Origin of the sequence: Microbacterium sp. 4NA327F11, from assembly GCF_005503465.1 — a bacterium.
In the GTDB taxonomy this organism is placed as follows: domain Bacteria; phylum Actinomycetota; class Actinomycetes; order Actinomycetales; family Microbacteriaceae; genus Microbacterium; species Microbacterium ginsengisoli.
In genome coordinates this window covers 57672-171654 of record NZ_SCOB01000003.1, presented here as the reverse complement: position 1 = coordinate 171654, position 113983 = coordinate 57672, and the positions used below count along the sequence as shown (strand labels likewise).

109 protein-coding genes and 1 tRNA gene (2 of these 110 only partly in view) are annotated in these 113983 nt (G+C 70.6%); 38 read left to right on the top strand and 72 right to left on the bottom strand.

What is annotated here, in order from left to right; translation table 11 throughout:
• A protein-coding gene (locus FFS51_RS03540) for an anthranilate synthase family protein (RefSeq protein WP_137877543.1) crosses the window boundary here: on the top strand, window positions 1–891 show its 3' end. It extends 996 nt beyond the left edge of the window; only the last 891 of its 1887 coding nucleotides appear in the window; its start codon lies off the left edge, out of view; the stop codon is at window positions 889–891.
• Window positions 892–923: 32 nt separating this feature from the next.
• Here FFS51_RS03540 and FFS51_RS03535 read toward each other — a convergent pair whose 3' ends face one another.
• Window positions 924–2330, bottom strand: a complete 1407-nt coding sequence (locus FFS51_RS03535; RefSeq protein WP_056519539.1) for a M50 family metallopeptidase — start codon at window positions 2328–2330, stop codon at window positions 924–926.
• A 110-nt stretch (window positions 2331–2440) separates the two neighbouring features.
• Here FFS51_RS03535 and FFS51_RS03530 point away from each other — a divergent pair, with 110 nt between their 5' ends.
• Window positions 2441–4090 (top strand): Mur ligase family protein, encoded by a 1650-nt coding sequence (locus FFS51_RS03530; protein WP_137877542.1) that lies wholly within the window; start codon window positions 2441–2443, stop codon window positions 4088–4090.
• A 73-nt stretch (window positions 4091–4163) separates the two neighbouring features.
• Here the strand turns inward: FFS51_RS03530 and dxr are convergent, their stop codons facing one another.
• Window positions 4164–5267, bottom strand: a complete 1104-nt coding sequence (dxr, locus tag FFS51_RS03525) for a 1-deoxy-D-xylulose-5-phosphate reductoisomerase (protein ID WP_137877541.1) — start codon at window positions 5265–5267, stop codon at window positions 4164–4166.
• 10 nt (window positions 5268–5277) lie between these two features.
• Complete coding sequence (locus tag FFS51_RS03520) at window positions 5278–6219, bottom strand: FKBP-type peptidyl-prolyl cis-trans isomerase (RefSeq protein ID WP_137877540.1); 942 nt, start codon at window positions 6217–6219, stop codon at window positions 5278–5280.
• 78 nt (window positions 6220–6297) lie between these two features.
• Between FFS51_RS03520 and FFS51_RS03515 the strand changes: the two genes are divergently transcribed.
• Window positions 6298–7128 (top strand): lysophospholipid acyltransferase family protein, encoded by an 831-nt coding sequence (locus FFS51_RS03515; protein WP_048809420.1) that lies wholly within the window; start codon window positions 6298–6300, stop codon window positions 7126–7128.
• A gap of 34 nt (window positions 7129–7162) precedes the next feature.
• Here the strand turns inward: FFS51_RS03515 and FFS51_RS03510 are convergent, their stop codons facing one another.
• A complete protein-coding gene (locus FFS51_RS03510; protein WP_137877539.1) occupies window positions 7163–7633 on the bottom strand; it encodes an OsmC family protein in 471 nt (156 codons plus the stop codon).
• Window positions 7634–7705: 72 nt separating this feature from the next.
• On the opposite strand from FFS51_RS03510, the gene FFS51_RS03505 reads away from it, so the two are divergent.
• Complete coding sequence (locus tag FFS51_RS03505; protein ID WP_137877538.1) at window positions 7706–8695, top strand: asparaginase; 990 nt, start codon at window positions 7706–7708, stop codon at window positions 8693–8695.
• A gap of 19 nt (window positions 8696–8714) precedes the next feature.
• Here FFS51_RS03505 and FFS51_RS03500 read toward each other — a convergent pair whose 3' ends face one another.
• From FFS51_RS03500 to FFS51_RS03480, 5 genes are all read right to left on the bottom strand, one after another.
• On the bottom strand, window positions 8715–11546 hold the full coding sequence (locus FFS51_RS03500; protein ID WP_137877537.1) for an FtsK/SpoIIIE domain-containing protein: 2832 nt from the start codon (window positions 11544–11546) through the stop codon (window positions 8715–8717).
• Between the two features lie 91 nt (window positions 11547–11637).
• Window positions 11638–12486, bottom strand: coding sequence for a PP2C family protein-serine/threonine phosphatase (locus tag FFS51_RS03495; RefSeq protein WP_056209477.1), 849 nt, complete (start codon window positions 12484–12486; stop codon window positions 11638–11640).
• Between the two features lie 106 nt (window positions 12487–12592).
• On the bottom strand, window positions 12593–14566 hold the full coding sequence (locus FFS51_RS03490; RefSeq protein ID WP_137877536.1) for an ABC transporter ATP-binding protein: 1974 nt from the start codon (window positions 14564–14566) through the stop codon (window positions 12593–12595).
• Window positions 14563–16296 (bottom strand): ABC transporter ATP-binding protein, encoded by a 1734-nt coding sequence (locus FFS51_RS03485; RefSeq protein ID WP_137877535.1) that lies wholly within the window; start codon window positions 16294–16296, stop codon window positions 14563–14565. Before FFS51_RS03485 ends, FFS51_RS03490 begins: the two co-directional genes overlap by 4 nt.
• A gap of 9 nt (window positions 16297–16305) precedes the next feature.
• Window positions 16306–17280, bottom strand: coding sequence for an aldo/keto reductase (locus FFS51_RS03480; protein ID WP_137877534.1), 975 nt, complete (start codon window positions 17278–17280; stop codon window positions 16306–16308).
• 216 nt (window positions 17281–17496) lie between these two features.
• On the opposite strand from FFS51_RS03480, the gene FFS51_RS03475 reads away from it, so the two are divergent.
• Window positions 17497–17919, top strand: coding sequence for a DUF4870 domain-containing protein (locus FFS51_RS03475; protein ID WP_045246678.1), 423 nt, complete (start codon window positions 17497–17499; stop codon window positions 17917–17919).
• A gap of 59 nt (window positions 17920–17978) precedes the next feature.
• On the opposite strand, the gene FFS51_RS03470 is transcribed toward FFS51_RS03475, so the two are convergent.
• The 13 genes from FFS51_RS03470 to prmC all read right to left on the bottom strand — a co-directional run bounded on the left by FFS51_RS03470 (window position 17979) and on the right by prmC (window position 29012).
• A complete protein-coding gene (locus tag FFS51_RS03470; protein WP_137877533.1) occupies window positions 17979–18731 on the bottom strand; it encodes a YaaA family protein in 753 nt (250 codons plus the stop codon).
• 72 nt (window positions 18732–18803) lie between these two features.
• The gene (locus FFS51_RS03465) at window positions 18804–19064 is read right to left on the bottom strand and encodes a F0F1 ATP synthase subunit epsilon (protein WP_045246677.1); all 261 of its coding nucleotides are present in this window, start codon (window positions 19062–19064) and stop codon (window positions 18804–18806) included.
• Between the two features lie 2 nt (window positions 19065–19066).
• Window positions 19067–20521 (bottom strand): F0F1 ATP synthase subunit beta, encoded by a 1455-nt coding sequence (atpD, locus tag FFS51_RS03460; protein WP_045246676.1) that lies wholly within the window; start codon window positions 20519–20521, stop codon window positions 19067–19069.
• An 18-nt stretch (window positions 20522–20539) separates the two neighbouring features.
• A complete protein-coding gene (locus tag FFS51_RS03455) occupies window positions 20540–21436 on the bottom strand; it encodes a F0F1 ATP synthase subunit gamma (protein ID WP_056209496.1) in 897 nt (298 codons plus the stop codon).
• 18 nt (window positions 21437–21454) lie between these two features.
• The gene (atpA, locus tag FFS51_RS03450) at window positions 21455–23095 is read right to left on the bottom strand and encodes a F0F1 ATP synthase subunit alpha (RefSeq protein WP_137877532.1); all 1641 of its coding nucleotides are present in this window, start codon (window positions 23093–23095) and stop codon (window positions 21455–21457) included.
• Window positions 23096–23155: 60 nt separating this feature from the next.
• Window positions 23156–23947, bottom strand: a complete 792-nt coding sequence (locus FFS51_RS03445) for a F0F1 ATP synthase subunit delta (RefSeq protein ID WP_056209498.1) — start codon at window positions 23945–23947, stop codon at window positions 23156–23158.
• Window positions 23947–24498: a F0F1 ATP synthase subunit B gene (locus tag FFS51_RS03440; protein ID WP_137877531.1), complete on the bottom strand. Its 552-nt coding sequence runs from the start codon at window positions 24496–24498 to the stop codon at window positions 23947–23949. Before FFS51_RS03440 ends, FFS51_RS03445 begins: the two co-directional genes overlap by 1 nt.
• 29 nt (window positions 24499–24527) lie before the next feature.
• The gene (atpE, locus tag FFS51_RS03435; RefSeq protein ID WP_045246671.1) at window positions 24528–24764 is read right to left on the bottom strand and encodes a F0F1 ATP synthase subunit C; all 237 of its coding nucleotides are present in this window, start codon (window positions 24762–24764) and stop codon (window positions 24528–24530) included.
• A gap of 42 nt (window positions 24765–24806) precedes the next feature.
• The gene (gene atpB, locus FFS51_RS03430) at window positions 24807–25601 is read right to left on the bottom strand and encodes a F0F1 ATP synthase subunit A (protein ID WP_082483211.1); all 795 of its coding nucleotides are present in this window, start codon (window positions 25599–25601) and stop codon (window positions 24807–24809) included.
• A gap of 145 nt (window positions 25602–25746) precedes the next feature.
• Window positions 25747–26238: a Cg1360 family ATP-synthase-associated protein gene (locus FFS51_RS03425; protein ID WP_137877530.1), complete on the bottom strand. Its 492-nt coding sequence runs from the start codon at window positions 26236–26238 to the stop codon at window positions 25747–25749.
• Entirely contained in the window at window positions 26235–27389 is a 1155-nt protein-coding gene (locus FFS51_RS03420) for an MraY family glycosyltransferase (RefSeq protein WP_045246669.1), read from the bottom strand. The genes FFS51_RS03425 and FFS51_RS03420 overlap by 4 nt, the downstream gene beginning before the upstream one ends.
• Entirely contained in the window at window positions 27386–28060 is a 675-nt protein-coding gene (locus FFS51_RS03415; protein WP_045246668.1) for an L-threonylcarbamoyladenylate synthase, read from the bottom strand. The genes FFS51_RS03420 and FFS51_RS03415 overlap by 4 nt, the downstream gene beginning before the upstream one ends.
• A gap of 34 nt (window positions 28061–28094) precedes the next feature.
• Window positions 28095–29012: a peptide chain release factor N(5)-glutamine methyltransferase gene (prmC, locus tag FFS51_RS03410; RefSeq protein ID WP_137877529.1), complete on the bottom strand. Its 918-nt coding sequence runs from the start codon at window positions 29010–29012 to the stop codon at window positions 28095–28097.
• Between the two features lie 142 nt (window positions 29013–29154).
• Between prmC and cysK the strand changes: the two genes are divergently transcribed.
• Window positions 29155–30093: a cysteine synthase A gene (cysK, locus tag FFS51_RS03405; RefSeq protein WP_045246667.1), complete on the top strand. Its 939-nt coding sequence runs from the start codon at window positions 29155–29157 to the stop codon at window positions 30091–30093.
• Between the two features lies 1 nt (window position 30094).
• On the top strand, window positions 30095–30673 hold the full coding sequence (gene epsC / locus FFS51_RS03400) for a serine O-acetyltransferase EpsC (RefSeq protein WP_212742771.1): 579 nt from the start codon (window positions 30095–30097) through the stop codon (window positions 30671–30673).
• Window positions 30674–30785: 112 nt separating this feature from the next.
• Here the strand turns inward: epsC and prfA are convergent, their stop codons facing one another.
• The 12 genes from prfA to FFS51_RS03340 all read right to left on the bottom strand — a co-directional run bounded on the left by prfA (window position 30786) and on the right by FFS51_RS03340 (window position 46884).
• Complete coding sequence (gene prfA / locus FFS51_RS03395) at window positions 30786–31862, bottom strand: peptide chain release factor 1 (protein WP_137877528.1); 1077 nt, start codon at window positions 31860–31862, stop codon at window positions 30786–30788.
• A 27-nt stretch (window positions 31863–31889) separates the two neighbouring features.
• Complete coding sequence (rho, locus tag FFS51_RS03390; protein WP_249352640.1) at window positions 31890–33815, bottom strand: transcription termination factor Rho; 1926 nt, start codon at window positions 33813–33815, stop codon at window positions 31890–31892.
• 165 nt (window positions 33816–33980) lie between these two features.
• On the bottom strand, window positions 33981–34922 hold the full coding sequence (gene thrB, locus FFS51_RS03385; protein ID WP_137877572.1) for a homoserine kinase: 942 nt from the start codon (window positions 34920–34922) through the stop codon (window positions 33981–33983).
• Window positions 34913–36001 (bottom strand): threonine synthase, encoded by a 1089-nt coding sequence (gene thrC / locus FFS51_RS03380; protein WP_137877526.1) that lies wholly within the window; start codon window positions 35999–36001, stop codon window positions 34913–34915. The genes thrB and thrC overlap by 10 nt, the downstream gene beginning before the upstream one ends.
• 1 nt (window position 36002) lies before the next feature.
• Window positions 36003–37328, bottom strand: coding sequence for a homoserine dehydrogenase (locus FFS51_RS03375; protein WP_137877525.1), 1326 nt, complete (start codon window positions 37326–37328; stop codon window positions 36003–36005).
• Entirely contained in the window at window positions 37325–38734 is a 1410-nt protein-coding gene (lysA, locus tag FFS51_RS03370; protein WP_137877524.1) for a diaminopimelate decarboxylase, read from the bottom strand. Before lysA ends, FFS51_RS03375 begins: the two co-directional genes overlap by 4 nt.
• A 125-nt stretch (window positions 38735–38859) precedes the next feature.
• Window positions 38860–39675, bottom strand: coding sequence for an LmeA family phospholipid-binding protein (locus tag FFS51_RS03365; RefSeq protein ID WP_137877523.1), 816 nt, complete (start codon window positions 39673–39675; stop codon window positions 38860–38862).
• A gap of 7 nt (window positions 39676–39682) precedes the next feature.
• Window positions 39683–41350 carry an arginine--tRNA ligase gene (locus FFS51_RS03360; protein ID WP_137877522.1) on the bottom strand — a complete coding sequence of 556 codons (1668 nt, stop codon included), beginning with the start codon at window positions 41348–41350 and terminating at the stop codon, window positions 39683–39685.
• A gap of 42 nt (window positions 41351–41392) precedes the next feature.
• Entirely contained in the window at window positions 41393–42223 is an 831-nt protein-coding gene (locus tag FFS51_RS03355; protein WP_045246658.1) for a transglutaminase-like domain-containing protein, read from the bottom strand.
• 64 nt (window positions 42224–42287) lie between these two features.
• Entirely contained in the window at window positions 42288–44543 is a 2256-nt protein-coding gene (locus tag FFS51_RS03350; protein WP_349303916.1) for a heavy metal translocating P-type ATPase, read from the bottom strand.
• Window positions 44540–46666 (bottom strand): cytochrome c oxidase assembly protein, encoded by a 2127-nt coding sequence (locus FFS51_RS03345; protein WP_249352639.1) that lies wholly within the window; start codon window positions 46664–46666, stop codon window positions 44540–44542. Before FFS51_RS03345 ends, FFS51_RS03350 begins: the two co-directional genes overlap by 4 nt.
• The gene (locus FFS51_RS03340; RefSeq protein WP_137877521.1) at window positions 46663–46884 is read right to left on the bottom strand and encodes a heavy-metal-associated domain-containing protein; all 222 of its coding nucleotides are present in this window, start codon (window positions 46882–46884) and stop codon (window positions 46663–46665) included. The genes FFS51_RS03345 and FFS51_RS03340 overlap by 4 nt, the downstream gene beginning before the upstream one ends.
• A 140-nt stretch (window positions 46885–47024) precedes the next feature.
• Between FFS51_RS03340 and FFS51_RS03335 the strand changes: the two genes are divergently transcribed.
• Both FFS51_RS03335 and FFS51_RS03330 read left to right on the top strand, forming a co-directional pair.
• Window positions 47025–47396: a BlaI/MecI/CopY family transcriptional regulator gene (locus FFS51_RS03335; RefSeq protein ID WP_045246655.1), complete on the top strand. Its 372-nt coding sequence runs from the start codon at window positions 47025–47027 to the stop codon at window positions 47394–47396.
• A gap of 2 nt (window positions 47397–47398) precedes the next feature.
• The gene (locus FFS51_RS03330) at window positions 47399–48226 is read left to right on the top strand and encodes a M48 family metalloprotease (RefSeq protein WP_137877520.1); all 828 of its coding nucleotides are present in this window, start codon (window positions 47399–47401) and stop codon (window positions 48224–48226) included.
• Between the two features lie 7 nt (window positions 48227–48233).
• Here FFS51_RS03330 and FFS51_RS03325 read toward each other — a convergent pair whose 3' ends face one another.
• Genes FFS51_RS03325 through FFS51_RS03315 form a run of 3 tightly spaced genes read right to left on the bottom strand, consistent with a single transcriptional unit; the run spans window position 48234 to window position 51308 of the window.
• Window positions 48234–49904 (bottom strand): copper resistance CopC/CopD family protein, encoded by a 1671-nt coding sequence (locus tag FFS51_RS03325; RefSeq protein ID WP_171006085.1) that lies wholly within the window; start codon window positions 49902–49904, stop codon window positions 48234–48236.
• The gene (locus FFS51_RS03320; protein ID WP_137877518.1) at window positions 49901–50635 is read right to left on the bottom strand and encodes a YcnI family protein; all 735 of its coding nucleotides are present in this window, start codon (window positions 50633–50635) and stop codon (window positions 49901–49903) included. Before FFS51_RS03320 ends, FFS51_RS03325 begins: the two co-directional genes overlap by 4 nt.
• 37 nt (window positions 50636–50672) lie before the next feature.
• Window positions 50673–51308 (bottom strand): DUF5134 domain-containing protein, encoded by a 636-nt coding sequence (locus FFS51_RS03315; protein WP_212742770.1) that lies wholly within the window; start codon window positions 51306–51308, stop codon window positions 50673–50675.
• A gap of 116 nt (window positions 51309–51424) precedes the next feature.
• Between FFS51_RS03315 and FFS51_RS03310 the strand changes: the two genes are divergently transcribed.
• A complete protein-coding gene (locus FFS51_RS03310) occupies window positions 51425–51712 on the top strand; it encodes a metal-sensitive transcriptional regulator (protein ID WP_045246653.1) in 288 nt (95 codons plus the stop codon).
• Between the two features lie 183 nt (window positions 51713–51895).
• Here the strand turns inward: FFS51_RS03310 and FFS51_RS03305 are convergent, their stop codons facing one another.
• On the bottom strand, window positions 51896–52240 hold the full coding sequence (locus FFS51_RS03305) for an ArsR/SmtB family transcription factor (protein WP_137877516.1): 345 nt from the start codon (window positions 52238–52240) through the stop codon (window positions 51896–51898).
• A gap of 82 nt (window positions 52241–52322) precedes the next feature.
• Here FFS51_RS03305 and FFS51_RS03300 point away from each other — a divergent pair, with 82 nt between their 5' ends.
• The 5 genes from FFS51_RS03300 (at window position 52323) to FFS51_RS03280 (ending at window position 57091) form a co-directional block, all read left to right on the top strand.
• Window positions 52323–53630, top strand: coding sequence for an FAD-dependent oxidoreductase (locus FFS51_RS03300; protein ID WP_249352638.1), 1308 nt, complete (start codon window positions 52323–52325; stop codon window positions 53628–53630).
• On the top strand, window positions 53618–54145 hold the full coding sequence (locus tag FFS51_RS03295) for a GNAT family N-acetyltransferase (RefSeq protein ID WP_056209532.1): 528 nt from the start codon (window positions 53618–53620) through the stop codon (window positions 54143–54145). Before FFS51_RS03300 ends, FFS51_RS03295 begins: the two co-directional genes overlap by 13 nt.
• Entirely contained in the window at window positions 54142–54558 is a 417-nt protein-coding gene (locus FFS51_RS03290; RefSeq protein ID WP_056209535.1) for an arsenate reductase ArsC, read from the top strand. The genes FFS51_RS03295 and FFS51_RS03290 overlap by 4 nt, the downstream gene beginning before the upstream one ends.
• Window positions 54559–54631: 73 nt before the next feature.
• Window positions 54632–55807 carry a sensor histidine kinase gene (locus tag FFS51_RS03285; protein WP_137877514.1) on the top strand — a complete coding sequence of 392 codons (1176 nt, stop codon included), beginning with the start codon at window positions 54632–54634 and terminating at the stop codon, window positions 55805–55807.
• Window positions 55808–55834: 27 nt separating this feature from the next.
• The gene (locus FFS51_RS03280) at window positions 55835–57091 is read left to right on the top strand and encodes a glycosyltransferase family protein (RefSeq protein ID WP_137877513.1); all 1257 of its coding nucleotides are present in this window, start codon (window positions 55835–55837) and stop codon (window positions 57089–57091) included.
• Here the strand turns inward: FFS51_RS03280 and FFS51_RS03275 are convergent.
• The 6 genes from FFS51_RS03275 to FFS51_RS03250 all read right to left on the bottom strand — a co-directional run bounded on the left by FFS51_RS03275 (window position 57045) and on the right by FFS51_RS03250 (window position 61751).
• Window positions 57045–57788, bottom strand: coding sequence for a potassium channel family protein (locus FFS51_RS03275; RefSeq protein WP_137877512.1), 744 nt, complete (start codon window positions 57786–57788; stop codon window positions 57045–57047). The two genes, FFS51_RS03280 and FFS51_RS03275, sit on opposite strands and share 47 nt — an antisense overlap.
• 162 nt (window positions 57789–57950) lie before the next feature.
• Window positions 57951–58463, bottom strand: a complete 513-nt coding sequence (locus FFS51_RS03270) for a DUF1990 family protein (protein ID WP_249352637.1) — start codon at window positions 58461–58463, stop codon at window positions 57951–57953.
• 71 nt (window positions 58464–58534) lie between these two features.
• A tRNA-Arg gene (locus FFS51_RS03265) sits at window positions 58535–58610 on the bottom strand.
• Between the two features lie 75 nt (window positions 58611–58685).
• Window positions 58686–60002 (bottom strand): hypothetical protein, encoded by a 1317-nt coding sequence (locus FFS51_RS03260; RefSeq protein ID WP_137877511.1) that lies wholly within the window; start codon window positions 60000–60002, stop codon window positions 58686–58688.
• 164 nt (window positions 60003–60166) lie between these two features.
• Window positions 60167–60886, bottom strand: coding sequence for a tRNA (guanosine(46)-N7)-methyltransferase TrmB (gene trmB / locus FFS51_RS03255; protein ID WP_137877510.1), 720 nt, complete (start codon window positions 60884–60886; stop codon window positions 60167–60169).
• Between the two features lie 31 nt (window positions 60887–60917).
• Window positions 60918–61751: a DUF3097 domain-containing protein gene (locus tag FFS51_RS03250; protein WP_137877509.1), complete on the bottom strand. Its 834-nt coding sequence runs from the start codon at window positions 61749–61751 to the stop codon at window positions 60918–60920.
• A gap of 230 nt (window positions 61752–61981) precedes the next feature.
• Between FFS51_RS03250 and FFS51_RS03245 the strand changes: the two genes are divergently transcribed.
• From FFS51_RS03245 to FFS51_RS03235, 3 genes are all read left to right on the top strand, one after another.
• On the top strand, window positions 61982–62773 hold the full coding sequence (locus FFS51_RS03245; RefSeq protein WP_056206561.1) for a PspA/IM30 family protein: 792 nt from the start codon (window positions 61982–61984) through the stop codon (window positions 62771–62773).
• 71 nt (window positions 62774–62844) lie between these two features.
• On the top strand, window positions 62845–63660 hold the full coding sequence (locus FFS51_RS03240) for an arginase family protein (RefSeq protein WP_137877508.1): 816 nt from the start codon (window positions 62845–62847) through the stop codon (window positions 63658–63660).
• The gene (locus tag FFS51_RS03235; RefSeq protein WP_045248323.1) at window positions 63657–64112 is read left to right on the top strand and encodes a hypothetical protein; all 456 of its coding nucleotides are present in this window, start codon (window positions 63657–63659) and stop codon (window positions 64110–64112) included. Before FFS51_RS03240 ends, FFS51_RS03235 begins: the two co-directional genes overlap by 4 nt.
• On the opposite strand, the gene FFS51_RS03230 is transcribed toward FFS51_RS03235, so the two are convergent.
• Together FFS51_RS03230 and FFS51_RS03225 are read right to left on the bottom strand one after the other, a co-directional pair.
• A complete protein-coding gene (locus FFS51_RS03230; protein WP_045248322.1) occupies window positions 64085–64627 on the bottom strand; it encodes a hypothetical protein in 543 nt (180 codons plus the stop codon). The genes FFS51_RS03235 and FFS51_RS03230 overlap by 28 nt on opposite strands.
• Window positions 64624–65352, bottom strand: coding sequence for a tyrosine-protein phosphatase (locus FFS51_RS03225; RefSeq protein ID WP_056206554.1), 729 nt, complete (start codon window positions 65350–65352; stop codon window positions 64624–64626). The genes FFS51_RS03230 and FFS51_RS03225 overlap by 4 nt, the downstream gene beginning before the upstream one ends.
• A gap of 112 nt (window positions 65353–65464) precedes the next feature.
• Between FFS51_RS03225 and FFS51_RS03220 the strand changes: the two genes are divergently transcribed.
• From FFS51_RS03220 to FFS51_RS03195, 6 genes are all read left to right on the top strand, one after another.
• Window positions 65465–66409: an alpha/beta fold hydrolase gene (locus FFS51_RS03220; protein WP_235557389.1), complete on the top strand. Its 945-nt coding sequence runs from the start codon at window positions 65465–65467 to the stop codon at window positions 66407–66409.
• Between the two features lie 152 nt (window positions 66410–66561).
• On the top strand, window positions 66562–68067 hold the full coding sequence (locus FFS51_RS03215; protein ID WP_137877507.1) for an ABC transporter substrate-binding protein: 1506 nt from the start codon (window positions 66562–66564) through the stop codon (window positions 68065–68067).
• Window positions 68064–69014: an ABC transporter permease gene (locus FFS51_RS03210; protein ID WP_137877506.1), complete on the top strand. Its 951-nt coding sequence runs from the start codon at window positions 68064–68066 to the stop codon at window positions 69012–69014. The genes FFS51_RS03215 and FFS51_RS03210 overlap by 4 nt, the downstream gene beginning before the upstream one ends.
• Window positions 69011–69895 (top strand): ABC transporter permease, encoded by an 885-nt coding sequence (locus tag FFS51_RS03205; RefSeq protein ID WP_137877505.1) that lies wholly within the window; start codon window positions 69011–69013, stop codon window positions 69893–69895. Before FFS51_RS03210 ends, FFS51_RS03205 begins: the two co-directional genes overlap by 4 nt.
• Entirely contained in the window at window positions 69892–70701 is an 810-nt protein-coding gene (locus tag FFS51_RS03200; RefSeq protein ID WP_137877504.1) for an ABC transporter ATP-binding protein, read from the top strand. The genes FFS51_RS03205 and FFS51_RS03200 overlap by 4 nt, the downstream gene beginning before the upstream one ends.
• Window positions 70698–71489: an ABC transporter ATP-binding protein gene (locus FFS51_RS03195; RefSeq protein WP_137877503.1), complete on the top strand. Its 792-nt coding sequence runs from the start codon at window positions 70698–70700 to the stop codon at window positions 71487–71489. The genes FFS51_RS03200 and FFS51_RS03195 overlap by 4 nt, the downstream gene beginning before the upstream one ends.
• Before the next feature lie 12 nt (window positions 71490–71501).
• On the opposite strand, the gene FFS51_RS03190 is transcribed toward FFS51_RS03195, so the two are convergent.
• The 4 genes from FFS51_RS03190 to FFS51_RS03175 are packed head-to-tail and all read right to left on the bottom strand — an operon-like array spanning window position 71502 to window position 74264.
• The gene (locus tag FFS51_RS03190; RefSeq protein ID WP_137877502.1) at window positions 71502–72161 is read right to left on the bottom strand and encodes a GNAT family N-acetyltransferase; all 660 of its coding nucleotides are present in this window, start codon (window positions 72159–72161) and stop codon (window positions 71502–71504) included.
• A gap of 44 nt (window positions 72162–72205) precedes the next feature.
• Entirely contained in the window at window positions 72206–72916 is a 711-nt protein-coding gene (locus FFS51_RS03185; protein WP_137877501.1) for a uracil-DNA glycosylase, read from the bottom strand.
• Window positions 72917–72927: 11 nt separating this feature from the next.
• Window positions 72928–73437 (bottom strand): phosphoribosyltransferase, encoded by a 510-nt coding sequence (locus FFS51_RS03180; protein ID WP_056206543.1) that lies wholly within the window; start codon window positions 73435–73437, stop codon window positions 72928–72930.
• Window positions 73438–73487: 50 nt separating this feature from the next.
• Complete coding sequence (locus tag FFS51_RS03175; protein ID WP_137877500.1) at window positions 73488–74264, bottom strand: SDR family NAD(P)-dependent oxidoreductase; 777 nt, start codon at window positions 74262–74264, stop codon at window positions 73488–73490.
• A gap of 188 nt (window positions 74265–74452) precedes the next feature.
• Here FFS51_RS03175 and FFS51_RS03170 point away from each other — a divergent pair, with 188 nt between their 5' ends.
• The 3 genes from FFS51_RS03170 to metX all read left to right on the top strand — a co-directional run bounded on the left by FFS51_RS03170 (window position 74453) and on the right by metX (window position 78189).
• The gene (locus tag FFS51_RS03170; RefSeq protein WP_137877499.1) at window positions 74453–75775 is read left to right on the top strand and encodes a bifunctional o-acetylhomoserine/o-acetylserine sulfhydrylase; all 1323 of its coding nucleotides are present in this window, start codon (window positions 74453–74455) and stop codon (window positions 75773–75775) included.
• A gap of 139 nt (window positions 75776–75914) precedes the next feature.
• The gene (locus FFS51_RS03165; RefSeq protein WP_137877498.1) at window positions 75915–76934 is read left to right on the top strand and encodes a DUF2332 domain-containing protein; all 1020 of its coding nucleotides are present in this window, start codon (window positions 75915–75917) and stop codon (window positions 76932–76934) included.
• Between the two features lie 40 nt (window positions 76935–76974).
• A complete protein-coding gene (gene metX, locus FFS51_RS03160; protein ID WP_137877497.1) occupies window positions 76975–78189 on the top strand; it encodes a homoserine O-acetyltransferase MetX in 1215 nt (404 codons plus the stop codon).
• Window positions 78190–78230: 41 nt separating this feature from the next.
• Here metX and FFS51_RS03155 read toward each other — a convergent pair whose 3' ends face one another.
• The 4 genes from FFS51_RS03155 to FFS51_RS03140 all read right to left on the bottom strand — a co-directional run bounded on the left by FFS51_RS03155 (window position 78231) and on the right by FFS51_RS03140 (window position 82145).
• Window positions 78231–79472: an MFS transporter gene (locus FFS51_RS03155; protein WP_283205729.1), complete on the bottom strand. Its 1242-nt coding sequence runs from the start codon at window positions 79470–79472 to the stop codon at window positions 78231–78233.
• A 117-nt stretch (window positions 79473–79589) separates the two neighbouring features.
• Complete coding sequence (locus FFS51_RS03150) at window positions 79590–79901, bottom strand: thiamine-binding protein (protein WP_137877496.1); 312 nt, start codon at window positions 79899–79901, stop codon at window positions 79590–79592.
• Window positions 79902–79917: 16 nt separating this feature from the next.
• Window positions 79918–81210, bottom strand: a complete 1293-nt coding sequence (locus tag FFS51_RS03145; RefSeq protein ID WP_056206531.1) for a DUF2029 domain-containing protein — start codon at window positions 81208–81210, stop codon at window positions 79918–79920.
• A gap of 65 nt (window positions 81211–81275) precedes the next feature.
• Window positions 81276–82145 carry an ADP-dependent NAD(P)H-hydrate dehydratase gene (locus FFS51_RS03140; RefSeq protein WP_137877495.1) on the bottom strand — a complete coding sequence of 290 codons (870 nt, stop codon included), beginning with the start codon at window positions 82143–82145 and terminating at the stop codon, window positions 81276–81278.
• Between the two features lie 59 nt (window positions 82146–82204).
• Here FFS51_RS03140 and FFS51_RS03135 point away from each other — a divergent pair, with 59 nt between their 5' ends.
• On the top strand, window positions 82205–83272 hold the full coding sequence (locus FFS51_RS03135) for an NADH:flavin oxidoreductase/NADH oxidase (protein ID WP_137877494.1): 1068 nt from the start codon (window positions 82205–82207) through the stop codon (window positions 83270–83272).
• 41 nt (window positions 83273–83313) lie between these two features.
• On the opposite strand, the gene FFS51_RS03130 is transcribed toward FFS51_RS03135, so the two are convergent.
• The 3 genes from FFS51_RS03130 to guaB1 form a co-directional block, all read right to left on the bottom strand.
• A complete protein-coding gene (locus FFS51_RS03130; protein WP_137877493.1) occupies window positions 83314–84369 on the bottom strand; it encodes a hemolysin family protein in 1056 nt (351 codons plus the stop codon).
• Window positions 84366–85703 carry a hemolysin family protein gene (locus FFS51_RS03125; protein ID WP_137877566.1) on the bottom strand — a complete coding sequence of 446 codons (1338 nt, stop codon included), beginning with the start codon at window positions 85701–85703 and terminating at the stop codon, window positions 84366–84368. Before FFS51_RS03125 ends, FFS51_RS03130 begins: the two co-directional genes overlap by 4 nt.
• A gap of 169 nt (window positions 85704–85872) precedes the next feature.
• Window positions 85873–87330: a GMP reductase gene (gene guaB1 / locus FFS51_RS03120; RefSeq protein ID WP_137877492.1), complete on the bottom strand. Its 1458-nt coding sequence runs from the start codon at window positions 87328–87330 to the stop codon at window positions 85873–85875.
• 192 nt (window positions 87331–87522) lie between these two features.
• On the opposite strand from guaB1, the gene FFS51_RS03115 reads away from it, so the two are divergent.
• Entirely contained in the window at window positions 87523–91224 is a 3702-nt protein-coding gene (locus FFS51_RS03115) for a multifunctional oxoglutarate decarboxylase/oxoglutarate dehydrogenase thiamine pyrophosphate-binding subunit/dihydrolipoyllysine-residue succinyltransferase subunit (protein WP_137877491.1), read from the top strand.
• 70 nt (window positions 91225–91294) lie between these two features.
• Here the strand turns inward: FFS51_RS03115 and FFS51_RS03110 are convergent, their stop codons facing one another.
• Complete coding sequence (locus FFS51_RS03110; protein WP_056518914.1) at window positions 91295–91540, bottom strand: zf-HC2 domain-containing protein; 246 nt, start codon at window positions 91538–91540, stop codon at window positions 91295–91297.
• On the bottom strand, window positions 91537–92136 hold the full coding sequence (locus FFS51_RS03105; protein ID WP_235557392.1) for a sigma-70 family RNA polymerase sigma factor: 600 nt from the start codon (window positions 92134–92136) through the stop codon (window positions 91537–91539). The genes FFS51_RS03110 and FFS51_RS03105 overlap by 4 nt, the downstream gene beginning before the upstream one ends.
• 117 nt (window positions 92137–92253) lie before the next feature.
• Between FFS51_RS03105 and aroA the strand changes: the two genes are divergently transcribed.
• The 3 genes from aroA (at window position 92254) to bcp (ending at window position 95147) form a co-directional block, all read left to right on the top strand.
• Window positions 92254–93570 (top strand): 3-phosphoshikimate 1-carboxyvinyltransferase, encoded by a 1317-nt coding sequence (gene aroA / locus FFS51_RS03100; protein ID WP_137877490.1) that lies wholly within the window; start codon window positions 92254–92256, stop codon window positions 93568–93570.
• Window positions 93567–94610, top strand: a complete 1044-nt coding sequence (gene rsgA / locus FFS51_RS03095) for a ribosome small subunit-dependent GTPase A (protein WP_137877489.1) — start codon at window positions 93567–93569, stop codon at window positions 94608–94610. The genes aroA and rsgA overlap by 4 nt, the downstream gene beginning before the upstream one ends.
• A gap of 66 nt (window positions 94611–94676) precedes the next feature.
• Complete coding sequence (gene bcp, locus FFS51_RS03090; protein ID WP_045248296.1) at window positions 94677–95147, top strand: thioredoxin-dependent thiol peroxidase; 471 nt, start codon at window positions 94677–94679, stop codon at window positions 95145–95147.
• A 105-nt stretch (window positions 95148–95252) separates the two neighbouring features.
• On the opposite strand, the gene FFS51_RS03085 is transcribed toward bcp, so the two are convergent.
• Window positions 95253–95669 (bottom strand): hypothetical protein, encoded by a 417-nt coding sequence (locus FFS51_RS03085; protein WP_056206519.1) that lies wholly within the window; start codon window positions 95667–95669, stop codon window positions 95253–95255.
• A gap of 248 nt (window positions 95670–95917) precedes the next feature.
• Between FFS51_RS03085 and FFS51_RS03080 the strand changes: the two genes are divergently transcribed.
• Window positions 95918–96166, top strand: coding sequence for a WhiB family transcriptional regulator (locus FFS51_RS03080; protein WP_019182239.1), 249 nt, complete (start codon window positions 95918–95920; stop codon window positions 96164–96166).
• 43 nt (window positions 96167–96209) lie between these two features.
• Here the strand turns inward: FFS51_RS03080 and FFS51_RS03075 are convergent, their stop codons facing one another.
• From FFS51_RS03075 to FFS51_RS03065, 3 genes are read right to left on the bottom strand one after another with little or no spacing between them, the layout of a single operon-like run.
• Entirely contained in the window at window positions 96210–97703 is a 1494-nt protein-coding gene (locus tag FFS51_RS03075; RefSeq protein WP_045248294.1) for a sensor histidine kinase, read from the bottom strand.
• Window position 97704: 1 nt separating this feature from the next.
• A complete protein-coding gene (locus FFS51_RS03070; RefSeq protein ID WP_171006083.1) occupies window positions 97705–98961 on the bottom strand; it encodes a CpaE/TadZ family protein in 1257 nt (418 codons plus the stop codon).
• Window positions 98958–99587, bottom strand: coding sequence for an SAF domain-containing protein (locus FFS51_RS03065; protein WP_137877488.1), 630 nt, complete (start codon window positions 99585–99587; stop codon window positions 98958–98960). Before FFS51_RS03065 ends, FFS51_RS03070 begins: the two co-directional genes overlap by 4 nt.
• Window positions 99588–99689: 102 nt before the next feature.
• On the opposite strand from FFS51_RS03065, the gene FFS51_RS03060 reads away from it, so the two are divergent.
• Complete coding sequence (locus FFS51_RS03060) at window positions 99690–99971, top strand: DNA-binding protein (protein ID WP_137877487.1); 282 nt, start codon at window positions 99690–99692, stop codon at window positions 99969–99971.
• Between the two features lie 15 nt (window positions 99972–99986).
• Here the strand turns inward: FFS51_RS03060 and FFS51_RS03055 are convergent, their stop codons facing one another.
• Window positions 99987–100565: a hypothetical protein gene (locus tag FFS51_RS03055; RefSeq protein ID WP_137877486.1), complete on the bottom strand. Its 579-nt coding sequence runs from the start codon at window positions 100563–100565 to the stop codon at window positions 99987–99989.
• A gap of 223 nt (window positions 100566–100788) precedes the next feature.
• Between FFS51_RS03055 and FFS51_RS03050 the strand changes: the two genes are divergently transcribed.
• Window positions 100789–101226: an Rv3235 family protein gene (locus FFS51_RS03050; protein WP_045248346.1), complete on the top strand. Its 438-nt coding sequence runs from the start codon at window positions 100789–100791 to the stop codon at window positions 101224–101226.
• A gap of 72 nt (window positions 101227–101298) precedes the next feature.
• Here FFS51_RS03050 and FFS51_RS03045 read toward each other — a convergent pair whose 3' ends face one another.
• Together FFS51_RS03045 and secA are read right to left on the bottom strand one after the other, a co-directional pair.
• Window positions 101299–102525 (bottom strand): pyridoxal phosphate-dependent aminotransferase, encoded by a 1227-nt coding sequence (locus tag FFS51_RS03045; protein WP_137877485.1) that lies wholly within the window; start codon window positions 102523–102525, stop codon window positions 101299–101301.
• 84 nt (window positions 102526–102609) lie between these two features.
• Window positions 102610–105414 (bottom strand): preprotein translocase subunit SecA, encoded by a 2805-nt coding sequence (gene secA / locus FFS51_RS03040; protein ID WP_056518921.1) that lies wholly within the window; start codon window positions 105412–105414, stop codon window positions 102610–102612.
• A 200-nt stretch (window positions 105415–105614) separates the two neighbouring features.
• On the opposite strand from secA, the gene FFS51_RS03035 reads away from it, so the two are divergent.
• Complete coding sequence (locus FFS51_RS03035; RefSeq protein ID WP_137877484.1) at window positions 105615–106223, top strand: PadR family transcriptional regulator; 609 nt, start codon at window positions 105615–105617, stop codon at window positions 106221–106223.
• Between the two features lie 55 nt (window positions 106224–106278).
• A complete protein-coding gene (locus FFS51_RS03030; RefSeq protein WP_056206507.1) occupies window positions 106279–107595 on the top strand; it encodes a hypothetical protein in 1317 nt (438 codons plus the stop codon).
• 96 nt (window positions 107596–107691) lie between these two features.
• Here the strand turns inward: FFS51_RS03030 and hpf are convergent, their stop codons facing one another.
• The 5 genes from hpf to FFS51_RS03005 all read right to left on the bottom strand — a co-directional run bounded on the left by hpf (window position 107692) and on the right by FFS51_RS03005 (window position 112693).
• Window positions 107692–108357 carry a ribosome hibernation-promoting factor, HPF/YfiA family gene (gene hpf, locus FFS51_RS03025; protein ID WP_137877483.1) on the bottom strand — a complete coding sequence of 222 codons (666 nt, stop codon included), beginning with the start codon at window positions 108355–108357 and terminating at the stop codon, window positions 107692–107694.
• Window positions 108358–108541: 184 nt separating this feature from the next.
• On the bottom strand, window positions 108542–109357 hold the full coding sequence (locus FFS51_RS03020) for an ABC transporter permease (RefSeq protein ID WP_249352636.1): 816 nt from the start codon (window positions 109355–109357) through the stop codon (window positions 108542–108544).
• Entirely contained in the window at window positions 109354–110274 is a 921-nt protein-coding gene (locus FFS51_RS03015) for an ABC transporter permease (RefSeq protein WP_045248286.1), read from the bottom strand. The genes FFS51_RS03020 and FFS51_RS03015 overlap by 4 nt, the downstream gene beginning before the upstream one ends.
• A gap of 1 nt (window position 110275) precedes the next feature.
• The gene (locus tag FFS51_RS03010) at window positions 110276–111451 is read right to left on the bottom strand and encodes an ABC transporter ATP-binding protein (protein WP_137877482.1); all 1176 of its coding nucleotides are present in this window, start codon (window positions 111449–111451) and stop codon (window positions 110276–110278) included.
• A 3-nt stretch (window positions 111452–111454) separates the two neighbouring features.
• Window positions 111455–112693, bottom strand: a complete 1239-nt coding sequence (locus tag FFS51_RS03005; protein WP_045248284.1) for an ABC transporter substrate-binding protein — start codon at window positions 112691–112693, stop codon at window positions 111455–111457.
• A 184-nt stretch (window positions 112694–112877) separates the two neighbouring features.
• On the opposite strand from FFS51_RS03005, the gene FFS51_RS03000 reads away from it, so the two are divergent.
• Complete coding sequence (locus FFS51_RS03000) at window positions 112878–113336, top strand: Lrp/AsnC family transcriptional regulator (protein WP_045248283.1); 459 nt, start codon at window positions 112878–112880, stop codon at window positions 113334–113336.
• On the opposite strand, the gene FFS51_RS02995 is transcribed toward FFS51_RS03000, so the two are convergent.
• On the bottom strand, window positions 113337–113983 hold the 3' portion of the coding sequence (locus FFS51_RS02995; protein ID WP_137877481.1) for a phosphoribosyltransferase family protein. It continues 16 nt past the right edge of the window; the window shows 647 of its 663 coding nt (coding positions 17–663); the start codon falls outside the window, past its right edge — the gene reads right to left on this strand; it ends in the stop codon at window positions 113337–113339.

The following is a 113983-nucleotide window of genomic DNA, read 5'->3' as shown; positions in this document are numbered from 1 at the left end:
CCGATCCTCATCCGCACCGCCTATCTCGAGCACGGCCGCCTGCGCGTGCCCGTCGGGGCCACCCTCGTGCGCCACTCCGACCCGTACGGAGAGGTGAGCGAGACCCACGGCAAGGCCGCCGGTGTGCTGGGGGCGATCGGCGCGGTCGCCCGCGACGAGCGCCGGAACGCCGACGCCGACCAGCCGACGGCCGAGCGCGAGCCACTCGCCGACGACCCGGAGATCTCCGAGCTGCTGACGTCGCGCAACGCCCGCCTCGCCCCGTTCTGGCTCAACCCGCAGGAGCGCGCCGACGGCGGCCCCTTCGCCGGTCGCACCGCGGTCGTCGTCGACGCCGAGGACCGCTTCACGACGATGCTCGCCCACCAGCTGCGCCACCTCGGCCTCGACGTCTCGATCGTGCCGTGGGCCGCGGCATCCGATGACGTTCTCGACGCCGCCGACCTGGTCGTCTCCGGCCCCGGCCCCGGCGACCCCCGCGACGAGGGCTCGGCCCGCATCGCCGCGATGCGACATGTCGTCGCGCATCGCCTTGAGACCGGACGCCCGCTGCTCGCGGTCTGCCTCAGCCATCAGATCCTCGCCGACCGACTCGGCATCGGACTCGCCGCGCTCGACCGGCCACACCAGGGCCTGCAGCTCGCCGTCGATGTCTTCGGCGAGCGCGCCTCGATCGGCTTCTACAACACCTTCACCGCGAAGGTCGCTCCGGGCACGACCGAGGTGGCCGGGGCGGATGTCGCGGCCGACCCCTCGACCGGCGACGTCTACGCCCTGCGCGGCCCGGGCTACGCCTCGGTGCAGGGCCACCTGGAGTCGATCCTGTCGCGCGACGGGCTGCGCACCCTCGAACGACTCGTCGCCCAGGCTCTCACGCCCGTCGACGCCTGACCGGCGTCAGTCGGGGCCGGGCCCAACCGGTGTCAGTGGAACAGTGACACCGGGTTGAAGACGTCGGCGAGCAGCAGCACGGCGCTCGTCGCCACCAGGAACACCACGACGACGAAGGTGACGGGCACGAGCCGGGTCGCATCGACGGGCTTCGGCGCGGGTCGGCGGAACAGCCGCGCCCACGCCCGCCGCAGTCCGTCCCAGAGGGCGATGACGACGTGACCTCCGTCGAGCGGGAGGAGCGGCACGAGGTTGAAGACGCCGAGCGCGATGTTGAGGGACGCGAGCAGGCCCAGCATCACCGAGACGCGGTTGATGATCGGGGCCGGTGACGACGCCACCTCCCCCGCGATGACCCCGGCGCCCACGAGGCTCAGCGGTCCGTTCGGGTCGCGCTGGGCGCCCGTGAACACCGACTCCGCCGCCTGGTAGACCTTCACCGGGAACTGCGCCACGATGCCGACGACCGCGCCGACGTTCTGCACCGCGGCCGCGGGCCCGTCCCAGATCGGCTGTCGCACGAACTCCACCGTCGGGGCGAAGCCGATGAAGCCGATCTCGCGGGTCTCGGCGACCCCGTCCGCTCCGGTTACCGGGTTGCCCGAGGCATCCGTCACGGGAGCCGTGATGGTCGCCGGCGTGATCGTGAGGGTCTGGGCGGCACCGCCGCGGTCGACGACGACCGAGAGCGCCTGACCGGGCGAGGCCTGCACGATCGCCGAGGCCGAGGCGAAGTCGCTGACCGCCGTGCCGTCGATCGAGACGATGCGGTCGCCTGCCTGCAGCCCGGCCTGCTTCGCGGGGGTGGTATCGGTCGCGCACGTCTGCGACGAGTACGAGACGGGCGTGCAGGCGCTGAGCGAGGCGACCGTCGCGGTCGCGGTCTGCAGGCCGATGCCGCTGAACACGATCGCGAACAGGACGATCGCGAGCACGAAGTTCATGAACGGGCCGCCGAGCATGATGACGACGCGCTTCCACATGGACAGCCGGTAGAACACCCGGTCGTCGGCATCAGCGATCGTCTCGTCGTTGGCCGCGCGGGCATCCTGCACCATGGTCGCCCAGAAGCGACCGCGTCGAAGCCGAGCACGATCGTCGGGCGTCGCCTGGTCCGTCTCGGTCTGGGTCACCGTCGCGACGCCACCGCCCACGGATGCGACCTGTGGGTCGGCCGATGCCGCCGCGCGCTCCGACTCGGAGGGCGGGTACATGCCGGCCATCGAGATGTAGCCGCCGAGCGGGATGAGCTTCACGCCGTACTCGGTCTCGCCCTTGCGTCGCGAGAACAGGGTCGGACCGAAGCCGATCATGTACTGCCCCACGCGCACCTTGAAGAGCTTCGCCGGCACGAGGTGGCCGATCTCGTGCAGCGCGATCGAGACGGCGAGCCCCACGATGAGCACGACGATTCCGATGACGAATGCGAGAACGGTCACGCCCCCACGGTAGCCCCGGCTGTCTTGGAGCGGGCCGACAAGGTGCGCTGTGCCCGCTCTGCGCGCTCGGCGCCCGGGTGCGCGCGGGTCGCTCTGGTTGAATGGGACCGATGTCCACACCGTCGAACCTGCCGCCCGTCCTCCGCCCGACGCACCCGCCCGCACGATCGCTGCGCGCTCTCGCCGAGGTGGTCGACGGCGAGGTGCGTGGACTCGACGGCGATGTCACGATCGGCGGCCTCACACTCGCCACGGCGGACCTGCGCCCCGGCGAGGCGTTCGTCGCGATCCGGGGCGTCAACCGGCACGGCGCCGAAGTGGCGACGGATGCCGCGGCCCGCGGCGCGGTCGCCGTCATCACCGATGCCGAGGGCGCCGAGATCGCGGCATCCGCCGGCCTGCCGATCGTCGTGGTCGACGACCCCCGAGCGCGACTCGGCGCACTGTCGGCGTGGGTCTACGGCACGGGCGCCGACGACGACCTCCCGCTGCTGTTCGCGACCACCGGCACCAACGGCAAGACCAGCACCTCCCACCTGCTCGAAGGCATCCTCGGTCAGCTGGGCGTGACGACCGGACTCTCCTCGACCGCGGAACGCCACATCGCGGGACGGGTGATCGTGTCGCGACTGACCACGCCCGAGGCATCCGAGTTCCATGCCCTCCTCGCCCTCATGCGCGAGGAGGGGGTCGAGGCGGTCGCCGTCGAGGTGAGCGCCCAGGCCCTCAGCCGCCACCGGGTCGACGGACTCATGTTCGATATCGCGGGGTTCACGAACCTCAGCCACGACCACCTCGACGACTACGCCGACATGCGCGAGTACCTCGAGGCCAAGCTCGAGCTCTTCCGCCCCGGACGCGCACGCCAGGCCGTGATCGCACTCGACTCGCCGTACGCCGCCGAGGTGACGTCCCGCAGCGGCGTGCCGTTCACCACCGTCGGCACCCCGGCCATCGCCGCCGACCCCGCCCTCGCGGCGCGCGCCGACTGGACCGTCGAGATCCTCGCCGAGCGCCAGGACGGCACCGACTTCACCCTGCGAGGCCCCGAGGGACGTACGCTCACCACGACCGTTCCGACGATCGGCCGGCACATGGCCGCGAACGCGGGACTCGCGATCGCGATGATCCATGCGGCCGGCTACGACTGGGAGCGCATCGTCGCCGCACTCGACGGGCGCCGCATCGAGGCGTACCTCCCCGGGCGCACCGAGCGGGTCTCCGGCGACCGGGGTCCGGCGGTCTACGTCGACTTCGGCCACTCCCCCGACGCCTTCGAGAAGACGCTCGCGGCGGTGCGGCACGTCACGCCCGGCACCGTCCTGATGCTGTTCGGCGCGGACGGTGACCGCGACGCGACCAAGCGCCACGACATGGGCCGCACGGCGGTGGAGGGGAGCGACATCCTCGTCATCACCGACCACCACCCGCGACGCGAGAACCCCGACACGATCCGCGCGACCCTCCTCGAGGGCGCGCGCCGGGCACGACCCGACGCCGAGATCCACGAGTACTCGCCGCCCGAGCGGGCGATCATCGAGGCCGTGAAGCTCGTCGGCGAGGGCGATGCGATCCTGTGGGCGGGACCCGGGCACCAGGACTACCGCGACATCCGCGGAGTGCGCACGCCGTACTCGGCGCGCGAACTCGCCCGCCGTGCGCTGCGCGACGCCGGCTGGCCCGTGCCCGAGCCGCACTGGCCGGTGCCCTACCCCACGGACACGACGCCCGCGTCCGACCCGGAGCGCCCGGCGTACTGACGCCGGCAACGCGTCGCTCGACCGCTCCGCTGCCGCGATGCAACCCGGCGAGCCTCGCGGCCCGCCAACGGACTCAGGATGCCGCGGCGATCCGCTCGTCGGCTGCGCGGCGCGCCCACGCCTCTGCCTCGGCGAGACTCTCGCGCGTGAGATTGGTCGGAGCGTCGTGCTCGTCGACGATCGCGCGCACCGTGTCGACGATGCCGAGGAACGGCAGCCGTCCCTCGTGGAAGGCGTCGACCGCCTGCTCGTTCGCCGCGTTGAACACCGCCGGGTAGGTCGATCCGGCCCGGCCCACCTGCTTCGCGAGCGCGACGGCCGGGAAGGCCTCCTCGTCGAGCGGCTCGAACGTCCACGCGGCGGCACGGGTCCAGTCGATCGGCGCACCCACCCCGGCGACCCGGTGCGGCCAGTCGAGGCCGAGGGAGATCGGGAGGCGCATGTCAGGCGGCGATGCCTGCGCGATCGTCGACCCGTCGACGAACTCGACCATGGAGTGCACGATCGACTGCGGGTGCACGACCACATCGATGCGGTCGTAGTCGATATCGAACAGCAGGTGCGCCTCGATGACCTCGAGACCCTTGTTGACGAGGGTCGCGGAGTTGGTCGTGACGACCCGTCCCATGTTCCAGGTCGGATGCGCAAGGGCCTCGGCGGGGGTCACGGCGGCGAGCTGGTCACGGGTACGACCGCGGAATGGACCGCCGGACGCCGTCACCACCAGGCGCCGCACCTCAGCCGAACTGCCTGATCGCAGCGCCTGGGCGATCGCCGAGTGCTCCGAGTCCACCGGCACGATCTGGCCGGGCGTTGCGACCCGCTTCACCAGGTCGCCGCCGACGATGAGGGACTCCTTGTTGGCGAGCGCGAGGGTACGTCCCGCCTCGAGCGCCGCGAGCGTCGGCCCGAGCCCCACCGAACCGGTGATCCCGTTCACGACGACGTCGCACGCGACATCCCGAACCAGCTGCTCGGCAGCGTCGGCGCCCAGTGCCGTGTCGGCGACGCCGAACCGCGCGGCCTGCTCGGCGAGCACCTCGCGCGCCGAGCCGGTCGCGAGCCCCACCACCTCGAAGCGTTCGGGGTTGGCGGAGATCACGTCCAGCGCCTGCGTGCCGATCGACCCGGATGACCCGAGCACGATGACGCGCCGCGGCGCGGCGAGGTCGCTCACGAGCGGGCGATCAGTTGGTCGACGTGTGCTGGGTCGCAAGGATGTCGATCACGAACACGAGGGTCTCCCCCGCGAGCGCGCTCGTGTTGCTCTCGCTCTTCTCGCCGTAGCCGTCGGCCGGCGGGATGACGACGAGCACCTGCGAGCCGACGGTCTGACCCACGAGCGCCTTCGAGAAGCCGGTGATCACACCGCTCGTGCCGAGCGTCGTGGGGCCGTTCTTGCCCCAACTCGCGTCGAAGGTCGACCCGTCGGACCACTTCACGCCCTTGTACTGCAGCAGCACCTGGTCGCCCTCGGCGACGGTGGTGCCGTCGCCCTTCTTGAGCGTCTCGACCTCGGTCGTCGTCGGCGCGGTGGCACCGCTCGGGATCGTGATCGAGGGCTCGCCGGTCGAGGAGAGCGCCACCGTGGGGAAGCCCGCGGTCGGGGTCTGGGCGGTTCCCCACGCGGCGGTGGGGGTGACGCCGAGCACGTCGAGCACGTAGACGGCACCCGGCGCCGACTCGGTCGAGGGGTTCGTGATCACGAGGCGCGCGCCGACCTTGACGCAGCCGATGAACTGGCCGAGGGTCGACTCCGGCGACAGCTGCTGGGGCAGCAGCTCACCGGCGGTGTAGCCGAGCGAGCCGGCCTGCTGGCCGTTGTCGCTGTAGTACGCGGTGAACGCGTACGAGACGAAGTCGCCGGCCTTGACCTCGGCGCCGGTGCCGTCGGAGACGACCGTGCGCTCGATGCTCGAGGTCTCGAGCGGCGACGTGAAGGTGGCGGTGGCCGGCTTGCCGGCGTCGCCGGCGACCTTCACCGAGTCGGAGGCCGAGCCGGAGGGTGCCGCGGCCGAGCAGAGGTCGGCGCTCGCGGTCGGGGACGGGGTGGAGTTGGCCGAGCACCCGGTCAGGGCGGCCGCGACGACGGCGACAGCGGCCAGGGTGGTCAGGGAGCGGATACGCACGCAACACCTCGCGATTCATTCGGTCGGGGAACACTCCATCTAACCGCACTCGCCTAATGCGATGCCTGAGAACGACGGATGCCGCGGCATACCGTGCGCGCATATGTCGCGCGGTACCCTCGTCTGGTGCCTCACGACGACGACGAGCAGAGCCCTCCGGACGACGTCGCACCCACCTATGGCCGCGACCGCGCCAAGGCGACATATGCCTTCGGGCGTTCGGTGCTCGCCCCCATCGCCCGCTTCGTGTACCGCCCTCGTGTCGAGGGGCGCCAGAACATCCCCACCTCCGGCCCGGTCATCTTCGCGAGCAACCATCTGTCGTTCATCGACTCGGTGATCATCCCGGTGACCTCCACGCGTCCCGTGTACTTCCTGGCCAAATCGAGCTACTTCACCGGCACCGGGCTGAAGGGAGCGCTGTCGCGTCTGTTCTTCACGTCCTTCGGTGCGAGCCCGGTTCAGCGTGGCGCCGGTCAGGCGGCACTCGACGCCCTCGAGCAGCACCGGCAGATGCTCGAGGAGGGGAAGGCCGTCGCGCTCTACCCCGAGGGAACGCGGTCGCTCGACGGTCGGTTGTACAAGGGGCGGACCGGGGTCGCGTTCCTCGCGCTTCAGACGGGTGCGAAGGTCGTGCCCGTCGGCCTTCAGAACACGAACCTCGCCATGCCCGTGGGCGCGAAGGTGCCCAAGCTTCGCCCGCGCATGGTCGTGCGTTTCGGTGAACCCCTCGAGCTGCGCCACCTGGGCCCGGCGTCGTCGGGCCGCGCCCGACGACAGGCGACGGACGCGATCATGGCCGCGATCCACGCCCTCTCCGAGCAGGAACTCGCGGGAATCTACAACGAGCCGCCGGCTCCGACCGCGATCGAGCGCATCAAGCAGGCGCTCCCCCACGAGCGCCGCTGAACTGGCGCCGACGAGGGCGGACCACCCGTGACGCTCAACCGACGGTGACGGATGCCTCGTGCCGCACCGGGAAGGCGACGGAGTTGGCGATGAAGCACCATTCGTTCGCCTGCGCGTGCGCGGCTTCCGCAGCGGCCACCATCGACGCGTCAGCGACGGTCACCCGCGGGCGCAGCACCACGTCGACGAAGGCTCCACCGCCCCGTCCGTCCTCGCGCATCACCCCGTGAGCGTCGTCCTCGTACGAGGTGACGACGACGCCGACGGCGACGCAGGCGTGAAGGTAGGACAGCAGGTGACACTCCGACAGCGCCGCGAGGAGAAGATCTTCGGGGTTCCATCGTGTCGGATCTCCGCGGAACGGCTTGTCGGAGGACGCAGCGAGGTCCGGCTTGCCGTCGATCGCCAACGTGACCGCGCGATCGTAGTCGCGGTAGCCGGTGGTTCCCGCTCCCCGGTTGCCATCCCAGGTGGCACGGACGCGATAGGTGTGCTCGCCGATCATGCGCCCAGTCTCGCACCGGCCGGACGCACACGAGGCGGTGGGGGCGGAGAGGCCCGACGATAGGCTGGGGGGATGCCCGAGACCTTCCGCATCGCCGATGCCGCCGAGCTCGCCGTCGTCGAGCGCAACGGCTTCGTGGAGTCCCGCCATGCGGGAAGCGCCGTCGTGCTCGCCGCCGACGGCGCCGAGGTGCTGCGGCTCGGCGACCCTGCGGCGCCCATCCTCCCTCGATCGTCGCTGAAACCGCTGCAGGCGGTGGCAGCGCTCACCGCCGGGGCAGAGCTCGACGATGTACAGCGGGGCCTGGCGACGGCGAGCCACACGGGCACCGACCGGCACGCTGATGTCGTGCGCGGCATCCTGCAGTCGGTGGATCTCACGGAGGACGCGCTGCAATGCCCGGCGGCCTGGCCGAACGATGTCGAGACCCGGGATGCGCTGGTGCGTGATCACTCCCCGAAGACGCGGGTGCGCATGGAGTGCTCGGGCAAGCACGCGGCGATGCTCGCCGCATGCCGCGCGAGCGGGTGGGACGTCAACGGCTACCTGGAGATCGACCATCCCTTTCAGGTGCATGTGCGCGAAACGGTCGAGCGCCTGTCAGGCGAGCGGCCCGCGGTCACCGCGATCGACGGGTGCGGAGCGCCCGTGCACGCGGTGAGCCTCATCGGGCTCGCCCGTGGCATCCATCGTCTCGCGACGGCGTCGGAGCGATCTCCGTTCGCGATGCACCGTCTGGGTGCGCAACTGGTGCGCGCGGTGCGGGAGAACCCGTGGACCATCGCGGGGCCGGGTACGGCCGACACGACCCTCATCACGTCGCTCGGGGTCTTCGCGAAGCGCGGTGCCGAGGGTGTCATGATCATGGCCGCACCCGACGGCACGACCGCGGCACTGAAGGTGCTCGACGGCTCGCCGCGCGCGGCGAGCGCCGTCGCCGTCCGTCTGCTCGAGCGCGCGGGGGCCCTGACGGCGGATGCCGCGGCCGCGGCGATCCGTTCACTCGATCTCGTCGTGCGCGGGGGCGGCGCTCCGGTGGGAGCGATCCGACCCACCGTCTGACTCCTGCGCGGCCCGAGCGTCAGCAGAGCACACCGGGAAGGGTGACGCGCGTGACCTCGCCGTCGGCGAGACGCCACCCGCGACCGCGGGGCGAGCGCCAATACGGCGGAAGGTCGCGTTCTCCCGACAGCAACCGATACTCCCCGCCGTGGCCGGCGTCGATGACGAGCTCCCCGTGCCCCCGCACGCGCCCGAGGACCGCCCACGCGCGCTGCCAGTCGTCAGCGTCGCCGACGATCACGACCCGACCAGTGGTGTCGTCGTCGAGGCGGCCAGACTCGGCGACGACCTCGGCGACGGTGTGCACGGCGAGTCCGTGGCCGCGAAGCGCCTCGCGAAGGCCGCGTGTCGCGCGCGCACCGCGCACGACGACACCGGCGAGCGGCATCGTCGGTCGCCAGATCGGTGCATCCGCACTCTCGGCGTCGCGCTCGTCCGGAGCGCTCGGAGCATCGTGGGCATCCGCGGCAAGCGCGAACTGGACCTCGTGGTCTCCCCAGACGGCGCGGCCAGGTGGGCGTGTGGCTGAGAAGCTGGACGACGCTGCTCCCGCGGCGACGTGATCGGAGCGGCCCGGAAGCGCGAGGACGGCGCGGTGGGGCAGAAGTTCCGCGATTCGGGCGGCAGCGCCCGAGACCCGCTGAGTCGTCACCACCGCACGGGCATCGCCATCACCGAGCGAGCGCACGACGCGCTCGAGACGCGTCTGCACGACCGCACCGTAGTCGGCGGGGAACCGGGCGACGACGGCATCGAGGTCATCGAGCAGGAGCACACCGCGACGCGGCATCCCCTGTTCGTCGAGTCGCACGAGGGCGTCCCAGAGTCGTTCAGGATCGTCGGGGAGTGCGACCAGAGAGGCCGCCGGCACCTGCGCCGCCACGACGGCGAGGAGCGCGGACTTTCCGGAGCGTGAGCCGCCGACCACGAGCAGCCCCCGATCGTGCGGCGCGAGCACGGCGGTGGTGCGGCGCTGCCGCTCGGGCTCGTCGCGCACCCCGAGGAGCACCGTGCGCGGTGCGAGTCCGGCGCGGTCGAGAGAGCGCAGCGGCACGCGAGCGGGAAGCGGCGGAAGCCACGGCGGCCTCACCTCGCACGTGTCCGCCTCCGCCGCGGCGGCGATGTCCTCGCGTGCCGTGAGCGCGACGCGCACGCGCACGGGAGCGACATCCGACGGGCGCCGGACGAACGCGAGCCCCCGTGACGCGAGGTCGCCCGGCAGGGCTGCGGCGGCATCGTCGCCGATCACCCATCGGCTGTCATGCGGATCGGTCACACGCAGGGCCAGCCGCAGCGGAACGTTGGCGAGCAACCCGTCCCGTACCGTGCCACTCGCGCGCTGGGTGCCCAGCACCAAGTGCATGCCGAGGGCGCGCCCACGGGCGGCGATGTCGGTGAACACGGCTGCGAGCTCCGGATGGGCGTCGAGAAGGGCGGCGAATTCGTCGACCACGATCACGAGCCGAGCCAGCAGTCCGTCGGCGTCGCGGATATCCCTCACGCCCGCGCGTGCGAGCACCGCCTCACGGGTGCGGATCTCGGCTCGCAGGCTCTCGATCGCCCGGCGGGCGCCCACGCCGTCGAGGTCGGTGATGACGCCCGCCGTGTGCGGCAGCGCCGCGAGGGCGTCGAAGGCCGTGCCGCCCTTGAAGTCGGCGAGCAGGAACGTGACCTCGGCCGGCGTGTGGTGCAGCGCGAGCGCCGTCACCCACGAGATGAGCAGCTCGCTCTTGCCCGATCCGGTCACGCCGATCACGAGCGCATGCGGACCATCGGCCACGAGGTCCACAGGCATCGCGCCGGCGCGCGTGGCGGCGAACGCCACCTCGAGCGTGCCAGGCCGTGGCGGGCGTCCGCGGTCGACGAGTGCGGCGAGCGGCACGGTCTCGGTCGCGTCCCCTGCGCCGAGGATGGCGCGACCGCGCTCACGAAGTAGGTTGCCGATCTCACGGGCCTGGTCGGCGCCGAGCGCCTCGGGCACGATGTGGAGCGTCGATCCGGCGTAGTCGACGCGCCCGTGGAGGGCACCGTCGAGGGTGATGACCGCCGCGCACCACGGCGGCGGCGGGGCGCCGTCGTCCACGCGCGCGATCAGCATCCGGGCCTCGCCCGGCGGCATGTCGCCGGGCTCCAGCAGCGCAAGGGTGGCACCTTCTGTCGCGCGGCGGTGCGGCAGGGCATCCGCCCACGGGTGGGCGTCTCGGCGCGGGACGACGACGCGCAGCTCCCCCGGCGGACGGGTGAGGACCAGTTGGGCGGCAAGGGCGCGCACGACGGCGGATGCCGCGACTCGCGGGCCGACCACCGCGATCCCCGCGTCGACCGGCACCGTCACCGTCGCGTCGTCGAGCACCGCAGCCGCGTGTCGCAGCTCCTCGACACGTGGGTCGCCGGCGCCGCCGTCGACCGGAACGGCGCTCGGGATCGACCCGCGCCCGACCGTGACCCGCGCGGCGCGGCCGGGGACGATCCGCCAGATCTCGTCGGGCGACGCGGCGATCGTGGCGACATCGGGATGCACCGCTCGAAGACGGCGGCGCTCGTCGTCGTGACGTCCAGCGATCTCCGCCGCGGCCCGCGTGAGCTCGGCCTCGAAGCTGCGAGATGCCGCCCGCCGCTCGCGGCGCCGCGTGCGGGCGCCGTCGAGAAGGGTCGCCCCGGCGATGAGGGGGCCGAGGGCGGCGAACCAGAGCATCGCGACCGATCCGGTGAGCAGCCACATTCCCACTGCTCCGGCCACAGGCGCGATGGCGGCGAACATCGGGATCCCGGGCCGACGGGGCGAGTCCGGGGTCGCCGGCAGGCGCACAGCCACCGGAAGAGGGGCGAGGGTGGGTGGTGTGCCGGACATGCGTCGAGTCCAGCAGTCGGACGCGGCCCGCGGGTGCGGTCGGACGACGGCGGTGGATTGCCGCCTCCGTCACCGTCGGTGTGGAGGAGAGTCAGGGCCCGACGACGGGAACCGGGTTGGTGGGCGCGTCGTCGTCGGCGTCGTCGCGGTCGACGTCATCGTCGTGGCCGTAGCCCGGCGCCGACACGTCGACGACGATGATCGTCACGTTGTCGCGGCCGCCGTTCTCGAGGGCGGCCTCGAGCATGGCCGAGACGGCATCAGCCGGGTCGGCGTGCTCGCGGAGGAAGTGCTGGATGCCGAAGTCGGTGAGTTCCTTGGTCAGCCCATCGGAGCACACGACGAAGCGATCGCCGTCGACGATGTCGAGGCGCACGTAGTCGGGTCGCACACTGTCGGTCGGCCCGACCGCGCGGGTGATCACGTTGCCGTACGGATGCTGCTCGGCCTCTTCGGGGCTCAGCCGCCCGGCCGCGACGAGCTCCTGCACGACGGAGTGGTCTGTCGTGATCTGGACGAGGGTGCCGGCGCGGAGGAGGTAGACACGAGAGTCGCCGATGTTCAGCGTGACCCAGTGCGGGTCGCGCACGGCGGTGTCGAGATAGACGCCGGTCACGGTCGTTCCCGTGCCCTCGTCGGTCGTCTCCGGATGCGAGGCGATGTCCTTGACGGCCCGTCCGAGTGCCTTCTCGATGCCCTTGGGAGTGACGCTGCCATGATCGACCAGGTCGCCGAGGCGGGTGACGGTGGAGGCGCTGGCGATCTCTCCGCCGATGTGCCCGCCCATGCCGTCGGCCACGACGAACAACGGGTAGCGGGCGAGCACCGCATCCTGGTTCACTTCGCGGCGTCGGCCGGTGTCGGTCGCCGCCGCCCACCGCAGGTGGATCGGGCCCGCCGGGAGCGGCACGTCGTGCGCGCTCGTCGTCAGCTCGGGCACACGGCATCCTCTCGTCGGGTGGACGCCGGGACACACCTGCCCGCAGCGCCCTCACATCCTAATGGAACCGCCCGCAGCCGCCCGAGCCGCTCCACGGGCCGGCCCGTCACCGTACCGGCTCCTCCGCATCGATGCTCGCCGGGTCGTCGAACTGTGCCCGATAGAGCCGCCAGTAGGCGCCGCGGCGCGCAAGCAGTTCGTCGTGCGATCCCTGCTCGACGATGGCGCCGTCCTCCATCACCAGGATGAGATCGGCGTCACGGATCGTCGAGAGCCGGTGCGCGATCACGAACGACGTGCGGTCGGCCCGCAGGCGCGACATGGCCCGCTGGATCAGCAGCTCGGTGCGGGTGTCGACCGAGCTCGTCGCCTCGTCGAGGATCAGGATGCGCGGGTCTGCGAGGAACGCGCGCGCGATCGTGACGAGCTGCCGCTCCCCCGCGCTGAGGTTCGCCGCGTCGTCGTCGAGCACGGTGTCGTAGCCGTCCGGCAGGGCGTGCACGAACCGGTCGACGTAGGCGGCGGTCGCCGCCTCGACGAGTCGTTCCTCGGATGCCTCGGGGTCGCCGTACGCGATGTTGTCACGGATCGTCCCGGCGAACAGCCACGTGTCCTGCAGCACCATGCCGGTGCGCGCGCGAAGGTCGGCGCGAGTCATCCGCCGGGTGTCGAGCCCGTCGAGCGTGATCGCGCCGTCGTCGATGTCGTAGAAGCGCATCAGCAGGTTGACGAGCGTCGTCTTTCCCGCGCCTGTGGGCCCGACGATCGCGACCGTGCTCCCCGGCGTCGCCGCGAGGGACAGATCGTGGATCAGCGGGGAGTCGGCGACGTATCGGAAGGCGACGTCGTCGAACCGCAGCTCGCTCGCGGTGGGATCGACGGTCTCCGGGTCACGAGGGTTGGGCGTCTCCTCGGGCTGGTCGAGCAGCTCGAACACCCGCTCGGCACTGGCGACTCCCGATTGGAGCAGGTTCGCCATCGAGCCGAGCTGGCTGAGAGGCTGGGTGAACTGGCGCGAGTACTGGATGAACGCCTGCACGGAGCCGATCGAGAGCGCGCCGGCTGCGACCTGAAGGCCGCCGACCACCGCGATCGCGACGTAGACCAGGTTTCCGATGAACATCATGGCCGGCATGATGATGCCGGACACGAACTGGGCGCCGAAGCTGGCCCGGTAGACCTCGTCGTTCTCGGCCAGGAAGTCCCGCTCGACCTCCTTCTGATGGCCGAACACCTTCACCACGGAGTGGCCCGAGAACGTCTCCTCGACGCGGGCATTCAGCACACCTGTCGCTCGCCACTGGGCGACGAACAGCTTCTGCGATCGACGCGCGACCAGAGCGGTGACCACGATGGTCAGCGGAATCGTCACGAGCGCGATCACGGCGAGGATGGGCGAGATGACGAACATCATGACCAAGACGCCCACGACCGTGAGCAGTGAGACCACGACCTGCGACAACGTCTGCTGCATGGTCTGTCCGATGTTGTCGACGTCGTTCGTCACCCGGGAGAGGAGCTCGCCGCGCTGCACGGTGTCGAAGTAGGCGAGCGGGAGCCGGTGGATCTTCTCCTCCACCTGGCCGCGCAGGCGGTTCATCGCGCGCTGCACCACGACGTTGAGGATGTACGCCTGCGCCCAGCTGAGGACGCTCGCGATCACATAGATCACGAGCACCGTGATGATGACTCCGGCGAGTGCGTTCACGTCGATGCCGGCACCGGGGGTGAAGTTGACCCCGGACAGCAGGTCGGCCTGCTGGGTCTGGCCCTGCGCGCGCAGCGACTCGATGACCTGGTCACGGGTCACTCCCGACGGCATGTGCATCGAGAGGAAGCCGGCGAACACGAGATCGGTCGCGTTGCCGAGGATCTTGGGACCCAGCACGCTCAGGAACACGCTCACCGCACCGAGGACGACGACGCCGATGAGCGCGATCCGCCACGGTCGCAGCGTGCCCAGCAGCCGCCAGGCGCTGCGGCCGAAGTCGTCGGCCTTCTCGGCCGGCGCCCCCTGTCCTCCGAACGGCCCGCGACCGCCGCCCCGCATCGGCCCGCGACCAGCTCCCGGCCCGCTCATGCTGCCTCCTCCGCCGCGAGCTGCGAATCGACGATCTCGCGATATGTGTCGTTGGATGCCAAGAGTTCGTCGTGCGTCCCCCGACCGACGATGCGGCCGTGGTCGAGCACGAGGATCTGGTCGGCCCCGACGATGGTCGAGACTCGCTGGGCGACGATCACCTTCGTCGCCCCGGGCACGCGCACAGCGAGCGCGCGGCGCAGCGCGGCATCCGTTCTCAGATCCAGAGCCGAGAACGAGTCGTCGAACACGTAGACGGGTGGCGCTTTCACGAGCGCGCGGGCGATCGCGAGGCGCTGCCGCTGCCCGCCCGAGACGTTCGTTCCCCCCTGTGCGATCGGTGCGGCGAGGCCTTCGGGCATCGCGCGGACGAAGTCCCCGGCCTGGGCGATCTCGAGCGCGGCCCAGAGGTCGTCATCGGATGCCGCGACGTCGCCGTAGCGCAGGTTCGAGGCGACCGTGCCCGAGAACAGGAACGCGCGCTGCGGCACGAGTCCGAGTCGGGACCACAGGTCGTCGGGGTCGAGCTGGCGCACATCCACCCCGTCGACCCGCACCGAGCCTTCGGTCGCGTCGAACAGTCGCGCGATGAGTCCGACCAGGGTCGTCTTGCCGGCACCCGTGGATCCGATCACGGCGGTCGTCGTCCCCGGCTCGATCGTGAACGTGAGATCGTGCAGCACGGGCGCATCGGCACCGGGGTAGGTGAAGTCGACGTCGACGAACTCGATCCGACCGGTGCGCGAAGGAGCAGCGGCGGCAACGGCCGGAGCGGCGACCGACGGCTCGGTGTCGAGCACCTCGCCGATGCGCGTCGCGCAGACCGCGGCGCGCGGGATCATCACGAACATGAACGTCGCCATCATCACACCCATGAGGATCTGCATCAGGTAGCTGAGGAACGCGAACAGCGTGCCGATCTGCACACCGCCGCTCTGCACCTGGAACGCGCCGAACCAGATCACGGCGACGCTCGAGACGTTCAGCACGAGCATCACCGCGGGGAACATGAGCGCCATGTAGTTTCCGGCGGTCGTCGCGGTGCGCATCAGGTCACCGCTGGCGGCGCCGAACCGGGCGCGCTCGGTGTCCTCGCGTACGAAGGCGCGCACCACCCGGATGCCGCTGAGCTGCTCGCGCAGGATCTGGTTGACCCGGTCGATGCGCTTCTGCATGAGGCTGAAGGCCGGCACCATGCGGGAGACGATGAGCGCCACGATGATCAGCAGCACCGGGATCGACACGGCCATCAGCCAGCTCAGGCCGGTGTCCTGCGTGATCGCCATGATGATGCCGCCGATGGCGAGCATGGGCGCCGAGATCATGAGGGTCGCGGACACTTGCACCAGCATCTGCACCTGCTGCACGTCGTTGGTGCTGCGCGTGATCAGGGAGGGCGGCCCGAACGTGCCGACCTCGCGCTGCGAAAAGCCGACCACGCGGTGGAAGATGTCGTGGCGCAGGTCCTTGCCCATCCCCATGGCCAGGCGCGATCCGAAGTAGACGGCGACGATCGCGCACACGATCTGCACCAGGCTGATGCCGAGCATCAGGCCGCCCGTGTTCCAGATGTACCCGATGTCGCCCGCGACAACGCCCTGGTCGATGATGTTGGCGTTGAGGGTCGGCAGCAGCAGCGACGCCACCGACTGGGCGAGCTGGAAGACGACGACGCCGACGATGAGCGGCCACGCCGGCCGCAGGTAGCGCACGAGCAGAGTTCCGAGCATGGTGTCCTCCTAGGCGGCCGGGTCGGCGGGCAGCGGAATCAGCGCGTCGATCTCGGCGAGATCCGCGGCAGTCGGGTGCCACGCGGTGGATGCCGCCGCGTTCTGCGCGATCTGTTCGGCAGACGTCGCCCCGGCGATGACGCTCGAGGTCGCGGGGCGCGCGAGGAGCCAGCCGAACGTCGCCTCGAGCATGGTGATGCCGCGCGCGTCGCAGAAGCGCTGATACCCCTCGAGAGCATCCCAGGGCGCGTCGCGCCACAGGTGCGGGCGCACGTTCATGATGCGGCTGTCGGCCGGCCCGCCGGCGCGCGTGAACTTGCCGGTGAGCAGTCCGTTGTAGAGGGGGAAGAAGGGGAAGAACCCGAGGCCGAGGTGCTCGACGGCCGGCAGCGCCTCGCGCTCGGAGCCGCGAGCCAGCAGGCTGTAGTGGTTCTGCGCCGAGATGAAGGGCACATCGGATGCCGCGGCATCCGCGGCGACCATCTGCCACCCTGCGAAGTTGGAGTGCCCGAGATAGCGCACCTTCCCCTCGCGCACCAGATCGCGGAGGGCATCGAGCGTCTCCTCGATGGGGGTGTCGGGATCGGGGGTGTGCAGCTGATAGAGGTCGATGTGGTCAGTGCGCAGCCGCCGCAGCGATCCCTCGACCGCCCAGCGGATGTAGGAGCGCGACCCCTTCGACGCACCGAGGTGCGCGGGTGCCAGCGCCGCGTGGCCGAACTTCGTCGCGAGGAGAACCTCGTCCCGGCGACCGTCGAGGGCCTCCCCCATCAGCGTCTCGCTGAGCCCGAACTCCCGGCCGTACACGTCGGCGGTGTCGAACAGGGTGACGCCCGCGTCGATCGCCGCATCGATCACCGCACGCGTTCCCTCGACCGTCTCGGTGCGCGTGCCCGCGCGCCCGAAGTTGTTGCAGCCGAGCCCGGCGGCGGAGACGAGCAGACCGGAGGCGCCGACACGGCGCTGAGCGGGAGACGTGGCCACGGGTCCACGCTAACCCCTGCGCCCGACACGGGGAACGCTCCCGGCCCCTGAGGGAAACGGCGGGATTGCGACCCGGAGATGGCGCTGGGTGACGGCTCGGCGTGGATGATGATTGCACCGAGAACAGCGTTCCCAGTACCTTTTCAGGTAAGCCGCCAGCCGCGGCCGGGCCGATGACGTCCATCGCCCGTCCTTAGCCTTCCGAAAGGCCATCCCATGAGCGACTCCACCCCCACTCCCGAACAGCCGACGCCTCCGCCGGCCTACTCCGCTGCTCCCGCACAGCCCCTGAGCCCCGAGTCCGACAAGACGGCCGCGATGTGGGCCCACATCGGTGGCATCGTCGGCTTCCTGCCCTCGCTGATCATCTGGCTGATCCTCAAGGACCGCGGACCCCGCACCAACGTCGAGGCCAAGGAAGCCCTGAACTGGCAGATCACGTGGGAGCTCGTCTACATCGCCGGGATCATCGTGAACACGATCATCGGCTTCACGCCGCTGTGGTTCCTCGGCATCCTCATCGGGTTCGTGCTCTTCGCCCTCTGGGTCGTGAACATCATCTTCTCGATCATGGGTGGTGTGCGTGTGAACGCCGGCGGCAGCTACCGCTACCCGGTGAACTTCCGCTTCATCAAGTAATCGTCACGACGGAGGGGTCGGGATGCCGCGGCATCCCGACCCCTCCGTCGTGTGCGCGCTCAGTGGAGCGCGTGCACCCGCCACTCGGCGGCGTCGGTCGTGTCGACCCGCACGTCGTGCGCGCGCAACCATGATGCCAAGCCCGCGAGCGAGCGCACCGGCGGACGACCCGTGGCGAGCAGACGCACCAGCAGACCCTTGGTGCGCTTGTTGAAGTGGTTGAGGGCCCTCACCTCGCCGTCGCCCGAATCGGCGACGACCCGCACGTAGGTGCTCGGCACCCCGCTCGGCACCGGCCCGAGGGCGGCGTAGGCCTCGGAGCGCAGGTCGAGCACGAATGATCGGGATGCCGCGACCAGCGCGGCGGTCGTCGGCGCGCCCCAGTGCCGTGGCTGAGCGGGGATACCCGGCAACGAGACACCCGCGGACAAGCGGTAGTCGGGGATGTGGTCCGTCGCACCGACCAGCCCGAACGGCGCCGTCTGGATGGCGACGTGACCGCCGAGCCACCGCCGAGCCGAGGCGTCGAGGCTGTGGGCGTCGAGCGCATCGAAGAGAACCCCCGTGTACCGATCGATGGCCGGCAGCGTCGGCGCGTGCGGCATCGCCGCGTTGACGGCGACGAGGTCTCGCTGACGGGCACTCAGCCCCAGCACGGTCGCTGCACGTTCAGGGTCCAGAGACAGTGCAGCGAGCGCGGCGATCGCCTCCCTGCGCGGAAGGTCGAGCTCGGGGAACGACAGCCGCTCAAGGGCGAACGTGCCGCGTCCTCCGGGACGCTTGGTCTCGGACGGCGGAAGCAGCACCAGCATGCAGACCCTCCGGGTCAGACGGCGACGCGCCGCCCGTGGATCACGGACGGCGCGTCGAACGAGGGATCGACGTCAGGCGACCAGCGTCGCGTGACCGGCGAAGATCGTCACCACGTCCTCCTCGACGGAGATGAACCCGTCCGAGGCATCCGCGACGACCTTCGCGCCGTCGGCGCCGGTGATGCGCACCTGGCCGCTGGCGAGGATCGCGAGCACCGGCTCGTGTCCGGCCATGAAACCGATCTCGCCCTCGACGGTCTTGGCGACGACGAGGCTGGCCTCGCCGGTCCACAGCTCCGCCTCGGCCGACACCAGGGTGACGTTGAGCGGCATGATCAGCCGTTCTCCTTCTGGATCTGCGCCCACTTGGCCTCGACGTCGGAGATGCCGCCGACGTTGAAGAACGCCTGCTCGGCGACGTGGTCGAACTCGCCCTTCACGATCGCGTCGAACGACTCGATGGTCTCCTTGATCGGGACGGTCGAGCCCTCGACACCGGTGAACTTCTTCGCCATGTAGGTGTTCTGCGAGAGGAACTGCTGGATGCGACGTGCACGCGACACGACGATCTTGTCCTCTTCGGAGAGCTCGTCGACACCGAGGATCGCGATGATCTCCTGCAGTTCCTTGTTCTTCTGCAGGATCTGCTTCACGGCAGTGGCCACACGGTAGTGGTCCGCACCGATGTAGCGCGGGTCGAGGATGCGGCTCGTCGAAGTGAGCGGGTCGATCGCCGGGTACAGACCCTTCGATGCGATCTCACGGGAGAGCTCGGTCGTGGCGTCGAGGTGGGCGAACGTCGTCGCCGGGGCCGGGTCGGTGTAGTCGTCGGCGGGCACGTAGATGGCCTGGAGCGATGTGATCGAGTGGCCGCGGGTCGAGGTGATGCGCTCCTGCAGCACACCCATCTCGTCGGCGAGGTTCGGCTGGTAGCCCACCGCGGACGGCATGCGACCGAGAAGGGTCGACACCTCGGAACCGGCCTGCGTGAAGCGGAAGATGTTGTCGATGAACAGCAGCACGTCCTGCTTCTGCACGTCGCGGAAGTACTCGGCCATGGTGAGGGCCGAGAGGGCGACGCGCAGACGCGTCCCCGGCGGCTCGTCCATCTGGCCGAACACGAGCGCCGTCTTGTCGAAGACGCCCGCCTCCTCCATCTCGCCGATGAGGTCGTTGCCCTCACGGGTGCGCTCGCCGACACCGGCGAACACGGACACACCGCCGTGGTCCTGCGCGACGCGCTGGATCATCTCCTGGATGAGGACCGTCTTGCCGACGCCCGCACCACCGAACAGGCCGATCTTGCCGCCCTGCACGTAGGGAGTGAGCAGGTCGATGCTCTTGATACCCGTCTCGAACATCTCGGTCTTGGACTCGAGCTGGTCGAAGCTCGGCGCCTTGCGGTGGATGCCCCAGCGCTCGGTGATCTCGACGGTCTCCCCCGGAGCGCCGTTGAGGATGTCGCCCGTGACGTTGAAGACCTTGCCCTTGGTGATGTCGCCGACCGGCACCGAGATGGGGCCGCCGGTGTCGCGCACCTCCTGGCCGCGCACGAGGCCGTCGGTCGGCTTCAGAGCGATGGCGCGGATGAGGTCGTCACCCAGGTGCTGGGCGACCTCGAGGGTCAGCGGGGTGCTCTCGCCGTCGATCGTGATCGAGGTGGTGAGCGCGTTGTAGATGTCGGGGATCGAGTCGTGCGGGAACTCGATGTCGACCACAGGGCCGGTCACGCGTGCAACGCGCCCGACGACCTCGGTGGGGGCCTTCTCGGCGGTGGCGGAGGGAGTCATTGTCCTGTCTTCCTGTCTCTACTTGCCCGACGAGAGAGCGTCGGCGCCGCCGACGATCTCTGCGATCTGCTGAGTGATCTCGGCCTGACGCGCGTTGTTGCGCAGGCGGGTGTAGTCGGTGATGAGCTTGTCGGCGTTGTCGCTCGCCGCCTTCATCGCCTTCTGAGTGGCCGCGTGCTTCGCGGCCGACGACTGCAGGAGCGCGTTGAACACGCGGCTCTGGATGTAGACCGGCAGCAGCGCGTCGAGCACCGTCTCGGCGTCGGGTTCGAACTCGTACAGCGGGTACACCGCGTGCGAGGCCGAATCCTCCGCCTCGACGACCGCCAGCGGAAGCAGGCGGACCGTCTCGGGCGACTGGGTCATCATGCTGACGAAGCGGTTGTAGACGAGGTGGATCTCGTCGACGCCGCCGTTGTCGCCACCGAGCGCGAACGCGTCGAGCAGCGCCGCCGCGATCTCCTCGGCCGTCGAGAACTGCGGGGTGTCGGTGTCACCCGTCCACTCGGCCGCGCTCGTGATGCGTCGGAACTGGAAGTACCCCACCGCCTTGCGTCCCACGAGGTAGAACACCGGCTCGCGGCCCTCGTCGCGCAGCAGCTGCGCGAGCTCGAGTCCCTCACGGAGGATCTGTGAGTTGAACGCGCCCGCGAGACCGCGGTCGGACGAGAAGATGACCACCGCCGAGCGGCGGACGACCTCGCGCTCCCGGGTCAGCGGGTGATCGATGTTGGAGTGGGTGGCCACGGCGGAGACGGCGCTCGTCACGGCCCGCGAGAAGGGCGACGACGCGCGCACGCGCGCCATCGCCTTCTGGATGCGCGAAGCCGCGATGAGTTCCATCGCCTTCGTGATCTTCTTGGTCGTCTGAGCAGAGGAGATCTTCTGCTTGTAGACCCGGAGTTGTGCGCCCATAGTTGCTCTTCCCGCGGCTCAGCCGCGGCGACCCTTGACGATCTTCTCCTGGTTCACGTCATCGGCGTCCGCGGCGTCGAACTCCTCGCGACCGACCGAGCCGATGCCCGCTCCCGTGCCCGCCTGGAACTCGAGCGTGAACGCGTCGACCGCGCTCTCGAGCTCCGTGACGAGCTGGTCGCTGAGCACGTTCGTCTCACGCAGGGTGTCGAGGATCGTGGTCGAGCGGCGGAGGTGGTCGAGCAGCTCGCGCTCGAAGCGCAGGATGTCTGCGACCTCGATCGTGTCGAGCTTGCCGTTGGTGCCGGCCCAGATCGAGACGACCTGCTCCTCCACCGGGTACGGCGAGTACTGCGGCTGCTTGAGGAGCTCGGTGAGGCGCGCGCCACGGGCGAGCTGACGGCGGGACGCGGCATCCAGGTCGCTCGCGAACATCGCGAACGCCTCGAGCGAGCGGTACTGCGCCAGCTCGAGCTTCAACGTGCCCGAGACCTTCTTGATCGACTTGACCTGCGCGTCACCACCGACGCGGGACACCGAGATGCCCACGTCGACAGCCGGACGCTGGTTCGCGTTGAACAGGTCGGACTGCAGGAAGATCTGACCGTCGGTGATCGAGATCACGTTGGTCGGGATGTAGGCCGACACGTCGTTCGCCTTGGTCTCGATGATCGGGAGACCCGTCATCGACCCCGCGCCGAGCTCGTCGCTCAGCTTCGCGCAACGCTCCAGCAGACGCGAGTGCAGGTAGAAGACGTCGCCGGGGTAGGCCTCGCGGCCCGGCGGACGACGCAGCAGCAGCGACACGGCGCGGTAGGCCTCAGCCTGCTTCGACAGGTCGTCGAAGATGATCAGGACGTGCTTGCCGCCGTACATCCAGTGCTGGCCGATGGCCGAGCCGGTGTAGGGAGCGAGGTACTTGAAGCCGGCCGGGTCGGACGCAGGGGCCGCGACGATGGTCGTGTACTCCAGCGCACCGGCGTCCTCGAGCGCACCCTTGACGGCCGCGATCGTGGAGCCCTTCTGGCCGATGGCGACGTAGATGCAGCGCACCTGCTTGGTCGGGTCGCCCGACTCCCAGTTCGCCTTCTGGTTGATGATCGTGTCGATCGCGATCGCCGTCTTGCCGGTCTGGCGGTCGCCGATGATCAGCTGGCGCTGACCGCGCCCGATCGGGATCATCGCGTCGATCGCCTTGATGCCGGTCTGCATCGGCTCGTGCACGCTCTTGCGCTGCATGACGCCGGGAGCCTGCAGTTCGAGCGCGCGACGGCCCTCGGTCGCGATCTCACCGAGACCGTCGATCGGGTTGCCGAGCGGGTCGACCACGCGACCGAGGTAGCCGTCGCCGACGGCGACCGAGAGCACCTCGCCCGTGCGGGTGACCTCCTGGCCCGCCTCGATGCCGGCGAACTCGCCGAGCACCACGACACCGACCTCGTGCTCGTCGAGGTTCAGGGCGAGGCCCTGCGTGCCATCGGCGAACGTGACGAGCTCGTTGGCCATCACGCCCGGCAGGCCCTCGACGTGGGCGATGCCGTCGGCCGCGTCGATGACGGTGCCGACCTCGGTGGCCGCGGCCCCCGTGGGCTCGTACGCTGCGACGAAGTCTTTCAGCGCGTCACGGATGACGTCGGGGCTGATGGAGAGTTCTGCCATTGTCTTCCTTCGTTCATGGGGCCATCGCCCCGAAGTCTCATCGTCGGGAGGGAGGTCCCGTTAGCCCGCCAGTCGGTGGCGGAGATCCGCCAGACGGGTGGACACGCTCGCGTCGATCACGTCGTTCGCGATCTGGATGCGCAGGCCGCCGACGATCGACTCGTCGATGACCGTGTTGATCGAGACCTGCGTGCCATAACGCGCGGCCAGCGCCGCGCCCAGTCGCTCGGTCTGCGCGTCGGTCAGCGCCACAGCGCTCACGACCGTCGCGACGGTGCGTTCGCGTTCCGCGGCGACCACGCGCATGGCGCGCGAGAGAACCTCGCGTACCCGGCGCTCGCCCGGCTGGCGCACCAGCGACGACACGATCAGCGTCGTCGCCTCGGACGCACGTCCGCCGAGAAGCGTCTCGACGAGCACGCCCTTCGCCTCGGCGTCGCCGAGCCGGCTGCCGAGCGCGAGCTCGAGCTGCGGGTTGTCGGCGATCGTGCGCGACACCCGGAACAGCTCACCCTCGACGTCGGCGGACGGCGCGGCCTTGGAGGCGGCACGAACGGCCAGTTCCTCCACGCCGAACACGAAGTCGTGCGCCGACGACCAGCGCTCGACGGCTGCGGCCGCGAGCACCTGACGGGTGACGGGCGACACGGCGGCGCCGAAGACGTCCTCGACCACCTTCGCGCGCGACTCCGGGGTCGCCGCCCAGTCGGCGAGTGCGCCGGCAAGGGTCGGACGGTGCGCGAGCGCGCGCGCTGCCTGGAACAGCTCGGTGGCGACCGTGAGGTCGACACCCGCCGTCGTCGACAGTGCCGCGTTCGCGGCCTCCTGTGCGTGAGTGGTCGCGGCGCCCATTACTTCGTCGCCTTCTCGGATGCCTCGAGGTCGGCGAGGAAGCGGTCGACGACGCCCTGCGCGGACGCATCGTCCTTCAGCTTCTCGCCGATCACGCCGCCGGCGAGATCGAGCGCGAGCGCACCGACCTCACCCCGGAGGGAGACGAGGGCCGCCTGGCGCTCGGCCTCGATCTGCGCGTGGGCCTGTGCGGTGACGCGTGCGGCCTCGGAGGTCGCGGCATCCTTCGCCTCGGCGACGATCTGCTTGCCCTCCTCGCGGGCGGACTCGCGGATCTCACCGGCCTCCTTGCGGGCGGCGGAGAGCTGCGCGGTGTACTCCTCGAGCGCGGCCTCGGCCTGGCGCTGGGCCTCGTCGGCCTTCGCGATGTTGCCCTCGATCGCCGCAGAGCGCTCGTCGAGCAGCTTCTGCATGCGCGGCAGGATCACACGCCAGAACACCAGGAGGATGACGACGAAGCAGACCGCGGACCACACGATGTCGTAGACCGCGGGCAGCAGCGGGTTCTGCCCCGCCTCCGTGGCGGCGCGGGTGACAAGAGCGGGAAGCATCCTGTCTCCTTACTTGAAGTCGTTCGCGATCAGAAGCCGAAGATGAAGCCGGTCGCGATACCGATGAACGCGAGGGCCTCGGTGAAGGCGATACCGATGAACATCAGCACCTGGAGGCGGCCGGCGAGCTCGGGCTGGCGGGCGACGCCCTCGATGGTCTTGCCGACCACGATGCCCACGCCGATGGCGGGGCCGATGGCGGCGAGACCGTAGCCGACCGTCGCGAGCGAACCGGAGACGTCGGCGAGAACCGTAGTTGCGTCCACGGGGTTATTCCTTTCGGTTGTGGGCGGCGGATGCCGACCGGATCAGTGCTCTTCCGCGACCGCGAGCTGGATGTAGACCGCGGTGAGGATCGTGAAGACGTACGCCTGGAGGAAGGCGACGAAGAGTTCGAAGAGGGTGAAGACGAAGCCGAAGGCCAGGGTGCCGAGACCGAGGGCCGTCCACCAGCCGCTGAGCTCGACCGTGAAGAACCAGGTGGCCGAGAAGAAGAGCACCAGCATCAGGTGCCCGACGATCATGTTCATCAGCAGACGGAGGGTGAGCGTCACCGGGCGGATGATGAAGGTCGAGAGGAACTCGAGCGGGACGATGATGAAGTAGAGCGGCCACGGCACGCCCGACGGGAGCAGCGCGTTCTTGAAGAAGTTCTTCGGGCTCTTCTTGACACCGGCGTAGATGAACGTGATGTAGGAGACGATCGCGAGCAGCAGCGGCACCGCGATGATGCTCGTGCCGGCGATGTTCAGGAACGGCACGACACCCGTGAGGTTCATGAACAGCACCATGAAGAAGATGGTGGTCAGGATCGGCAGGAAGCGGTTGCCGTCCTTCTTGCCGAGCAGGTCGTGGGCGATGCCGTTGCGCACGAAGTCGAGACCGAGTTCGGCGACGCTCTGGAAGCGCGTCGGCACCAGGCGCATGCGACGGGTGGCGACCAGGAAGAGCGTGATCAGCACGACGGTCGCCAGGATCTGGATCAGGTTGATCCGCGTCAGCGCGAACGGCGTTCCCGCGAACAGCACGGCGTCAGGGAAGAACTCTCCGATGGAGGGGGCGTGGAAACCACCGTCGCCCGTGGACTCGGCATTCGCGATCACAGTCGCAGCGTGATGAAACAGCACAGGCTCCAGCTCCGGGGCACCGAAAGAAATCGGTACGACGATGGGTCGGGGTGCACCCCAGGGCCGGCACTCAGGCGCTCGCGGTCGGGTGCGCGTCCAACCCTATCAAACCGCTGGGGGTTCAGGTGCCGCTCGGAGGTTGCGGGTCCTTGCGCTCCCCCGCTTCCGGGTCGGTCGGGAGCGTCGTGTCGCTGACATGGGGCAGCCGCATCCTCGCCAGCACGACCACGTCGACGACGAGGGACCCGATCACAGCCGCGACCAGCGCGAGGAAGAAGACCTGCGGAGCGATCCACGGCTGCCCCCGCAGCACGAGCATCGCGACCACGAACAGCACGATCTTCAGCAGCCAGCCGCCCAGTACGATCGCGAAGAAGATCGGCACATAGAGCGCGTCGCCGAACCAGCGGTTCGCGATGAGGATGCTGCCCGAGGTGATCGAGAGGAACACCGCGCCGACGACGACACCGGCCAGCCCGCTGACGAGGCCGGAGGGGCCGGCGGCGATGAACCCGGCCACGCCCGCGATGACCGCGAGCGCGAGGGCGGCCCACGCCGACCACTGGAGCGTGGCCCGCAGGACGGGAGTGCTGGAAACGGGAGACGACATCATGCGGGGTCTTTCGCTCGGGGGTCGGGGCGGCGGCGCCGGGACGGCAGGGCGGTGACGATCACGCAGGCCGCGCCACCGAGGACGCCGAAGCCCACGCCGATCCAGTACTGGCCAGGCCAGTTCTCACGGGTCGCGATGTACATGAGCAGCACGGCGAGCCCGACGATGGCGGCCCATGCGTAGAAGATCAGCACGGCCGAGCGGTCGGAGTGACCGAGGTCGAGCAGCCGGTGGTGCAGGTGCTTGCGGTCGGGCGAGAAGGGCGAGCGCCCCGCCCCCGTGCGCCGGATCACGGCGAGACCGAAGTCGAGCAGCGGCAGGATGACGACGGCCACCGGGAGCAGCACCGGGATGAAGGCACCGAGCAGCTGCGAGCGTCCGAGGGTCTCGGGGTCGAGCGTCGCGGGGTTGAGCTGACCCGTGACGGCGATGCCGCTGGTGGCCATGAGGAGTCCCAGCATGAGCGCGCCGGAGTCGCCCATGAACATCTTCGCGGGGCTCCAGTTCCACGGGAGGAACCCGACGCACGCGCCGACGAGCACGACGGCGATGAGGGAGGCGAGGTTCGAGTACGTGCTCTGGCCGGTGTCGCGCACCAGAAGGTAGGACCACGCGAAGAAGACGCCGTTCGCGATGAGCGCGACGCCGGCGACGAGGCCGTCGAGCCCGTCGATGAAGTTGACCGCGTTCATGACCACCACGATCGAGAGGATCGTGAGGACGACGCTCATCCAGCTCGACCCCACCGTGAGGCCGCCGACGGGGAGCGAGTAGATCTGGATGCCCCCGAACCACGCGATGATCGCGGCCGCGCCGACCTGCGCCGCGAGCTTGATCATCCAATCGAGGTCCCACAGGTCGTCGGCGATGCCGACAGCGACGATGAGCACGGTCGCGGCGAGGATCGCGAGGACCGGCTGCGGGTCGATCCACACACGGTGGAAGAAGTCGTTCTGCGCGGTGAATCCGAAGGCCACGACGATGCCGAGGAACATGGCGATGCCCCCCAGGCGCGGCGTCGGCCGCGTGTGCACGTCGCGTTCGCGGATGGCCGGGTAGAGCTTGAAGCGCAGCGCGAGGCGCCACACCGCCCCGGCGAGCACGAAGGTGAGCACCGCGGTGACCAGCGCGGTGAACAGGTACTGCTTCACGTCCCCGGGTCTGGTTCGAGCGCGTCGCCCAGCACGGAGCGCAGTTCGGCGCGGGACACGACCCCGTCGCGCAGGACGCGCACGGTTCCCTGACGACCGGCGCAGAGCCCGGTGGCGTCGATGATCGTCGAGGCGAAGCCCGCGGTGGCCGGGCCGTCATCGAGATAGACGGCGACGCTGTCGCGCAGCATCCGCTCCGCCTCCTTCGCGACGATCGCGGCCGGGGCGCCGGTCAGGTTGGCGCTCGAGACCGCGAGCGGTCCGGTCTCCTCCAGCAGCTCGATCGCCAGACGGTGGGCGGGCATGCGCACGGCCACGGTGCCGCGGGTGTCACCGAGGTCCCAGGCGAGCGAGGGCTGGGCCGGCAGCACGATCGTGAGCCCGCCGGGCCAGTGCGAGCCGATGAGGCGGTCGATGGGCTCGGGCACCTCGCTCACGAGCGCCCGCAGCGTGTTCACGCCGGGCACGAGCACAGGCGGGGGCTGCTGACGGCCACGGCCCTTCGCCGCCAGCAGACGCGCGACGGCAGCCGGGGAGAACGCGTCGGCGGCCACGCCGTAGACGGTGTCGGTGGGGAGGACGATGAGCTCGCCGCGACCGATGGCCTGGCGCGCCTGACGCATGCCCGCGAGAAGCTCGGCCTCGTCGCGGCAATCGAAGAGGGAAGACATGACCGGGCCAGTCTAGTTCGGCCCGGCTGGGCGGTCAGGGCCGCAGCGCCGTGGTGACCCGGTCGCGCAGCGTCAGGTCGCGGTGGGTCGCCGCGGAGCGCCACCCGGCCTCGGCGAGCGCGTCCCTCACGCCCGCTCCCTGCAGCTCGCCGTGCTCGATGGCGATGAGTCCGCCGGAGTGCACGAGTCGCAGCCCGACCTGCGCGAGGGTGCGCACGACGTCGAGGCCGTCCTCGCCTCCGTAGAGGGCCGCGGGTGGATCGAACAGCCGCACCTCGGGGTCGCGGGGGGTCGCGGCATCCGGCACGTAGGGAGGGTTCGACACCAGCACCGAGACGGTGCCGTCGAGCTCGGGGAACGCGACGGCCAGGTCGATGAACGCGAGACGTGCGTTCTCGGCGCCGACCTCGGCGAAGTTCTCCTTCGTCCACACGAAGGCGTCGACGGAGTTCTCGGCCGCGTGCACCCGCGCATGCGGCACCTCGGTCGCCAGCGACAGTGCGATGGCACCGGATCCGGTGCCGAGATCGACGGCGATCGGCGAAGGGGATGCCGCGGCGCGCAGCGCATCGATCGCGATCTGCGCGAGCAGCTCGGTCTCGGGGCGGGGCACGAACACCCCCGGGCCGACCCTCAGCTCCAGGTGGCGGAACGGCGCGCGGCCGGTGATGTGCTGCAGCGGCTCGCGCGCAGCGCGGCGCTCGACGAGGGACGCGAGGGACGCGGCATCCGGTTCGGAGATCGCGTCGCCGCGCAGCGCAGCCGCCTGCACCTCGCCGCGCCCGCCGCCGCGCACGTGTGCCGCGAGCAGCTCGGCGTCGACGGTCGCGTCTGCCACTCCCGCACGCGCGAGGGTTGCCGCAGCGGCGCGCAGCGCGTCGGCGAGCGTCTCAGGACGCTCGGGCGCGACGACGTCGGGCAGATCGCCGGGGTGCGGTGCGGTCTCGGGCATGGGCGCCGCCCAGTTTATCGGCCGCACCGCCGACCCGGCTCCCGTCACACAGCCTCCTCATCGCATCCGCTCGCATAGGCTGGGCGCGGTGCGCGCATAGACGCGCGACGACAGGGAACCAGCGAGAGAAGGCAGCCCCGACATGCCCGCGATCCACGACGACATCACCAGCGCGTTCGGCAACACGCCGCTCGTGCGGTTCAGCCGCATCGGCGAAGGCCTCGGCGGCCACATCCTCGGCAAGCTCGAGTTCTACAACCCCGCATCCAGCGTGAAGGACCGCCTCGGCATCGCGATCGTCGACGCCGCGGAGGCCTCCGGCGAGCTCACGCCCGGCGGAACGATCGTCGAGTCCACGAGCGGCAACACCGGCATCGCCCTCGCCATGGTCGGCGCCGCCCGCGGCTACCGCGTCATCATCACGATGCCCGCGTCGATGTCGAAGGAGCGCCGCCTGCTGCTCAAGGCGTTCGGCGCCGAGCTCGTGCTCACCGACCCCACCAAGGGCATGTCGTTCGCCGTCGAAGAGGCCAAGCGCATCGTCGCCGAGACCCCCGGCGCCGTGTGGGCCCGCCAGTTCGAGAACGAGGCGAACCCCGCGATCCACCGCAAGACCACCGCGGAGGAGATCCTGCGCGACACCGACGGCCAGGTCGACTACTTCGTCGCCGGCATCGGCACCGGCGGCACCATCACCGGCGTCGGCGAGGTGCTCAAGGAGCGCGTGCCCGGCGCGAAGGTCATCGCCGTCGAGCCGGCCGACTCCCCCATCCTCACCAAGGGCCACCCGGGACCGCACAAGATCCAGGGCATCGGCCCGAACTTCGTGCCCGCGATCCTCAACCGCGAGATCATCGACGAGGTCATCGACGTCGAGTTCGACGATGCGATCCGTGTCGCCCGCGAGGCCGGTGCCCGCGAGGGCATCCTCGTCGGCATGTCGTCCGGTGCGGCGCTCTGGGCCGCCCAGCAGATCGCTGCGCGCCCCGAGGCCGCCGGCAAGAACATCGTCGTGATCATCCCGTCCAACGGCGAGCGCTACCTCTCGACCGCGCTCTACGAGCACCTGCGCGAGGAGTGAGATGACGGGCGGCGGGATGCTGCGGCGGCTGCGGGAGGATCTCGCGGCCGCCCGCCTCCGCGACCCCGCCGCCCGCTCCTCCCTCGAGATCGCGCTGCTCTATCCCGGGCTGCACGCGGTGTGGTCGCACCGCGTGTGGCATGCGCTGTGGGTGCGCCGGGTGCGCTTCCTCGCCCGCGCCGGCTCGCAGCTGACCCGCTGGCTCACCGGTATCGAGATCCACCCGGGCGCCACGATCGGCCGGCGCCTGTTCATCGACCACGGCATGGGCGTCGTCATCGGCGAGACGGCCGAGGTCGGCGACGACGTGCTGCTCTACCATGGGGTCACCCTCGGCGGTCGCACGCGCGACGCCGGCAAGCGCCACCCCACGATCGGCGACGGAGTGGCGATCGGCGCGGGCGCGAAAGTGCTCGGCCCGATCCGCATCGGTGCGGGATCCGTGATCGGCGCGAACGCCGTCGTCACGCGCGACGCGCCCGACGACTCCGTGATCGTCGGCATTCCCGCCAAGGCGCGCCCGCGCCGCGACGGCGACGACACGCGCAGCATCCTGACCACGCCCGAGTACCACATCTGACACGGCCCGCGGGGCGGCGACGAGGTCGCGGATGACGCGGCCCGAGGTGGGGCGCGGCGTGACCGCGCGCGGTGCGAGGTGCGCATGGGTGCGCAGCGGGCGCGGCGTGTGATCAGTCCGCGGCGAGGGCCGCGAGACGCTCTTCCTCGTCCGCGGCGATGCACGCGTCGATGACCGGCGCGAGGGCGCCGTCCATCACCTGGTCGAGGTTGTACGCCTTGTAGCCGGTGCGGTGGTCGGCGATGCGGTTCTCGGGGAAGTTGTACGTGCGGATGCGCTCCGAGCGGTCCATGCCGCGGATCTGCGATCGACGCGCGTCGGAGGCGGCCGCCGCAAGCTCCTCCTGCTGCTGGGCGAGCAGGCGTGCGCGCAGCACGCGCATTCCCGCCTCGCGGTTCTGCAGCTGGCTCTTCTCGTTCTGCATCGAGACGACGATGCCTGTCGGGAGGTGGGTGATGCGTACCGCGGAGTCGGTCGTGTTCACCGACTGACCCCCCGGCCCCGACGACCGGAAGACGTCGATCTTCAGGTCGTTCGCGTCGATGTGGATCTCTTCGGGCTCGTCGACCTCGGGGAACACCAGCACCCCGGTCGTCGAGGTGTGGATGCGTCCCTGTGACTCGGTCGCGGGAACGCGCTGGACGCGGTGCACCCCGCCCTCGTACTTCAGATGCGCCCACACGCCCTGCGACGGGTCGCTGGCCGCGCCCTTGATCGCGACCTGCACGTCCTTGTAACCGCCGAGGTCGGACTCGTTGCGCTCGAGCAGTTCGGTCTTCCACCCCATCGAGGCGGCGTACTGCAGGTACATACGCAGCAGGTCGGCGGCGAACAGCGCGCTCTCCGCGCCGCCCTCGCCCTGCTTGATCTCCATAATCACGTCGCGCGCATCGTCGGGATCACGCGGAATCAGCAGGCGTCGCAGGCGCTCCTGCAGGGTCGCCAGGCGCTCCTGCAGCGCCGGGACCTCCGCCGCGAAGGCGTCGTCCTCGCGGGCGAGCTCGCGCGCGGCATCCAGATCATCGGATGCCGCGCCCCACGCCTCGTAGGCGTGCACGATCTTCGACAGCTCGGCGTAGCGCCGGTTGACGCGCTTCGCGCGCGCCGCATCGGCGTGCACGGCCGGGTCGGAGAGCTCCTCCTGGACGGCCTTGTGCTCGTCGATCAGCTGGCGGACCGAGTCGAACATCGCGGGTTCAGCCACGGCGAACCCGGATCAGCGGATGTTGTTCTCGTGTCCGTGCGAGTGGCCGCCACCGGCGGGCGCCGGGATCGACTTCTGCATCTGCACGAGGAACTCGACGTTCGACTGCGTCTCCTTGAGCTTGCCGAGCACGACCTCGAGCGCCTGCTGGGCGTCGAGGCCGGCGAGTGCGCGGCGCAGCTTCCACGTGATCTTGACCTCGTCGGCCGACAGCAGCATCTCCTCGCGGCGCGTGCTCGACGCGTTCACGTCGACGGCCGGGAAGATGCGCTTGTCGGCGAGCTGGCGCGAGAGACGCAGCTCGCTGTTGCCGGTGCCCTTGAACTCCTCGAAGATGACGTCGTCCATCTTGGAGCCGGTCTCGACGAGCGCCGTCGCGAGGATCGTCAGCGAGCCGCCGTTCTCGATGTTGCGCGCCGCGCCGAAGAAGCGCTTGGGCGGGTACAGCGCCGAGGCGTCCACACCGCCCGAGAGCACGCGGCCGCTCGTGGGCGCTGAGACGTTGTAGGCGCGGCCGAGACGGGTGATCGAGTCGAGCAGAACGACGACGTCGCGACCGAGCTCGACGAGGCGCTTGGCGCGCTCGATGGCGAGCTCGGCGACGGTGGTGTGGTCTTCGGCGGGACGGTCGAAGGTCGAGGCGATGACCTCGCCGCGGACCGTCCGCTGCATGTCGGTGACCTCTTCGGGCCGCTCGTCGACGAGCACGACCATGAGGTGGACCTCGGGGTTGTTGGTCGCGATCGCGTTCGCGATCTGCTGCAGCACGATCGTCTTGCCCGCCTTCGGGGGCGCGACGATCAGGCCGCGCTGACCCTTTCCGATGGGGGCGACAAGGTCGATGATGCGCTGCGTGAGCTTCTCCGGCGCCGTCTCGAGACGCAGGCGCTCCTCCGGATAGAGCGGGGTGAGCTTGCCGAACTCGACGCGGTTCTCGGCGTCGTCGGGGGCGAGGCCGTTGACCGAGTCCACCTTGACGAGGGCGTTGTACTTCTGGCGGCTGGGTGCCTCGTTCTCGCGCGGCTGCTTGATCGCGCCGACGATCGCGTCACCCTTGCGCAGGTTGTACTTCTTGACCTGACCGAGCGAGACGTAGACGTCGCTCGGGCCGGGAAGGTAGCCGGTCGTGCGCACGAAGGCGTAGTTGTCGAGCACGTCGAGGATGCCGGCGATCGGCAGCAGCACGTCGTCTTCGCCGATCTCGGTCTCGAACTCGTCACCGGTCTGGCTCTGACCGCGGCGCTTGTTGCGCTGACGGTTGCGGCTCTGGGCGGGGGTCTGCGCGCCGCCGGCGATCGCCGGGGCGGCCTGCGCGTCGTCCGAGGACTCGCTCGCGGCGGGCGCCTGGCCCTGCTCGCCGCCGTTGGCGTTGCGGTTGCGGTTGCGGTTCCGGTTGCGGCTACGGCTGCGACGGCTACCGGTGGGCTGCTCGCCCTCGGCGGGCTCGCCGTCGGCCTGCTCGGCGCCCTCGGTCTCACCGGCCGCGGCGGCGTCGGCCGGCGCCTCGTCGGCGGCGGATGCCGCGGCATCCCCCTCGGTGGCCAGGTCACCCTCGACGGTGTCGACCGCCGCCGGCTCGACCGCGGCGGCGTCAGCGGGCTCGGCGAAGGATGCGGTGAGCTGCGCAGCGAGGTCGTCGTCGACGGCCGACTGCGCGCTCTTCAGGCTCGCACCGAGCTCGGCGGCGCGAGCGATGACGGTCTTGGCGTCGACGCCGAGGTCGGCGGCGAGTGCCGAGACGCGGCGGCGGGCGGGCTTACGGGCCGTCTTGCGCGCGGGTGCGTCGGCCTCGGCAGCGGGCGCGTCGGCGGCCGCGGGGGTGGCATCGGCCGGCGCCGGCTGGTCGCTCGGCACCTCGATGTCGGGGCCCTCGAACGGCAGCGCCGCGTCGGCCGGGGTGGTGTTGTCTTCGGTCTGGATCTCGGAGATGGACTCCACGAGTACTCCCTTGTAGAGGATGGGGCGCGCGACGACTACGGACATCGACAGAGAGACATCCGCCCACCCGAAGAGGATCCTCGGGACCGATCGAGCGTGGCTCGGAAATCGGATTTCAGGGATCGCGCGGTTTCGCAGATTGCGACGGAGGCCGTGTAAACGACGTTACGAGGCACCCTCCGCGTCGGTGTTCACTGTACCACCCCTCACATCGACGGCCAGCATGAGCGCCTCCCACGGCGTTTCGGTGCGCGTCGCGGCGAGGGCCGCCGCCTCGAGGCGACGGCCCGGGCCGTCGGCGAGCACGAGCACGCTCGGGCCCGCCCCCGACACGACGGCGGGGAACCCCGCCGCGCGCAGCTCGCGCACGAGGAGATCGGTCTCCGGCATCGCTGCGGCCCGGTAATTCTGGTGCAGCTTGTCCTCGGTGGCGGCCATCAGCAGCTCGGGGCTCTGGGTCAGCGCGGCGATCAGCAGCGCCGAGCGGGACACGTTGAACACCGCGTCCTCGCGCGACACCTGCAGCGGCTGCAGGGAGCGCGCCACGGACGTCGACATGGTGAACTCGGGCACGAACACGATCGGCGAGACGCCGCGGTGCACGAGCAGCTTCTTGTGCTGCGGACCGAGCTCGTCGACCCAGGCGATCGTGAGGCCGCCGAACAACGCCGGCGCGACGTTGTCGGGGTGCCCCTCGAGCTCGGTCGCGAGGCGCAGCAGCAGGTCGGGGCCGAGCTCGACGTCACCCTCGAGCAGGCCCTTCGCGGCGAGCAGGCCCGACACCACCGCGGCGCCGGAGGACCCCATGCCGCGGCCGTGGGGGATGACGTTGTGGGCTTCGAGCCGGATGCCGGGCAGCGTGCGCGACACGGCCTCGAACGCGTAGGCCATCGCACGCACGACGAGATGCGAGGCATCCCGCGGCACACCGTCCGCGCCCGCGCCGGTGACCTCGATCTCGAGACGGTCGTCGGCGAGGGCTGTGACCGTCACCTCGTCGTAGACGCTCAGCGCGAGGCCGAGCGTGTCGAAGCCCGGGCCGAGGTTCGCGCTCGTCGCCGGCACGCGGACGACGGCGCGACGACCCGGGGGCACGCTCACGCGGATGCCTCGGCGGGCGCGAGGCCGAGCACCGAGGCGACCTCGCTGGTCGCCGCGTCGACGACCGTGGGGGTCACGTCGACGCCGTCCGCGCCCTTGAGCACCCACTGGGGGTCCTTGAGCCCGTGGCCGGTGACGGTGAGCACGACACGCGCGCCGGCGGGGATGACGCCCGCCTCGGCACGGTCGAGCAGGCCCGCGACGCTGATCGCGGAGGCCGGCTCGACGAACACGCCCGCCGTCTCGGCGAGGAGCTTCTGCGCCGCGAGGATCCGTGCGTCGTCGATCGCGCCGAAGTAGCCGTCGGTGGCCTCTCGCGCCTCGATCGCGAAGTCCCAGGAGGCGGGGTTGCCGATGCGGATGGCGCTCGCCACCGTCTCGGGGTTCTTCACGACCTCGCCCCGCACGAGCGGCGCCGAGCCCTCGGCCTGGAACCCGAACATGCGCGGCACGCGGGTCGAGACACCGCGGTCGGCCTCCTCACGGTAGCCGCGGGTGTAGGCCGTGTAGTTTCCGGCGTTGCCGACCGGGATGAAATGGAAGTCCGGGGCGTCGCCGAGCTGCGAGACGACCTCGTAGGCCGCGGTCTTCTGGCCGTCGAGGCGGTCGGGGTTGACGGAGTTCACGAGGTGCACCGGGTAGTGCGCTGCGAGTTCGCGGGCGATCTCGAGGCAGTCGTCGAAGTTGCCGCGCACCTGGATGAGGCGCCCGCCGTGGGCGACCGCCTGGCTGAGCTTGCCCATCGCGATCTTGCCCTCGGGCACGAGCACGGCGGCGGTGATGCCGGCGTGCGCCGCGTAGGCCGCGGCCGACGCGGACGTGTTCCCCGTCGACGCGCAGATGACGGCCTTCGCGCCGTGCTCGACGGCGCGGGAGAGCGCGACGGTCATGCCGCGATCCTTGAAGGAGCCGGTCGGGTTCATGCCCTCGAACTTCACCCAGACGTCGGCGCCCGTGCGCTGGGACAGCGCCGCGGCCGGGATGAGCGGCGTGCCGCCTTCCCCGAGCGTGACGACGGTGGATGCTTCGGTCACCCCGAGGCGGTCGGCGTATTCGCGCAGGACTCCGCGCCAGACGTGTGCCATGTCAGTTCCCTTCGACGCGCAGCACCGAGACCACCCGTGCGACGACCTCGCTCGCGGCGAGTTGTTCGACGGTGGCGCTCAGGTCCTGCTCCTTGGCCTTGTGCGTGCCGATGACCAGACGCGCGGTGGCCGCGGCATCCGATTCACCGATGGTGGTGGTCTGCTCGACCGTGGCGATCGAGACGTGGCCGTCGCTGAGGAGTCCGGCGACGGTGGAGAGGACGCCCGGCTGGTCGACGACCTCGAGCGTGATCTGGTAGCGGGTCACGACGCGGCCGACCTCGACGACGGGGAGGTTGGCGCGCGTGGACTCCCCCACGCCGACACCGCCGGCGATGTGACGGCGTGCGGCCGACACGACGTCGCCGAGCACGGCGGACGCGGTCTGCACGCCGCCGGCGCCGGCGCCGTAGAACATGAGAGGGCCGGCGGCCTCGGCCTCGACGAACACGGCGTTGTTGGCGCCGTGGACGCTCGCGAGGGGGTGGCTGCGGGGAACGAGCGCCGGGTAGACGCGCACCGAGATCGCCTCACCGGTCGGGCTGTCGTCCTGTCCGTCGAGGCGCTCGCACACCGCGAGCAGCTTCACGACGTAGCCGGCGTGACGCGCGGCATCCATGATCGCCTTGTCGATGGCGGTGATGCCCTCACGGTGCACGGCCTCGAGCGGCACAGCGGTGTGGAAGGCAAGGCTTGCGAGGATCGCGGCCTTCTGCGCGGCGTCGTAGCCCTCGACGTCGGCGGTCGGGTCGGCTTCTGCGTATCCCAAGCGCTGCGCGTCGGCGAGCACGTCGGAGAATTCGGCACCCTCGGTGTCCATGCGATCGAGGATGTAGTTCGTCGTGCCGTTGACGATGCCCATGATGCGTCGCACGCGATCGCCCGCGAGCGAGTCGCGCAGCGGACGGATGATGGGGATGGCGCCGGCGGCAGCGGCCTCGTAGTAGACCGAGGCGCCCACGCGGTCGGCGGCCTCGAAGATCTCGGGGCCGTGGGTGGCCAGCAGCGCCTTGTTCGCGGTGACGACGTCGGCGCCCGAGCCGATCGCGCTCAGGATGTGTTCACGGGCCGGCTCGATGCCGCCGATGAGCTCGATGACGATGTCGCTCGAGGCGATGAGGCTCGCCGCGTCGGTCGTGAACAACTCGCGAGGGAGCTCCGTGTCGCGCGGGGCGTCGAGGCTGCGCACGGCGATCCCTGCGAGCTGGAGACGGGCGCCCGCGCGGTCGGCGAGCTCGTCGGCGTGCTTGAGCAGCAGGGCGGCCACCTGGCTGCCCACCGCGCCGGCGCCCAACAGGGCGACGCGCAGCAGTCGGTAGTCGGTCATGCGTTCCTTTCGAGGGCGACCCCGGCATCGCGCGCCAGGAGGTCATCGATGGTCTCTCCGCGCACGATCACGCGCGCCTCGCCGCCGCGCACGGCGACGACGGGCGGGCGGGGCACGTAGTTGTAGTTGCTCGCGAGCGAGAAGCAGTAGGCACCTGTCGCGGGCACGGCGAGCAGGTCGTCGGCGGCGACGTCCCCGGGAAGGTATTCGGCGTCGACGACGATGTCGCCGGACTCGCAGTGCATGCCCACCACGCGTACGAGTGCCGCATCGGCGCTGCTCACACGGCTCGCGAGTCGCGCGGAGTAGTGGGCGCCGTACAGCGCGGGGCGGGCGTTGTCACTCATCCCGCCGTCGACGCTCACGTAGGTGCGGGTGAGGTCGTCGGAGACCCGCACCGGCTTGACCGTGCCGACCGTGTACAGCGTGACGCCGGCGGGCCCGACGATCGCGCGTCCGGGCTCGAAGGCCAGGTGGGGGATCGGGATGCCGCGCTCGGCGCACGCCAGCGCGACACCGTCGACGATCTGCTCCGCGAGCTCGTCGATCGGGCTCGGCACGTCGACCCGGGTGTAGGCGATGCCGAACCCGCCACCGAGGTTCAGCACGGGCACGGCACCGGCGGCGAGCAGCTCGGCGTGCACGGCCACGAGACGGCGGGCCGACTCGGCGAAGCCGGCAGACCCGAAGATCTGGGAGCCGATGTGGCAGTGCAGTCCGATGAACTGCAGGCCCACAGTCGCACGGATGCGGGCGACGACCGCCGGCGCATCGGCGAGGGCGAAGCCGAACTTCTGGTCCTCGTGGGCGGTCGCGAGGAAGTCGTGGGTCTCGGCGTGCACACCGCTCACGACCCGCACGAGCACCGGCTGGGTCGCCCCGGTGCGAGCGACGATCGCGCTGAGCCGATCGAGCTCCTCGAGACTGTCGAGGACGATCGAGCCGACGCCCGCGGCGACGGCGCGCTCCAGCTGCGCGACGGACTTGTTGTTGCCGTGCACGCCGATGCGGGACGGGTCCGCGCCGGCCGCGAGCGCGACGGCGAGCTCACCCTCGCTCGCCACGTCGACGGCAAGACCCTCCTGGGTCACCCAGCGCACGACCTCGGTCGACAGGAACGCCTTGCCGGCGTAGTAGACGCGCGCCGACACCCCATGTCGTGCCGCCGCCGCCGTGAAGGCCGCGAGCATGTGGGAAGCACGGCCCCGCACCTCGTCCTCGTCGATCACGTAGAGAGGGGTGCCGAAGCGGGCCGCGAGCGCCGGTGCGGTGACGCCCGCGAGCTGCAGCGCGCCCGCGGCATCCCGTGTCGCCGACGCCGGCCACACACGCTCAGCCAGGTCATTGGCGTCGCGCGGCACCTCGAGCCAGGTCGGCACGGTGGGGCGGTCGGGCGAGGCGGACACGGACGGGAACCAATCGACGGATGCTGCGGCGCGGTGAAACCCACGCGCCCGCACCGTGCGGCGCGGTGACACAACGGGACGGCACGAGTCTAGGGCACCGGGCATACAGCGCCGGGGATGGGCGGCTAGCCGCACGAGCCCTTCTGGCGCAGCGAGGCATCGGTGAGGATCCTGCCGTCGATCGAGAACGTCGCCGCGAGATCGGATGCCTCGACCGAGACCCCCGTGAGGGTGATGCCACGGGGGATGCTGCCGGCCACGCAGATCGTCCAGGACTGGGTGAGCGGCGCGGCCAGCGCCCCGAATCGTGCCCGCACGTCGTCGGCGGTGGCCGTCGCGCCCGCGATCTGGAGCGAGGCCGGGGTGAGCACGAGTGCACCGTCCTTCGCGGACGGCGTGAGCGCGATCGACACCGGGATCTGCGCGCCAAGGAAGGACAGCTGGCTCGAGGCCGTCACGTTCGGCGCGGCCAGCCCGACCGATTCCGCAGGGAATCCCTGCTGTGCGGCGAGCAGGGTGCGCAGCTGCTGCTCGTCGAGGCGGATGGTGCCCTCGCCGCCGGTCATGGCGTGATCGTTCCACAGGTCGAGGCCGTGCAGCGTGACGTCGGCCGCGCCCGTCACCCCTCCGGCGCTCACCTGTGACGAGGAGACGCGCACGTCGTCGAGACGCCCGCCGATGAGCTGCGGGATGACCTGACCCGACAACTGCACGTCGACCTGCTGATCTGCCGGGAGCGCCAGCTGACTCTTGACCTGCTGCTGGATGACCGAGGTCACCATCGCACGGGCGATCCCGTCGCCGGCGAACCAGGCCGCCACGGCGAGCACCGCCACGATGACGATCGCGACGACCCACACGACCCACCGGCGCCGGCGGCGCGGCGCGGCATCCTGCTCGGGGATCTCGAACGGGAACGTCGAGGGGGCGTCGTCGGTCACGGATGCCTCACATGCGGTCGGGGGCGCTCACACCCAGTAGATCGAGGCCGTTGCGCAGCACCTGGCCGGTGGCGTCGTTGAGCCACAGGCGGGTGCGGTGCACGTCGTCGATCGTGTCGTCGCCGAGCGGGATGACGCGGCAGTTGTCGTACCAGCGGTGATAGAGACCGGCGAGCTCCTCGAGGTAGCGCGCGACGCGGTGCGGCTCGCGCACCTCGGCGGCGAACGCCACGATGCGCGGGAACTCCTGCAGCGCCCCGAGCAGCGCGCTCTCGGTCTCGTGCGTGAGCAGCTCGGGTGCGAAGGCCGAGCGGTCGACCCCGGAGTCGGCCGCGTTGCGGGCGACGTTGTGCGTGCGCGCGTGGGCGTACTGCACGTAGAAGACCGGGTTGTCGTTCGTGCGCTTCTGCAGGATCTCGGGGTCCAGCGTCAGCGGCGAGTCGGCCGGGTAGCGCGCGAGGGAGTAGCGCAGCGCGTCGGTGCCGAGCCAGTCCCGCAGGTCGTCGAGCTCGATGATGTTGCCCGCGCGCTTGCTGAGGCGTGCACCGTTGACCGAGACGAGCTGGCCGATGAGCACCTCGATGTCGCGGTCGGGGTCGTCGCCCGCCGCGCCCGCGAGCGCCTTGAGTCGGTGCACGTAGCCGTGATGGTCGGCGCCGAGCAGGTAGATCTTGTGCGCGAAGCCGCGGTCGCCCTTGTTCAGGTAGTAGGCGGCGTCGGCGGCGAAGTAGGTGTACTCGCCGTTCGAGCGTCGGATGACGCGATCCTTGTCGTCGCCGAACGCGGTCGTGCGCACCCACACCGCGTCGTCCTGGTCGAACACGTGTCCCTGGGCGCGCAGCCGGTCGACCGCCTCGTCGACGAGGCTCGGCCCGCCGTCCTCGGGCTGTGCGTGCAGCACGCGCTCGGAGAACCACACGTCGAAGTGCACGTTGAAGCGCGCGAGCGAGGCCTGGATCTCGCCCAGCTGGTACTCGTAGGCGAGATCGCGCGCGACGATCACCGCCTCGTCGGCGTCGAGGTCGGCGATGTCGGGGCGGGCGGCGAGCACCCGGCGGCCGAGGTCGTCGATGTAGGCGCCCGCGTAGCCGTCCTCGGGGGCCTCTCCCCCGGTGGCCGCGGCGAGCACCGAGCGGCCGAAGCGCTCCATCTGCGCGCCGGCGTCGTTGATGTAGAACTCGCGCACGAGCGTCGCACCGCTCGCGAGGAGCAGTCGCGCCACCGCGTCGCCGAGCGCCGCCCAGCGCGTGTGGCCGATGTGCAGCGGACCGGTCGGGTTCGCGCTGACGAACTCCAGGTTGATCGTGTTGCCGTGCTGGCTCTCGTTCGTGCCGAACGCGGCGCCCGCCTCGACGATGACCTTCGCGAGTGCGCCGGCGGCCGCGGCATCCAGTCGGATGTTGATGAAGCCGGGGCCTGCCACCTCGACGCTCGCGACGCCGGGCGCCGCCGTCAGGGCGTCGGCGATCTCGGTCGCGAGCTCGCGCGGGTTCGCCCCGAGGCCCTTGGCGAGCTTGAGCGCGATGTTCGAGGCCCAGTCGCCGTGGTCGCGGTTCTTGGGACGCTCGAGGACGATGTCGGATGCCGCGAGCTCGCCGCCCGCGCCCTCGCGTCGCCGCTCGACGGCGGGACGGACGACATCGAGCAGGAGCGTGGAGAGGGCTTCGGGATCCATAGCCCGACAAGTCTACGGGCGGGCGCGGCGCACCCTTCCGCGTCAGACGAGCTGCACGAGCGACTCGTGGTCGTCGACGGCCGGGTCGACGAGCTCCTCGGCGGGCTGCCCCTCGGGGACGTCGGTCACCCACGCGTCGACGTTCATGCGGGCGAGCCGCACGTTGCCGCCGTAATAGCTGAGGAACGCGCAGTCGGCCGCGTCGCGCCCCGTGGCGATGCGTACGAGCGAGCGGCGGTTCGCCAGGCGGGTCGCGTCGATGACGTACCAGGCGCCGTCGTGATAGGCCTCGGCGACGGCGTGGAAGTCCATCGGGCGAAGGCCCGGGGCGAAGCACGCGGTGTAGCGGGCGGGCATGTCCATCGCGCGCAGCAGCGCGATCACCACATGCGCGTAGTCACGGCAGACGCCCTGCCCGGTCATGAGGGTGGTCACCGCACTGTCGGTGCCGAGGCTGAGTCCCGGTGTGTAGGTCGTGCTCGTCGAGACGAAGGAGGTCACCGCGGCGATGAGGTCGTGGCCCGTGAGGCCCTTGAACTGGCGTCGGGCCTGCGTGAACACCTCGTCGGACTGGCAGTAGCGGCTCGGCCGCAGGTAGGTGATCGCCTCGAGGTCGCTCGTGTGACCGTTGGAGGACTGCCCCTCCACGATCGCGTCGTAGCGCACCTCGAGGGCGCCCGCCTCGGCCGTGAGACGGTGCAGGCGGCTGCCGGACTGATCGACGATCTCCGTCGGGGTGTAGATGCGCTCACCCTGACGGAACGTCAGATTCTCACTCGAGGTCTGCACGTTCTGAGCGGCCGAGATCTGGAAGATCAGGTCGGTCGTCGAGGTGAGATCGAGGTCGAGTTCGGCGAGGACGGAGCGTTGCACCGAGGTATCCTCGCACGGGTTTGTGACGCCCGGATGACGGCGGTGGAATCCGCCCCGGATGCCGCTAGCGACGCGCCTTCGCCGACCGCAGGCGAAGGCTGTTCCAGACCACCAGCACCGACGACAGCGACATCGCCGCGGCCGAGATCAGCGGGTTCAACAGGCCCGCCGCAGCCAGGGGGATCGCGGCAACGTTGTAGCCGAAGGCCCACACCAGGTTGCCGCGGATGGTCCGCAGCGTGCGCCGCGACAGCGCGATCGCATCGGCGATCACCCGCAGATCGTCGCGCACCAGGATGATGTCGGCCGACTTCAGCGCGATGTCGGTTCCGGAGACGACCGCCATGCCGAGATCGGCGGTGCCGAGGGCGGCGGCGTCGTTGATGCCGTCACCGACCATCGCGACCCGGTGCCCGTCGGCCTGCAGCGCCGCGATGACCCCGGCCTTGTCGGCGGGCATGACTTCGGCGCGCACCTCGGAGATGCCGAGCTCGTCGGCCACGCGGCGCGCGGCGGCCGCGGTGTCGCCGGTGAGCAGCACGGTCGAGAGCCCCATGCGCTGCAGCTGGGAGACGGCGGCCTTCGCGCTCGGGCGCACCTCGTCCGCGACAGTGAAGACCGCCTCCACGACACCGTCGGCGGCCAGCACGACGCTCGAACGGCCGGATGCCGTCGCGTCGTCAACGGCGTCGCGCACGTCGGCGGGGAGCGGCATCCGCTCGTCGATCGCGTGGGGCACGCTCGCGACGACGACCTCGCGGCCGTCGATCACGCCCGCGGCGCCCCGGCCAGGGATGGTGCGGAAGTCGGTGACGGTCGGCAGATCTGCGACGGATGCCGCGGCGTACCGGGCGATCGCGGCGGCCACCGGGTGCTCGGACCCCTGCTCGACGGCGGCGGCCCATTGGAGCACGCGCACCCGGTCGGCTCCCGGCGCGAGGGTCAGCTGCTCGATCACGAGGGTGGAGAGCGTGAGGGTTCCGGTCTTGTCGAGCACGACGGTGTCGATGCGGCCGGAGGCCTCGAGCGCGCTCTGCCCCTTGATGAGGATGCCGAGCTGGGCGCCGCGCCCGATGCCGACCATGAGGGCGGTGGGGGTCGCGAGCCCGAGGGCGCACGGGCAGGCGATGATGAGCACCGAGATGCCGACGCCGATCGCGTGGGCGGGCTGGGCGCCGGCCCAGAGCCACGCGACGCCGACGGCGATGGCGAGCGCGATCACGACCGGCACGAAGACGCGCACGATGCGGTCGACGAGCGCTTCGACGCGGGCCTTGGAGGCCTGCGCGCGCTCGGCGATCGCGGTCATCTGAGCGAGCTGGGTGTGGGCGCCGACCGCGACTGCGCGCAGCACGAGCCGCCCGTCGGCGCTCGTCGTGCCGGTGACGGCGAGGTCGCCGACGGTCGTCTCGCGGGGCACGGGCTCGCCGGTGACGGTGCTCGTGTCGACGAACGCACGCCCCTCGACGACCTGTCCGTCGACGGGGATGGTCTCCCCCGCCCGCACGACGACGAGCTCGCCGACGCGCACCTGACCCGAGGGCACGACGACCTCGACCCCGTCGCGCACGACGCGCGCCCGGTCGGGCGCGAGGGCGGCGAGCGCGTCGAGCACGTCGCCCGCCTTGCGCCGCGAGCGCGACTCGAAATAGCGGCCCGCGAGCTGGAACGTGGTCATGCCCGCGGCGACATCGAGATAGATGGCGCTCGCGCCCGCGGGGGTCTGACCGTAGCCGATCCAGTACGACGACCCGCCCTCGCCCATGAGGATCGTCGCGACGGCCCACCCGAACGAGGCGAGGATGCCGAGCGAGACCAGCGTGTCCATGGTCACCGAGCCGTGACGCAGGTTGCGGGCGGTCGCGCGATGGAACGGCCACGCCGCCCACGTCACGACCGGCAGCGACAGCAGCACGCACAGCAGCTCCCATCCCGGGAAGCGCAGGCCCGGCACGAGCGCCAGCACGAGGGTGATGTCCATGAGCGGCACGGTGAGGATCGCCGACACCAGCAGGCGTCGACGCAGGCTCGTGACGCGGTCGACCGCGGCGCGTCGACTCCACTCGTCGTCACCGTCGACCCGCACGGATGCCTCGTACCCGGCCTTCTTGACCGCAGCGACCGCCTGATCGGCCTGCTCGGGCGCGAGGCCCGTCACGACGGCGCGCTCGGTCGCGAAGTTGACCGATGCGGTGACGCCGTCGAGCTTTCCCAGGGCGCGTTCGACACGGCCCGCGCAGGCGGCGCAGGTCATCCCGCCGATCGAGAGCTCGACACGGTCGAGGTCGGCGAGCGGCAGCATGTCGACGGGCGTGGTCACGGGCGGGTCTCCCCCGGGTCGGCGGCGGCGCTCGGAGCGGCGGGTCCGGTGGACGCCGCAACGGCGGGTGCGGCATCCGTCACCGGAGCAGTCCCCCCGCGGGCCTGCAGCCGTGCGAGCATGCGGTTGTAGGCGTCGAAGTCGTCGTCGAGCCCGCTGTCGAGGTGGCGGTCCTTGCGGGCGGCCTCGCGCTGGTCCTGGCGGGCCCACTGGATGCCGAGAGCCACCACGACGATGATCAGCGGGATCTCTCCCCCCGCCCACGCGACGCCGCCACCGAGGTACTGCGCGGCCATGAGGTCCTGGTTCCAGGGCAGGTCGAGGGTCGCGTAGAAGTTCTCCGCGACCGGCACCGAGGCGGTCATCAGGATGATGCCGAAGAAGGCATGGAATGGCATCGCGGCGAGCACGAAGCCCAGCTTGCCGATCGGCGGCAGCGGCCTCGGCGGGCGATCCACGCCGATGACGAGCCCGTAGAAGAGATACCCGGCGATGAGGAAGTGGATGTTCATCGCCTGGTGGGCCCAGTGGTACCGGATGATCGCCTCGAACAGGCCCGACAGGTACAGCCCGTAGTACGAGGCGATGTACAGCACGAACACGACGAGCGGGTTGTAGAGGATGCGCAGCCCCGGCCAGTGCAGCAGTTCGGTGAGCCACTCGTGCGGACCGGCCGGCTCGCCGCGGCGATGCGGCGTCGTCGCACGCAGCAGCAGGGTCACGACGCCGCCCATGACCAGCAGCAGCGGCCCGAGCATGTTCAGCGTCATGTGCACGATCATGTGGATGCCGAAGTGGGCACCGGAGTACTGGCCGAACCCCGAGGAGGTCGCGACCACGACCGTGACCCATCCGAGGGTCCACGCGATCGTGCGGCCGAGTGGCCAGTGGTCGCCGCGACGCCGCAGGCGCCACAGCGCCCCGTAATACAGGGCGACGCCCGCCGCCGCGATCACCAGGAACAGGATGTTCGGCCGCCAGTTCGTCGCCAGCACGAGGAAGTTCGGCGCGATCGGCAGGTCGAAGCCGAGATACACCTCGGTGATGTCGCTCGGCAGGAAGTACTGCGGCGGAGGCACCCGCATCATCGCCTCGGCGATGGCGAAGAACGCGACGCCGCACGCGGCGATGGAGGTCGCGAGGATCGTCACCCGGCGGCTCGTCAGGGAACCCGCCCGGAAGGCGCGGAACCCCGCGAACAGCAGCACACCGGTCGCCGCGAGCACGACACCCTGCGCGATCACGAAGTACCAGGTCGGGTTGACCCAGGCGCCGGGACCGGCGAGCTTGAAGAACGCGAGCACGATCGCCGCTCCTGCGGCAAGGGCCCAGGCGACGACGCCCAGCAGCCAGAAGCGTCGCAGCGTGGCGGGCCGCAGCAGTCGGCCCCGCCAGACGCGGAGCGCGAGCAGGATGGCGCTTCCGAACAGTGCCGCCGCGGCGATGGTCTGCACGGTTCCGGCGTCGGTGCCGAAGTCGTGACCGGGACCCACGAGGATCTGACCGACCACGACCGGGGCCAGCAGAGCGATCGCACTGCACCAGAGCGGGATCAGTAGTCCTACCCAGGTGACGGCGAAGTTGATGACGACGGCGGCGATGGTGGCGAGCACGGCGACCACGATCCACGCGACCGGCAGGTACGAGATCTGCAGCAGGTAGCCGAGCGCCGGCGATCCGATCGCGTCGAACACGTTGAGTCCGTTGGCATCCGCCGCATCGATCACGATCATCGCGGCGGCGAGCACCGCCCAGGCGATCGACGCCCAGCGGGCGACGTGCCATTCGGGCTGGTCGTCGATGATCACGCGGTCCTTGCCGGGTCGCGCGAGCAGGAACATCAGCACCGCGAGCGAGCCGGCTGTGAGCCAGCCGGCGAGGTCGACGAGCGCACGCCCGAGAGTCGCGGCGATCGCGGTGAGCTGACCCGGATAACTGCGGAACAGCTGCGTGTAGCTCGTGTCGCCGCGCACGATCGCGACGACGACCGGCGTGCCGAGCATGATCACCAGCGCGACGACGATGAGCGCGGGAAGCACCGCGCCGCGCCGCGTGTCACGGGCGGTCTCGTAGGCCGGCAGCTCGTCGGCGGATGCCGCGGCCACCGCGGCGGCGGAGCTCACCGCACCAGGCGGTATCCGGCTTCGGTCACCGCCGCGTCGATCCGGTCGAGGTCGAGGGCGCCGACGGCCTCGATGCGCGCCGTGCCAGTGGCGGCGTCGGCGGTGACGGCGGCGATCTCGGGAAGGGCGACGAGCGCCTCGGTGACGGAGTGCTCGCAGTGGGAGCAGGTCATGCCGTCGATGCGCAGCAGCTGGATGTCGGCCAGGTCCTGGGTCATGATTCGCCTCGTTCTCGTGCCGACCGCGCCGCGCGCGCCCATCGGCGATGTGTCGGAGACAACTCTACGTCTTGTCTAGCGCGTTGAGGCGCGGCATCCTTGTCTCCACATCTCGTAGAATCACGCACGGAGGTACGCAGATGGCAGGTGTGCGCACGCGCGGCAGGGGCGAGCTCGAGGCCGCGATCCTCACGGTGCTGCGCGCCCACGACGAACCGGTCGGGGCCGCGCAGATCCAGGAGGAGATCGTCGGAGACGAGCCCGCCTACACGACGGTGCTCACCGCCCTCGAGCGACTGACCGAGAAGGGCGAGGTCGTGCGATCGGGCGACTCGCCGCGCAAGCAGCGCTTCGCCGCGACCTTCACGGCCGCCGAGAGCGCCAGCCGCACCATGGTCGACGCGCTGAGCCAGAACGAGGACCGCCGCGCCGTGCTCCTCAAGTTCGTCGGCGACCTCAGCGAGACCGACGCCGACCTGCTGCGGTCGGCCCTCGCCCCCCGCAAGCGCTGACCGTGGTCGCTCTCCTCGTCCTGCTCGCCGCGGCCGTCGCCGTGGTGCTGCTCGCTCCCCGCACCCTCGCGGCCGGTCGCTGGCAGGTGCGGATGCCGCGCCTCGCCCTCGGGCTCTGGCTCACCGCGGTGCTCGGCGGCGTCGCGTGCCTGATCGGTGCCGGCATCGTCGGCCTGGTGCTGGCGATCGCCGGGTCAGGATCGGAGTCCGGCGCGGCCGGGGTCATCGTGACGGTCTTCGCATGGATGTCGCTCCTCGCCGTCGGCGGCACGGTGGTCATCGTGGCGTCGGGGTCGGCGGAGGTGCTCGACGCGGTGCGCCGCAATCGCGGCTCGGTGCTGACCCTGCCGCACACGGTGCACGTGGCGGCATCCGATTGGCAGCTGCTGGTGTGCGACACCGACGAGGTGTTCGCCTGCGCGATCCCGGGGAAGCCCCACACCGTGGCCGTGTCGGCGGGGCTCGTGCGCGAACTCACCCCGGCACAGCTGCGCGCGGTCGTCGCGCACGAGCGGGCGCATCTGTCGGCGCACCACGAGCTCGTGCTGCGGCTGGCCGACCTCAACCTCGCCTGCATGCCGCGCAGCGGCGCCGCGCAGCGTCTGCGCCGATCGACGAGCCTGTTGATCGAGCTCGCGGCCGATGACGCGGCTTCCCGCCGTGCGGGTGCCGTGCACCTCGCGAACGCGCTGGTGCGGGTCGGTCGCGCGACCGGCGACGTGACTGTCGAGCTGCGCGCCGAGCGCCTCGCCCAGCGTCCCTGCCGGCTGGCCGGTCGCCTCACCCCGGTCGCGCCGGTCTACGAGCGCGCGGTCGCGTCGCTGCGCTGACCCGCGCTCACCACGCCCGGAAGGTCGTCGCGGTCGCGTAGGCGTGCGCCTGATCGATCGTGACGGTCAGCTGCAGCGTCCAGGCCCCGGCGATCGGTACGACGGCGTCGGTGCTGACCCACGACGCCCCGTCGTGGGTCAGGGTGACATCGATGCCGGCGACCCCGTTGTCGGGCGACGAGAGCACGCCGGTGACGAGTTCGGGATCGATCCGGGTGCCGTTTCGATCGGTGACGTGCACGGTGATCACGAGCGGGCCGTGGCGGGTCGTGGAGAGCTCCGCGACGGCGGTCGCACCGGTGTCGCCGACCGGGGCGGTCACAGTCGCCGCGGGCCCGTAGGTACCGGAGGCAGGCGGCAGGGCGGTGAGCACGCTCGTCACCACGATGGCCGCGGCCACGGCGACCGCCTCGATCCGCAGCGACCGGCGCACGCGCACGACCGAGACGGATGCCGCATCGGCGCCTGCGCCGGAACGTCGGCGAGCGACCATCCGTTGGGCGGCGAGCGCGCCGGCGAGCGCGATCGCAACGAACGCGAGTTTGACGAGCAGCGTCACACCGTAGGGGGTCGACCAGAGCGAGGCGACCGGCTGCACTTCGCGCCACGCCTGGTACTCCCCCGACACGACGAGTACGGCGACCGAGACGAACGCGATGATCGACCAGGTGCCGAGGCGCAGGCGGTCGAGGTCGGGCGCGCCCGTCACGCCGGGGAGAACGGCGACCAGAAGGAGGAGCAGCCCCCCGGCCCACGCAGCCATGGCGGCCAGGTGGGCGACGGCCGCGGTGGCCGCGAGCACGACGTCGGCGCCGACGCCCGCGTGCCCGGCGAGGGCGATGGTGACGAGCACCCCGAACTGCGCGACCGAGTAGGCGGCGAACCCAGCGCGGCGCGCGAGCGACCGGGCGAGCACGACGCCGACGGCGGCGAGCACGATGCGGGCGACGAGCAGCTGCCCGTACGAGCCGGCGAGCGTCTCGCCCAGACCGTCGAGCCGCAGCACGCCGTGCCAGCCGGTCTCATCGGCGCGGGGTCCTTGCAGCAGCAGGTCGACGAGCGCCCCGACGAGCAGCGCCGCCCCTCCCGCCCGGACGAGCAGCCGCACGCGGCGACGACGCCAGGTGTCCGGCCACAGCAGGCGCGCGAGCAGGGCGACCCCGAGCGCGAGAATGACGCCGACGTACCCGAGTCCGATCGCGGTCTGCGCGACGACGTCGAGCGAGGTGGGCGCGGCGGAACCGGTCGCCGCGGCGGACGCGGCATCCTGCTGCACGCCGAACGAGATCGAGCCCGACACGACGTGGGTGTCGGCCGAGATGACGCGCCAGCTGACGGTGTAGCTGCCCCGGGGAAGATCGGGCGTCAGCGGGACGACGACCTGCGTGTCACCGGCGCTGCGGGAGATGTCTCCCGTGTCGACGCGCGTACCCGAGGACGAGAAGGCCCGCGTCATCCCTTCGACGAGCTGCACGGGCTCGTCGAAGGTCAGGACGACCCGCGCCGGCGCGGCGTCGAGCCGACTGCCGTCGACCGGGCTCGATCGCACGAGCACGGCGTGCGCGTCGGCAGGAACGGCGCCGAGCAGCACGGTCGCGGCGGCGAGCAGCGCGCCGAGCGCGAACAGGAACGCCCGGACCCGGCGGGGACGCCGGGTCCGGGCGGGAAGGTTCGTCACGCGGACGGGGTCTCCTTGCGAGAGGTGCGGGCGATCGCGACGATCGCGATCACCAGCGCGACGCCGCCGGCGATCAGACCGACGATACCGGGCCACGCGGGCGCCGATGCGGTCGAGCCGCCGTCGACCGAGGCAGCTTCTGCAGTCGGCGTCGGGGTGGAAGCGTCCGACTGCGCCGCGAGTGTCAGGGTGGGCGCGGGGTGCTCGGGCTCGACGCCGCCGGTGGCCTGTTCGTTCCAGTTCACCTGCGAGCCGTCGCTGTATGTCTGCAGCGCCGGGAACGAGACGGATGCCACGGCCGGCAGCGGTCCGACCGCCACGGCGAAGGTGTCGAATTCGCCGGGTGCGATGCCCGCCGCCGCGCTGTCGGCCTTCCACGTCACCTGCGTGACGTAGGTGTCGACGGGTCCGTCATCGGTCTGGATGGGGGTCGATGCCTTGGCGGTCGTGATCGTGGCGGTCCAGCCGGGCTTCGGCTGCGTGGAGGCATCAGCGATCGGGGTGTCGGCGGGGAACGTGATCTGCACGCCCACCGTCGAGGCGGTGTCGGACTCGGTGGGCACGCGGAACGTGAGCACGCCCTCGCCGCCCCGGGTCGTGTCGGTGCCATCGACGTGGATGTGCGCGGACGCGGCGGTCGCGGTCAGCAGCACCCCGGCGAGGCCGACGGCGGCGCCGGCGGCGATGCGGAAGAAGAGCCGCGCCGGTCGACGGGTGGAACGTGATCGCATGAGGGGTCCTTTCGGGGTACGAGGTCGGCGCGAGCCGTCACGTCATGAGGAGGAGGAAGGAGCACGCCATTCCGGCCGCCATGAGGGCGGTCGCGAGCGTGTCGAGAATCACGATCCCGGCATGCCCGGACAGGCGGGTGGCGGTGATCGCGCGTCGCAGCGCCGCGACGAGAAACCAGAGCGCGGCGACGACGAACAGGAGCCCGAACGCCCACGTGATCACGAGCGCCCAGTCGGCCGAGCCGGTCATCGGCATGCTGTCCGTGCCGTGGCCCGTCGACATGCCGCCCATGTCGCCCATCCCGGATGCCGCGGCCACCGGCGTCATCGCGACGGCCATCCACACCATCGCGAGCATCATGACGGCGTGGTACACGAGCACGGCCGGGTGACGGTGGTGGTCGGTGGCCGGGGCCGCGGCGACAGAGGGGCGGAAGAGCGCGAGGTAGAGATACCAGAACGTCGCCGCGGTGAAGAACGCGATCTGGGCGGCGACGGGGAACACGGCGTACCACGACCACGGCATCGCGAGCATCACGACCGCCATGACGGCGTGCACGAGGTTGGAGACGCGGTCGACCCAGCCGAAGGCGACGACAGCCCGCACCACGGCGTGCACGAGCACGAGGGCGAAGATGACGGTGACGGCGGTCGCGGCGGCGGGATCGGACATCACGAGCGCACACATTACTCCACGAACTGTAGAGAAATTTCCCGTCGGGCAGGGGGCGTCATTTTCACGGCGATCTGTCCCCGCCCGGAATACCTCAATGGGGTATCGTCGGTCGCATGGAGACCACGCATCCGGGCTACATCGATGACAAGCCGTCGCTCGAGCGACGACTCAAGCGCATCGAGGGTCAGGTGCGCGGCATCGGAAAGATGATCGACGAAGACCGCTACTGCATCGACATCCTCACCCAGGTGTCGGCCGTGACGAGCGCGCTCGAATCGGTCGCCTTGTCGCTGCTCGATGATCACCTCCACCACTGCGTCGCCCACGCGGGCGAGCACGGTGACCTGGAGGAGAAGCTCACCGAGGCCAGCGCCGCCATCGCCCGACTCGTGCGCTCCTGACGCACGACCCACCACCGAGAGGACACGCCCATGACAGAGACCACGACGCTTCCCGTCGCCCAGCACGCCTGCAACTGCACCGCCAACGGCGGCACCTGCAACTGCGGCGACAGCTGCACCTGCGGCAAGTAATCACCGCAGACACCACGACGCCCGCCTCTTCGGAGGCGGGCGTCGTCATTCTCAGATCGCGGCGATGCGCGCGGTGAGCGCGTCGAGCGAGCCGTCGACGAGTCGGTAGTAGGCCCAGGTGCCGCGCTTCGTGCGCTCGAGGAATCCGGCATCGGTGAGCACGCGCAGGTGGTGCGACACCGTGGGCTGACTCAGACCCACCGCTTCGGTCAGGTCGCAGACGCAGACCTCGCCGGCCTCCGCCGCGGCGACGATCGACAGCAGGCGCAGACGGGTCGGATCGGCGAGCGCCTTGACCCGCAGCGCGAGCGCCTCTGCGGCGTTCGCCTCGATGGCAGGTCGGGCGAGCTCGAGGCCGCAGGCATCCTGCCCGAGCAGGGGAAGCATGGTCGGCATGCATAGATGCTAGTCGATATTGACAGTCATCGATAGATGTCCGCATACTGAGCATCGATCGTCATCGATGAAAGGATGCCGCGTGCCGCTCCTCGACCTCACGCCCCGCCCGCGCGGCGCCACGGCCGCGTCGACGCATCCCGTCGTCGTGATCGGTGCGGGCCCGGTCGGGCTCGCCGCCGCCGCGCATCTGCTCGAGAGATCGATCGACACGATCGTGTTCGAGGCGGGCGAGTCGACCGGGGCCGCGGTGCGGTCGTGGGGCCACGTGGCCCTCTTCTCGCCCTGGCGCTACCTCGTCGATCCGGCCGCAGGGCGTCTGCTCGCGCCGACCGGATGGCTCGCGCCCGACCCCGACGAGGTGCCCACCGGTGACGACGTCGTCACCCGCTACCTCGAACCGCTCGCGCAGACCGCGGCGCTCTCCCCTCACATCACCACGGGCACCCGCGTCGTCGCCGTCACCCGTCTCGGCCGCGACCGCTCCCGCAGCGACGGCCGTGGCGACGCCCCGTTCGTCGTGCGGGTGCGGCGAGCCACCGGTGAGGTCGAGTCCGTGCTCGCCCGCGCCGTGATCGACGCCTCCGGGACCCTCGACAACCCCAACCCCATCGGCGGCGACGGGCTGCCTCCGCTAGGCCTCGACGAGGTGGGCTCGTTCGTGCTCCCGCCCCTGCCCGACGTGCTCGGTCGCGACCGGGCACGGCTCGCCGGACGCTCGGTCGCCGTGGTCGGAACCGGCCACTCGGCCGCACACACTCTTCTCGCCCTCGCCGAACTCACCGAAGGCGCCCCGGGCACCCGCGCGGTCTGGGTGCGTCGACGGCCGCCGCTGCGCCCGTCGACCGCCGACGACCTCCCCGAACGCGAGCGGCTCGGCTCCCGCCTCGACGCACTCGTCGACGCCGGCGTCGTCGAGGTGCGCGACGGGTTTCTCATCGAGCGGGTGTCCGCGACGGGCGACGGCGTGCGGGTCAGTGGCGTCACCGCAGATGCGCCCGCCTCGTTCGACGTCGATCTCGTGGTCGCCGCCACCGGATTCCGACCCGACCTCACGATCACGCGCGAGCTCCGACTTGACCTCGACGAGGTGAGCGAAGCGCCCCGTCGACTCGCGCCGCTCATCGACCCGAACCTGCACAGCTGCGGAACGGTCGCACCCCACGGCTTCGCCGAGTTGCGGCATCCGGAGCCCGGCTTCTTCACGGTCGGCATGAAGTCCTACGGTCGCGCCCCCACCTTCCTGCTCGCCACGGGCTACGAGCAGGTGCGGTCGGTCGCGGCGTGGCTCGCCGGCGACCTCGCCGCCGCGCGGGCCGTCGTGCTCGACCTGCCGGCGACCGGCGTGTGCTCGACCGACCGGGCCGATGCGGGAGGATGTTGCGCGTGACCGAGATCCGACCGCTCGTCGCGGCCGACTGGCCGGCCGTCGAGCAGATCTTCGCGGCCGGCATCGCGGGCGGCGACGCCACGTTCGAGACAGCGACGCCGGACTGGGCGACCTTCGATCACGCACGCCTCGCCGCACCCCGACTCGTCGCGACCCTCGACGACGAGGTCGTGGGGTGGGTGGCGGCATCCGCCGTCTCGGCTCGTCCCGTCTACCGCGGGGTCATCGAGCATTCGATCTACGTCTCCCCCGCCCACCGGGGGCGCGGGATCGGTCGCACCCTGCTCGCACGCTTCCTCGACGCGACGGATGCCGCGGGCTACTGGACCGTGCAGTCGGCCATCTTCCCCGAGAACGCCGCGAGCCTGCGCCTGCACGAGGCCGCCGGCTTCCGCGTCGTCGGCCGCCGCGAGCGCATCGCACGATCGACCCTTGGACCGCGCGCCGGCACGTGGCGCGACACCCTACTCATCGAGAGGCGATCAGCGATCGCCGGAACAGGAGCCGACTCATGACCACCCCCACCGTGCTGTTCGTGTGCGTGCACAACGCCGGCCGCTCGCAGATGGCCGCCGGATACCTGGAATCCATCGCGGGCGATCGGGTCGACGTACGCTCGGCGGGGTCCGAGCCGCGGGAGACGATCAACCCGGTCGCCGTCGAGGCGATGGCCGAGCTCGGCATCGACCTCGGCGCCCGCCAGCCGAAGCTGCTGACGACCGACGCCGTGCGCGAGGCCGATGTGGTCATCACCATGGGGTGCGGCGACGCCTGCCCGATCTTCCCCGGCAAGCGCTACGAGGACTGGGAGCTCACCGACCCCGCCGGCCAGCCGATCGAGGTCGTGCGGCAGGTGCGCGACGAGATCCGGGCGCGCGTGGACGCGCTGGTCGCCGAGCTCGACGGGCGCGCCGCGGCATCCGACTGACGGCCCCGCCCGGTTCACATCCCGGCGCGTCGCAGGCCGGTAGCCTGGTGCCACCCGACGGGAGGACCCGACCTTGTCGACCGCACACGACGTCACACGACGCCAGACCATCGCCGATTACGAGCTGCTCGACGACCCGCCCGAAGCAGACCTGCAGGGGCTCGTGCAACTGGCAGCGACCATCTGCGGCGTGCCGACGGCCGTGATCAACATCATCGACGACCGCTTCCAGCATCAGATCGCCGCGGTGGGCTTCACCGCCGCCGTCTGCTCGCGGGAGGACTCGATGTGCGCGGTCGTGCTCGAGCAGCCCGGACGCGTGATCGTGTCGGATGCCCGCCTCGACGACCGGTTCTCCGCCAATCCGTTCGTGACGGGCGTCATCGGCAACGTGCGCTTCTACGCGTCGAGCCCGCTCATCACGCCCGCCGGCATCGCCATCGGCACGCTCTGCATCTTCGACGAGGAGGTCGGCGAGCTCTCCCCCGAGCACGCGGCGACCCTCGACATCCTCGCCCACCAGGCCGTCGACGTGCTCGAGCTGCGCCGCGTCACCCGTGAGCTGCAGACCTCGAACCACGAGCTCGAGCAGTTCGCCGGCCGCATCAGCCACGACCTGCGCAACCCGCTCATGGCACTGTCGGGGTTCATCGAGCTCGCCGCCGACAGCCCCGAGCTCTCGGATGCCCCGCAGGCGAGCCGGGCGCTCGCGCGGGCTGAGGCCGCCGCCGACCGCATGTCGACGATGATCAGCGATCTGCTCGATTTCGCCCGCGTGGGCGGCGAGGTGCCGCGCGTCGCAGCCGTCGACGTCGAGGACGTCATGGCCGCGGTCATCGACGACCTCGACACCCCGCTCGCGCAGACGGGCGCCACGATCGAGGTCGACGCTCCGGCGCCGGTCGTCGCCGACCCGACGCTGCTGAGAGGCCTGCTGCAGAACCTCGTCGCGAACTCGGTGAAGTTCAGTGCGACGACGTCCGACGCGCCGCACATCATCGTGCGGGTCGAGCCGCTCCCCGACGGGTCTCGCATCACCGTCGACGACAACGGGCCGGGCATCCCCGAGCCCCAGCGCGAGAAGGTGTTCGGACTCATGGAGCGCGGTGACCAGACGGATGTCGCGGGCCTCGGCATCGGGCTGTCGACCTGCCGTCGCATCGTCGAAGGACACCACGGCCGCATCGGCATCGCGGAATCGCCAGCAGGCGGCGCGAGTGTCTGGGTGGTGCTGCCGCACGCGGCGTGACGCGGCATCCGATTACGCTGAGCGGCGATGTCTCGACGCACCCTGACCCTGTGGGGATGGTTCCTTGCCGCCCACGCCCTCGTGATCGTGCTCGGCTGGACGCTGCCGAGCCAGCCGATGGGCGACGTGTACAACGTCTACGAACCGTGGTCGTCGCAGGCGCTCACCGGCGGCCCGATCGTCGGGGTGACCGAGCCGTGGGTGTACCCGCAGCTCGCCCTCGTGCCGATGATCGCCGCGTGGGCGTTCGCGTGGATCGCGGGCTACACGTTCGGCTGGGCGGTGCTCATCACGCTGCTGAACGGGCTCGTGTTCGCCCTGATCGTGCACGGCGGCAAGGCCCCCTGGCGCGCCCGCGCGGCGCTGACCTGGCTGGCGTTCATCGCCTGCCTCGGCCCGGTCGGCATGTTCCGCATCGACGCGGTGACCGTGCCGCTCGCGATCATCGCGCTGCTGCTCGCATTCCGCGTGCCGACCGTGTCGTCTGCCCTGCTGACCGCGGGCGCCTGGATCAAGATCTGGCCGGCCGCCCTCGTCGGCGCGCTCGTGGTGGCCCGGCGCGGCGCGCGGGTGCGCGTCGTGGCGGCGGCGCTCGGCGTGACCGTCGTCGTGATCGCGACGCTGTTCGCGTTGGGAGGAGCGGGCAACGTGTTCGGCTTCCTGTCGTCGCAGTTCGGGCGCGGGCTGCAGGTCGAATCGACCGCGGCGACGCCGTTCACCTGGCTCGCCGCGCTGCACGTCGGCGGCTTCCACATCGCGTACAACGCCGACATCATCACGTTCGAGGTGACCGGCCCCGGCGTGACCGTCGTGGCGGCACTGCTCACGCCGCTGCTCGCCATCGTCGCCCTCGCCGTGCTCGCCCTCGGCGCATGGAAGAGCGTGCGGGGCGCGCATCTCGTGCAGCTGCTGCCGCCGCTCGCCCTCGCGCTCGTGCTGGTACTCATCGTCACCAACAAGGTCGGCTCGCCGCAGTTCCTCGACTGGATCATCGCGCCGTTCGTGCTGTGGGCGGCGGTGGACGGCACCACGCTGCGCTCGGGGCTGCGACTCGGCGGTGCGGCACTGCTGCTCACCCAGCTCATCTACCCGATCATCTACGACCTGATCTGGTCGGCCCACCCGCTCGGCATCCTCGTGCTGAGCGTGCGCAACGTGCTGCTGGTGACGCTGCTCGTCTGGAGCGTGAGGCGGGTGGTGCGGGTGCCGGTGCGGGGCCGCCACGAGCGCGCGCCGGTCACTCTCGCGTCGAGCCGGCCTCCACGGCCGCGGTCAGCCGGCTGATCTCCCGCCGGAGTGCATCCACGTCGGTCGCCAGCTTCTCGACCTGAGCCTCCGTCGCGATGGACGTCTTCTCCGCGGCGAACGAAATGCGTTCGACGATCCATGATGCAAGCGTCGCGGTGACCAACCCGATGAGCGCGATCCCGCCGATCATGAGCCCGACGGCGACGACACGGCCGACTATTGTCACCGGGTAGAAGTCGCCGTATCCGACGGTGGTGATCGTCTCGAAGGACCACCACACCGCGTCTCCGAACGTCGTGATCGGGCCTCCGCTGCCACGCTCTGCGTCGAGGACGGCCAGTGCGGCCATGAAAACCGTCAGTATGGTTGCGCCGACCGTGTAGATGACGACCTTTCCTCGCAACATCGTGCCCGCGCCCCTCTGTATGAGGGCGAGCACCGTGAAGAATCGCATGAGCCGAAGCGGCCGGAGCACGGGCAGCACCACGATGGCGAGATCCAGCAGATGCCGGGTGAACCAACGCCACCGAGGCTTCGCGAGCACCAGCCTCGCGACGTAGTCGACACCGAAAGCGACCCAGGTGACCCGCAGCGTGACCTCCGCGATCACGCCGAGTACACCACCGGTGACAGCCAGAATCTGGGCTGCGTATGCGAGAAGGAACAGGCACGCGCAGACGAGGAGCGGCCACTCGGTGAGACGCTCCCACCGGGCAAGACGTTGACCATACATGCCACGAGTATGTCGCGGGGCGACATTGCGTGCGGGCGCCGACGGAGCCACTGCGTGACAGGCTCGCCCGCGGCGATGCGGATGCCCCACACGGTCGCGAGCTGCAGCGCGCGGGACCGGATTCCCTCGCACGCGGATGGGGTAGGCGATGGTCGAGATCGGCTACGACGCAACTTCCTCCCGCAGCGCTCGCAGGTATCGGCGACGAGTACTGACCTGAGCGAGCCGCAGCAGCGGATACAGGGACCGCCAATACACCGTGTCGCTCGATCGGGTGAGTGAGCGAATCGTGAGCCACACCGAGCGATCGATGCGTTCGACGATGAAGGCCTCCTCACCGCACACCGGGTGGCCAGGCAGCGTCCGATAGGCGAACCCGACCCGACTCTCCGTCTCGACGACGTCGACCACCTCGACGGGTTCTCGAATCGACGCGCCGCAGACCCGCACCGTGATGATCGGGCGATCGCCCGCGGCCGCCCGTCGTGCCGGATCGACGGTGAAGCCACTGCGCGTCTTGACCCCCCACGTCAACACCTCGGCCGCGCACCACCGCCAGAATGCGTCGCCGGATCCGATCAGCGCGGATCTCTCCCACGCACGGTGCGTGACGGGTCGATCACGCCAGACGCGCTCGGCGACCTGCGTGAGGGAAGGGGAACCGATGTCGGCCACACGACGATGTTCTCATCGGGCCGAGCCCACGGAGAAAGGGACCGCGAATGCTCGCGATCCCTCGTGACGCCTGGTGCCCCCGACAGGAATCGAACCTGCGACCTTTGGTACCGGAAACCAACGCTCTATCCCCTGAGCTACGGAGGCGTACCGGTCGAGATTACCAGTCCGCCGCGGCATCCACCGACAGCGACGGCGACCGCACGACGCTGAACGGGGGCTTTATGGGAACCCGATCGTCCACAGCAGCAACACCGCGAGCACCTGGCCGACGAGCGCCGCGACGAGGCTGATGATGCGGCGGCGGCGGGTCGATGAGAGCCGCTCGTCGCCGAGCATCGGGGTCATCGGCAGCAGCAGCCGGAAGATGCTCTGCTGCGGCAGGAACACTGCGAACAGGTAGACGCCGTAGCCGAACCCGTAGGTCGCGACGACCATGCCGAGCCTGCGCACTGGGCGAGAGAAGATCCACAGCAGGAACGCCGCGATCAGCGCGGCGACGAGCACGACGCCGATGATGCCCGTGAACGTCCACGCCATGCGGAACCACGGGGTGAAGGGTGCGAAATGCCCCTCCCCGACGAACGGCACCCACCAGCTCGTCTCGGTGAGCAGGTACGCGTGGGGCGTGCCGGTGACGGCGTCGGCGATCCACGACCACGACAGGCCGGCACCGGCGAGCACGAGACCCGTGACCATCAGGCTCACGAGCTGCGACGGTGGGAACGGATCGACCTTGCGACGGAACCATCGCGTCACAAACACGATCCCGAGTCCGAGCGCGAACGCCAGGATGCCCGGCCTCGTGTACGACGCGACGAGCCCGATCGGGATGATCCACAGATAGCGCCGCTTGACGGCGAGGAGCATCGCGGCGAACAGCAGGAAGAGGTAGAGCGACTCCGCGTAGCCGACGACGAAGATGAACGACATCGGGCCGAAGCTGAAGAGCACCGCACCCCACCAGGCCGCCGTCGGCGAGGTGACAGCCCGCAGCAGCAGGAAGAGCATGATGGTCGCACCGCCGCTGGCGAGCACGGCGATCGAGATGCCGACGATCTGCCACGGGATGCCTGTGACATCCGAGATGATGCGCTCGAGCCAGGGGAAAACCGGCAGGAACGCCCAGTCGTTCGGCACGACCGCGCCGTACGCGTCGAGTGGCAGCTGCGTCGGATAGCCGATCTGCGAGACGCGGCCGTAGCGGGCGCCGTCCCAGTCGGAGAGGAACTGCAGGAACGTCGTCACCCGCTGCGCGTTGGGGCCGAACGCCCAACCGAAGGCGTGCGCGAGCTCGTACATGACGAACATCAGCAGGAAGTTGACCCCACGCCCCAGCGCCCACACGCCGACGACGGCGCGCACCGCGCGGGCCGTGACCGGGCGCACCGCCGGGTTCAGCTGCGAGGTCTCCTCGAACCAGTCGAGCAGCCCCTGCCAGGCGCGCACCGCGCGCCGACGCAGCGGGGACGCCACGGTCGCGGCCGGCGGGAGAGAGCCCGCAGCGCCGCGCAGGTCGTGGTCGCCAGAAGTCGTCACGACGTCCCTTCCGCCGCCGCAGCGCGGCAAGACGAGTCCGTTGTGGGGCGCGCGACGAGCGCGCCGGTGGAGCCGATGGTGTCAATGGATGATGGCATGATTCCGCCGCGAACGCCTCTTCAGCACGCCCTCAGGCGGCATCCCGTATGCGCGACGGTCGCCACTCAGACCGCGCGGTAGACCAGATCGCGGATGTCGCGTCCCGCCCGTGCGCCCTTGCGCTCGAAGGCCGTCTCGACACGGCCGTCGAACCGCTCCGCCCACTCCCCCGGGAAGCCGCGTTCGAACCCGTCTGCGGCGTCGAGCACCTCGCGCATCTGCAATGCGTAGTCCTCCCAGTCGGTCGCGAGGCGCAGCGCACCCCCGGGGGCGAGCGCCGCGCGCACGATCTCGGGGAAGCCGGGCGCCACGAGCCGCCGCTTGTGGTGCTTGACCTTGTGCCACGGGTCGGGGAAGAACACCCACACCTCGGCGACGGATGCCGCGGGCAGCAGATGCTCGAGCACCTCGGGCGCGTTCGCCTCGACCAGGCGCAGGTTGGTGAGGGAGGCGGCATTCGCATCGAGCATGGTGCGCGCGAGCCCCGCCTTGAACACCTCGACGGCGAGGAAGTCGGCGGCCGGCCGGGTGCGGGCGGCGTGCACGATCGCGTGCCCCTGACCGGAGCCGATCTCGACGATGAGCGGCGCGGTGCGACCGTAGACCTCGGCCGGATCGACGGCGGTGCCTGCGGCGACGCTCGTCGTGGCGACGACGCGCTCGACCGGAAGCACGTAGCGCGGTGCGAGCTCGTTCCAGGCGCGGGTCTGGGCGTCGGACATGCGGCCGCCGCGACGCACGAACGAGACGGGCGAGTCACGGAACACGGGCGCCGGATCGGTCATCCGTCCAGGCTAACGACTGCTCTCCCCCGCCTCACGCCGTGACGAAGTCGATGAGCTCCTCGACGCGGCCGAGCAGCGCGGGCTCCAGATCGCGGTAGGTGTGCACGCCCGCCAGGATGCGCTGCCACGCCGCGGCGATGTCGGCCTGGTCCTCGGCGGGCCAGCCGAGCGCCCGGCACACGCCGACCTTCCATTCGGTGCCGCGCGGCACCTCGGGCCAGCGGGCGATGCCGACGGCGGCGGGCTTCACGCACTGCCACACGTCGATGAACGGGTGCCCGACGATGCGCACATGCGCGCCGTGCCGGCCGCGGGCCACGCCCTCGGCGATGCGCGACTCCTTCGATCCCGCGACGAGGTGGTCGACGAGCACGCCGTACCGGCGATCGGATGCCGGCGGCTCCGCGTCGAGCAGGGCGGCGAGGTGGTCGACGCCCTCGAGGTATTCGACGACGACGCCGTCGACTCGGAGGTCATGCCCCCACACCTTCTCGACGAGCTCGGCGTCGTGGCGGCCCTCGACGAGGATGCGACTCGGTCGTGCGACGCGCGCGTGATGGTTCTCGACCGCGATCGATCCCGACGCCGACCGGCGGGGTGCCGTGGGGGCGGCGGCGACCGGGGCGACGAGCCGCACGGGCTCGCCGTCGACGAGGAAGCCGCTGCCGAGCGGGAATACCCGTACCGCGCCGCGACGGTCTTCGAGCTCGACCATGCCACTGCGCACCGCGACGACCGCGCCGCAGAAGCCGTCGGAGGCGACCTCTACGACGAGATCGCGTGCCGCGGGCACGTCGGGGACGACCCGCCGGCCGCGCTCGCGCCAGCCCGCCGCCAGCACATCGCCGCCGTACCTGTCGTCCATCGTCGCCTCCGACGAGCGAGCCTAGGCCGGTGCGGCGACACCGACCCCGCGACCCGCCCGCGACCCGTCCGTCCGCCCCTCCGCGAGCTGCGCGGGCACCGTCCGCCGGGAGAATCCCCGGAGTCGGGGCATCCTCTCGCCCCCATTCCCGCGGATGCATAGACTCGATTCGCACCCATGACCGCCTCGCGGCCGGTGCCGCGCGGGCGGCCCCCTCGGAAAGGACTTCGATGGCCAAGGAATCGATCTTCGGACGGATCTCGACCCTCGTGCGCGCGAACGTGAACGCGCTGCTCGATCAGGCGGAGGACCCGCAGAAGATGATCGACCAGCTCATCCGCGACTACACGAACAACATCCGCGAGGCCGAGTCGGCCATCGCGGAGACGATCGGCAACCTGCGCCTGCTCGAGCGCGACCACCAGGAAGACGTGCAGGCCGCGGCCGAATGGGGCAACAAGGCCCTCGCCGCCAGCCGCAAGGCCGACGAGTTCCGCGGTGTCGGCAACCTCGCCGACGCCGACAAGTTCGACAACCTCGCCAAGATCGCGATCCAGCGTCAGATCTCCGAGGAGTCCGAGGCCAAGGCCGCAGCCCCCCAGATCGCGGCGCAGACCGAGGTCGTCGAGAAGCTGAAGTCGGGCCTGAACGGCATGAAGGGCAAGCTCGAGGAGCTCAAGACCAAGAGGAACGAGCTCGTCGCGCGCGCCAAGGTCGCCGAGGCGCAGAACAAGGTGCACGACGCCGTCAAGAGTGTGAACCTGCTCGACCCGACCAGCGAGATCGGCCGCTTCGAGGAGAAGATCCGCCGCCAGGAGGCCCTCGCCGCCGGCAAGGCGGAGCTGGCCGCATCCAGCCTCGACGCCCAGTTCGAGTCGCTCGAGGACGTCGGCGAGCTCACCGAGGTCGAGGCGCGTCTCGCCGCCCTCAAGGCCGGGGCCGCGCCCGCCGCCCTGAACCCGGCGGCGACCCCCCAGCCGCAGGCACTCCCTCAGGCCGACGAGTACCGTCAGCAGCCCTGAGGTCACGAGAGGGCCGGATGCCGCGGCATCCGGCCCTCTCGCTTCCCCGCCCACCGTCGCAAGGAGTCCCGATGACCCGGTTCGTGGTCGTGCCGCAGTGGCAGGGGTCGCCCGCCGCGCGGGCCATGCAGCTCGTCGACGGTGCCGAGGCGATCGCCGGCGACCTGCCGCGATCGGCGTGCGTGCGGGTGGACGTGCCGCTCGAGGCGGGTGACGCGCTCGGCACCCGCGTGCACCGCCTGAGCACCCTGCAGCAGACCCGCGCCCGTATCGACGACCTGCTCGCCTCGGAGACCGACCGCATCGTGATCGTCGGCGGCGACTGCAGCGTCGCCCTCGGCGGCATCGCCCACGCCGCCGCCCGCCACGAGCGTCTCGGCCTCGTCTGGTTCGATGCGCACGGCGACCTGCACACCCCCGACTCCTCGGTGTCGGGGGCGTTCGCCGGCATGGCGCTGCGCGCGGCGCTCGGCGGCGGCGAGCCCTCACTCGTGGTCTCCCCCGGCATCGCGCCGTCCCGCACCGTGCTGGTCGGTGCCCGCGATCTGGATGTCGCCGAGTCGGCGTTCCTCGCCGACACCCCGCTCGCCCGGCTCGACGCCGTCGATCTCGCCGACACTGCGCTCGCCGACGCCGTGAGCCAGACGGATGCCGACGCGGTGTGGGTGCACCTCGACCTCGACGTGCTCGACCCCGCCGCCATCACGGGGCTGACCGCCGCGTCGCCGTTCGGCGCCGATCCGGCGCGCATCGTCGCCGCCCTCGCGGCGCTCCGCGCCCGGGTGCCGCTCGCGGGTGCGTCGATCACCGGCTTCGCGCCGGCCGGCGCCGCGGCCGCGGTCGATGACCTCGGCACGATCCTGCGACTCGTCGGCGCACTCGCGTGAGCCGCGGCATCCCGGCCGACTGGCGCGCCCGCGCCGACGCGGCCGTCGCGCGCGGACGACGGCTCGACCGGTTCATCCCGTCCGTGCTGCTCGACTCCCCGATCAGCCGTGTCGGCTTCTGGTACGGCTGCACCGTCGGCTGGACCTGGGGGTTCCTGTGGAGCCGGGGGCGCGTCGAGCGCCGCGGCGAGCTGTGGGTGTTCCGCGGCATGCCGTCATGGACCTTCGCCCGCGGCGGCGTCTGCGTCGGCAACTGTTTCCTCACGGGCGACGGCCGGCTCGACGACCGGGTGCTGCGTCACGAGGCGGTGCACGCCCGCCAGTGGCGCCGCTACGGGTTCCTCATGCCCGTGCTCTACACGCTCGCGGGGCGCGATGCCCTCCGCAACCGGTTCGAGATCGAGGCGGGCCTCGAGGACGGCAACTACGTGCCGCGCACCTCGGTGGCCTGAAGCCGCCGCACGATGCGACGGCCGAGCACGACGATCACCGCGAACGGCACGACGATCCACACCAGGTTCGGCAGCACGGCGACGCTGAGGAACCCCGCGATGTCGCCGCGTTCGAGCGACTGTCGGGTCATCTCGAGTCCGCTCGAGGCCTCGACGAGGAAGTAGAGCACGGTCTTCCAGAAGGTCGCGACGCTCACGATCAGGCCGAGAACGACGCCCGACCAGCGTCGCAGGTGCGTGAGCACCCAGATCAGCGCGATCACCTCGAGCAGGTTCGCCCAGCTCTGCGCGCTGCCGAACGCGTCGGCCTGGGCGTAGCGCTGGTCGAACGAGCTGTAGAACACGTGCCCCGGCCAGAACCAGGCGAGCGGTCCACCGGCGTGCGAGAGCGGGCCGAGCAGCTCGTAACAGGCGTCGTACGTCTGGATGAGGGCTGTCACCACGAACCACACCGCGATCCAGCGCGGCACCAGGAGCGGGGGCTTCGCGGCGGTGCGCTCCGGCGACGTGCTCACGGGGCGACCACCAAGGCCGACCGCAGCGCGGCGAGCTCGTCGGCCGACACGCCCGCCTCCCGCAGGTAGGCACCGCCGTCGCCCCAGCGCTCGTGCAGGTGCGCGAGCACATGCCGCATCGCGCGGGCCGGTGAGTGCAGGTAGAGCTCTTCGAGGTGGCGGCTGCCCGGGTGCGCGCGCGCCAGCCACGCCCGGATCTGCCGGGCCCGCGAGGCCGGCAGGTTCTGCTCGGTGAGGGCGTAGTCGCCCACGATCGCCTCGTCGTCGACACCGGCGGCGGCGAGGGTCACCGCGACCGAGACTCCGGTGCGGTCCTTCCCGATCGCGCAGTGCACGAGAGTCGGATGCCCCGCCGCGATGCTGTGCGCCACGGTGGCGATGCGCTCCCCGGCGTTCTCGAGCAGGTCGAGGTAGGAGTCGTCGAGCGTGACGCCGCTGGCGAGGAATGACTCGAGCGATCCCACGAACATCGGCGCGCGCACGGTCTCGACGCCCAGTCCGTCCACCCGGCTGGGCTCGCGCGCCAGCTCGTCGTCGGATCGCAGGTCGACGATGCGCTCGACGCCGAGTTCGTGCAGGGTGCGTCGCCCGTCGTCGTCGAGACGAGACAGCGCCCCCGACCGGAACAACACCCCGTGCCGGGTCGTGCCTGCCCCGGCCGGGAGGCCGCCGACGTCGCGGAAGTTGGTGACTCCCGAGACCAACTCGACGCTCGCACCGCTCATGAGCGCCACCCTCGGGTGCGGGCAGAAGACGGGCGTGCGGAGCGGGGGGCGGTCACGCTGTCAGCCTAACGACGCGGCGCCCGCCGCCGGCGGTGCGGTGCAGAATGTGCGGGTGACCGACGACGCTTTCGACGAGTTCTCCTTCCTCCCCGCCCAGGCCGCCGAACTGGGCGCCACCGGGCCGATCCCCGCCGCCGAGCGGTTGACGCTCGCGCTTCCCGACGGCCGCACCCTGAGCGCCCTGCGCTTCGGCGACGCGCCGCCTGCCGTCACATTCCTTCACGGAGCGGGTCTGAACGCCCACACGTTCGACACGACGATCCTGGCCCTCGGGCTGCCGGCGCTCTCGATCGACCTCGCCGGTCACGGCGACTCGTCGTGGCGATCGGATGCCGCGTACACGGCCGGTCCTCTCGCGGACGACGTCGTGCGGGCGCTCGAGGCCTGGACCACGTCGCCGCAGACGCTCGTCGGGCAGTCGCTCGGCGGGCTGACCGCGGCATCCGTCGCCGCACGGCGGCCCGACCTCGTCGCGAGCCTTGTGATCGTCGACATCACCCCCGGCGTGAACCCCGACGAGGGGCCCGCGCAGATCCGCGCCTTCTTCGCCGGCCCGACCTCGTGGGCGAGCCGCGACGAGCTGGTCGAGCGCGCGCTGTCCTTCGGGCTCGGCGGCAGCCGTGGCGCGGCGACCCGCGGCGTCTATCTGAACTCGCGGGTGCGCGAGGACGGCCGCGTCGAGTGGAAGCATCACTTCGCGCACCTCGCCGCCGCCGTCGCGAACGGCGACGCGGACGCCCCGACCTTGGACTCCGCGGTGCGCGATCTGCTGTCCGAGTCGGGGTGGCACGACCTCGCCGCCGTGACCGCACCGATCACCCTCATCCGCGGCGAGCGCGGGTTCGTCTCGGCGGGTGACGCCGATGATTTCTCGCGGCGCCTGCCCGCGGCATCCGTCGTCTCCGTGCCTGCGCGTCACAACGTGCAGGAGGACATCCCGGCCGAGCTGGCGGCCCTCGTGCGTGCGGCCTCCGGCCGCCGATCACCGGCCGTGTGACGTCGCGTGTCGCCGTGTGACGGCGGCCGGTCATCTGGGCCGGGGCCCGGTGCCCCCGACCTAGGCTGAGGGAAGCTCGCCGATCCGGCGCGCGCCCTTCCCCCGCACGGACGTTCCACAGCACGGACATCCCCGCACCGAGAGGATCCCGCATGTTCCGCCGCACCGCACTGGCCGGGGCCGCCATCCTGGCCGCCGCCGCCCTCGCGCTCACCGCCTGCTCCGCCGGGGGCAGCAGCGCACCGACCGCGTCTGGCGACCCCAACGCCACCGTCAACATCCGACTGGCACTGGAGCCCACCAACCTCGACATTCGCCAGACCGCGGGGGTCGCCCTCGACCAGGTTCTGATCGACAACGTGTACCAGGGCCTCGTCTCGCGCACGCCCGACCAGAAGATCGTCGCCTCGCTCGCGAGCGCCTGGACGGTGTCGTCCGATGCGCTCACCTACACGTTCACGCTGCGCGACGGCGTCACCTTCGACGACGGTCAGGCGCTGACGCCCGACGACGTGGTGTGGTCGCTCACGCAGCACCGCGACGAGAGCACATGGGCCAACAGCTCCACGCTCTCGCACGTGTCGAACATCAGCGCGACCGGCAACACCATCACGCTCACCCTCTCGTCGCCCGACTCCCAGCTGCTCTGGAACCTCACCGGGCGCGCCGGCATCATCCTGAAGAAGGGCGACACCGTCGACTACAAGACGAAGGCGAACGGCACCGGACCCTTCACGCTGAAGTCGTGGAACCAGGGCGCGAACATCACGCTCGCCCGCAACGACGCCTACTGGGGAGACAAGGCGAAGGTCGCCGAGGTCGTCTTCGACATCATCCCCGACAACCAGGCCGCGATCTCCGCCGCCCAGTCGGGCGAGGTCGATGTCATCACCGGCTTCGACGCCACTCTCAGCTCGCAGGTCGAGAAGGGCGGCGACTTCTCGGTCGTCAAGGGCAGCGCGACCGACAAGTTCGTGCTCGCCTTCAACAGCACGAAGGCGCCGCTGAACGACACCCGTGTACGCGAGGCGATCCGCCTCGCGATCGACCACAACGCGATCATCGCCGCTGTCGGCTCCGGCAAACCGCTCTACGGCCCGATCCCGCAGCCGGACCCCGGCTACCAGGACCTGTCGTCGACGATCAGCCACGACCCGGCCAAGGCCAAGCAGCTTCTCGCTGACGCGGGAGTGTCGAACCTGACGCTGACGCTCACCGTGCCCTCGTTCTACGGCACGACCATCCCGCAGCTGCTCACCTCGAACCTCGCCGACGCCGGCATCACGCTCAAGGTGAACAGCGTCGACTTCACGACGTGGCTCAACGACGTCTACACGAACAAGAACTACGACCTCAGCCTCGTCGACCACGCCGAGCCGCGAGACTTCGGCAACACCTGGGCGAACGGCAGCTACTACTTCACGTTCAACAACCCGCAGGTGCAGTCGCTCTACCAGCAGGCGATCGCCGCGACCAGCGACCAGCAGGTGGACGACCTGCTCGCGCAGGCTGCGAAGATCGTCGCTGACGACAACGCCGCCGACTGGCTGTACAACTGGGAGTCGGTCGTCGCCGTCGGCAAGGGCATCACCGGCTTCCCCGCCGACAACGTCAACTCTCGCATCAACCTCGCCACCCTGGAGAAGAGCAACGGGTGATCAGATTCACGCTGACACGGCTGGCCCTGCTGATCCTGGGCCTGTTCCTCGCCAGCGTGCTGATCTTCCTCACCCTGCACGTGCTGCCGGGTGACGTGGCCCAGCTGATCGCCGGAACCAACGCGACTGCCGAGCAGATCGCGCGGATCCGGGATCAGCTGGGCCTGACCCGTCCGCTGCCGCTGCAATACCTCGACTGGATCGGCGGAGCGCTGCGCGGCGACCTGGGCACCTCGCTCGTCACCGGAAGCTCGGTGAGCGACGAGCTGCGGCAGAAGGCGCAGGTGACACTGCCGCTCGGCCTGTTGTCGCTGCTCATCGCCGTCGTCATCGCCCTGCCCCTCGGCGTCGTGGCCGCCGTGCAACGGCACCGCGCGGGAGGTGCGGTGTTGAGCATCGGCGCACAGGCCGTGGCCGCGGTGCCGGTCGTCTGGGCGGGCATGATGCTCGTCATCGTCTTCGCCGTGACCCTCGGCTGGCTGCCCGCGCAAGGCTTCCCCCGCTCGGGCTGGACGGATCCGGGGCTCGCGCTGCGCGCCCTCATCCTCCCGGCGCTGACCATCGGCGTCGTCGAGGGTGCGCTGCTCATGCGCTTCGTGCGCTCGGCGACACTGCAGGCCCTCGACCAGGACTACGTGACCGCCGCCGCCGCGAAGGGCCTCACCCGCACACGCGCACTCGTGCGCCACGGGCTGCCGAACGTGGGGCTCTCGATCATCAGCGTGCTCGGCCTGCAGATCGCGGCGATCATCGTGGGCGCCGTCGTCATCGAGCAGCTCTTCTCCCTGCCCGGCATCGGACGGATGCTGGTGGCCGACGTGCAGGCACGGGACATCCCGAAGGTGCAGGGCGAGCTGCTCGCGCTCACCGCCTTCGTGCTCATCGTCGGCTTCGCCGTCGACCTCGTGCACCGGCTCATCGACCCGAGACAGCGGGAGGCGTCATGAGCGACAGTGTGATCGCCCGGGTGTGGCGACTCCCCGCCGGCCGCATCGGGCTCGTCAGCGCCGCCGCGGTGCTGGCGACCGCCGCCGTCGCCCTGGTCTGGACCCCGTTCGATCCGCAGCGCACCGACGTCGAGATCCGCTGGCAGCTGCCGAGCTGGCCGCACCTGCTCGGCACGGACGCGACGGGCCGCGACATCCTGAGCCTGCTCATGGCGGGCGCCCGCACCACGGTCGTCGTCGCGGTCGGTGCGGGGATCATCGCGACCGTGCTCGGTCTCGTGCTCGCCGCGCTCGGCGCCCTCACGCCGCGCCTCGTGCGCGAGAGCGTCGCGGTCGTCGTCGACGTGCTGATCGCGTTCCCCGTGCTGCTGATCGCCATGATGATCAGCGCGGTCTGGGGCGGGTCGCTCTGGGTGGTCATCGTCGCGGTGGGCATCGGATTCGGGGTGAACATCGCCCGCGTGACGAGACCCGAGCTGCGTCGCGTACTGCTGAGCGACGTCGTGCTCGCGGGGCGCGCGGCCGGCCTTACCCCCGCGCAGAACCTGTGGCGGCACCTGCTGCCGAACGTGCTGCCGGTGTTCATCGTGCAGCTGTCGTGGGGCATGGCGGTGGCGGTGCTCGCCGAGGCGGGGCTGTCGTACCTCGGGTTCGGGGCGCCGGTGACGGATGCCTCGTGGGGCCTGCTGCTCTCGCAGCTGCAGCAGTACATCAGCGTGTACCCGCTGTCGGTCGTCTGGCCGGGGCTTGCGATCTCGCTCACCGTGCTCGGGCTGAACCTGCTCGGTGACGCCCTGCGCGAGGCGACCGATCCCCTGCTGCGCGCGAGCGGCGGCAGCGCCCGCCGCGCCCGCACCCACGTGCCGGGGGTGGTCGCGTGAGCCTCGAGGTGACCGACCTCGTCGTCGAGATCGACGGCGTGCGCGTCGTCGACGGCGTCACGTTCGCGGTGCCCGAGGGCGCGCGCGTCGGGCTGATCGGCGCGTCGGGCTCGGGCAAGTCGCTCACCGCGCGGGCGCTGCTGGGACTCTTGCCCGACGGCGCGGCGGTGTCGGGCAGCATCCGGTGGCAGGGGGTCGAACTCGTCGGGCTGCGCGACCGCGAGCTCGCCCGTCGTCGCGGGCGGGAGCTCGCCATGGTGTTCCAGGACCCGCTGACGGCCCTCGACCCGGTGCGCACTGTCGGCCGCCAGATCTCCGAGGCGGCCGCGATCCACGGTGAGCGCTCCCGCACCGAGCGGCGCCGCCTCGCGGTCGAGGGCGCCCGCCGTGTGGCACTGCCCGACCCCGAACGCATCGTGGCGCGCTACCCGCACCAGCTCTCCGGCGGGCAGCGTCAACGCGTCGCGGTCGCGATGGCCCTGGCCGCACGCCCCCGCCTGCTGGTCGCCGACGAGCCGACCACCGCACTCGACGTCACCGTGCAGGCCGGCATCCTCGAACTGCTGCGCCGACTCGCCGACGAGGACCGCATGTCGCTCGTGTTCATCACCCACGACCTCGCCGTGCTCGCCCAGGTCGCGACCCATGCGGTCGTGCTCTCGGCCGGACGGGTGGTCGAGACCGGTCCCCTCACGACCCTTCTCACCGAGCCCGCCTCGCCCGTCACGCGGGGCCTGCTGCGCGACGCCGCGGCGACGCTGTGGCGCGGGGCCGCGACATCCGACCTACCCGAGGAGTCCGCATGACCGCGCTCATCGAGGCCCGCGGGCTCACGCGGGTGCACCGCGGGCCGCGCCGCGCCCTGTTCGGCCCGCGCGAGACCACGACGGCGCTCGACGGTGTCGACCTCGACGTGCCCGAGGGCTCGGCGCTGGGGGTCATCGGCGAGTCCGGGTCGGGCAAGTCCACGCTCGTGCGGCTGCTGCTCGCACTCGACGCGCCGACCACCGGCAGTGTGCGCATCGACGGCCGAGAGGTGGATGCCGCCTCCCCCGCCCGCGCCCTGCACTGGCTGCGGCGCGAGACCGGCATCGTCTTCCAGGATCCGTACGCCTCTCTCGATGCCCGCATGCGCGTCGGCCGCATCATCGCCGAGCCGCTGTGGGCGCTGGGCATCGACGGCGACCGTCGCGCGCGCGTCGCCGAAGTGCTCGCGGCCGTCGGTCTCGATGCGGATGCCGTGGCCCGCTACCCGCACGAATTCTCGGGCGGGCAGCGCCAACGCATCGCGATCGCACGGGCCATCGTGCACCGGCCGCGCATCCTCGTGGGCGACGAGCCACTGTCGGCACTCGATGTGTCGGTGCGGGCGCAGATCCTTGAGGTGCTGGCCGACCTGCGCCGCAGCGAGGGCCTGACCCTCGTGCTCGTCTCCCACGACATCGGGGTCGTGCAGAGCATCTGCGACGAGGTCGTGGTCATGTCCTCCGGGCGCATCGTCGAGCGCGGGACGACCGCACGGGTGCTCGCGCAGCCGAAGCATCCGTACACCCGTCAGCTGCTCGCCGCGATCCCGACGCTCCCCGGGCGCTGAGGACTGCGCGCGTCAGTCGGCGTCGGCGTCGGCTCGGGTGTCGTCGGGGCTGTCTCGCAGCCGCCCGAACAGCCCGCGCTTCTTCGTCGGCTTCAGCGACTTCTGCAGGTAGACCGTGCCGAGCCACCGGCCGAACTTGAAGCCGACGCGGCCCATCCGACCGACCTCGACGAAGCCGAGCTTCTCGTGCAGCACCAGGGAGCCCTCCGCGCCCTTGTCGCTGATGACGGCGACGATCTCGCGGATGCCGTTCGCCTCGCACGCGGCGATCAGCGCCTCGAGCAGGGCACGGCCGAGGCCCTTGCCCGACGACGCGTGACCGAGGTAGATCGAGTCCTCGACGGTGAAGCGGAACGCGGACTTGCCCGCCCACGGCTGCACGAGCGCGTACCCGAGCACCTGCCCGGTCGGCGACTCGGCGACGAGGAAGGGCATCTTCTGCTTCTGCAGGTAGGCGAACTTGTCACGCCACTTCGCGAGCGACCACTTCTTCTCGTCGAAGGTCACGACGGAGTTGGTGACGTAGTAGTTGTAGATCTCGCGGATGTCGGCGAGATCGCTCTCCTCTGCGGCACGGATCTCGTAGCTGAAGGGCCGCTCCGACAGTTCGGCGCGACGCTGCTGCTGCCGGAACAGGTTCCAGCGCGACGGGTTGTATTCCTCCTCCAGCATGCGCCCAGGATACGCGCACGACGGCCTCGCGACGCACGGCGCCGTCAGGCTGGGATGCGCCAGTCGACCGGGGCGACGCCTCGCTCTTCCAGCAGCGCGTTCGCACGGGAGAACGGGCGCGAACCGAAGAAGCCGCGGTGCGCCGACAGCGGTGACGGATGCGGCGACTCGATGATCGGCGTCTCACCCAGCAGCGGACGGAGGTTCGCGGCATCCCGACCCCACAGGATCGCCACGAGCGGAGCCGCCTCGCCCGTGGGCGTCTGCCGCGCGACGAGGGTGCGGATCGCGTGCTCGGTCACCTTCTCCCAACCCCAGCCGCGGTGGGATGCGGGCTGACCCGGCGCGACGGTGAGCACGCGGTTGAGCAGCATGACGCCCTGATCGGCCCATGCCGACAGGTCGCCGTGCGGCGCCTTCGGCAGGTCGAGGTCGTCGGCGAGCTCGCGGTAGATGTTCTCCAGCGAGCGCGGCAGCGGCCGCAGATGCGCGTCGACCGCGAACGAGAGTCCGATCGGATGCCCGGGTGTCGGATACGGGTCCTGCCCGACGATCAGCACGCGCACCTCGGCGAGCGGGCGGGCGAACGCCCGCAGCACCCGGTCGCCCGACGGCAGGTAGTGGCGACCCTCCGCGACCTCGGCGCGCAGACGATCGCCGAGCGCGGCGATGTCCGGGCCGACCGGCTCGAGCGCCCGCGCCCAGCCCTCGTCGACCAGCCCCGCGGCGGCGAGCTCGGTCAGACTCATCGCCATCCCGGTGCCTCTCAGGCGGATGCGGGAAGGCCGCCGTCCTCTTCGAGGACCGAGCCCTTCCACGACCACGGGAAGTTGATCCAGCGATCGGTGCGCTTCCAGGAGAAGTCCGGCTCGATGATGGTGGTCGGCTTCGTGTAGATCGTCACCGAGCGCACCTCGGCGCCCCGGTCGACCAGCAGCTTCACGGCGAGATCGAGCGTGCGGCCACTGTCGGCGACGTCGTCGACGAGCAGCACCTTCCGCCCCTCGAGGTAGGAGAGGTCGAGCGCCGGCGGCAGCACCTCGGGGGCGTCGAGCACGGTGCCGATGCCGGTGTAGAACTCGACGTTGATCGCGCCGCAGTTCTTGATGCCCAGCCCGTACGCGATGGCGCCGGCCGGCAGCAGACCGCCACGGGCGATCGCCACGACGACCTCGGGCACGAACCCGGCCGCGAGGATGTCCCGCGAGAGCGACCTCGACGCCTCGCCGAAGCCCTCCCAGGTCAGATGCTCGCGCTCCTCGTTCGCCTCGCCCACTCGACGCCGTCCTTCCCGCGCCGAGCGGCGCACCGCACCAGCCTAGGCGCTCAGCCCTCCCGCACGTGCAGCGGGCCGCGGGCGAGCACGTGCTGCGCCGACTGAGCCACCGGACGCACGATGACGAGGTCGAGGTTCACGTGGCCGGGTGCCTCGACCGCGTACGCGATGAGGTCGGCGATGTCGTCGGCGACGAGCGGCGCCTCGACACCCTCGTACACCTTGTCGGCGGCGCCCTGGTCTCCGCCGAGGCGGTTGAGCGAGAACTCCTCGGTCTGCACCATGCCCGGCGCGATCTCGACGACGCGCAGCGGCTCACCGTTGAGCTCGAGGCGCAGCGCCTGGGCGAGAGCCGACTCCGCCGCCTTCGCCGCGTTGTACCCGCCGCCGCCCTGGTAGGCGACGCGCGCCGCGGTCGAGGTCACGATCACGATGTCTGCGACACCGTCGGCCTTGGCGGCCTCGCGCAGCAGCGGCAGAAGGGATGCCACGACCCGCTGCGTCGACAGGACGTTGACGTCGTACATCCACTGCCAGTCGTCGACATCCCCGGTGGCGACGTGATCGGTGCCGCGAGCACCACCCGCGACCTGGATCACGCTGTTGACCGATCCGGAGGCGGCGAGGAAGTCGCGGAGCGCGGCGATGTCGTCGGCGACGGTGAGGTCGGCGGCGAACGGGACCACGCCGGTCTCGGCCGCGAGCGCCTCGAGACGGTCCGCGCGGCGGGCGACAGCCACCACGTCCCACCCGTCGGCACGGAGCTTGCGCGCCGTCGCCTCGCCGATCCCCGAACTTGCCCCCGTCACTACCGCACGCTTGGTCATACCGTCCACGCTAGCGGGCGCGGGCGGGTGCTCAGACACGGGCGGAGGGAGCGGCATCCATCGTTGCTATGACGGGGCTGAACGTCGTGTTACGCGGCGAGTCGGCGCCCTTGTCGGCTCCCGGCACGCCCCCTACTGTCGTGGCAAGCCACCGACCATTTCACCACCCGCACCCCAGAGGAGCACCGATGACCTCTTCCGAGAACTGGCGTTTCGAGACCAAGCAGGTTCACACCGGCGCGCAGCCCGACCCTGTCACCAAGGCTCGTGCCACGCCGATCTACCAGACCACCTCCTACGTGTTCGACAACACGGACCACGCCGCGAACCTCTTCGCGCTGGCCGAGTTCGGCAACATCTACACCCGCATCCAGAACCCCACCCAGGATGTCGTCGAGCAGCGCCTCGCCGCGCTCGAGGGCGGCACCGGTTCGCTGCTCGTCGCGAGCGGCCAGGCGGCGGAGTCGTTCGCCGTGCTGAACATCGCGCAGGCCGGAGACCACATCGTCTCGTCGAGCTCGATCTACGGCGGCACCTACAACCTCTTCAAGTACACCCTCGCCAAGCTCGGCATCGAGACGACCTTCGTCGAGAACCAGGACGACCCCGAGGAGTGGCGCCGCGCGGTGCGCCCGAACACGAAGCTCTTCTTCGCCGAGACGATCGGCAACCCGAAGATCAACGTGCTCGACATCCGCACGGTCGCCGACATCGCGCACGAGAACCGCGTGCCGCTGATCGTCGACAACACGATCGCGACGCCGTACCTCATCCGTCCGTTCGAGCACGGCGCCGACATCGTGGTGCACTCGGCGACGAAGTTCATCGGCGGTCACGGCACCACCATCGGCGGCATCATCGTCGACGGCGGCACCTTCCCGTGGTCGCAGAACGTCGACAAGTTCCCCGGTCTCACCGAGCCCGACCCCTCGTACCACGGCGCCAGCTACACCGCGGCGGTCGGCGACGGTCTCGCGTACGTCATCAAGGCCCGCGTGCAGCTGCTGCGCGACCTCGGCGCCGCCATCGCACCGCAGAGCGCCTGGCTGCTCATCCAGGGCCTCGAGACCCTGTCGCTGCGCATCGAGCGTCACGTGCAGAACGCGCAGGAGATCGCCGAGTGGCTCGAGAACCACGAGGACGTCGCGAGCGTGAACTACTCGGGCCTGCCCACCTCGCCCTGGTACGCCGCCGCCAACCGCTACGCCCCGAAGGGCGTCGGCGCGGTGCTCTCGTTCGAGCTCAAGGGCGGCGTCGAGGCCGGCCGCGCGTTCGTGAACGCGCTGACCCTGTTCAGCCACCTCGCGAACATCGGCGACGTGCGCTCGCTCGTCATCCACCCCGCCTCGACCACGCACTCGCAGCTGACCCCCGAGCAGCAGCTCACGACCGGTGTCACCCCCGGCCTCGTGCGCCTCTCGGTCGGCATCGAGAACATCGACGACCTCAAGGCCGACCTCGAGCAGGCGCTCGGCGCCGCCCGCACGGTCGCTGAGGCCGCGCGGGTCTGACCCTCCTCAGGCGATCGACGCCCCCGTCCGGATTCCGGGCGGGGGCGTCGTCGGTTGCGGGCCCGACACCGCCCTGCGACTGGCCACTCGACCGATCGTGAGGCAGGCTGGCGGCATCCGTCACATCGAGGGGGTGCGCATGGGCGACGCCGACGACGAGCGAGAGCTCGCCGCCTACTACGACGACTTCGGCCGGCATTGGGCGCACGGCACGTCGCCGTTGTACGAGGACTGGGCCTGCGCGATCGCCGAGGATGCCGAGGTGCTGCGACGCCTCACCGCACTGCCGCGCCGCCAGCAGCAGGCGAACCTGCTGTTCGCCGCCGCGCGTCGCGCCGGAGTGCCACTGCACCCGTACGCCGAGGTGCGAGATGAGCTGCTCGACGCGTGGGATCGCATTTCCGAGATCTCCGCGACGCATTCCACCCAGACCAATGAACCCGGCCGCGCGGCGACATGGCTGCCGCCGCTGTCACGGCTCGCCGGGCCGGTCGCCCTGCTCGAGGTGGGCGCCGCGGGCGGACTGTGCCTCTTCCCCGACCACTGCCGGGTGACGTACACGACTCCCGCAGGCGAGTTCCTGCACGAGCCGGATGCCGCAGGCCCCGCCATCGACCTCCGGTGCACCGCCGACGACGCCGCGGCGGTGCCGACCGGACCGGTCGATGTGGCCTGGCGCGCCGGGCTCGACCTCGCCCCCATCGACGTGCGCGACCCCGAAGCGCTGCGCTGGCTCGAGCTTCTCGTGTGGCCGGGCCCCGACCACGACGCGCGCATCGCACGACTTCGTCAGGCAGCGGATGCCGCGGCATCCGCCCCGCCCCGGATCGTCAGCGGCGACCTCGTCGACGACCTCGAGGCGCTCGCTGCGACAGCACCGGCGGACGCGCACCTCGTGGTCTTCCACAGCGCGGTGTTGATGTACCCGGATGCCGCGAAACGCGACACGTTCGTCGCGCTCGTGGGAGACCTCGGTCGACGGCTCGGCCGCCCGGTGACCTGGCTGTCCAATGAGAGCCGCGGCACCTTCCCGGCGCTCGACGATCGGCTCCCCGCCGACCTTCGAGCGCACCACCGATTCGTGCAGCGACGCAACGGCACCCCGATCGCCCTCGCCGGACAGCACGGCGCGACCTACGAGATCACCCCGTTCGCGTAACAGTCCCCGGAGCAGCGCCACGGGCGGGGAGAATGGAGCGATGGACTGGCAGACTTCCGAGGACACGGTGCCGAGCGCGCCGGTTTCGGAAGCCGACGCCCGCCGCCTCGGCGGGCGCCCACCGGCGACCGGGGCGTGGCGTGACGGCGATCCGGCCGGCGACCGACGGTTCGCCGCCTTCGGCGCGTTCACGACCGAGGGCGGGGCCACCCTCCCCGCCTACCGGCTCGCCTTCGAGACCTGGGGTGAGCTCTCCCCCGCCCGCGACAACGCCGTGCTCGTGCTGCACGCCCTCACGGGCGACTCGCACGTGCGCGGCGAGGGCGGGCCGGGGCATCCGACCGACGGCTGGTGGGGCGACATCGTCGGACCCGGCGCTCCGATCGACACCGACCGGTGGTTCGTCATCGCCCCCAACATGCTCGGCGGCTGCCAGGGATCGACGGGTGCAGCGAGCATCGGACCACGTGGCGCCGAGTGGGGTGCGCGTTTCCCGTATCTCACGATCCGCGATCAGGTCGAGGCGCAGCTGCGGCTGGTCGATGCGCTGGGCATCGAGCGGTTCGCGGGGGTGATCGGCGGATCCATGGGCGGTATGCACGCCCTCGAGTGGGCGATCTCGCATCCCGAGCGGGTCGCCCGACTCGGCGTCCTCGCCGCTCCCCCGATCGTCACCGCCGACCAGGTCGCTCTGAACTCCGCCCAGCTCGCGGCCATCCGCCTCGACCCCGGTTTCGAGGGCGGCGACTACTACGACGCGGCCGCCGGTGAGGGACCGCACCGTGGGCTCGCGCTCGCGCGCCGCATGGCGCTGCTGAACTACCGCAGCCCCGAAGAGCTGAACCTGCGCTTCCAGCGGTCATGGCAGTCGGATGTCTCGCCCCTCGGCCACGGCGGACGCTTCGCCGTGGAGTCGTACCTCGACTTCCACGGCAACAAGTTCACGCGCCGCTTCGACGCGAACGCCTACGTGACGCTCGTCGAGGCCATGAACTCGCACGACGTCGGCCGCGACCGGGGCGGCGTCGAGGAGGCGCTGCGACGGATCACCGCCACGACCCTCGTGCTGGGCATCGACAGCGACCGACTCTTCCCCGTCGACGGCCAGCACCGCATCGCGCGCAGCATCCCGCGCACGCTCGACGGCGACCGGGCGGTCGTCATCTCGAGCGACTTCGGCCACGACGGCTTCCTCATCGAGTCCGACGAGGTCGGCGGGCACCTGCGGCGGCTGCTCGACGCACCCGCCGGCTGACACGCGCGAAGCAGCCGTCCCGGTCAGTCCGGGAGCAGGCGTCAGTCCGCGGGACCGGCGATCGCCAGGCCCGCGCGGCGACGAGACCTGTCCTCGACGCGGAACGAGAGCCACGCGATGCCGAAGCCGGTCAGCGCAAGACCGACACCGACCCACGCCGGCGCGACGAACCCCCAGCCCCACGCGATCACGACGCCGCCGAGGAATGCGCCGAGGCTGTTGCCGATGTTGAACGCCGAGTGGTTGAGGGCGGCCGCGATCGACTGGTTGTCCTCCGCGACATCCATGAGACGGGTCTGCGCGGTCGGATTCACCGACGACGACACCAGCCCCATGACGAACACGAGGGCCGCGAGCGGGACGATCCAGTGGGACACGAGCGCGAGGATCACCAGCACCAGCGCGATCGACAGCAGCCCGCCGAGGAGGGTGCGCCGTAGGTTGATGTCGGCGAGGTAGCCGCCGAAGATGTTTCCGATCGTCATCCCGACGCCCATGAGCACGAGCACGATCGGCACGACCCACTCGGGCGCGTGGGCGACATCCGTGACCATCGGCGCGACGTAGCTGTAGAGCGCGAAGAACCCGCCGAAGCCGATCGCGCCGAGCGCGAGGGTGAACCACACCTGCGGGATACGGAACACCCGCAGCTCCGCGCGCATGGTGCGGCCCGGGTCGCCGGGGTGGGCCGGCACGAACAGGGCGATCATGATCGCCGTGACCGCCCAGAGCACGGCGACCACGCCGTAGGCGGCGCGCCATCCGATCTGCTGCCCGAGGAACGTGCCGAGCGGCACGCCGACCACGTTCGCGACGGTGAGACCCGTGAGGATGAACGCGACACCCTTGGCCCGCTTGCCCGGACCCATCACGTCGGCGGCGACGAGGGCGCCGATGCCGAAGTAGGCGCCGTGCGGCAGTCCCGTCACGAGGCGCGCGACCGCGACCCACCCGAAGGTCGGCGCGAGCACGGTGAGCAGGTTGCCGACGGCCAGCACGATCGACAGCACGAGCATGACGCGGTGGCGCGGATAGCGTGCGACGAACCCGGCGATGGTGGGCGCGCCGATGACGACGCCGAGCGCGTACAGGCTGATGAGCCAGCCGGCCTGGGCGATCGCGTCGCCGGGGGCGGTGGCCCACGTCTGGGGCAGCAGGTCCTGCGCGACGTTCGGCAACAGGCCCATGACGACGAATTCGCCCATGCCGATCGCGAAGCTGCCGATGGCCAAGGAGAGAAGCGCCGCCGTTGCCGCCCCCTTCGATATCTGAGGGGAGGTCACAACAAAATGGTACGCCCGGGATCGACGCCTGTCGAATCGTTTCGGCGCCCACGCTCGCACCCGACGCCATGCACGTCCGCGCGCGCAGATCGGAGCGTGCACGCGAGGCCCTCGGGTCTACTCCCCAGAGTCGTCGATGGCCCGTTCGAGGCGCTCGATCTTCGCATCGAGCTCACCCGTGTAGCCCGGGCGGATATCGGCCTTCAGCACGAGCGAGACGCGGGACCCGAAGGGCAGCACCGCCTTCGTCGCACGCCGGACGACATCGAAGACGTCGTCCCACTCGCCCTCGATCTCGGTGAACATGCTCGTCGTGCGGTGCGGCAGACCCGAGTCGCGCACGATGCGCACAGCGGCCGCCACCGCATCGTGCACCGAGCCGTCTTCACGACCCGTGCCGCTGGGAGCGACGGAGAACGCGACGAGCATGGTGACCTCCGGAAGATCAGTCGGCGGTGACGGGCGCGGGCGGCACCCGATGGTCGCGGCGGGCAGCGATCTGGGGGTGCACCGGCACGCGGACCAGCAGCACGATCGTCCAGACGAACAGCACCACGAGAAGGATGTTGCGGATGGTCAGCACCAGCAGCGGCCCGAGGTCCACGATGAGGATGTTGAAGTACACCAGCGGATACACGATCTGGGTCGCCAGGGCGATGAGGAGCGCGAGGGTCGCCGGCTTCCACCAGCGCCCGCGATCGAGCACCAGGCCGTATACGAGTGGCGGCACGATCCAGGCGATGTACTGCGGCGAGCCGACCTTGTTCAGCACGATGAACGCGAGCACGAGGCCGAGGGACAGCGACGGGAGCAGCCCGCCGAAGGTCGCGCCGCGGTACTTCTTCCACGCACCCACGCCGGCGACTGCGAGAACACCCACTCCGAGGAGCGGCGTCATCACGCTGATGACCGGGTCGACACCGGGGCCGGTCACATAGAAGGTCAGCAGGTTGGGATCCCACCCGATGCCGGATGTCGGCACGCCCACGTAGTACATCCACAGGTAGATCGAGCTCACCGGCGACTCGATCTGCAGCGAACGCGTGGTCTGGTCCCCCACGAACCCGAACACGTACTGCCCGCCTCCGGCCGCCGCGACCAGCACGACGACGAGCACAGTGACGATCGCCGCAGATGCAGCCACGACCCATCGTCGGTGCAGCGCGATGAGCGCCGCGCCGACCAGCGCGGCCGGCCACACCTTGATCCAGGTCGCGACCGCCAGCAGTGCGGATCCGAGCCACGGTCGGCGCGCCAGCCACAGGATGCCCGCGACCGACAGCGCCACGGTGACCGCCTCGAGACGGTAGACGTAGACCGGACCGAGCAGCGCGATGAACGCGAGCCAGAACCAGGCTCCCGCGTTGCGCCCGTTCGATCGGCCGCGGCCGATGAGCACCGCGAAAGCGGCGGCATCCAGCAGTGTGACCACGACGGCCCAGCCGATCGTGTACCCGCCGGCCCAGGCGAACAGCCAGGAGGCGAGCATGGGCAAGATCGCCAGCTGTGGGTAGACCCAGCCGGTGTCGATGCCGACGTAGCCGAAGTACGAATCGTGCACGATCCCGGAGTACGCGTCCCGCACGGGGAAGAGTCCGTCGTGGAAGAACGCGCCCGACCACGGTTCGTAGACGTTGTACACGTCGCCCATGGGCTGATTCGGATAGGTGAATCCCAGAATGGCGACACCGAGGTGCACGACCACGAATGCGATCCAGAGCACCGAACGTTTCGACATCGCGGACCAGTGTACGAGGGGCAACCGTGCCGCTCCCTGTAGAGGACGACGCCCCGCGGGAACCGTTACCGAACGGCAATCCCCCGCGCGAGCGCCTCCCCCACGGCCTCGGGCAGGGCGCGCGCGACGTCGAGCGCGGTGATGGGGCCCGGTCGACCGTTGCCCGCCCGGGATGCCGCGAGCTCGCCGGCGCGCGCGTGGAGCCAGGCGCCCGCGGCCGCCGCATCGAGGAGATCGACGGCGGTGTCTCCCGCGACGCGGCCTGCCATGACGGATGCCGCCACCGCCCCGATCGCGCCGGCGAGTACGTCCCCGGTGCCCGCCGTCGCGAGCCACGGCGTGCCCGCCGCGACGACTCGCACGCGCCCGTCGGGCGCCGCCAGGACGGTGCGCGCGCCCTTGAGCAGCACCACGGCGCCGAGCGCCCGCGCGGTCTCGGATGCCGCTGCCGCCCGGCCGTCATCGCCCTCGATGTCCGTGTGATCGAGACCCAGCTGCGCCCGCAGCCGCGCGAACTCCCGGGCGTGCGGCGTCACGATCACCGGTGCGTGCGCGGCGGGCGCGAGCTCGAGCGCCCCGGCATCGACGACGACCGGCACACTGCCCGCGAGCAGGCGAGTGAGCGTCTCGGTCTCGGCGAACGGCCGGGATGCGGCATCCGTGCCCGATCCCACCACCCACGTGTGGACGCGCCCATCCGCGGTCACCGTCTCGGGTCGCGCAGCGAGAACGAGCTCACGCGCCGGACCGGTGTAACGGACCATTCCGATTCCCGCCCGCCAGGCGCCCTCGACGCCCAGCACCGCGGCGCCCGGATACACGAGCGAACCCGTACGCAATCCCACGACACCGCGGGAATACTTGTCATCGGCGTCGGTTGGCCCCCGAAGGACCCGCGCCACCGCGGCGACGTCGACGACAGCCGAAGCGCTCATGGCGTCACCTTAGCCGCGCGGCTCGATCACCGGCGGTCGCCCGCCCGGAGGAGGACTCGATGAGCACACTGTTCGCACCGCTGACCCTGCGGGGTACCACGCTGCGCAACCGACTGTGGGTGGCGCCCATGTGCCAGTACTCGGCGGTCGACGGGCTCCCGAACGACTGGCACCACGTGCACCTGGCGCAGTTCGCGAGCGGCGGCGCGGGCCTCGTGCTCGCCGAAGCGACCGCCGTGTCGCCCGACGGGCGCATCTCCCCCGCCGATGTCGGCCTCTGGAACGACGCGCAGGCGCAGGCCTGGGCACCGATCGTGGCCGCCGTGCACGCCCGCGGCGCGGCGGTCGGGGTGCAGCTCGCCCATGCCGGCCGGAAGGCGTCGACCTGGCCGCCGTTCGCCCCGCAGCGCGGCACCGTGCCGCCTGCCGACGGCGGCTGGGAGCCGGTCGCCCCCTCGTCGATCGCGTTCGAGGGGCTCGTCGATCCGCGCGAGCTGACGATCGCGGCGATCGACGGCATCGTCGACGACTTCGCGGCGGCGGCCGTCCGGGCCGTCGCGATCGGATTCGACGTGCTCGAGATCCACGCCGCGCACGGCTACCTGCTGCACGAGTTCCTCTCCCCGCTCGCGAACACCCGCACCGACGCCTACGGCGGCTCGCTCGAGAACCGTGCCCGCCTCGTGCTGCGGGTGGTCGAGACGGTGCGCCGCGCCGCCCCCGACACCGTCGTCTTCGTGCGCTTCTCGGGCACCGACTGGGCACCGGGCGGGCTCGAGGTCGCCGAGGTCGTCGAGGTGGCGCGCTGGAGTGCCGAGCGCGGCGCGGATCTGTTCGACGTGTCCTCCGGCGGGCTCGTGGCCCACCAGCAGATCCCGGTCGGTCCCGGGTATCAGGTGCCGCTCGCCCGGGCGCTGCGCGACGCAGGGCTCCCCGCGGCGGCGGTCGGACTCATCACGGACGGGCCGCAGGCCGAGAGCATCCTCACCGCCGGCGACGCCGACGCGATCCTCGCCGCCCGCGAGTGGCTGCGCGACCCGCACTTCGGCCTGCGCGCGGCGACCGAGATCGGGGCGGATGTCCCGTGGCCGCCGCAGTACGAACGCGCCCGGCGCCGCACGCACTGAGGGGGCGGGCCTGCGGCCCGCCCCCTCAGTGGTCGTCATCCTCAGCGCGCGCGACGGGTGGCGTCCTCCACCTCACCGACGAGCTCCTCGATGATGTCCTCGAGGAACAGCACCGAGGTGATCTCCGCGTGCGCATCGCGCACGAGAGCCAGGTGGCGTCCGTTTCGCCGCATCGCAGCGAGGGCGTCCTCGAGGTCGGTCTTCTCACGCAGCGACACCATGCGGTGGATGCGCTTGGCCGGGATCGGGCGCGCGACCTTCTCGTCGTCCTCCCCCTCACCCGCGACCCGCAGCACGTCCTTGAGGTGCACGTACCCGGTGGGCTCGCCGGTGTCGTCCACGATCACGTACCGCGAGAAGCCGTGGGTCGCGACGGCCTTCTCGATCTCGGCCGGGGTGACCGAGGTCGGCAACGTCACGAGCTCACCGAGCGGCACCGCCACCTCGCCCGCGGTCTTGTCGGTGAACTCCACTGCGGCTGCCACCGTGCCGGCCGAGTCCTCCAGCACGCCTTCTCGGCGCGACTGGTCGACGATCGTGGCGACCTCGTCGAGCGTGAACGTCGAGGCGGCCTCGTCCTTGGGCTCGACGCGGAACAGGCGCACGATGTGGTTCGCGATCCAGTTGAGGGTGGCGATCACCGGATGGAAGATGCGCGACACCCACACGAGCGGCGTCGCGAGCATCAGCACGGCGCGGTCCGGCACCGAGAACGCGAGGTTCTTCGGCACCATCTCACCGAACACGACGTGCAGGTACGAGACCACCAGCAGAGCGACGATGAACGCGATCACGTCGACGGCCGATTCCTCGAGACCCGTCAGGCCGAGCGGCACCGCCAGGAGGTGGTGGATCGCGGGCTCCGACACGTTCAGGATGAGCAGCGAGCAGATCGTGATGCCGAGCTGACTGGTCGCGAGCATGAGGGTCGCATGCTCCATCGCCCACAGCGCGGTCTTCGCGGAGCGCGAGCCGCGCTCCGCGAGAGGTTCGATCTGGGAGCGGCGCGCAGAGATGACGGCGAACTCAGCGCCGACGAAGAACGCATTGCCGAGCAGCAGCACGACGAGCCAGGCAAGTCCCGCCCAATCGCTCATCGGGCACCCCCTTCCACGGCGGCCGACTCGTCGACGGCATCGGGTGCGGCATCCGGGGTGAAGGAGAGTCGGTCGACGCGTCGCCCGTCCATGCGGGTCACCGCGAGACTCCCGCCGTCGACCGCCACCGTGTCGCCCACGACCGGGATGCGCTCGAGACCGGCCATCACGAAGCCGGCGACCGTGTCGTAGACGTCGCTCTCGGGCACGACCACACCGGTGCGCTCGCGCAGCTCGTCGGGACGCAGCGACCCGGCGAACGAGACCGAGTCGCGCACGTGCACGATGTCGGCGCGGCGGCGATCATGCTCGTCGAGCACCTCGCCGACGATCTCCTCCACGAGGTCCTCGAGGGTGACGACCCCGGCGGTGCCGCCGTACTCGTCGACGACGACGGCCATCTGGTAGCCCCGGGCGCGCAAATCGGAGATCAGCTGATCGAGGTGCACCGTCTCAGGCACCCGCAGCGGCTCGGTCGCGAGCGCCGCGACCGGCACGTCCCGCCGACGCTCGCGCGGAACCGAGACCGCGGCCTTCAGATGCACGATGCCGGTGATGTCGTCGACCGACTCCTGAAAGACCGGGAAGCGAGAGTGTCCGGTCGCGCGGGCGAGTGCGACGACGTCGTCCGCCGTCGCGTCGACGGCGAGCGCGTGCACCCGCGGGCGGGGGGTCATTACGTCTCCCGCCGACAGGCGCGCGAAAGTCAGGGTGCGGTTCAGGAGCGTCGCCGTGTCGGCCTCCAGCACACCCGCGCTCGCCGAGCGCCGCAAGAGGCTCGAGAGCTCCTCCGCCGTGCGCGCGCCCGAGAGCTCCTCCTTCGGCTCGATCCCCATGGCGCGCAGCACCTTGTTCGCGCTGCCGTTGAGGAGGGCGATCGCGGGCCGGAACACGGTGGTGAACAGCGTCTGGAACGGGATGACGAGCTTGGCCGTCTGACGCGGCACGGCGAGCGCGAAGTTCTTCGGCACGAGCTCGCCCAGGATCATCGACATCACGGTCGCGAACACGATCGCGATGGTCGCCGCGGTCGCGGTGACCACCCCGTCGGGGAGTCCCCCGCCGGAGAGCACCGGCCGCAGCAGGTTCGAGATCGCCGGCTCCATCGTGTAACCGGTCAGCAACGTCGTCAGCGTGATGCCGAGCTGCGCACTCGACAGGTGCGTCGACGTGATCTTCAGCGCGCTGATCGTGAGCGCGAGCCGGGACTCACCGGCGGCCTGTCGCGCCTCGAGGTCGGCGCGGTCGAGGTTGACCAGCGCGAACTCGCTCGCGACGAACAGGCCGGTCCCGACTGTCAGCAGGAGCCCCACGCCCAACATGACGTAATCCATCACGCATCACCTCCTCGCGCGTCAGAGCGGTGGGAGGCGGGTCGGTGGGGCGATCGTCTGCAACTCGGGGGGTCGTCCATAGTGGTTGAAGTCTATGGGCGGCCTGGGACGGCGAGCCCGGCGGATTGCCAGTTTCCGGGGTGGGGCGGATGCCGCGGCATCCGCTCTCTCACCAGCTGACCGGCAGCGCCTTGCCCTCCTCGTACCCGGCGGCCGACTGCAGGCCGACGAGCGCGCGCTCGTGGAACAGCGGCACCGAGCCGGCGCCGGCGTAGGTGAACGAGGACCGCACGCCCGCGGTGATCATGTCGACGAGATCCTCGACGCCCGGGCGCAGCGGGTCGATGTAGATGCGCGATGACGAGATGCCCTCGGCGAACAGCTCCTTGCGGGCGCGCTCGTAGGCATCGAGGCGACCGAAGCGCTCCTGCACGGCCTTCGTCGATGCCATCCCCCACGACTCCTTGTAGACGCGACCGGCAGCGTCGGTCTCGACGGTGCCGGGGGCTTCGAGCGTGCCCGCGAACCACGAGCCGATCATGACGGATGCCGCGCCCGCCGCCAGCGCCAGCGCGACGTCGCGCGGGTAGCGCACGCCACCGTCGGCCCAGACGTGGGCGCCGTGGGCGCGGGCCGCCTCGGCTGTCTCGAGCACGGCGGAGAACTGCGGGCGTCCGACGGCGGTCATCATGCGGGTGGTGCACATCGCGCCCGGGCCCACGCCGACCTTCAGGATCGTGGCGCCCGCCCCGACGAGGTCGCGCACCCCGTCGGCGCTCACGATGTTGCCGGCGACGATCGGCAGGCCGAGGCCCAGGCCCGACACGGTCTGAAGAGCGCGGAGCATCCCCTCCTGGTGCCCGTGCGCAGTGTCGAGCACGAGCACGTCCACGCCCGCCTCGGCGAGCGCGCACGCCTTCGCGGCGACGTCGCCGTTGATGCCGACCGCGGCGGCCACGACGAGGCGACCGTCAGCATCGAGCGCAGGCCGGTAGAGCGTTCCGCGCAGGGCGCTGCGCGCGGTGACGGTGCCGACGAGCACGCCGTGGTGCAGCACGCAGATCGTCTCGGCGTCGAGCTCGGCGGCCAGGTCGAACGCGTGGCGGGCATCGGTCACGTCGTCGGCGTCGATCGCGACGGGCCGGCCGCGGGCGAGGTCGCCCAGCTGCGCGTCGGGCAGCGCCGTCGCGAGCCGCGTGGCCGGCACCACGCCCGCGATCTCGTCGATGGTCGGCGCGGGGCCCGCGGCATCCGCCACCACGATGCCGTGGCCGGCGACGGCGGGGAGCTCCCGAAGGGCGTCGGCCACGGTCGCCGACGGCGGCAGGATGCGCGGACTATCCCACAGCACCGGCTGTGCCTTCACCCAGCGGATCGCATCGTCGACCCGCTGCAGGGCGAGGTCCTGCGGCAGCACACCCAGACCCCCGCGGCGCGCGAGGGTGGCGGCGAGGCGCGGACCGGTCACCGAGTTCATGTTCGAGGCGACCAGGGGGATGGTCGCCGATGTGCCGTCGTGCGGCGACAGATCGACGTCGAGACGGCTCGTGATCGCCGACCGGCGCGGCACGAGGAACACATCCGAATAGGTCAGATCGACGAGGGGACGCTCACCCGAGAACTCCATACCCCCAACGGTACTGAGCGCCGCGACAGGATCGGCCGAGTCTTCCTCATAGGAAATGACCAGAGATTCTTCCGCTCCAGCCGCGCGATCCCGGGGCAGGCGGCTCCGGACTGGGCTACGCTTGACACCCGTGCGCGCAGGCCACGATGGCCCGCGGAAAATTCGCAATCTCACGAAAGCGGGCGATCGAACGTGTCGAGCCAGGTGACCGGCGTCGGGCTGTCGAACGACGGAGAGTTCGGGGCCAACGAGTGGCTCGTCGAAGAGCTCTACGAGCAGTTCAAGATCGACAAGAACTCCGTGGACAAGGCGTGGTGGCCCGTCCTCGAGACCTACCATTCGACGTTGACGACGTCGACGGATGCCGCGGCCCCCGCCGCGCCCGCGGCCCCACCGGCCGCCGCAGCGCCGGCCGAGCCGAAGCCCGTCACCGCGCCGATCCCGGTCGTGGGAGCCGCGCCCGTCGCGCGAACGACGACGAAGCCGGCGGCGCCGCAGCCGATCCCGGCTCAGGCGCCCGACGTGAAGACGCAGGCTCCGACCGAGTCGGCCGAGGAGGACAAGGTCACCGTCCTCAAGGGCATGACGAAGACCCTCGCGTCGAACATGGACGACTCGCTGTCCGTTCCGACCGCGACGAGCGTGCGCACCGTCCCGGCCAAGCTGATGATCGACAACCGCATCGTCATCAACAACCACATGGCCCGCACCCGCGGCGGCAAGGTGAGCTTCACCCATGTGATCGGCTGGGCCCTGATCCAGGCGCTCAAGGAGTTCCCGAGCCAGAACGTCTTCTACGCCGAGGTCGACGGCAAGCCCGCCGTCGTCGCTCCCGCGCACATCGGCCTCGGCATCGCGATCGACCTGCCCAAGCCCGACGGCACGCGAGCGCTCATGGTGCCGAGCATCAAGCGCGCCGACACCCTGAGCTTCAACGAGTACCTCGTCGCCTATGAGGACCTGGTCAAGCGCGCGCGCGACAACAAGCTGACCGCCGCCGACTTCCAGGGAACCACGATCTCGCTCACCAACCCGGGCGGCATCGGCACCGTGCACTCGGTGCCGCGCCTGATGAAGGGCCAGGGTGCGATCATCGGCGCCGGCGCCCTCGAGTACCCGGCGGAGTTCCAGGGCGCGAGCGAGAAGACGCTCTCTGAGCTGGCGATCGGCAAGACGATCACGCTCACCAGCACCTACGACCACCGCGTCATCCAGGGCGCCGGGTCCGGCGAGTTCCTCAAGAAGGTGCACGAGCTGCTCATCGGGCAGCGCGGGTTCTACGAGAGCATCTTCGCGGCACTGCGCATCCCCTACAGCCCGATCCACTGGAACGCCGACATCAACGTCGACCTGTCCGAGCGCGTCGACAAGACGGCCCGCGTGCAGGAGCTCATCAACGCGTTCCGCGTGCGCGGACACCTCATGGCCGACATCGACCCGCTGGAGTACGTGCAGCGCACGCATCCCGACCTCGAGATCGAATCGCACGGGCTCTCCTTCTGGGATCTCGACCGCGAGTTCGTGACCGGCGGCTTCGGCGGGAAGCGCACGCTCAAGCTCCGGGACATCCTCGGGGTCCTCCGCGACTCGTACTGCCGCACCATCGGCATCGAGTACATGCACATCCAGGACCCGGCCCAGCGCAAGTGGTTCCAGGACAACTGCGAGGTCAAGTACCAGAAGCCCGGCCACGACGAGCAGCTGCGCATCCTCTCGAAGCTCAACGAGGCCGAAGCCTTCGAGACCTTCCTGCAGACCAAGTACGTCGGCCAGAAGCGCTTCAGCCTCGAGGGCGGCGAGTCGCTGATCCCGCTGCTCGACCGGGTGCTGCACGGTGCGGCCGCCGCCGGCCTCGAGGGCGCCGCGATCGGCATGGCCCACCGCGGCCGACTCAACGTGCTGACCAACATCGCCGGCAAGACCTATGGCCAGGTGTTCCGCGAGTTCGAGGGCACGTCGCTCCCCGGCAACAAGCTCGGCTCGGGCGACGTCAAGTACCACCTCGGCACGGAGGGCACCTTCGTCTCCGACGAGGGCCACGAGCTCCCCGTCTATCTGGCCGCGAACCCCTCGCACCTCGAGACCGTCGACGGCGTGCTCGAGGGCATCGTGCGCGCCAAGCAGGACCGCGGACCCATCGGCTCGTTCGCGTGGCTCCCGATCCTCGTGCACGGCGACGCGGCCTTCGCGGGCCAGGGCGTCGTCGTCGAGACGCTGCAGATGTCGCAACTGCGCGGGTACCGCACGGGCGGCACGGTCCACGTGGTCGTCAACAACCAGGTCGGCTTCACCACGCTCCCCGTCGACGGACGCACCTCGGTGTACGCGACCGACGTCGCCAAGACCATCCAGGCCCCGATCCTCCACGTGAACGGCGACGACCCCGAGGCCGTCGTGCGCGTGGCCGAGCTGGCCGTGGAGTACCGCCAGACGTTCCACCGCGACATCGTCATCGACATCGTCTGCTACCGCCGACGCGGCCACAACGAGGGCGACGACCCCTCGATGACCCAGCCCCTCATGACGAACCTCATCGAGGCGAAGCGCTCGGTTCGTCGCCTCTACACGGAGGCACTCGTCGGCCGCGGCGACATCACCGAGGACGAGTACGAGCAGGCCAAGCGCGACTTCCAGGACCGCCTGGAGATCGCCTTCGCCGAGACGCACGCCGCCCAGACGGGCGCACAGGGCATCGTGTCGACCACCGCGCTCGTCGAGCCGGCCGTCGGCGAGCCCGACACCACGGGGGTCTCGGTCGACGTCGTCCAGGCCATCGGCAACGCGTTCGTGAACAAGCCCGACGGCTTCACCGTGCACGCCAAGCTCCAGCAGCTTCTCGACAAGCGCGCCGACATGAGCCGCAACGGCGGCATCGACTGGGCCTTCGGCGAGCTCCTCGCCTTCGGCTCGGTTCTCATGGAGGGCACCCCGGTGCGCCTCGCCGGCCAGGACTCGCGCCGCGGCACGTTCGTGCAGCGCCACGCGATGTTCCACGACCGCAGCAACGGCCAGGAGTGGTACCCCCTCGCCAACCTGTCGGAGAACCAGGGACGTCTCTGGATCTACGACTCGCTGCTCAGCGAGTACGCGGCGATGGGCTTCGAGTACGGCTACTCGGTCGAACGCCCCGACGCGCTCGTGCTCTGGGAGGCCCAGTTCGGCGATTTCGCGAACGGAGCGCAGTCGGTCATCGACGAGTACCTCTCGGCGGCCGACCAGAAGTGGGGCCAGCAGTCGAGCGTCGTGCTGCTGCTCCCCCACGGTTACGAGGGCGCCGGTCCCGACCACTCGTCGGCACGCATCGAACGCTTCCTGCAGCTGTGCGCACAGGACAACATGACGGTCGCCCGCCCCTCGACGCCTGCGTCGTACTTCCATCTGTTGCGTCGACAGGCCTACGCCCGTCCGCGTCGCCCCCTCGTCGTGTTCACCCCGAAGGCGATGCTGCGTCTGCGCGACGCGGTGAGCCCGGTGGCGGACTTCACCTCGGGTCGGTTCGAGCCGGTGCTCGACGATGACCGCGCGATCGACAAGTCCGTCGTGAAGCGTGTGCTGCTGCACTCCGGCAAGGTGCACTGGGATCTGCGGTCGGAGCTCGAGAAGAACCCGAACCCGGAGATCGCCCTGGTGCGCGTCGAGCAGTTCTACCCGACGCCGGTGTCCGAGCTCAACGCGATCATCGACAGCTACCCGAACGCCCGGCTGGTGTGGGTGCAGGAGGAGCCGGAGAACCAGGGCGCCTGGCCGTTCATCGCCCTGGAGGTCGTGAAGCACCTGCACGGACGCACGATCCGCTCTGTCACCCGTGCCGCCGCGGCGTCCCCCGCTGCCGGATCCGCCAAGGTGCACGCGGTCGAGCAGGCCAAGCTCATCGAGAAGGCCCTGACTCTCTGAGAAGGCCGTCACGAACGACGAAGCCCGCGGACGCACCCTGAGGTGCGGCATCCGCGGGCTTCGTCGTTTGTCAGTGGTGTGTCGCCTGGGCCGCGCGCAGCTGCGTCAGCACGAGGTCACGCAACTCCTCCGGGGCCGACTCGCGGCATGCGCGGGCGACGACGTCCGTCAGGGTGCGGGCCACCAGCGCCTCGTCGGAGCAGGCAGGGCAGCTCTCGAGGTGCTGCCGGATGTCGGCGTGCTCGGTGCTGCACACCTCGTTGCGGAGGTACTCCTCCAGGTCACGCCGCGCTTTGTCGCAGCCGCAATCGCTCATTTCCCCACTCCCGGTGCCGCGGAGCCGATGCCCCGCTCCTGTGCATAGTCGGCCAACAGGTCGCGCAGCATGCGCCTGCCACGATGCAGGCGGCTCATGACCGTGCCGATCGGCGTCTTCATGATGTCCGCGATCTCCTGATACGCGAACCCCTCCACATCGGCCAGATACACGGCCAGGCGGAAGTCCTCCGGGATCGACTGCAGCGCCTCTTTGACGACGGATGCCGGCATCCGGTCGATGGCCTCGGCCTCCGCCGAGCGCGAGCTCGTCGCGGTCGTCGACTCCGCGCCGCCGAGCTGCCAGTCCTCGAGTTCGTCGATCGTGCCCTGATAGGGCTCGCGCTGCTTCTTCCGGTACGTGTTGATGTAGCTGTTGGTCAGGATGCGGTAGAGCCACGCTTTGAGGTTGGTTCCCTGCGTGAATGTCGCCCACGAGGCGAACGCCTTCACGAAGGTCTCCTGCACGAGATCGGCCGCGTCCGCAGGGTTGCGCGTCATCCGCATCGCCGCCGCGTACAGCTGGTCCATGAACGGCAGCGCCTGCTCCTCGAATTGGGTGCGCGCTTCCTCGGTGGTCGTCGCCTGCTCGGTCATCAGCGCAAAGTCTACGTCGGCGGCTTCCGGCGCACCCGTCGTGCGCTCGAGCATCGCGAGCATGCATCCTCCTTGCGCCCCGGGACCGATGCGAGGCGTTCAGTAGGCTAGAAACCGATGAGCGCGCCCAGCTATTCCCCAGCGTCACCGCCGTGGCCTGCGCCCGCGGCCGGTCGGCCGGTGACGGCGGCCGTGAGCGTGCCGGGTTCCAAATCGCTCACGAACCGCGAGCTCGTGCTGGCGGCGCTCGCTGACGGCCCCGCGCTCGTCACGGCGCCGCTCCCGTCCGACGACTCCGCGCGCATGATCGATGCGATCGCGGCGCTCGGCGTCGGAGTCGCCAGCGTGCCCGGCTCGGGCCGGTTCGGCGACGATCTGCGCATCACCCCCGCCCGGCTCCACGGCGGTTCGATCGATTGCGGTCAGGCCGGCACCGTCATGCGCTTCATCGCACCCGTGGCCGGCCTCGCAGAGGGTGCCGTGCACCTCACGGCGCATCACAGCGCACTGCACCGCCCCATGGGTCCCCTGATCGAGGCGCTGCGCTCTCTCGGCCTCACCGTCGACGACGGCGGAACAGGGGCCCTTCCCTTCACGGTGCACGGCATCGGCTCGGTGCGAGGCGGCCGGCTCGAGATCGATGCGAGCGCGTCGAGCCAGTTCGTCTCGGGTCTGCTGCTGTCGGCCGCCCGATTCGATGAGGGCCTGCACCTCGTGCACCGGGGCGAGCGTGTGCCGAGCCTCCCCCACATCGAGATGACGCTCGCGTCGCTGCGTCACCGCGGCGTCGAGACCTCCTCCCCGCGAGAGGGCGAGTGGGTCGTCGCTCCCGGGCCGATCAGGGCGATGGATGTCGCGATCGAACCCGATCTCTCGAACGCGGCCCCCTTCCTCGCGGCCGCGGTCGTGACCGGCGGCGAGGTGACGGTCACGGGGTGGCCGGAGGCATCCACTCAGCCCGGGCACCTGCTGCCCGAGCTTCTGGCGGCGTTCGGCGCCACCGCCACGATCGCGGGTGACGCCCTGACCGTCACGGGAACCGGCACGATCGACGGCGCCGACCTCGATCTGAGCGCGGTGGGCGAGCTCGCCCCCACGCTCGTCGGCATCGCGGCGCTCGCCTCGTCGCCGTCGCGGTTCCGCGGGATCGGACACCTGCGCGGGCACGAGACCGACCGTCTCGCCGCGCTCGTGGCGAACCTCGCCGCGATCGGGGTGACGGCCTACGAGCGTCCCGACGGCATCGAGGTGCACCCCGGCGCCGCGCACGGCGGACTCTGGCGGGCGTTCCACGACCACCGCCTCGCGACGACCGGCGCACTGCTGGGCCTCGTCGTCGACGGTGTCGAGGTCGACGACATCGGAGCCACGGCCAAGACCCTCCCCCAGTTCGTCGACCTGTGGGCGGACATGCTCACGACGGAGCGCCCGTGAGCTGGCTCGACGACATCGACGACGATGACGAGCCCGCCTTCGACGAGAGCGACGTGCGGGTGCGGCCGAACCCCAAGGGCAACCGGCCGCGCACGAAGCGACGCCCCGCGCACGCGGATGCGGTGATCGCCCGCGTGCTGGGTGTGGACCGTGGGCGCTACACCGTGCTGATCGATGAGGACGAGCCGACCGAGCACGAGGCCCTCGCCGCCCGTGCGCGCGAATTGCGCTCGCAGCCGATCGTGACGGGCGACCGGGCCCGCGTCGTCGGAGATGTGAGCGGTGACGAGGGCACCCTGTCGCGCATCGTCGGCATCGAACCGCGCACGACGCTCCTGCGCCGCAGCGCCGACGACACCGATCAGGTCGAGCGGGTGATCGTCGCCAACGCCGACCAGATGGTCGTCGTTGTCGCCGCCGCTGATCCCGAGCCGCGCCCGCGTCTGGTCGACCGGTATCTGGTCGCAGCCCTCGACGCGGGCATCCGTCCGCTGCTCGTGGTCACGAAGACCGACCTGTCCGACCCGACGGACTTCCTCGCCCATTTCGAGGGGCTCGACCTCACGGTGTTCACGAGTGCCCGCGACGATCTGCCCGTCGCCGCCATCGGACGCGAACTCGTCGGTTCCAGCACGGTGTTCGTGGGGCACTCCGGCGTGGGCAAATCCACGCTCGTGAACGCCCTCGTGCCGTCGGCGCAGCGCGCGACGGGTCACGTGAACGACGTCACGGGCCGCGGACGACACACCTCGAGCTCGACCGTCTCGCTCCGCTACGCCGGCGACGACGGCCGCGGCTGGGTCATCGACACCCCGGGAGTGCGTTCCTTCGGCCTCGGCCACGTGGATCCGGCCCACATCCTGCAGGCGTTCACCGATCTCGCCGAGATCGCGGCGGACTGCCCGCGCGGCTGCACCCACCTTCCCGATGCACCCGACTGCGCCATCATCGAGGCCGTCGCCGACGGGCGCCTCGGCGAGTCCGGAGCGGCCCGCCTGGACTCCCTCCAGCGCCTGCTCGAGACCTTCTCCGACCGCTGACGGTACGACGACACCGGATGCCGCACCCCGGCGCCGCGCGGCATCCGGCGCCCGTAGGCTGGGGGCATGACGCAGCTTCAGCCCGGCGACGCCGCACCCGATTTCACGCTCCAGGACCAGAACGACCGGCCCGTCTCGCTGAGCGATTTCCGTGGACGCACCGTCGTCGTGTACTTCTACCCTGCCGCCATGACGCCCGGCTGCACGACGCAGGCCTGCGACTTCCGCGACAGCCTGTCGTCTCTGCAGGGCGCGGGCATCGAGGTGCTCGGCGTATCACGGGACAGCGTTGCGAAGCTCGCCGAGTTCGCCGAGCGCGACGGGCTGACCTTCCCACTGCTGAGCGACCCCGACCACGCCGTCCACGACGCGTACGGGGCCTGGGGCGAGAAGATGAACTACGGCAAGGTCGTCGAGGGCGTGCTGCGCTCGACGTTCGTCGTCGGTCCCGACGGGCACCTGACCCACGCGCTCTACAACGTCAAGGCGACCGGACACGTCGCGCGCCTGCGGGGGCTCCTCGGCCTCGCGGCCTGAGCGCCGCGGAACCGCACGCCTCTCGCGGCGCAGAGCGACGCCGGCGCGCTGCGCCGTGACGCCCGCACCGCGCCGCGCCGCGCCGACGGCACGCGAGGTCAGGCGTCAGCGGCGCGGCGACTCGTCGGATGCGACATCGAGCTCACGCCGGCGCCGCGCCGACTCGCGGGCGGCGAGCACGACGACCACGAACACGATCGCAGCCGGGATGCCGATCTCGACGCCGACGATCGGATGCGCGAACGTGCCCGTGGCCGCGCCGAGCGCGACGGCGACGACGAGGAGCTGGGTGACGATCGCACCGGAGCGCCCCCACGATCGATCGACCCACGTCGCGACCCCGAACGCCGCGACCGCGACGGCGCCCAGCACGATGAGCACGAGAAGCGCGATCGAGCTCGTCAGCGAGTCCGCGTCACCACCGATCAGCGCACTGATCTGCCACCCTGCGAGAGCGAGCAGAGCGACCGCTTCGAGACACACCAGCACCCCCGCGGCGACGGCGAACGGCTGCGGGCGCATGCATCCTCCTGAATGTTCCTGACGGTCGGATCCGCACCATCGCGCGCGTCTCGACTCGGACACGATCGCGTATGAGAGCCGGGAAACCCTTGATCAGGCTCAACCGTTGTGGAACGATAGACCTTTGTGTGATCCCACAGCGGCGTGGGGCGAGACAGATCTCGCACAACACTCAGGGTAACGGACTCGATTCGGCCCTGCGGAACCCACCCGAACTTCCTCCCCCGCTGTCATAGGAGCAACACAGTATGGATTGGCGTGACAAAGCCGCGTGCCTGACGGTCGACCCCGAGCTCTTCTTCCCGGTCGGCAACACCGGACCCGCCGTCGACCAGATCGAGAAGGCCAAGTCCGTGTGCGCGCGGTGCACCGTCACCGAGATCTGCCTCCAGTACGCCCTCGAGAGCGGCCAGGACTCCGGCGTCTGGGGCGGCCTGAGCGAGGACGAGCGTCGTGCGCTGAAGCGCCGCGCCGCCCGCGCCCGTCGCGCTTCCTGACCGCGCGCTCGCGACAGAGCGGATGCCGCGGCATCCGCTCTGCTCAGACGTCCCGTTCGATGTAGCGCAGCGGGATGTCGATGGTCACCTCGGTGCCGCTGCCCATGAGGGTGTGCCAGTCGATCGTGCCGCCGAGCTCGCCCTGGATGAGGGTGCGCACGATCTGCGTGCCGAGCCCGCGTCCGACCTGACCCTCGGGCAGACCGACTCCGGTGTCGCGGACGCGCACTTCGAGTCGCTCGTCGGTGCGATCCGCGCGGATCTCCACCTCGCCCTCCTCACGGTCGGCGAGACCGTGCTCGACGGCGTTCGTGACGAGTTCGGTGAGCGCCAGAGCGAGCGGCGTCGCGTACTCGCTCGGCAGGCGCCCGAAGGATCCTGTCGTCTTCGTGCGCGCGCGGGTGTTGGGGGCCGCTGCCACTTCGGCGACGAGCTTGAGCACACGGTGGAAGACATCGTCGAAGTCGACGTTCTGCGCGAGACCCTCCGACAACGTGTCGTGCACGACCGCGATGGCGGCGACGCGGCGAGTCGCGTGGCTGAGCGCCTCGCGTGCCTCGTCGGAGTACGTGCGTCGCGCCTGGATGCGCAGCAGTGAGGCGACCGTCTGCAGGTTGTTCTTCACCCGGTGATGGATCTCGCGGATGGTCGCATCCTTCGTGATGAGCTCCTGCTCCTGGTGACGCATCTCGGTGACGTCGCGGCACAGCACGATCGCGCCGATGCGCACGCCGTGGTCACGGAGCGGGATCGCACGGAGTGAGACCGTCACCCCTCGCGCCTCGATGTCGGTGCGCCACGGCGCCCGACCCGTCACGACGACGGGCAGGCTCTCGTCGAACTGCCGCTTCGCCGGCAGGATCTGCGTGACGACTTCGACGAGCGACTCGCCTTCGAGCTCGTCGTCGAAGCCCATGCGGTTGAACGCGGAGAGGGCGTTGGGGCTCGCAAAGGTCGTGACGCCGTCGACGTCGATCCGGATGAGCCCGTCGGGAGCGCGCGGTGCACCTCGACGCGGCGAGGTGGGGGCGCTGAGGTCGGGGAACTCCCCCCACGCGACCATCCCGAACAGATCGTCCGCACAGTCGTTGAAGGTGATCTGCTGACGCGAGGGCGTACGGGCCTCGCCGAGGTTGGTGTGCCGGGTGAGCACGCCGATCACGCGCGGCGCGGCACCGGCGGCCGTTGTGCCGCGCACGATCGGCACCGCACGCACGCGCGTGGGAGTCTCCTCGAACCAGTCCGGTGACGCGGAGTCGACGATCCGGGCCTCGGCGAACGCGTCGCGGATCTGCGTGCGCCACTGCGGCCGCACCCGGTCGCCGACGATGTCACGGTAGAAGAGCGTCGCTGCCGAGCTCGGCCGCGTGTGGGCGACCGCGATGAAGGAGTCGTCTTCCGTGGGCACCCAGATCACGATGTCGGCGAATGCCAGGTCGGCGAGCAGCTGCCCGTCTCCGGCGAGGCGATGAAGCCACTCGATATCGGCGGCGTCGTGGACGCCATGGGCCGTGACCAGATCGCTGAGGGTCGACACCTCACCAGCCTACGGCCCCGACCGCCTCCTCCCGGTGGGGTGCGTGAAGGGCGACCCACGGCGCGAGGCGCGCACCGACAGCGCGTCGCACGGCCTGGACGAGGGCCGAACGGGGCGATGTCGCGGCGACCGGCCGCGCGAGCAGCAGCGCCCGATCGGCGGCGCGGCGGTCGTCGGGCAGGAAGGCGAGGTCACGGATGCCGAGATAGCGCTCGAGCGTGGAGCGCACCTGCCCCCGGGCGTCGACGCCGATCACGCCGCTGCGGACGCGGTTCGCGACCACCACGATGGGTGCGGCGCCCACGCTCTCGTGCAGCTGATCGTAGGCGGCGACGAACCGCGAGACGCCGACCGGGTCTGCTGCGCAGACCGCCACGACGGCGTCGGCGCCGGCGAGCACGGCGAGGGCGGCCTGGTTGCGTCTTGGTCCGTCGATGACGTCGCTGACGATCTCCTCGTCACGCTCGAGTGGCGCCGCGATGTCGACGACGGTCGCGTCGGCCCAGGTGCGGCACGCGGCGAGCACCCCGGTGACGCGGGGCGCGGCGAGCTCGGGCCAGCGTGCGACACGGTTGATGCCCACGAGCACGTCGACCTCGCCGTCGGGGACATCGACGGCGATCGCGACCCGTTCGAGCTCGGCCGCGTCGACGCCGCCTTGGTCGTGCTGACGACAGGCGGCGGCGAGACCCGGGCCGTCGACAGGGAGCCCCAGCGCAACGGCGACACTCGGCGCGTGCGCATCGGCGTCGACGAGCGCGACCCGACGGTGGCCCCGCGCGAGCTCGGCGGCCACCTCGATGGCCACTGTGGTGCGACCGGGGGCTCCCGCGGGCCCCCAGACGGCGATCACGGGATGTATCACGCTCGCAGCCGCGGGAAGAGCAGGCGTTGCGGCGAGCGCAGCGACGACCTCCTCCGCGTCGGCGTCCGCGGGCAGCGGCTCTCTCAGCCCGTACGAAGCGCACAGTCGCGCGAGGGCGACCCCGCGGCCGAGGGGAAGGATGCGCACGCCGAACCGATCGGCGAGGTCGACCGCGGGGCGGGTGAGCGTTCGACGGTCGCCGTCGAGTACGAGCGCGTCGGCGACCCCGAGCAGCTCGGCGACGGGATCATCGCCGACGCCCTGACCGAGCCGGCGCGCCGTGTGGTCGAGCGCACCGGGAGCGACGATGGCGATCACCGTCACCCCTTCCCGGCGGAGGTCGGCGGCCAGAGACTGCGCCCGGGGCTCGGAGAGCGCGAGCACGACGTTCACGGCGCACCGCCCGACGCCGGAACCACCGTGACCCGCGCGTCGTTGGCTGTCGCGGCGAGCACGTCGACGAGATCCGCCCGTGGCACCGAGACCTCGACGGCCGAGCCCTGGCGGGATACCACCGCGTCGGAGGCGGGCAGCGCCACCACGATCGCTCCCGCGACCAGGATGCGCGGAGTGTCGTAGCCGCCGCCCTCGATCGCGGGTGCGGCCCAGACATCCACCGTCGATCCCACACGCACCTCGCCCGGCAGGTCTCCCGCGGCGCGCAGCACGACCGTCGTCGCTGTGGCGCGCTCGGGTGCGCCGACGGCGGTGCGATGCACGAGCTCGCCGACCTCGATCGTGCGCGTCGCGACAGCGTCGGCGGCGAGGGTGTCGGCGAGGACGTAGGCATCGACACCGCTTCCGAGCACGACCTCCGCCGTCGTCGTGGCGTCGGCGCCGACAGCCTCGCCCGGGAGGATCGTCCGGGCCGCGACGAGCACGGTCGTCGACTGCCGCGCCGCGGCGATGACTCCCCAGACGCCGGCCACCGAGGCGAGCACGAGAGCGATGCCGAGCACGAGGCGAAGGTCGATGCGCGCTGTGCGGCGGAGGCCTCTGGCTGATCGGTCGGACGGCATGCGCACCATGGTCACGCAGGCCGGCGGGGTGCGACATCCGTTTTCCACAGTGCGCGCGAGCGGACGGCCCGGCCGGCGCCGGCGACGCGGATAATGGTGCTCATGCCCGAGTCTGCCCAACCTGGGGCGCGTCTGATCGCCCCCGCACAGGTCGCGTCGGCGCTGTCACTCAGCGTCGACGAGGTGATCGCTCTGGTCATCGACGGGCAACTGCGGGGCACGCGCGTCGGGGTTCCGGCGCAGTGGCGTGTGGAGGAGGACAGCGTCACCGACTACCTCGACGACCGCGCCGAGGAGTCCCGCCGCATGGCGCTGTGGCGGGAGTCGAACGCGGCGAGCTTCCCGGAGCTGTGGGGCAGCGGGCGGGTACGCAACCCCGACTGAGTCGGTCGGCCATCGTCAGAGGTCGAGGTCGCCGACGACCCGCGCGAGTCGCACCAGAGGGACGACACGGATGTCGCCCACCGCCTCGCGGCGAGACTGACCGGCGTCGTGCACGGCGAGGTCGAGATGGTCCGTGCCGACGCGATCGATCGTTCCGGTGACGATGTTCCCGTCGACATCCCAGACCCGCACCCCCACCCGGCGGCGGCCGAGCTCACGCAGCATCCATGCAAGACCCATCCGGGCGCGGAGGGGTCGGGGGGCGCGGATCTCGCGCACGCTGTCGGCGATGGTCACAGCCGGCAGGTCGATGCGGACGATCGCCCCGACCGCGACGAGCGAGAGAGCGGATGACTCGTCCTCGATCGCCGCCCAGTCGGGGCCGGCGAGCACGAGGCGGCCCCGCACCGGCGCCGCACCCGCCAGCCACAGCGCTACCGCGGCGCGCACCTCCGCGAGAGCGGAGAGTCGGTCGGTGAGGGCGAGCTCGGCGATGCGGACGCGCTCGGTCTCCGTGGCCGCGAGACGGCGCTCGGCCTGCGCCTGCGCGGCGAACTGCAGCTCGAGCTCGGAGAGGAACGGGTCCCAGGTCACCCGCGCACGCTAGCGGCCGCGGGCGCCGGGAAGGCCGCGGCATCCACAGTCGAGTCGCCCCGACACGTGCGCGCAGCAGCGCCGGACGCGCCCACGACGGCCTCTATGAGAGGACTCTCATCGACAGGGGCGCCACATGAGAGCACTCTCATCCACTCTATGAATCGCCTGTGCTCAACTGAAAACGACCAGCAGTTACCCCCGTTTCATGAGCGAGGTCGAGATGGCGATCACCTTCACCGGCGCACGACGCGCCGCTCCCCCGGCAGGCCGCGTCGACGCGGGCGACGACTTCGCCCCACGCCCCACGAGCGCCGCCGAGCTGCCGGCGCCGGAGCCGATCCTGCACAACCTGTCGGTCGGAGTGCTCGAAGTGTTCGCGGGAGTGCGCGACGTCGAGCAACTCGCGCGCTGGCTCACCGAAGACGCCTACCGCAAGCTGCTGACCCGCGCCAACCTGGCCGCCCGCGCCCGCAGCGCCCGCGGCGTCGCGCCGAGCCGCCCCGTGCACAACATCATCCGCGTGCACCAGTCGAGCCCTGCCGACGGCGTCGTCGAGGGCGTCGTGATCGTACGAGGCCCCGCCCGCACCCGGGCGATCGCCCTTCGACTCGAAGGCGTCGACCACCGCTGGCGTGCGACTTCGCTCGCGCTCCTCTGAACGACGCTCACCCTCGTCCCTCTTCCGCGGCGCCCCGGCTCGGCCATCGCCGGCCCCGAGGGCGCCGCGCCGTCACTGGCGGTACGACGAGAGGAAGTTGCCGAGCCGCTCGATCGCCTCGACCAGCACGCGTGTCTCCGGAAGCGTCACAATGCGGAAGTGGTCAGGGTCGGGCCAGTTGAATCCCGTGCCCTGCACGAGCAGCACGTGCTCGGCGACGAGGAAGTCGTAGACGAACTTCGCGTCGTCGTGGATCTCGTGCACCTCGGGATCGAGGCGCGGGAACGCGTAGAGCGCACCGGCCGGCTTCACGCAGCTCACGCCCGGGATCGACTCGAGCGCCTGCCACGCGGCATCCCTCTGCTCGTGGAGCCGCCCCGCCGGGGCGATCAGCGCGTCGATCGACTGCACTCCGGACAACGCCGCCTGCACGGCGTACTGTGCGGGGACGTTCGGGCACAGCCGGGTGGAGGCGAGCAGCGTGATGCCCTCGAGGAAGCCCGCAGCGTGGGAGGTGGGACCGGTGATCACGAGCCAGCCCGAGCGGTAACCGGCGACACGGTAGGTCTTGGAGAGGCCGTTGAACGTCAGGCAGAGCAGATCGGGGGCAAGAGTCGCGAGCGGCGTGTGCACCGCATCGTCGAAAAGGATGCGGTCGTAGATCTCGTCGGCCAGCAGCAGGAGGGAGTGCTCACGGGCGACCTCGACGATCTGGGAGAGCAGCTCGGGCGAGTAGACCGCACCCGTGGGGTTGTTCGGATTGATGACGACGATCGCCTTCGTGCGCGGCGTGACCTTCGCGCGGATGTCGTCGATGTCGGGCTGCCAGCCGTTCTGCTCGTCGCAGCGGTAGTGCACGGGTGAGCCGCCGCCGAGGCTCGTCATCGCCGTCCACAGCGGGTAGTCGGGGCTCGGGATGAGCACCTCGTCGCCCTCGTCGAGCAGCGCCTGCATCGTCATGGTGATCAGCTCGGAGACCCCGTTGCCGAGATAGACGTCGTCGGGATCGACGTGCGGGAACCCCGGCACCTGCTCGTACCGCGAGACGATGGCGCGGCGGGCGGACAGGATGCCGCGGCTCTCGGAGTAGCCGTGGGCGTGCGGCACGGCCTCGATCATGTCGCGCACGATCTGGTACGGCGCCTCGAAGCCGAACGTGGCCGGGTTGCCCGTGTTCAGCTTCAGGATGCGGTGGCCGTCGGCCTCGAGCCGGTCGGCCTCGACGAGGGCCTGACCACGGATCTCGTAGAGGACATCCTTGAGTTTGCGGGACTGATCGAGGGGGCGAAGCGGGCTCACCGGTTCAGGATAGACCCGACCCCGACAAGCCAATCGACCCCCGGTGGCCTGCACCGGGGGTCGATAGCGTTGGGGGGCGACGGGCTACTTGTTGCGATCGGCCGCGCGACGCTGGGCGCGGTTCTGCGGCGCCGGCGTCTGCTGCTCGGGGGCGACCCGCTGACCGAACGCACCGCGCGGCGCCTCGGCGGCGGGTGCAGGGGCCTGGGCCGGAGCGGATGCCGCGGCCCGGTCGCGCGCGCGCCCGGTCGCCGCCTTCTGCACCTGACCGCGGTCGTTGCGCACCTCGATGTCGCCGTCCTCGGTGGGAGCGGAGTACTCGAGACGCTGGCCCTCGAGCGCCGGGGTGTCAAGACCCTTCGCCGCGACCTCGGTCTGCTCGTCCTGGCGTCGCACCTCGACCTCGAGGTTGAAGAGGAACCCGATCGACTCCTCCTTGATCTGTCCCATCATCGACTGGAACATCTCGAAGCCCTCGCGCTGGTACTCGATGAGCGGGTCACGCTGCGCCATCGCGCGCAGTCCGATGCCCTCCTTGAGGTAGTCCATCTCGTAGAGGTGGTCGCGCCAGCGGCGGTCGAGCACCTGCAGCACGACTCGACGCTCGAGCTCCCGCATCGCCGACGAGCCGAGAGTGCCCTCGCGCTTCTGGTAGGCGATGACCGCGTCACTGCGCAGCTCGCGCTTGAGCCCCTCCGCCGTGATGCGTCCCTTCTCCCCCGCCTCGGCGACGACCTCGTCGATCGTGACGCTCACGGGGTAGATGGTCTTGAGTTCGGTCCACAGCGCATCGAAGTCCCATGCTTCCGTGTGCCCACTCGACGTGTGGTCGTCGACGATCGCGCCGACTGCGTCGTCGAGGAACTTCTGCACCCGGTCGGCGATGTTGTCGCCCTCGAGCATGTGCCGGCGGTCGGCGTAGATGGCCTCGCGCTGGCGGTTGAGAACGTCGTCGTACTTGAGCACGTTCTTGCGCATCTCGGCGTTACGGGCCTCGACCTGTGCCTGGGCGCTCTTGATCGCGCGCGACACCATGCCCGACTCGATCGCGACGTCGTCGGGGAAGTTCGTGCGCGCGAGGATCGCCTCGGCCGCGCCGGACTGGAACAGACGCATCAGGTCGTCGGTGAGCGAGAGGTAGAAGCGGCTCTCGCCCGGGTCACCCTGACGACCCGAGCGACCGCGCAGCTGGTTGTCGATGCGACGGGACTCGTGCCGCTCGGTGCCGAGGACGTACAGTCCGCCCGCCTCGATGACCTTCTCGCCCTCGCCGGCGACGACGTCGCGCACCGCGGTGTAGACGCCCTCCCACTCGGCCTCGTAGGCCTCTGGGGTCTCGACCGGGTCGAGGCCCTTCTCCTTCATCTGCTGCACGGCGAGGAACTCCGCGTTCCCGCCCAGCATGATGTCGGTGCCGCGGCCGGCCATGTTGGTGGCGACAGTGACCGCCCCGAGGCGACCGGCGCGGGCCACGATCTCGGCCTCGCGAGCGTGATTCTTCGCGTTGAGCACCTCGTGGCGCACGCCCTTCTTGGCGAGGAGGCGCGACAGGTACTCACTCTTCTCGACGCTCACGGTGCCCACGAGAACCGGCTGCCCTGCGGCGTGCCGCTCAGCGATGTCTTCGACGACCTGGGCGAACTTGGCCTGCTCGTTCTTGTAGACGAGGTCGGGCTTGTCCTGACGGATCATCGGCTTGTTCGTGGGGATCGGGACGACGCCGAGGTCGTAGGTCGACATGAACTCGGCCGCTTCGGTCTCGGCGGTACCGGTCATACCCGCGAGCTTGGCGTAGAGGCGGAAGTAGTTCTGCAGGGTGACGGTCGCGAGGGTCTGGTTCTCGGCCTTGACCGGCACGCCCTCCTTCGCCTCGATGGCCTGGTGGATGCCCTCGTTGTAGCGACGTCCCACGAGGATGCGGCCGGTGTGCTCGTCGACGATCATGACCTCGTCGTTCATGACGACGTAGTCCGCATCACGCTTGAAGAGGGCGAGCGCCTTGATCGCGTTGTTGAGGAACGAGATGAGGGGGGTGTTCGCCGACTCGTAGAGATTGTCGATGCCGAGATAGTCCTCGACCTTCTCGATGCCGGGCTCGAGCACACCCACGGTGCGCTTCTTCTCATCGACTTCGTAGTCGACGCCCGACTCGAGGGTGCGCACGACCTTCGCGAACTCGCCGAACCACCGGTTCGCCTCGCCCGACGAGGGGCCCGAGATGATGAGCGGGGTTCGAGCCTCGTCGATGAGGATCGAGTCGACCTCGTCGACGACCGCGAAGAAGTGACCTCGCTGCACGAGATCCTCCTTCTGCCACGCCATGTTGTCACGCAGGTAGTCGAAGCCGAACTCGTTGTTCGTTCCGTAGGTGATGTCCGCCTCGTACTGCTGGCGGCGCACCTCCGGCGTCTGACCCGAGACGATCGTGCCGGTGGTCATGCCGAGCGCGCGGTAGACGCGACCCATGAGCTCGGACTGATACGACGCGAGGAAGTCGTTGACGGTCACGACATGGACACCCTCACCGGCGATCGCGTTGAGGTACGCAGCGAAGGTCGCCGTCAGAGTCTTGCCCTCACCGGTCTTCATCTCGGCGATGTTGCCGAGATGGAGTGCCGCGCCGCCCATGATCTGCACGTCGTAGGGACGCTGACCGAGGGTGCGCCGGGCGGCTTCGCGCACGGCGGCGAACGCCTCCGGCATGAGCTTGTCGAGCGTCTCGCCCTGCGCATAGCGTCCGCGGAAGTCGGCGGTCTCCTCGCGCAGCTCGTCGTCGGTGAGCTGGGCGTACTCGTCTTCGAGCGCGTTCACGGCTTTCGCCACCTGCTGGAGTCTCCGCAGCACACGGCCTTCGCCGGCGCGGAGCAGCTTCTCAAGAGGATTGGCCACGGAACATCTCCATCTGGTCGGGTGCGGCGCACGCGCCGGCCCGAACGCTCACCGCGCCCGGGCATACGTCCCCATGTTATAGACCCGTGACTTTGAAGGGGGCTGGGTGAGGGCACTCGGGGGCGCGGCATCCGATCTTTGCATTCCCGGCATGTATATACTCAGCAATTACATACGCGGAAATCTGAAAGGTGGCCCGGATGTCGGTGCGTCAGAGTCTGCTCGCGATCCTCGACCAGGGAGCCTGCTACGGCTACCAGTTACGCGCGGAGTTCGACCGCCGCACCGGCGGGACATCCCCCCTGAACGTCGGCCAGATCTACAACACGCTCGAACGCCTGGAACGCGACGGCCTCGTCACCAAAGGCGACACCGACGCGCACGGGCACGTGTTCTACGCGATCACCGACGCCGGCCGCACGGAAGCGCGCGACTGGCTCGCCGCACCCGTCGCGCGCGCCACCGGCACACGCGACGAACTGCCCATCAAACTCGCGCTCGCGGCGACCCTCCCCGGTGTCGACGTCACCGCCATCGTGCAGACACAACGGCGGGCGTCGCTGGCGCACCTGCAGGAGCTGCGGCGCGCACAGCGCAGCGGCGAGCGCAGCGACGGCGACCCGAGCGGTGCAGAGCTCGCGTGGCTGCTCGTCGCGGATGCGCTCATCTTCCAGGCCGAGGCGGAGGTGCGCTGGCTCGACCACGTGGAAGGCCGACTCACGCAGCATCCTCCCCGCGCGCTCGAACTCGCCCTCGAGACCGAACCGCCGCGACGCGGACGGCCGCCGAAGGCCACAGCGATCGCCTGACCGCCCTCGGCGAACACCCAGAGGGGCGCCGCGCACCCGCCCATAGGATCGAGGAATGGCAGGTTTCTGGGGACGACGCAAGCGCGAGCAGGATGCGGCGACTGCCGCCCAGGACGCCGAACTGTCGCATCAGGCGGGCCGCGCGCTCGTCGATGTCGACGAGCGCATCCGCGTGACGACCGAGGAACTGGAGTTCGCGGAGGCCGAGTTGGGACCGGCCGCGACCCAGGGGCTGCGCGACGCGCTCGGCGCCGTGCGGACGCATCTCGGCGAGGCGTTCCACCTGAACCAGCTCAACCACGACGAGATCCCCGACACCGTCGAAGAACTGCGCACGCGCAATGCGCGCATCGTGCAGCTGTGCGCGTGGGCCGACGACCTGCTCGACGAGCGCACCGCCGCCCTCAGCGACGCGGTCGAACGGGTACGGCGCGCCCCCGAGGTGCTCGCGGGAGTGCGAACCTCGGCCGAGACTCTGCGCTCCCGCATCCCCGGCGCGCGCGAGAGCGTCGAACGCCTCGCGGCGCGGTACGCCCCGAGCGCGCTCGCACAGGTGCAGGGCGCCCCCGACGAGGCATCCCAGGTGCTCGACTTCGCCCTGCACAGCGCGGATGTCTCCTCCCGCCGCCGCGCCGCGGGCAACGCCGAGGAGGCGAACCTCGCGCTCGAGGCCGCGACCGAGTCGGTGCGCCGCGCGCAGTCGCTGCTCGACGGCGTGGACGATTTCGAGATCGAGGCGCTGCGCGCCGAGTCGACGCTCGCCGACGTGATCGCCGACTCGCGCGGCGACATCGTGCGCGCCCGGAACGCGCCCGCGACCCCTGAGGTGGCCGCGGCGACCTCGGCGCTCGAAGCCGCGCTCTCGGCGCTCCCGCCGACGGGGACGAAGACCGACCCGTTCCGCGAGCTCACCCGACTCCGCGAGGCGAACACGGCGCTCGACGACGTCATCGCGAAAGCGCAGGCCCGCGCCGCGAACCCGCTCCCCTCTCCCGACCTCGTGCGCCACGCGATCGACGACGCCGATCGGCAGCTCGCGATCGCCGCGAACGTCATCTCCTCGCACCGCGGCTACATCGGCCCCGACGCCCGCACGCGCCTCGCCGAGGCCGAGCGCACCCGTGCCGAGATCGATGCGCTCCCCTCGGGCGAGGAGTCGCGTGAGCCGGCGCTGCGGCACGCGCGCCGCACCGCGCAGCTCGCGAGCGAGGCGCTCGCCCTCGCGCAGCGCGACATCGACAACTCGCGAGGCAACGACTGGGGAGGCGGCTGGGGAGGCCGCGGCGGACGCGGCGGCGGCATGGGCGACGCGGTCGGCGGCATCCTCGGCGGACTCGTCATCGGCGGACTCATCGGCGACATCTTCGACTGACATCTCACCGCGCCCGCTCGGCGCTCGCCTCGCGCCGGACCCCGCACGCGACGATGCCCGGACCTCACGGCCCGGGCATCGTCGTCGGATAGGCGCTCAGGATGCGAGCTGCTCCGCGCCGGGAGCAGCCTGCGTGCCGAGCGAGATGACACCGTAGTCCCAGCCCTTGCGGCGATAGACGACGCTCGGATGGTCGGTGCGGGCATCGACGAACAGGAAGAAGTCATGCCCGACGAGCTCCATGCGGTCGACGGCCTCCTCGACGGTCATCCATTCGGCATCGAACAGCTTCGTGCGGATGACCACGGGCGAATACTCGTCATCGGCCGCGTCGTCGCCCACCACCGGGATCTCCCCCGTCGCGACGGCGCGCAGCACCTCGACGGACGCCGGCTCGACATCGATGCCCTCGAGCGCGCCCGTTCCCTTGTCGAACGTCGCGCCCCGCGGATGATTTCGCGAGTCGACCCGCTTCTGCTTGGCACGCCGCACCTGTTCGCACAGCTTGTCGACAGCGACCTCGAGCGCCGCGAACTTGTCATCGTCGACGGCCTCCGCCCGCACGATCGGTCCCTTGCCGGTGAGGGTGAGTTCCACCGTGGAGTGCTCGCCGCGCCCGCCGTGCGAGGGACGGTTGGTGACCTTGACGTCGAGCCGCTGCGCGCGGGGCGCGAGATTCTCGATGCGGGGGGCCTTGTCGTCGACGACAGTACGGAAGCGGTCCGTGATTCCCACGCCCACGCCGACGATGCTGGTGTCCATCTTTGACCTCCTAGTTCCGGGCCCGCCCGGAAAGGGGCGGACCGGCCGTCACCTTCTTGGTGCCCCCACGGTAGTCCGAGGTCGCGGACTTGTCACCCCGCGTTTCGCATGTGTTCAGAATGCGACGCCCAGGGCGAGGAAAGGTTGTCGGATGCCGCGGCCCCAGCCCCGCGGCATCCGATTCTCACGCGCTCTTCTTCGCTCTGCGCCAGGCGATGGCCTGGTAGATGAAGACCGCCGCGATCGCCAGCAGGAACACCGAGGACGCGATCACGTTCGCCTGCGGCGGCAACCCGCGCTGGGCGGCGACGTAGATGAAGATCGGGAACGTCTGGGTGCTGCCTGAGGTGAAGTACGTGATGATGAAGTCGTCGAAGCTGAGGCTGAAGCTCAGCAACGCCGCCGCCACGATGCCCGGGAGCAGAAGTGGGAAGGTGACGCGCCAGAAGACCTGGTTGGGCGATCCGTAGAGGTCGCGACCGGCTTCCTCGAGAGCCGGGTCGAGCGAGAGCACGCGCGCCCTCACCGTGACGACCACGAAGCTGAGGCAGAACATCGCGTGGGCGATGATGATGGTGCCGAGCCCCTTCGGCACCCCGGCGGTGAGGAACTGGGCGGCGAGTCCTGCACCCATGACGACCTCGGGCGTCGCCATCGGCAGGAACAGCAGCAGCGTGATCGCCGAACGGGCACGGAACCGGTAGCGCACCACGGCGATCGCGATCATCGTGCCGAGGATGGTCGCGATGACCGTCGCCGTCAGACCCACCACGATGCTGTTGCCGAACGCGACGCAGACGTCGGGCTGGTCGCACACGGTCAGCCAGTTGCGGAACGTGAAACCGTTCCACGAGATGTTCGAGCGGTTCGCGTCGTTGAACGAGAACACGAACGTGTAGGCGATCGGGATCAGGAGCAGGACGAACGCGACGGTCACGTAGGTGGGCAGCAGCCAACGGCCGAGTCCGAACCGGCGGCGGGTGGGAGCAGACGCACTCACAGCAGGTCCTCCGTTCCCGAACGGCGCACGTAGATGCCGACGATCACCACGATCACGAGCATCAGCAGGATGCTGAGCGCCGCCGCCTGCGGGTAGTTCACGGTGATGAGGAAGTTCGACTGGATGACGTTTCCGATCATCGAGGTCGACGCGCTGCCGAGGAACGACTGGCTTGCGTTCACATAGTCGCCGGCAGCCGGGATGAATGTCAGCAGGGTGCCCGACACGACGCCCGGAAGGGTAAGCGGGAACGTGACCCGCCAGAACGTCGTCGCCGGACTCGCGTACAGATCGCTGCCCGCCTCGAGGAGCCGCTTGTCGAGCCGCTCGAGCGAGGCGAACAGCGGCAGCGTCATGAACGGCACGAAGTTGTAGGTGAGGCCGAACACGACCGAGAAGGCCGTGCCGGTGAGGTGATCCTGCGAACCCATGAGGCCGAGGAACTGAAGAGAGCTCACGACCGGGCCCTCGTCCGAGAGGATCTGCTTCCACGCGAGCGTGCGCAGGAGGAACGAGATGAAGAACGGCGCGATCACCAACACGAGAAGCAGGTTGCGAAGCAGCACGCGCTCGCGCAGCCGCACTCCAATGAAATAGGCGATCGGGTAGCTGATGAGCAGCGCGAACACCGTCGCGAGCAGCGCGAACCAGAATGAGCGCAGGAACTGCGGCCAGTACGAACTGATCGCGTCGACGTAGTTCTGCCACTGGAAGCCGTAGGAGAACACGCCGTACTCGTTCGGGTCGTTCACACCGAACGAGGTCATCACGAGCGAGACGAACGGAACCAGGAAGAACAGGGCGAGGTAGGCGAGCCCGGGGATCAGCAGCGCGAGCGCGACGACCCCGCCGCGGCGCGCCGCGGAGACCGGCTTCGCGGTCGCACCCCCCGCCGGGGCGAGTGCGGACAGTGCCATCTCAGGCGGCCTCGTCCGACGAGACGGATGCCGCGGCCGCCAGCTCGTCGCCCTCGGCGGCGTCGGCGCGGGCATCGCTGTCGAGCCCGAACGTGTGCTCCCGGTGCCAGGCGACCCACACCTCGACGCCCACCGGATACACCGCACCGAACACGAGGTTCTGCGCGAAGACGGTCACCGTGCCGACACCCGGCACCTCGACGAGGTACTGGGTGCTGACGCCGGTGAACGAGACATCCGTGATGCGACCGGGACCGAGCACGTTCTGATCCGCGTCGGCGGCGGGCGCCGTCGCGTGCAGCAGGAGCTTCTCGGGACGCACGCCGAGTGTGATGCGCCCGCCGGTCGATACGGCGCGCGTGGCCGGCACCGCGAGCACGCCCCCGGCGGTGCGCACCGTCACGATGCCTCCGGCCGTCGACTCGACGTCTCCGGTGATGAGGTTCGACTGGCCGAGGAAGCCGGCCACGAATCCCGTGCGCGGCAGCTCGTAGAGCTCGGTCGGACTGCCGAGCTGCTCGATGCGCCCCTTGTTCATGACCGCGACCGTGTCGGCCATGGTCATGGCCTCATCCTGATCGTGGGTCACGTGCAGGAACGTGAGCCCCACCTCGGCCTGGATCGACTTCAGCTCGAGCTGCATCTGTCGGCGCAGCTTCAGGTCGAGCGCACCGAGCGGCTCATCGAGCAGCAGCAGGGCCGGCCGGTTCACCACCGCACGCGCGAGCGCCACGCGCTGCTGCTGGCCGCCGGAGAGCTGGCTCGGCTTGCGCTCGGCGACGTGGTCGAGCTCCACAAGGCGCAGTGCCTCGTGCGCCTTGGCGAGCGCATCGGAGACCCGACGACGGCGCAGGCCGAACGCGACGTTCTCGAGCACGGTCATGTGCGGGAAGAGCGCGTAACTCTGGAACACCGTGTTGACGGGACGCTTGTGCGGCTTCACCGCGGTCACGTCGGCGCCGCCGATGAGGATCCGTCCGGCACTCGGGTCCTCGAGCCCGGCCACGAGCCGAAGGGTCGTCGTCTTGCCGCACCCCGAAGGTCCGAGGAGCGCGAAGAACGACCCCGCGGGGATCGTGAGGTCGAGCTCCTCGATCGCGGTGAACCCGGGGAACTCCTTGCGGATCCCGACCAGTTCGAGGTCGGCCCCGGCCTCGCCGAAGGACGTCGCCGCCACGGGTCAGGCCCCGAGCCCGACGGCTTCGAAGGCCGCGTTGTACTTCTGCTGCTCGGCGTTGGTGAGCTGACGGAAGATGTGCGCCTTCGAGAGCGTCGCCGCGTCGGGGAAGATCAGCTGGTCGTCGACGAGAGACGCATCGACCTGCGCCATGGCCTCCTGGGCGCCCTGCACCGGGGTGACGTACTGCACGTAGGCGGCGACCTGGGCGGCGACCTCGGGCTGGTAGTAGTAGTCGATCAGCTTCTCGACGTTCGACTTCTGAGTCGAGCCGATCGGGATGAGGAAGTTGTCGGCCCACAGGGTGCCGCCCGACTCCGGCAGAGCGAACTCGAACTTGTCCCCCACCTCCGCGTTGATCGACGAGATGTCGCCCGACCACACGATGGCGGCGAGGGTGTCCTCGTTCTTCAGGTCGTCCGCGTAGGAGTTGCCCTTGATGTTGCGGATCTGACCGTCGGTCACCTGCTTCTGGAAGGCGTCGAGCGCGTTGTTGAACTGGTCATCGCCCCAGCTCGAGCTCGACGGATCGACGCCCTGGCTGAGCATGATCAGGCCGATCGTGTCGCGCATCTCACTGAGCACGCCGACGCGCCCCTTCAACGCCGGGTCCCACAGATCGTCGAGGGTCTTGATGCCGTTGGGCACCTTCTCCTTGTTCCATGCGACGCCCGCGAAGCCGGTCTGCCACGGCACGGAGTTCGCGCGACCGGGATCGAATCCGGGGTTCTGCAGACTCGCCGCGAGGTTGGCGCTGACGTTCGGGAGCTTCGACTTGTCGAGCGCCTGGGTGAACCCGGACTGGATCCAGATGCCGGCCATCCAGTCGGTGAGGCAGACGGTGTCCGCGCCGATCCCCTGGCCGAGCGCGAGCTGGTCGCGAACCTTGGCGAAGTACGTGTTGTTGTCGTCGACGGCGACGTCGTAGTTGACGGTGATGCCGGTGTCCTTCTGGAAGGCCTCGAGGGTCGGGTAGCCGCCCTTGTCGTCCTCGTCGAGATAGAACGCCCAGTTCGCCCAGGTGAGCTGCTTGACGGTGTCGGACATGTCGGTGGCGGGCGTCAGGCTGGGCGACGCACCGCCGGTGCCGCCGCCGACGCGCCCGGTGCAGGCGGCGAGGAAGGCGGCGAGCGAGAGCCCGCCGACGCCGGCGACGAAGCCACGGCGGGTGAGTTGGGACGCACGCGCCTGCGCGATGAGCGCGCGAACGGTGGGATCTTCGGGCAGCGGACCTCGGGGCATGATGACTCCTCTGTGCGGTGCGGAACTCTCTCGGGACTCCCGATCCTGTCAGCAACTATGGCGAAAGACTACGGATATCGTCGGCTGAAACATAGATTTCACATGTATTGCGATTCCGGTACCCTTCCGAGCGTCGGAATCCGCAGTAGCGTGGAGTCCACGACCTCGACCGCGGAGGAGGAGCATGGCCGGACGCGACGCGCTCGACGAGACATCCAAGCTGATCATCGAGCAGCTGCAGGAGGACGGCCGGCGCTCCTACGCGCGCATCGGCGCCGCGGTGGGGCTCAGCGAGGCGGCAGTGCGCCAGCGCGTGCAGAAGCTGATCGACAGCGACGTCATGCAGATCGTCGCCGTCACCAACCCGCTGCAGGTCGGGTTCCCCCGTCAGGCTCTCGTCGGCCTGCGGGTCAGCGGAGACACCCGCATCGTCGCGGCCGCGCTCGAGAAGCTCGAAGCCGTCGACTACGTGGTCCTCACCGCGGGCAGCTTCGACATCGTCATCGAGGTCGTCTGCGAGTCCGACGCCGAGCTGAGCGAGCTGCTGAACTCCCGCATCCGCACCCTCCCCGGTGTGCTCAGCTCGGAGACCTTCGTCTATCTCGAGCTGCGCAAGCAGTCCTACAACTGGGGCACACGATGATCAGTGCCGCCGCCGCGTCTGCAGGACGGTCGCCGCGACGACGCTGACCGCACCCGCAGCCCGCAGAGCCGCGGCGGCCTCGTGCAGCGTCGCTCCGGTCGTGACGACGTCATCGACGACGAGCACGCGCAGCCCGGCCACCACGCGCCGCACGCGCATGCTCCCCTCGGCGTTGCGATGACGGGATGCCTCGTCGAGACCGCGTTGATCGGCCACCGGGCGCACGACACGCAGCCCTCCCGTCGTGCACAGCCGGGCGCGCGCCGCGATCTGCTCGAGCGGAACGAAGCCGCGCCGGCGCACAGCGGCGCGAGAGCTCGGGACGCGGACGATCACGTCGACCGCAGCCGAAGACGCCGCAGCCTCGGCGGATGCGCGAAGCAGAGGCGCAAGGCCCGCCGCGAGAGCACCCTGCCCGGTCTGTTTCGCCGCCCGTAGCACCCGCGCGGGCATCCCGTCGAACTCTCCCGCGCTCCACACGCTCAGACCGCCCTCGAGAGTGCGTCGCGAGACGCGGGGCACGAGCGCGACCCGACACGCGGCGCACAGAACCCGGCCGTCTGCGCCGCACCCGGCGCACCGCACGGGAAAGGCGAGGGCCGCGGCATCCGCGAACGCCTCACGCACCAGCCAGCGCGCTTCCGCCC

What these genes read in the sequence shown, in the direction of transcription:
- FFS51_RS03530 (WP_137877542.1), top strand. Translation starts at nt 2,441, where the DNA reads ATGTCCACACCGTCGAACCTGCCGCCCGTCCTCCGCCCGACGCACCCG.
- FFS51_RS03515 (WP_048809420.1), top strand. Translation starts at nt 6,298, where the DNA reads ATGCCGCGGCATACCGTGCGCGCATATGTCGCGCGGTACCCTCGTCTG.
- FFS51_RS03510 (WP_137877539.1), bottom strand. Translation starts at nt 7,633, where the DNA reads ATGATCGGCGAGCACACCTATCGCGTCCGTGCCACCTGGGATGGCAAC.
- FFS51_RS03505 (WP_137877538.1), top strand. Translation starts at nt 7,706, where the DNA reads ATGCCCGAGACCTTCCGCATCGCCGATGCCGCCGAGCTCGCCGTCGTC.
- FFS51_RS03500 (WP_137877537.1), bottom strand. Translation starts at nt 11,546, where the DNA reads ATGTCCGGCACACCACCCACCCTCGCCCCTCTTCCGGTGGCTGTGCGC.
- FFS51_RS03490 (WP_137877536.1), bottom strand. Translation starts at nt 14,566, where the DNA reads ATGAGCGGGCCGGGAGCTGGTCGCGGGCCGATGCGGGGCGGCGGTCGC.
- FFS51_RS03485 (WP_137877535.1), bottom strand. Translation starts at nt 16,296, where the DNA reads ATGCTCGGAACTCTGCTCGTGCGCTACCTGCGGCCGGCGTGGCCGCTC.
- FFS51_RS03475 (WP_045246678.1), top strand. Translation starts at nt 17,497, where the DNA reads ATGAGCGACTCCACCCCCACTCCCGAACAGCCGACGCCTCCGCCGGCC.
- FFS51_RS03470 (WP_137877533.1), bottom strand. Translation starts at nt 18,731, where the DNA reads ATGCTGGTGCTGCTTCCGCCGTCCGAGACCAAGCGTCCCGGAGGACGC.
- FFS51_RS03465 (WP_045246677.1), bottom strand. Translation starts at nt 19,064, where the DNA reads ATGCCGCTCAACGTCACCCTGGTGTCGGCCGAGGCGGAGCTGTGGACC.
- atpD (WP_045246676.1), bottom strand. Translation starts at nt 20,521, where the DNA reads ATGACTCCCTCCGCCACCGCCGAGAAGGCCCCCACCGAGGTCGTCGGG.
- FFS51_RS03455 (WP_056209496.1), bottom strand. Translation starts at nt 21,436, where the DNA reads ATGGGCGCACAACTCCGGGTCTACAAGCAGAAGATCTCCTCTGCTCAG.
- atpA (WP_137877532.1), bottom strand. Translation starts at nt 23,095, where the DNA reads ATGGCAGAACTCTCCATCAGCCCCGACGTCATCCGTGACGCGCTGAAA.
- FFS51_RS03445 (WP_056209498.1), bottom strand. Translation starts at nt 23,947, where the DNA reads ATGGGCGCCGCGACCACTCACGCACAGGAGGCCGCGAACGCGGCACTG.
- FFS51_RS03440 (WP_137877531.1), bottom strand. Translation starts at nt 24,498, where the DNA reads ATGCTTCCCGCTCTTGTCACCCGCGCCGCCACGGAGGCGGGGCAGAAC.
- FFS51_RS03425 (WP_137877530.1), bottom strand. Translation starts at nt 26,238, where the DNA reads ATGATGTCGTCTCCCGTTTCCAGCACTCCCGTCCTGCGGGCCACGCTC.
- FFS51_RS03415 (WP_045246668.1), bottom strand. Translation starts at nt 28,060, where the DNA reads ATGTCTTCCCTCTTCGATTGCCGCGACGAGGCCGAGCTTCTCGCGGGC.
- prmC (WP_137877529.1), bottom strand. Translation starts at nt 29,012, where the DNA reads ATGCCCGAGACCGCACCGCACCCCGGCGATCTGCCCGACGTCGTCGCG.
- cysK (WP_045246667.1), top strand. Translation starts at nt 29,155, where the DNA reads ATGCCCGCGATCCACGACGACATCACCAGCGCGTTCGGCAACACGCCG.
- epsC (WP_212742771.1), top strand. Translation starts at nt 30,095, where the DNA reads ATGACGGGCGGCGGGATGCTGCGGCGGCTGCGGGAGGATCTCGCGGCC.
- prfA (WP_137877528.1), bottom strand. Translation starts at nt 31,862, where the DNA reads ATGTTCGACTCGGTCCGCCAGCTGATCGACGAGCACAAGGCCGTCCAG.
- thrC (WP_137877526.1), bottom strand. Translation starts at nt 36,001, where the DNA reads ATGGCACACGTCTGGCGCGGAGTCCTGCGCGAATACGCCGACCGCCTC.
- FFS51_RS03375 (WP_137877525.1), bottom strand. Translation starts at nt 37,328, where the DNA reads ATGACCGACTACCGACTGCTGCGCGTCGCCCTGTTGGGCGCCGGCGCG.
- FFS51_RS03360 (WP_137877522.1), bottom strand. Translation starts at nt 41,350, where the DNA reads ATGGATCCCGAAGCCCTCTCCACGCTCCTGCTCGATGTCGTCCGTCCC.
- FFS51_RS03340 (WP_137877521.1), bottom strand. Translation starts at nt 46,884, where the DNA reads ATGACCCAGGACCTGGCCGACATCCAGCTGCTGCGCATCGACGGCATG.
- FFS51_RS03335 (WP_045246655.1), top strand. Translation starts at nt 47,025, where the DNA reads ATGGCAGGTGTGCGCACGCGCGGCAGGGGCGAGCTCGAGGCCGCGATC.
- FFS51_RS03320 (WP_137877518.1), bottom strand. Translation starts at nt 50,635, where the DNA reads ATGCGATCACGTTCCACCCGTCGACCGGCGCGGCTCTTCTTCCGCATC.
- FFS51_RS03315 (WP_212742770.1), bottom strand. Translation starts at nt 51,308, where the DNA reads ATGTCCGATCCCGCCGCCGCGACCGCCGTCACCGTCATCTTCGCCCTC.
- FFS51_RS03310 (WP_045246653.1), top strand. Translation starts at nt 51,425, where the DNA reads ATGGAGACCACGCATCCGGGCTACATCGATGACAAGCCGTCGCTCGAG.
- FFS51_RS03305 (WP_137877516.1), bottom strand. Translation starts at nt 52,240, where the DNA reads ATGCCGACCATGCTTCCCCTGCTCGGGCAGGATGCCTGCGGCCTCGAG.
- FFS51_RS03295 (WP_056209532.1), top strand. Translation starts at nt 53,618, where the DNA reads ATGTTGCGCGTGACCGAGATCCGACCGCTCGTCGCGGCCGACTGGCCG.
- FFS51_RS03290 (WP_056209535.1), top strand. Translation starts at nt 54,142, where the DNA reads ATGACCACCCCCACCGTGCTGTTCGTGTGCGTGCACAACGCCGGCCGC.
- FFS51_RS03280 (WP_137877513.1), top strand. Translation starts at nt 55,835, where the DNA reads ATGTCTCGACGCACCCTGACCCTGTGGGGATGGTTCCTTGCCGCCCAC.
- FFS51_RS03275 (WP_137877512.1), bottom strand. Translation starts at nt 57,788, where the DNA reads ATGTATGGTCAACGTCTTGCCCGGTGGGAGCGTCTCACCGAGTGGCCG.
- trmB (WP_137877510.1), bottom strand. Translation starts at nt 60,886, where the DNA reads ATGACCGATCCGGCGCCCGTGTTCCGTGACTCGCCCGTCTCGTTCGTG.
- FFS51_RS03250 (WP_137877509.1), bottom strand. Translation starts at nt 61,751, where the DNA reads ATGGACGACAGGTACGGCGGCGATGTGCTGGCGGCGGGCTGGCGCGAG.
- FFS51_RS03245 (WP_056206561.1), top strand. Translation starts at nt 61,982, where the DNA reads ATGGCCAAGGAATCGATCTTCGGACGGATCTCGACCCTCGTGCGCGCG.
- FFS51_RS03240 (WP_137877508.1), top strand. Translation starts at nt 62,845, where the DNA reads ATGACCCGGTTCGTGGTCGTGCCGCAGTGGCAGGGGTCGCCCGCCGCG.
- FFS51_RS03225 (WP_056206554.1), bottom strand. Translation starts at nt 65,352, where the DNA reads ATGAGCGGTGCGAGCGTCGAGTTGGTCTCGGGAGTCACCAACTTCCGC.
- FFS51_RS03215 (WP_137877507.1), top strand. Translation starts at nt 66,562, where the DNA reads ATGTTCCGCCGCACCGCACTGGCCGGGGCCGCCATCCTGGCCGCCGCC.
- FFS51_RS03205 (WP_137877505.1), top strand. Translation starts at nt 69,011, where the DNA reads ATGAGCGACAGTGTGATCGCCCGGGTGTGGCGACTCCCCGCCGGCCGC.
- FFS51_RS03195 (WP_137877503.1), top strand. Translation starts at nt 70,698, where the DNA reads ATGACCGCGCTCATCGAGGCCCGCGGGCTCACGCGGGTGCACCGCGGG.
- FFS51_RS03190 (WP_137877502.1), bottom strand. Translation starts at nt 72,161, where the DNA reads ATGCTGGAGGAGGAATACAACCCGTCGCGCTGGAACCTGTTCCGGCAG.
- FFS51_RS03185 (WP_137877501.1), bottom strand. Translation starts at nt 72,916, where the DNA reads ATGGCGATGAGTCTGACCGAGCTCGCCGCCGCGGGGCTGGTCGACGAG.
- FFS51_RS03175 (WP_137877500.1), bottom strand. Translation starts at nt 74,264, where the DNA reads ATGACCAAGCGTGCGGTAGTGACGGGGGCAAGTTCGGGGATCGGCGAG.
- FFS51_RS03170 (WP_137877499.1), top strand. Translation starts at nt 74,453, where the DNA reads ATGACCTCTTCCGAGAACTGGCGTTTCGAGACCAAGCAGGTTCACACC.
- FFS51_RS03165 (WP_137877498.1), top strand. Translation starts at nt 75,915, where the DNA reads ATGGGCGACGCCGACGACGAGCGAGAGCTCGCCGCCTACTACGACGAC.
- metX (WP_137877497.1), top strand. Translation starts at nt 76,975, where the DNA reads ATGGACTGGCAGACTTCCGAGGACACGGTGCCGAGCGCGCCGGTTTCG.
- FFS51_RS03150 (WP_137877496.1), bottom strand. Translation starts at nt 79,901, where the DNA reads ATGCTCGTCGCGTTCTCCGTCGCTCCCAGCGGCACGGGTCGTGAAGAC.
- FFS51_RS03145 (WP_056206531.1), bottom strand. Translation starts at nt 81,210, where the DNA reads ATGTCGAAACGTTCGGTGCTCTGGATCGCATTCGTGGTCGTGCACCTC.
- FFS51_RS03140 (WP_137877495.1), bottom strand. Translation starts at nt 82,145, where the DNA reads ATGAGCGCTTCGGCTGTCGTCGACGTCGCCGCGGTGGCGCGGGTCCTT.
- FFS51_RS03135 (WP_137877494.1), top strand. Translation starts at nt 82,205, where the DNA reads ATGAGCACACTGTTCGCACCGCTGACCCTGCGGGGTACCACGCTGCGC.
- FFS51_RS03130 (WP_137877493.1), bottom strand. Translation starts at nt 84,369, where the DNA reads ATGAGCGATTGGGCGGGACTTGCCTGGCTCGTCGTGCTGCTGCTCGGC.
- FFS51_RS03125 (WP_137877566.1), bottom strand. Translation starts at nt 85,703, where the DNA reads ATGGATTACGTCATGTTGGGCGTGGGGCTCCTGCTGACAGTCGGGACC.
- guaB1 (WP_137877492.1), bottom strand. Translation starts at nt 87,330, where the DNA reads ATGGAGTTCTCGGGTGAGCGTCCCCTCGTCGATCTGACCTATTCGGAT.
- FFS51_RS03110 (WP_056518914.1), bottom strand. Translation starts at nt 91,540, where the DNA reads ATGAGCGATTGCGGCTGCGACAAAGCGCGGCGTGACCTGGAGGAGTAC.
- FFS51_RS03105 (WP_235557392.1), bottom strand. Translation starts at nt 92,136, where the DNA reads ATGACCGAGCAGGCGACGACCACCGAGGAAGCGCGCACCCAATTCGAG.
- aroA (WP_137877490.1), top strand. Translation starts at nt 92,254, where the DNA reads ATGAGCGCGCCCAGCTATTCCCCAGCGTCACCGCCGTGGCCTGCGCCC.
- bcp (WP_045248296.1), top strand. Translation starts at nt 94,677, where the DNA reads ATGACGCAGCTTCAGCCCGGCGACGCCGCACCCGATTTCACGCTCCAG.
- FFS51_RS03085 (WP_056206519.1), bottom strand. Translation starts at nt 95,669, where the DNA reads ATGCGCCCGCAGCCGTTCGCCGTCGCCGCGGGGGTGCTGGTGTGTCTC.
- FFS51_RS03080 (WP_019182239.1), top strand. Translation starts at nt 95,918, where the DNA reads ATGGATTGGCGTGACAAAGCCGCGTGCCTGACGGTCGACCCCGAGCTC.
- FFS51_RS03065 (WP_137877488.1), bottom strand. Translation starts at nt 99,587, where the DNA reads ATGCCGTCCGACCGATCAGCCAGAGGCCTCCGCCGCACAGCGCGCATC.
- FFS51_RS03060 (WP_137877487.1), top strand. Translation starts at nt 99,690, where the DNA reads ATGCCCGAGTCTGCCCAACCTGGGGCGCGTCTGATCGCCCCCGCACAG.
- FFS51_RS03050 (WP_045248346.1), top strand. Translation starts at nt 100,789, where the DNA reads ATGGCGATCACCTTCACCGGCGCACGACGCGCCGCTCCCCCGGCAGGC.
- FFS51_RS03035 (WP_137877484.1), top strand. Translation starts at nt 105,615, where the DNA reads ATGTCGGTGCGTCAGAGTCTGCTCGCGATCCTCGACCAGGGAGCCTGC.
- FFS51_RS03030 (WP_056206507.1), top strand. Translation starts at nt 106,279, where the DNA reads ATGGCAGGTTTCTGGGGACGACGCAAGCGCGAGCAGGATGCGGCGACT.
- hpf (WP_137877483.1), bottom strand. Translation starts at nt 108,357, where the DNA reads ATGGACACCAGCATCGTCGGCGTGGGCGTGGGAATCACGGACCGCTTC.
- FFS51_RS03015 (WP_045248286.1), bottom strand. Translation starts at nt 110,274, where the DNA reads ATGGCACTGTCCGCACTCGCCCCGGCGGGGGGTGCGACCGCGAAGCCG.
- FFS51_RS03005 (WP_045248284.1), bottom strand. Translation starts at nt 112,693, where the DNA reads ATGCCCCGAGGTCCGCTGCCCGAAGATCCCACCGTTCGCGCGCTCATC.
- FFS51_RS03000 (WP_045248283.1), top strand. Translation starts at nt 112,878, where the DNA reads ATGGCCGGACGCGACGCGCTCGACGAGACATCCAAGCTGATCATCGAG.